This window comes from Pseudomonas sp. B21-019, assembly GCF_024749225.1.
Lineage (GTDB): Bacteria > Pseudomonadota > Gammaproteobacteria > Pseudomonadales > Pseudomonadaceae > Aquipseudomonas.
In genome coordinates this window covers 5884130-5996128 of the sequence record NZ_CP087193.1, presented here as the reverse complement: position 1 = coordinate 5996128, position 111999 = coordinate 5884130, and the positions used below count along the sequence as shown (strand labels likewise).

The 111999-nt window shown below is 60.3% G+C and carries 110 protein-coding genes, 1 pseudogene and 1 riboswitch (2 of these 112 only partly in view); of the genes and pseudogenes, 56 read left to right on the top strand and 55 right to left on the bottom strand.

All coding sequences use genetic code 11. The annotated features are described in order from the left end of the window. From LOY36_RS27015 to LOY36_RS27000, 4 genes are all read left to right on the top strand, one after another. A protein-coding gene (locus tag LOY36_RS27015) for a putative 2-aminoethylphosphonate ABC transporter permease subunit (protein ID WP_258671515.1) crosses the window boundary here: on the top strand, positions 1-1247 show its 3' portion. Its footprint begins 478 nt before the window's first position; only the last 1247 of its 1725 coding nucleotides appear in the window; its start codon lies beyond the left edge, outside the window; its stop codon occupies positions 1245-1247. A gap of 32 nt (positions 1248-1279) precedes the next feature. After that, positions 1280-2305, top strand: coding sequence for a putative 2-aminoethylphosphonate ABC transporter substrate-binding protein (locus LOY36_RS27010; RefSeq protein ID WP_258671513.1), 1026 nt, complete (start codon positions 1280-1282; stop codon positions 2303-2305). A 138-nt stretch (positions 2306-2443) separates the two neighbouring features. Next, positions 2444-3577 carry a TIGR03364 family FAD-dependent oxidoreductase gene (locus tag LOY36_RS27005; protein ID WP_258671511.1) on the top strand — a complete coding sequence of 378 codons (1134 nt, stop codon included), beginning with the start codon at positions 2444-2446 and terminating at the stop codon, positions 3575-3577. Then, the gene (locus tag LOY36_RS27000) at positions 3577-4134 is read left to right on the top strand and encodes a phosphonate degradation HD-domain oxygenase (RefSeq protein ID WP_258671509.1); all 558 of its coding nucleotides are present in this window, start codon (positions 3577-3579) and stop codon (positions 4132-4134) included. Before LOY36_RS27005 ends, LOY36_RS27000 begins: the two co-directional genes overlap by 1 nt. On the opposite strand, the gene LOY36_RS26995 is transcribed toward LOY36_RS27000, so the two are convergent. Together LOY36_RS26995 and LOY36_RS26990 are read right to left on the bottom strand one after the other, a co-directional pair. Continuing rightward, the gene (locus LOY36_RS26995; RefSeq protein WP_258671508.1) at positions 4131-5516 is read right to left on the bottom strand and encodes a GTPase/DUF3482 domain-containing protein; all 1386 of its coding nucleotides are present in this window, start codon (positions 5514-5516) and stop codon (positions 4131-4133) included. The genes LOY36_RS27000 and LOY36_RS26995 overlap by 4 nt on opposite strands. Then, the gene (locus LOY36_RS26990; RefSeq protein WP_258671507.1) at positions 5509-6888 is read right to left on the bottom strand and encodes a DUF2868 domain-containing protein; all 1380 of its coding nucleotides are present in this window, start codon (positions 6886-6888) and stop codon (positions 5509-5511) included. Before LOY36_RS26990 ends, LOY36_RS26995 begins: the two co-directional genes overlap by 8 nt. Before the next feature lie 85 nt (positions 6889-6973). On the opposite strand from LOY36_RS26990, the gene LOY36_RS26985 reads away from it, so the two are divergent. Beyond that, positions 6974-7486, top strand: coding sequence for a dihydrofolate reductase (locus tag LOY36_RS26985; protein WP_258671506.1), 513 nt, complete (start codon positions 6974-6976; stop codon positions 7484-7486). A 39-nt stretch (positions 7487-7525) separates the two neighbouring features. Here LOY36_RS26985 and LOY36_RS26980 read toward each other — a convergent pair whose 3' ends face one another. Beyond that, on the bottom strand, positions 7526-8917 hold the full coding sequence (locus LOY36_RS26980; RefSeq protein ID WP_258671505.1) for an L-cystine transporter: 1392 nt from the start codon (positions 8915-8917) through the stop codon (positions 7526-7528). Between the two features lie 238 nt (positions 8918-9155). Here LOY36_RS26980 and LOY36_RS26975 point away from each other — a divergent pair, with 238 nt between their 5' ends. Beyond that, positions 9156-10223, top strand: a complete 1068-nt coding sequence (locus tag LOY36_RS26975) for a haloacid dehalogenase-like hydrolase (protein ID WP_258671504.1) — start codon at positions 9156-9158, stop codon at positions 10221-10223. A gap of 91 nt (positions 10224-10314) precedes the next feature. On the opposite strand, the gene ilvD is transcribed toward LOY36_RS26975, so the two are convergent. From ilvD to LOY36_RS26950, 5 genes are all read right to left on the bottom strand, one after another. Continuing rightward, positions 10315-12156, bottom strand: coding sequence for a dihydroxy-acid dehydratase (gene ilvD / locus LOY36_RS26970; RefSeq protein ID WP_018928674.1), 1842 nt, complete (start codon positions 12154-12156; stop codon positions 10315-10317). A gap of 257 nt (positions 12157-12413) precedes the next feature. Next, positions 12414-13634 carry an MFS transporter gene (locus tag LOY36_RS26965; protein ID WP_258671503.1) on the bottom strand — a complete coding sequence of 407 codons (1221 nt, stop codon included), beginning with the start codon at positions 13632-13634 and terminating at the stop codon, positions 12414-12416. Continuing rightward, entirely contained in the window at positions 13627-14604 is a 978-nt protein-coding gene (locus tag LOY36_RS26960) for a diiron oxygenase (protein ID WP_258671502.1), read from the bottom strand. The genes LOY36_RS26965 and LOY36_RS26960 overlap by 8 nt, the downstream gene beginning before the upstream one ends. Further along, positions 14601-15680: a SagB/ThcOx family dehydrogenase gene (locus tag LOY36_RS26955; protein WP_258674225.1), complete on the bottom strand. Its 1080-nt coding sequence runs from the start codon at positions 15678-15680 to the stop codon at positions 14601-14603. The genes LOY36_RS26960 and LOY36_RS26955 overlap by 4 nt, the downstream gene beginning before the upstream one ends. A 439-nt stretch (positions 15681-16119) precedes the next feature. Beyond that, positions 16120-17316, bottom strand: coding sequence for a class I SAM-dependent rRNA methyltransferase (locus tag LOY36_RS26950; protein WP_017341306.1), 1197 nt, complete (start codon positions 17314-17316; stop codon positions 16120-16122). Between the two features lie 232 nt (positions 17317-17548). Between LOY36_RS26950 and LOY36_RS26945 the strand changes: the two genes are divergently transcribed. Genes LOY36_RS26945 through LOY36_RS26935 form a run of 3 tightly spaced genes read left to right on the top strand, consistent with a single transcriptional unit; the run spans position 17549 to position 19582 of the window. Then, entirely contained in the window at positions 17549-18361 is an 813-nt protein-coding gene (locus LOY36_RS26945) for an HDOD domain-containing protein (RefSeq protein ID WP_177324959.1), read from the top strand. A 30-nt stretch (positions 18362-18391) separates the two neighbouring features. Next, positions 18392-19204, top strand: a complete 813-nt coding sequence (mutM, locus tag LOY36_RS26940) for a bifunctional DNA-formamidopyrimidine glycosylase/DNA-(apurinic or apyrimidinic site) lyase (protein ID WP_018928680.1) — start codon at positions 18392-18394, stop codon at positions 19202-19204. A 54-nt stretch (positions 19205-19258) separates the two neighbouring features. Next, complete coding sequence (locus tag LOY36_RS26935; RefSeq protein ID WP_019650206.1) at positions 19259-19582, top strand: multidrug transporter; 324 nt, start codon at positions 19259-19261, stop codon at positions 19580-19582. Positions 19583-19631: 49 nt separating this feature from the next. Here LOY36_RS26935 and LOY36_RS26930 read toward each other — a convergent pair whose 3' ends face one another. The 5 genes from LOY36_RS26930 to LOY36_RS26910 all read right to left on the bottom strand — a co-directional run bounded on the left by LOY36_RS26930 (position 19632) and on the right by LOY36_RS26910 (position 24264). Continuing rightward, positions 19632-19883 carry a YfhL family 4Fe-4S dicluster ferredoxin gene (locus tag LOY36_RS26930; protein WP_003195146.1) on the bottom strand — a complete coding sequence of 84 codons (252 nt, stop codon included), beginning with the start codon at positions 19881-19883 and terminating at the stop codon, positions 19632-19634. 112 nt (positions 19884-19995) lie between these two features. Further along, entirely contained in the window at positions 19996-20475 is a 480-nt protein-coding gene (gene coaD, locus LOY36_RS26925) for a pantetheine-phosphate adenylyltransferase (RefSeq protein WP_007939322.1), read from the bottom strand. A 115-nt stretch (positions 20476-20590) separates the two neighbouring features. Continuing rightward, positions 20591-22186: a GMC family oxidoreductase gene (locus LOY36_RS26920; RefSeq protein ID WP_258671501.1), complete on the bottom strand. Its 1596-nt coding sequence runs from the start codon at positions 22184-22186 to the stop codon at positions 20591-20593. Between the two features lie 73 nt (positions 22187-22259). After that, on the bottom strand, positions 22260-22805 hold the full coding sequence (locus tag LOY36_RS26915; RefSeq protein ID WP_258671499.1) for a twin-arginine translocation pathway signal protein: 546 nt from the start codon (positions 22803-22805) through the stop codon (positions 22260-22262). Positions 22806-22833: 28 nt separating this feature from the next. Then, positions 22834-24264 carry a coniferyl aldehyde dehydrogenase gene (locus LOY36_RS26910; protein WP_258671497.1) on the bottom strand — a complete coding sequence of 477 codons (1431 nt, stop codon included), beginning with the start codon at positions 24262-24264 and terminating at the stop codon, positions 22834-22836. A 146-nt stretch (positions 24265-24410) separates the two neighbouring features. On the opposite strand from LOY36_RS26910, the gene LOY36_RS26905 reads away from it, so the two are divergent. Together LOY36_RS26905 and LOY36_RS26900 are read left to right on the top strand one after the other, a co-directional pair. Further along, a complete protein-coding gene (locus LOY36_RS26905; protein ID WP_018928685.1) occupies positions 24411-25082 on the top strand; it encodes a TetR/AcrR family transcriptional regulator in 672 nt (223 codons plus the stop codon). Positions 25083-25115: 33 nt separating this feature from the next. Beyond that, positions 25116-25970, top strand: coding sequence for a sulfurtransferase (locus LOY36_RS26900; RefSeq protein ID WP_258671495.1), 855 nt, complete (start codon positions 25116-25118; stop codon positions 25968-25970). 51 nt (positions 25971-26021) lie between these two features. Here LOY36_RS26900 and LOY36_RS26895 read toward each other — a convergent pair whose 3' ends face one another. The 5 genes from LOY36_RS26895 to LOY36_RS26875 all read right to left on the bottom strand — a co-directional run bounded on the left by LOY36_RS26895 (position 26022) and on the right by LOY36_RS26875 (position 31407). Further along, positions 26022-26864, bottom strand: a complete 843-nt coding sequence (locus LOY36_RS26895; RefSeq protein ID WP_258671494.1) for an AraC family transcriptional regulator — start codon at positions 26862-26864, stop codon at positions 26022-26024. 3 nt (positions 26865-26867) lie between these two features. Further along, complete coding sequence (locus LOY36_RS26890) at positions 26868-27878, bottom strand: hydrolase (protein WP_258671493.1); 1011 nt, start codon at positions 27876-27878, stop codon at positions 26868-26870. A 73-nt stretch (positions 27879-27951) separates the two neighbouring features. After that, positions 27952-28569 (bottom strand): 16S rRNA (guanine(966)-N(2))-methyltransferase RsmD, encoded by a 618-nt coding sequence (rsmD, locus tag LOY36_RS26885; RefSeq protein WP_258671492.1) that lies wholly within the window; start codon positions 28567-28569, stop codon positions 27952-27954. After that, a complete protein-coding gene (locus LOY36_RS26880) occupies positions 28569-30059 on the bottom strand; it encodes a pitrilysin family protein (protein ID WP_258671491.1) in 1491 nt (496 codons plus the stop codon). Before LOY36_RS26880 ends, rsmD begins: the two co-directional genes overlap by 1 nt. Continuing rightward, positions 30052-31407, bottom strand: coding sequence for a pitrilysin family protein (locus LOY36_RS26875; RefSeq protein ID WP_258671490.1), 1356 nt, complete (start codon positions 31405-31407; stop codon positions 30052-30054). Before LOY36_RS26875 ends, LOY36_RS26880 begins: the two co-directional genes overlap by 8 nt. 345 nt (positions 31408-31752) lie before the next feature. Here LOY36_RS26875 and ftsY point away from each other — a divergent pair, with 345 nt between their 5' ends. From ftsY to rpoH, 4 genes are all read left to right on the top strand, one after another. Beyond that, on the top strand, positions 31753-33276 hold the full coding sequence (gene ftsY, locus LOY36_RS26870) for a signal recognition particle-docking protein FtsY (RefSeq protein WP_258671488.1): 1524 nt from the start codon (positions 31753-31755) through the stop codon (positions 33274-33276). Next, on the top strand, positions 33273-33944 hold the full coding sequence (gene ftsE, locus LOY36_RS26865) for a cell division ATP-binding protein FtsE (RefSeq protein ID WP_018928694.1): 672 nt from the start codon (positions 33273-33275) through the stop codon (positions 33942-33944). Before ftsY ends, ftsE begins: the two co-directional genes overlap by 4 nt. Beyond that, positions 33941-34966 carry a permease-like cell division protein FtsX gene (gene ftsX / locus LOY36_RS26860; protein WP_258671487.1) on the top strand — a complete coding sequence of 342 codons (1026 nt, stop codon included), beginning with the start codon at positions 33941-33943 and terminating at the stop codon, positions 34964-34966. The genes ftsE and ftsX overlap by 4 nt, the downstream gene beginning before the upstream one ends. A gap of 113 nt (positions 34967-35079) precedes the next feature. Next, positions 35080-35934, top strand: coding sequence for an RNA polymerase sigma factor RpoH (gene rpoH, locus LOY36_RS26855; RefSeq protein ID WP_007897890.1), 855 nt, complete (start codon positions 35080-35082; stop codon positions 35932-35934). Positions 35935-36095: 161 nt separating this feature from the next. Here the strand turns inward: rpoH and mtgA are convergent, their stop codons facing one another. Next, positions 36096-36818, bottom strand: coding sequence for a monofunctional biosynthetic peptidoglycan transglycosylase (gene mtgA, locus LOY36_RS26850; RefSeq protein WP_258671485.1), 723 nt, complete (start codon positions 36816-36818; stop codon positions 36096-36098). A gap of 74 nt (positions 36819-36892) precedes the next feature. Here mtgA and LOY36_RS26845 point away from each other — a divergent pair, with 74 nt between their 5' ends. The 4 genes and pseudogenes from LOY36_RS26845 (at position 36893) to trmB (ending at position 39229) form a co-directional block, all read left to right on the top strand. Continuing rightward, on the top strand, positions 36893-37264 hold the full coding sequence (locus LOY36_RS26845; RefSeq protein ID WP_019650216.1) for a DUF423 domain-containing protein: 372 nt from the start codon (positions 36893-36895) through the stop codon (positions 37262-37264). 170 nt (positions 37265-37434) lie between these two features. Continuing rightward, positions 37435-37635, top strand: coding sequence for a sulfur carrier protein ThiS (gene thiS, locus LOY36_RS26840; RefSeq protein ID WP_177324956.1), 201 nt, complete (start codon positions 37435-37437; stop codon positions 37633-37635). Positions 37636-37698: 63 nt separating this feature from the next. Next, positions 37699-38494, top strand: a pseudogene (locus LOY36_RS26835) (thiazole synthase). Between the two features lie 9 nt (positions 38495-38503). Continuing rightward, positions 38504-39229 carry a tRNA (guanosine(46)-N7)-methyltransferase TrmB gene (trmB, locus tag LOY36_RS26830; protein ID WP_258671483.1) on the top strand — a complete coding sequence of 242 codons (726 nt, stop codon included), beginning with the start codon at positions 38504-38506 and terminating at the stop codon, positions 39227-39229. Positions 39230-39359: 130 nt separating this feature from the next. Here the strand turns inward: trmB and LOY36_RS26825 are convergent, their stop codons facing one another. The 10 genes from LOY36_RS26825 to LOY36_RS26780 all read right to left on the bottom strand — a co-directional run bounded on the left by LOY36_RS26825 (position 39360) and on the right by LOY36_RS26780 (position 46406). Continuing rightward, positions 39360-39683, bottom strand: coding sequence for a DUF3392 domain-containing protein (locus LOY36_RS26825; protein WP_019650219.1), 324 nt, complete (start codon positions 39681-39683; stop codon positions 39360-39362). A gap of 9 nt (positions 39684-39692) precedes the next feature. Further along, on the bottom strand, positions 39693-40895 hold the full coding sequence (gene hemW / locus LOY36_RS26820) for a radical SAM family heme chaperone HemW (protein ID WP_258671481.1): 1203 nt from the start codon (positions 40893-40895) through the stop codon (positions 39693-39695). Beyond that, entirely contained in the window at positions 40892-41488 is a 597-nt protein-coding gene (gene rdgB, locus LOY36_RS26815) for an RdgB/HAM1 family non-canonical purine NTP pyrophosphatase (RefSeq protein WP_007939349.1), read from the bottom strand. The genes hemW and rdgB overlap by 4 nt, the downstream gene beginning before the upstream one ends. Next, positions 41485-41919, bottom strand: coding sequence for a DUF4426 domain-containing protein (locus LOY36_RS26810; protein WP_019650221.1), 435 nt, complete (start codon positions 41917-41919; stop codon positions 41485-41487). The genes rdgB and LOY36_RS26810 overlap by 4 nt, the downstream gene beginning before the upstream one ends. A gap of 26 nt (positions 41920-41945) precedes the next feature. Beyond that, positions 41946-42566 carry a methionine biosynthesis protein MetW gene (gene metW, locus LOY36_RS26805; RefSeq protein ID WP_007939351.1) on the bottom strand — a complete coding sequence of 207 codons (621 nt, stop codon included), beginning with the start codon at positions 42564-42566 and terminating at the stop codon, positions 41946-41948. Between the two features lie 7 nt (positions 42567-42573). Beyond that, positions 42574-43713 carry a homoserine O-acetyltransferase gene (locus LOY36_RS26800; RefSeq protein WP_258671479.1) on the bottom strand — a complete coding sequence of 380 codons (1140 nt, stop codon included), beginning with the start codon at positions 43711-43713 and terminating at the stop codon, positions 42574-42576. A 254-nt stretch (positions 43714-43967) separates the two neighbouring features. Further along, entirely contained in the window at positions 43968-44261 is a 294-nt protein-coding gene (locus LOY36_RS26795; RefSeq protein WP_007987815.1) for a DUF167 domain-containing protein, read from the bottom strand. A gap of 4 nt (positions 44262-44265) precedes the next feature. After that, positions 44266-44856: a YggT family protein gene (locus LOY36_RS26790; RefSeq protein ID WP_019580613.1), complete on the bottom strand. Its 591-nt coding sequence runs from the start codon at positions 44854-44856 to the stop codon at positions 44266-44268. Positions 44857-44866: 10 nt separating this feature from the next. Continuing rightward, on the bottom strand, positions 44867-45685 hold the full coding sequence (proC, locus tag LOY36_RS26785; RefSeq protein WP_258671478.1) for a pyrroline-5-carboxylate reductase: 819 nt from the start codon (positions 45683-45685) through the stop codon (positions 44867-44869). Positions 45686-45719: 34 nt separating this feature from the next. Next, complete coding sequence (locus LOY36_RS26780; RefSeq protein WP_258671477.1) at positions 45720-46406, bottom strand: YggS family pyridoxal phosphate-dependent enzyme; 687 nt, start codon at positions 46404-46406, stop codon at positions 45720-45722. A gap of 57 nt (positions 46407-46463) precedes the next feature. On the opposite strand from LOY36_RS26780, the gene LOY36_RS26775 reads away from it, so the two are divergent. Further along, positions 46464-47498: a type IV pilus twitching motility protein PilT gene (locus tag LOY36_RS26775; protein ID WP_258671476.1), complete on the top strand. Its 1035-nt coding sequence runs from the start codon at positions 46464-46466 to the stop codon at positions 47496-47498. A gap of 105 nt (positions 47499-47603) precedes the next feature. Here LOY36_RS26775 and LOY36_RS26770 read toward each other — a convergent pair whose 3' ends face one another. Further along, the gene (locus tag LOY36_RS26770; RefSeq protein ID WP_018928708.1) at positions 47604-48224 is read right to left on the bottom strand and encodes a C40 family peptidase; all 621 of its coding nucleotides are present in this window, start codon (positions 48222-48224) and stop codon (positions 47604-47606) included. A 250-nt stretch (positions 48225-48474) separates the two neighbouring features. Between LOY36_RS26770 and LOY36_RS26765 the strand changes: the two genes are divergently transcribed. Beyond that, a complete protein-coding gene (locus LOY36_RS26765) occupies positions 48475-48906 on the top strand; it encodes a TM2 domain-containing protein (protein WP_019580618.1) in 432 nt (143 codons plus the stop codon). 37 nt (positions 48907-48943) lie between these two features. Here LOY36_RS26765 and LOY36_RS26760 read toward each other — a convergent pair whose 3' ends face one another. From LOY36_RS26760 to gshB, 7 genes are all read right to left on the bottom strand, one after another. Next, entirely contained in the window at positions 48944-50215 is a 1272-nt protein-coding gene (locus LOY36_RS26760) for a dihydroorotase (RefSeq protein ID WP_258671475.1), read from the bottom strand. Continuing rightward, positions 50212-51216, bottom strand: coding sequence for an aspartate carbamoyltransferase catalytic subunit (locus LOY36_RS26755; protein WP_007939362.1), 1005 nt, complete (start codon positions 51214-51216; stop codon positions 50212-50214). Before LOY36_RS26755 ends, LOY36_RS26760 begins: the two co-directional genes overlap by 4 nt. Before the next feature lie 27 nt (positions 51217-51243). Then, on the bottom strand, positions 51244-51747 hold the full coding sequence (gene pyrR / locus LOY36_RS26750; RefSeq protein ID WP_018928711.1) for a bifunctional pyr operon transcriptional regulator/uracil phosphoribosyltransferase PyrR: 504 nt from the start codon (positions 51745-51747) through the stop codon (positions 51244-51246). 99 nt (positions 51748-51846) lie between these two features. After that, positions 51847-52293, bottom strand: a complete 447-nt coding sequence (gene ruvX / locus LOY36_RS26745) for a Holliday junction resolvase RuvX (RefSeq protein ID WP_018928712.1) — start codon at positions 52291-52293, stop codon at positions 51847-51849. Next, complete coding sequence (locus LOY36_RS26740) at positions 52293-52865, bottom strand: YqgE/AlgH family protein (RefSeq protein WP_019650230.1); 573 nt, start codon at positions 52863-52865, stop codon at positions 52293-52295. The genes ruvX and LOY36_RS26740 overlap by 1 nt, the downstream gene beginning before the upstream one ends. A 127-nt stretch (positions 52866-52992) precedes the next feature. Continuing rightward, positions 52993-53892: an energy transducer TonB gene (locus LOY36_RS26735; RefSeq protein ID WP_258671473.1), complete on the bottom strand. Its 900-nt coding sequence runs from the start codon at positions 53890-53892 to the stop codon at positions 52993-52995. A 77-nt stretch (positions 53893-53969) separates the two neighbouring features. Continuing rightward, complete coding sequence (gshB, locus tag LOY36_RS26730) at positions 53970-54923, bottom strand: glutathione synthase (RefSeq protein WP_018928715.1); 954 nt, start codon at positions 54921-54923, stop codon at positions 53970-53972. Between the two features lie 222 nt (positions 54924-55145). Here gshB and pilG point away from each other — a divergent pair, with 222 nt between their 5' ends. The 6 genes from pilG to LOY36_RS26700 are packed head-to-tail and all read left to right on the top strand — an operon-like array spanning position 55146 to position 65024. Next, a complete protein-coding gene (gene pilG / locus LOY36_RS26725) occupies positions 55146-55550 on the top strand; it encodes a twitching motility response regulator PilG (RefSeq protein ID WP_007897954.1) in 405 nt (134 codons plus the stop codon). A gap of 57 nt (positions 55551-55607) precedes the next feature. Further along, positions 55608-55973, top strand: coding sequence for a twitching motility response regulator PilH (gene pilH / locus LOY36_RS26720; protein ID WP_007897961.1), 366 nt, complete (start codon positions 55608-55610; stop codon positions 55971-55973). Positions 55974-55983: 10 nt separating this feature from the next. After that, on the top strand, positions 55984-56538 hold the full coding sequence (locus LOY36_RS26715) for a chemotaxis protein CheW (protein WP_019650233.1): 555 nt from the start codon (positions 55984-55986) through the stop codon (positions 56536-56538). A gap of 40 nt (positions 56539-56578) precedes the next feature. Continuing rightward, on the top strand, positions 56579-58636 hold the full coding sequence (locus LOY36_RS26710; RefSeq protein ID WP_258671472.1) for a methyl-accepting chemotaxis protein: 2058 nt from the start codon (positions 56579-56581) through the stop codon (positions 58634-58636). Positions 58637-58672: 36 nt separating this feature from the next. Then, positions 58673-64576, top strand: coding sequence for an Hpt domain-containing protein (locus tag LOY36_RS26705; protein WP_258671470.1), 5904 nt, complete (start codon positions 58673-58675; stop codon positions 64574-64576). Next, the gene (locus LOY36_RS26700) at positions 64569-65024 is read left to right on the top strand and encodes a chemotaxis protein CheW (protein WP_028939074.1); all 456 of its coding nucleotides are present in this window, start codon (positions 64569-64571) and stop codon (positions 65022-65024) included. Before LOY36_RS26705 ends, LOY36_RS26700 begins: the two co-directional genes overlap by 8 nt. A 153-nt stretch (positions 65025-65177) precedes the next feature. On the opposite strand, the gene LOY36_RS26695 is transcribed toward LOY36_RS26700, so the two are convergent. After that, the gene (locus LOY36_RS26695; RefSeq protein WP_258671468.1) at positions 65178-65555 is read right to left on the bottom strand and encodes a DUF6124 family protein; all 378 of its coding nucleotides are present in this window, start codon (positions 65553-65555) and stop codon (positions 65178-65180) included. Positions 65556-66016: 461 nt separating this feature from the next. Between LOY36_RS26695 and LOY36_RS26690 the strand changes: the two genes are divergently transcribed. The 11 genes from LOY36_RS26690 (at position 66017) to madM (ending at position 74541) form a co-directional block, all read left to right on the top strand. Continuing rightward, positions 66017-66646, top strand: coding sequence for a nucleotidyltransferase domain-containing protein (locus tag LOY36_RS26690; protein WP_258671467.1), 630 nt, complete (start codon positions 66017-66019; stop codon positions 66644-66646). Then, positions 66609-67049, top strand: a complete 441-nt coding sequence (locus tag LOY36_RS26685) for a hypothetical protein (protein WP_258671466.1) — start codon at positions 66609-66611, stop codon at positions 67047-67049. Before LOY36_RS26690 ends, LOY36_RS26685 begins: the two co-directional genes overlap by 38 nt. Before the next feature lie 208 nt (positions 67050-67257). Beyond that, positions 67258-68928 carry a malonate decarboxylase subunit alpha gene (gene mdcA, locus LOY36_RS26680; RefSeq protein WP_258671465.1) on the top strand — a complete coding sequence of 557 codons (1671 nt, stop codon included), beginning with the start codon at positions 67258-67260 and terminating at the stop codon, positions 68926-68928. After that, a complete protein-coding gene (locus tag LOY36_RS26675; protein ID WP_258671464.1) occupies positions 68928-69815 on the top strand; it encodes a triphosphoribosyl-dephospho-CoA synthase in 888 nt (295 codons plus the stop codon). The genes mdcA and LOY36_RS26675 overlap by 1 nt, the downstream gene beginning before the upstream one ends. Then, positions 69815-70114, top strand: coding sequence for a malonate decarboxylase subunit delta (locus LOY36_RS26670; RefSeq protein WP_007941972.1), 300 nt, complete (start codon positions 69815-69817; stop codon positions 70112-70114). Before LOY36_RS26675 ends, LOY36_RS26670 begins: the two co-directional genes overlap by 1 nt. Further along, the gene (locus LOY36_RS26665; protein WP_258671462.1) at positions 70107-70970 is read left to right on the top strand and encodes a biotin-independent malonate decarboxylase subunit beta; all 864 of its coding nucleotides are present in this window, start codon (positions 70107-70109) and stop codon (positions 70968-70970) included. The genes LOY36_RS26670 and LOY36_RS26665 overlap by 8 nt, the downstream gene beginning before the upstream one ends. Beyond that, positions 70967-71770, top strand: coding sequence for a biotin-independent malonate decarboxylase subunit gamma (mdcE, locus tag LOY36_RS26660; protein WP_258671461.1), 804 nt, complete (start codon positions 70967-70969; stop codon positions 71768-71770). The genes LOY36_RS26665 and mdcE overlap by 4 nt, the downstream gene beginning before the upstream one ends. After that, positions 71764-72384, top strand: coding sequence for a malonate decarboxylase holo-ACP synthase (locus LOY36_RS26655; protein WP_258671459.1), 621 nt, complete (start codon positions 71764-71766; stop codon positions 72382-72384). The genes mdcE and LOY36_RS26655 overlap by 7 nt, the downstream gene beginning before the upstream one ends. Continuing rightward, positions 72381-73292: a malonate decarboxylase subunit epsilon gene (mdcH, locus tag LOY36_RS26650; protein WP_019650243.1), complete on the top strand. Its 912-nt coding sequence runs from the start codon at positions 72381-72383 to the stop codon at positions 73290-73292. Before LOY36_RS26655 ends, mdcH begins: the two co-directional genes overlap by 4 nt. A gap of 66 nt (positions 73293-73358) precedes the next feature. Then, positions 73359-73775, top strand: a complete 417-nt coding sequence (gene madL, locus LOY36_RS26645; protein WP_018928727.1) for a malonate transporter subunit MadL — start codon at positions 73359-73361, stop codon at positions 73773-73775. Between the two features lies 1 nt (position 73776). Next, positions 73777-74541 (top strand): malonate transporter subunit MadM, encoded by a 765-nt coding sequence (madM, locus tag LOY36_RS26640; RefSeq protein WP_258671458.1) that lies wholly within the window; start codon positions 73777-73779, stop codon positions 74539-74541. 46 nt (positions 74542-74587) lie between these two features. Here the strand turns inward: madM and LOY36_RS26635 are convergent, their stop codons facing one another. Beyond that, a complete protein-coding gene (locus LOY36_RS26635; protein WP_019580637.1) occupies positions 74588-75502 on the bottom strand; it encodes a LysR substrate-binding domain-containing protein in 915 nt (304 codons plus the stop codon). Between the two features lie 252 nt (positions 75503-75754). Here LOY36_RS26635 and LOY36_RS26630 point away from each other — a divergent pair, with 252 nt between their 5' ends. Further along, positions 75755-76372 (top strand): PAQR family membrane homeostasis protein TrhA, encoded by a 618-nt coding sequence (locus LOY36_RS26630; protein ID WP_018928730.1) that lies wholly within the window; start codon positions 75755-75757, stop codon positions 76370-76372. Between the two features lie 158 nt (positions 76373-76530). Here the strand turns inward: LOY36_RS26630 and LOY36_RS26625 are convergent, their stop codons facing one another. Both LOY36_RS26625 and LOY36_RS26620 read right to left on the bottom strand, forming a co-directional pair. Then, positions 76531-77250, bottom strand: a complete 720-nt coding sequence (locus LOY36_RS26625) for a 16S rRNA (uracil(1498)-N(3))-methyltransferase (protein WP_018928731.1) — start codon at positions 77248-77250, stop codon at positions 76531-76533. 210 nt (positions 77251-77460) lie between these two features. Then, positions 77461-78867 (bottom strand): adenosylmethionine--8-amino-7-oxononanoate transaminase, encoded by a 1407-nt coding sequence (locus LOY36_RS26620; RefSeq protein WP_258671456.1) that lies wholly within the window; start codon positions 78865-78867, stop codon positions 77461-77463. A 222-nt stretch (positions 78868-79089) separates the two neighbouring features. On the opposite strand from LOY36_RS26620, the gene LOY36_RS26615 reads away from it, so the two are divergent. Further along, complete coding sequence (locus tag LOY36_RS26615; RefSeq protein ID WP_258671454.1) at positions 79090-80859, top strand: flavin monoamine oxidase family protein; 1770 nt, start codon at positions 79090-79092, stop codon at positions 80857-80859. Between the two features lie 88 nt (positions 80860-80947). Here LOY36_RS26615 and LOY36_RS26610 read toward each other — a convergent pair whose 3' ends face one another. Then, positions 80948-81877: a YncE family protein gene (locus LOY36_RS26610; protein ID WP_258671452.1), complete on the bottom strand. Its 930-nt coding sequence runs from the start codon at positions 81875-81877 to the stop codon at positions 80948-80950. Between the two features lie 282 nt (positions 81878-82159). On the opposite strand from LOY36_RS26610, the gene LOY36_RS26605 reads away from it, so the two are divergent. Both LOY36_RS26605 and LOY36_RS26600 read left to right on the top strand, forming a co-directional pair. Beyond that, positions 82160-82711, top strand: coding sequence for a cytochrome b (locus LOY36_RS26605; RefSeq protein WP_018928735.1), 552 nt, complete (start codon positions 82160-82162; stop codon positions 82709-82711). 32 nt (positions 82712-82743) lie between these two features. Further along, on the top strand, positions 82744-83337 hold the full coding sequence (locus LOY36_RS26600) for a YceI family protein (RefSeq protein ID WP_018928736.1): 594 nt from the start codon (positions 82744-82746) through the stop codon (positions 83335-83337). A 169-nt stretch (positions 83338-83506) separates the two neighbouring features. Here LOY36_RS26600 and LOY36_RS26595 read toward each other — a convergent pair whose 3' ends face one another. The 4 genes from LOY36_RS26595 to ahcY form a co-directional block, all read right to left on the bottom strand. Continuing rightward, complete coding sequence (locus LOY36_RS26595) at positions 83507-85360, bottom strand: DEAD/DEAH box helicase (RefSeq protein ID WP_258671450.1); 1854 nt, start codon at positions 85358-85360, stop codon at positions 83507-83509. A gap of 222 nt (positions 85361-85582) precedes the next feature. Further along, a complete protein-coding gene (locus tag LOY36_RS26590; RefSeq protein ID WP_258671448.1) occupies positions 85583-86398 on the bottom strand; it encodes an ABC transporter substrate-binding protein in 816 nt (271 codons plus the stop codon). 169 nt (positions 86399-86567) lie between these two features. Beyond that, entirely contained in the window at positions 86568-87413 is an 846-nt protein-coding gene (gene metF, locus LOY36_RS26585) for a methylenetetrahydrofolate reductase [NAD(P)H] (RefSeq protein WP_258671446.1), read from the bottom strand. A 126-nt stretch (positions 87414-87539) separates the two neighbouring features. Continuing rightward, positions 87540-88949 carry an adenosylhomocysteinase gene (gene ahcY, locus LOY36_RS26580; RefSeq protein WP_258671444.1) on the bottom strand — a complete coding sequence of 470 codons (1410 nt, stop codon included), beginning with the start codon at positions 88947-88949 and terminating at the stop codon, positions 87540-87542. 23 nt (positions 88950-88972) lie between these two features. Continuing rightward, positions 88973-89071: riboswitch (S-adenosyl-L-homocysteine riboswitch) on the bottom strand. Positions 89072-89269: 198 nt separating this feature from the next. Here ahcY and LOY36_RS26575 point away from each other — a divergent pair. Further along, the gene (locus LOY36_RS26575; protein ID WP_309475222.1) at positions 89270-89674 is read left to right on the top strand and encodes a hotdog domain-containing protein; all 405 of its coding nucleotides are present in this window, start codon (positions 89270-89272) and stop codon (positions 89672-89674) included. Positions 89675-89917: 243 nt separating this feature from the next. Continuing rightward, positions 89918-90805, top strand: coding sequence for a formate/nitrite transporter family protein (locus tag LOY36_RS26570; protein WP_258671442.1), 888 nt, complete (start codon positions 89918-89920; stop codon positions 90803-90805). Between the two features lie 6 nt (positions 90806-90811). Here LOY36_RS26570 and LOY36_RS26565 read toward each other — a convergent pair whose 3' ends face one another. After that, positions 90812-91981, bottom strand: a complete 1170-nt coding sequence (locus LOY36_RS26565; RefSeq protein WP_258671441.1) for an MFS transporter — start codon at positions 91979-91981, stop codon at positions 90812-90814. A 211-nt stretch (positions 91982-92192) separates the two neighbouring features. On the opposite strand from LOY36_RS26565, the gene LOY36_RS26560 reads away from it, so the two are divergent. Then, on the top strand, positions 92193-93026 hold the full coding sequence (locus tag LOY36_RS26560) for an EamA family transporter (protein ID WP_018928744.1): 834 nt from the start codon (positions 92193-92195) through the stop codon (positions 93024-93026). A 50-nt stretch (positions 93027-93076) separates the two neighbouring features. Further along, on the top strand, positions 93077-93463 hold the full coding sequence (locus LOY36_RS26555) for an MAPEG family protein (protein ID WP_258671439.1): 387 nt from the start codon (positions 93077-93079) through the stop codon (positions 93461-93463). Between the two features lie 118 nt (positions 93464-93581). Here LOY36_RS26555 and LOY36_RS26550 read toward each other — a convergent pair whose 3' ends face one another. Further along, the gene (locus LOY36_RS26550; RefSeq protein ID WP_019650252.1) at positions 93582-94754 is read right to left on the bottom strand and encodes a murein transglycosylase A; all 1173 of its coding nucleotides are present in this window, start codon (positions 94752-94754) and stop codon (positions 93582-93584) included. A 128-nt stretch (positions 94755-94882) separates the two neighbouring features. Between LOY36_RS26550 and LOY36_RS26545 the strand changes: the two genes are divergently transcribed. Then, positions 94883-95332 (top strand): cytochrome c, encoded by a 450-nt coding sequence (locus LOY36_RS26545; protein ID WP_258671436.1) that lies wholly within the window; start codon positions 94883-94885, stop codon positions 95330-95332. Between the two features lie 20 nt (positions 95333-95352). On the opposite strand, the gene LOY36_RS26540 is transcribed toward LOY36_RS26545, so the two are convergent. The 5 genes from LOY36_RS26540 to LOY36_RS26520 all read right to left on the bottom strand — a co-directional run bounded on the left by LOY36_RS26540 (position 95353) and on the right by LOY36_RS26520 (position 100114). Beyond that, positions 95353-95748 (bottom strand): DUF1090 domain-containing protein, encoded by a 396-nt coding sequence (locus LOY36_RS26540; protein ID WP_258671434.1) that lies wholly within the window; start codon positions 95746-95748, stop codon positions 95353-95355. Between the two features lie 92 nt (positions 95749-95840). Then, a complete protein-coding gene (gene ligB / locus LOY36_RS26535; RefSeq protein ID WP_258671432.1) occupies positions 95841-97520 on the bottom strand; it encodes an NAD-dependent DNA ligase LigB in 1680 nt (559 codons plus the stop codon). A 146-nt stretch (positions 97521-97666) separates the two neighbouring features. Further along, positions 97667-98857, bottom strand: coding sequence for a methionine adenosyltransferase (gene metK, locus LOY36_RS26530; protein ID WP_007937912.1), 1191 nt, complete (start codon positions 98855-98857; stop codon positions 97667-97669). Between the two features lie 18 nt (positions 98858-98875). Beyond that, positions 98876-99871 (bottom strand): metalloregulator ArsR/SmtB family transcription factor, encoded by a 996-nt coding sequence (locus LOY36_RS26525; protein ID WP_019580651.1) that lies wholly within the window; start codon positions 99869-99871, stop codon positions 98876-98878. A gap of 12 nt (positions 99872-99883) precedes the next feature. After that, on the bottom strand, positions 99884-100114 hold the full coding sequence (locus tag LOY36_RS26520) for a hypothetical protein (protein ID WP_258671430.1): 231 nt from the start codon (positions 100112-100114) through the stop codon (positions 99884-99886). A 30-nt stretch (positions 100115-100144) separates the two neighbouring features. On the opposite strand from LOY36_RS26520, the gene tkt reads away from it, so the two are divergent. The 8 genes from tkt (at position 100145) to LOY36_RS26480 (ending at position 108269) form a co-directional block, all read left to right on the top strand. Then, entirely contained in the window at positions 100145-102142 is a 1998-nt protein-coding gene (tkt, locus tag LOY36_RS26515; RefSeq protein ID WP_018928751.1) for a transketolase, read from the top strand. 173 nt (positions 102143-102315) lie between these two features. Then, entirely contained in the window at positions 102316-103386 is a 1071-nt protein-coding gene (gene epd / locus LOY36_RS26510; RefSeq protein WP_258671429.1) for an erythrose-4-phosphate dehydrogenase, read from the top strand. 25 nt (positions 103387-103411) lie between these two features. After that, positions 103412-104575, top strand: coding sequence for a phosphoglycerate kinase (locus tag LOY36_RS26505; RefSeq protein ID WP_258671427.1), 1164 nt, complete (start codon positions 103412-103414; stop codon positions 104573-104575). A 34-nt stretch (positions 104576-104609) separates the two neighbouring features. After that, a complete protein-coding gene (locus LOY36_RS26500) occupies positions 104610-104831 on the top strand; it encodes a hypothetical protein (protein ID WP_258671425.1) in 222 nt (73 codons plus the stop codon). 56 nt (positions 104832-104887) lie between these two features. Further along, positions 104888-105220 carry an MliC family protein gene (locus tag LOY36_RS26495; RefSeq protein WP_258671423.1) on the top strand — a complete coding sequence of 111 codons (333 nt, stop codon included), beginning with the start codon at positions 104888-104890 and terminating at the stop codon, positions 105218-105220. Positions 105221-105525: 305 nt separating this feature from the next. After that, on the top strand, positions 105526-106590 hold the full coding sequence (gene fba, locus LOY36_RS26490) for a class II fructose-bisphosphate aldolase (protein ID WP_018928755.1): 1065 nt from the start codon (positions 105526-105528) through the stop codon (positions 106588-106590). Positions 106591-106753: 163 nt separating this feature from the next. Next, positions 106754-107005, top strand: a complete 252-nt coding sequence (locus LOY36_RS26485) for a helix-turn-helix transcriptional regulator (RefSeq protein WP_205888780.1) — start codon at positions 106754-106756, stop codon at positions 107003-107005. Beyond that, entirely contained in the window at positions 106998-108269 is a 1272-nt protein-coding gene (locus LOY36_RS26480; RefSeq protein WP_258671419.1) for a type II toxin-antitoxin system HipA family toxin, read from the top strand. Before LOY36_RS26485 ends, LOY36_RS26480 begins: the two co-directional genes overlap by 8 nt. 121 nt (positions 108270-108390) lie before the next feature. Here LOY36_RS26480 and LOY36_RS26475 read toward each other — a convergent pair whose 3' ends face one another. After that, positions 108391-108753: a DUF6124 family protein gene (locus tag LOY36_RS26475; RefSeq protein ID WP_258671417.1), complete on the bottom strand. Its 363-nt coding sequence runs from the start codon at positions 108751-108753 to the stop codon at positions 108391-108393. A 521-nt stretch (positions 108754-109274) separates the two neighbouring features. Further along, positions 109275-109943, bottom strand: a complete 669-nt coding sequence (locus tag LOY36_RS26470) for a polysaccharide lyase family 7 protein (RefSeq protein ID WP_258671416.1) — start codon at positions 109941-109943, stop codon at positions 109275-109277. 321 nt (positions 109944-110264) lie between these two features. On the opposite strand from LOY36_RS26470, the gene LOY36_RS26465 reads away from it, so the two are divergent. Next, on the top strand, positions 110265-111999 hold the 5' portion of the coding sequence (locus LOY36_RS26465) for a bifunctional diguanylate cyclase/phosphodiesterase (RefSeq protein ID WP_258671414.1). It continues 389 nt past the right edge of the window; only the first 1735 of its 2124 coding nucleotides appear in the window; its start codon is at positions 110265-110267; its stop codon lies off the right edge, out of view.

Below are 111999 nucleotides of genomic sequence, written 5' to 3'. Positions count from 1 at the left end.
TTGTGCTCGGCGAGGTCATCTATACCTTCCCACACGCCTTGATGATTTTGCTGTCGGCGTTGTCCCTGGCGGATGCGCGACTGTTCGATGCCGCCTCCAGCATGGGCGCCAGTCCGGCGAAAGCCTTTCGCAGCATCACTTGGCCGGCGACGCGTCAGGCGGTATTCGCGGCGTTCTGTTTGGTGTTCACCCTGACCATCACCGACTTCGGTGTGCCCGTGGTGGTCGGTGGCGACTATCAAGTGCTGGCGCTGGAAGCCTACAAAGCGGTGGTCGGCCAGCAACAATTCGGTCGCGGCGCACTGATCGGCATGGTCCTGCTGCTGCCGGCGCTGTTCAGCTTTGGTGTCGACGCCTGGCTGCGTCGGCGTCACGGCGACTCCATGAGCGGTCGGGCGCAAGTGTTTCAACCAGCGCCGTCGAAGCTGCGCGACGGTTGTTATCTGGCCATCGTGCTGCTGATCTGCGCGGTATTGCTGCTGGTGTTCGGCATGGCGGTGTACTCGTCGCTGGTGAAGTTCTGGCCGTACAACCTGTCGCTGTCGCTCAACCATTACCAGTTCAACGACACCGCGGGAGGCGGCTGGCTGGCCTACGGCAACAGCGTGAAGATGGCGCTGTGCACGGCGTTGATCGGCAGCGTGCTGATCTTCACCGGCGCGTACCTGATGGAAAAGACCCGTGGTCAGCGCGGCCTGAATCTGATGTTGCGCATGCTCAGTTTCGTACCGATGGCGGTGCCGGGCCTGGTGCTGGGGCTGGGTTACGTCTTCTTCTTCAACCTCAACGGCAATCCGTTGCATGTGTTCTACGGCAGCATGAGCCTGCTGGTGGTTTGCACCATTGCTCACTATTTGACCACCGCGCAAATGACCGCCACCACCGCGCTGCGCCAACTCGACGCCGAGTTCGAAGCCGCCGCGCTGTCGCTCAAGGCGCCGCTGTATCGGCACTACCTGCGGGTCACCGTGCCGATCTGCCTGCCGGCGCTGTTGGACATCGTGCGCTACCTGTTCGTCTCGGCCATGACCACCGTCTCGGCGGCGATCTTCCTCTACAGCCCCGACACCATTCTCGCGGCGGTGGCGGTGCTGAACATGGACGACGCCGGCAACGTCGGCGGCGCGGCGGCGATGTCGACCCTGATTCTGTTCACCTCGGCAGGCGTGTCCCTGCTGCTGGCCTGGGCCTCGCGCGGTTTATTGCGTCGCTCCCAGGCCTGGCGGCAGACCGCGCCCGGTCTTTGATTCACACCTTCAACTCACACAGGAATTGCACCATGTTCAAGCCCTTGGCCCTGGCCGCTGCTGTCCTCACCGCTTTCAGCCTGAACGCCTTCGCTGCGAAAACCGAGTTGACGGTGTACACCGCCCTCGAAGCCGAACAACTGAAGACCTACAAAGAAGCCTTCGAGAAGGCCAACCCGGACGTCGAGATCAAGTGGGTGCGCGACTCCACCGGCATCATCACCGCCAAGCTGCTGGCCGAAAAAGCCCGCCCGCAAGCCGATGCGGTGTGGGGCCTGGCGGCATCGAGCCTGGCGATCCTCGATCAGCAAGGCATGCTGCAAAGCTACGCGCCGAAGGACCTGGGCAAGATCGGCGGCAACTACCGTGATGCTGCCAACCCACCGGCCTGGGTCGGCATGGACGTGTGGGCGGCGACCATTTGCTTCAACACTGTCGAAGCCGAAAAGCAGGGTTTGAGCAAGCCCGTGAGCTGGCAGGACCTGACCAAGCCTGAGTACAAAGGCAAGATCGTCATGCCCAACCCGGCCTCGTCCGGCACCGGTTTCCTCGACGTCAGCGCCTGGCTGCAAACCTTCGGCGAGAAGCAGGGCTGGCAGTACATGGACGACCTGCACCAGAACATCGGCCAGTACGTTCACTCCGGTTCCAAGCCGTGCAAACTCGCCGCTGCCGGTGAATTCCCGATCGGCATTTCCTTCGAATACCCGGCTGTTCAGTTGAAGCGCCAAGGCGCGCCGCTCGACATCATCCTGCCGAAAGAAGGCCTGGGCTGGGAGATCGAAGCGACCGCCGTGATCAAAGGCACACCGAATGAAGACGCGGCGAAGAAACTGGCCGACTTCTCCGCAAGCCCGGCGGCGATGGAACTTTATAAAGAGAACTTCGCGGTGCTCGCGCAACCGGGTATCGCCAAGCCGCAGACCGAATTGCCGGCGGACTATGAGCAGCGCTTGATCAAGAACGACTTTGCCTGGGCCTCGAAGAATCGCGACGAGATCCTGACTGAATGGCGCAAGCGCTATGACGGCAAGTCCGAGAAAGTAGCTGCCAAGTAACTGACTCACACCTTGTGGCGAGGGAGCTTGCTCCCGCTGGACTGCGCAGCAGGCCCCTTCTTTTCAGATAGAGAGGGGGGGCCGCTACGCGCCCCAGCGGGAGCAAGCTCCCTCGCCACAAAAAGCGGGATTATCTTCATGACACACCACAGCGACATGCTGATCGTCGGCGCCGGCATTCTCGGCCTGTCCCACGCCTATGCCGCCGCCAGGCGCGGCCTCAAGGTCAAAGTCTTCGATCGCAGCGCCACGCCATTGGGCGCTTCGGTACGCAACTTCGGCCAGGCACTGGTCACCGGCCAACCACCGGGACCAATGCTGGAACTGGCCAGAGCCAGTCGAGAAATCTGGGGCCAATGGGCAGAACTCGCCGGCCTGCACCTCAAGCGCAACGGCTCGTACCTGTTCGCGCGTACCGAAGCGGAAGAACACCTGCTGGAAGCCTTCTGCGCCGGGCGTGCCGTGGAGCACGGTTACCGTGTCGAGCTGTTGCGCGGCAACCCATTGCGGGATTTATACAGCGGTCAGTTCAGCCATCACCGCGCCGCGTTGCACGGCATGGACGACCAACAGTTGTATTCCCGCGAGGCGATTCCGGCATTGATCGACTATCTGCGCCGTGAGTTGGGCGTCGAGTTTCACTTCTCTGCCCTGGTACGCGACATCGAGCCGGGCCGCGTGCACAGCACCGCCGGCACCTTCAACGCCGAGCAGATCATCGTTTGCTCCGGCCACGATTATCAAACTTTGCTGGCCGAGCCGATTGCCGAACTCAACCCGCAAGTCTGTCGGCTGCAAATGCTCCGCGCCCGGCCGCAGATCAACCTCAACCTGCGACACGCACTGCTCACCGGTCTGAGTTGTGTGCACTACGGCGCCTTCGCCGATCTGCCGGAAGCTGCGGCGGTACAGGCGCAGATTCTGCGCGAGGCGCCTCATCTGCATGAAAACGGCATTCACCTGCTGATCAGCCCGACACCATACGGTGAATTAATCATCGGCGACTCCCACCATTACGGCAGCGATCCGTCGCCGTTCAATGCCGAGCAGGTGGACGACTGGATGCTCGAACTGGCCGAACAAACCCTGGGTTGCAAGGTGCAAGTGATCGAGCGCTGGCAGGGTGTTTACGGTTCGCGCGGCCCCGGCCCGTTCTCCTTTCTGCGGCCGATGCCGGGTGTGAGCGTGGCGCTGATGCACACTGGTGTCGGCATGAGTGTCGGGCCGGCGTTGGCGGAACGTAACGTCGCCAGCTTATTGGGGGACGGTTGATGGACCGCCATCAGCAAGTGATCGTCGAGGTGTTCGGTCTGTACGAGCGGTTTGGCGACAACGACTACATCGGCGAACCGGTGTCGCAGATCGAGCACATGTCGCAAGCGGCCGAACTGGCGATGGCCGAGGGCTTCGATGATGAAGTAGTACTGGCGGCGTTCTTTCACGACATCGGGCATCTCTGTGCCGAGGGGGTCGAGAGCATGGGCGGCTTTGGTGTGGTCAGCCATGAGTGTTTGGGCGCTGATTATTTGCGTCGGGCCGGCTTCAGCGAACGCATGGCGCGGCTTGTGGAGTATCACGTGCAGGCGAAGCGTTATCTGACGCTCAAAGAGCCTGGGTACTACGAGCGTCTGAGTGAAGCCAGTCGGCGGACGCTGGAGTATCAGGGCGGGCTGATGAGCGCTGAAGAGGCTGAGGCCTTTGAGCAGGATCCGTTGTGTGCCGTCAGTTTGCGGATGCGCCAGTGGGATGAGTTGGCCAAGCAGATGTGGGTGCCGGTGATTGATCTGGATGTGTTGAAGGAAAAGGCGTTGCGTGTGCTGCGTACTTAACTATCAATCACCTTTTCAGCCAACACCTCAACCTGCTCCTGTCGCTCTGCCTGATTCAGCTTCGAATGAGGATTGAGCGACGACCACTGCGGATGCGCCCGGGCCTTGTTCAGCGCTTCCGGCAGTTTGCCTTCGCGCCAGGTTTTGTCCTGCGGTGTGGCGACCTGAATGCTGTCCATTGCCGCATGCCCACGCTGGTTCAGGGCTTGCAGCAATTGCCGCTGGCGCAAGGCCAACAGCCGCAGCACGCTGTCGTCGACGGTCAGTTCTCGCTGGCCCTTGATCTTGCCCAGCAGGCGGCTGCCGTAACTGCGGGCGGTTTGCAGGGCGCCGCCGGCGATCGCTCCGGCCAGTGCCGCCGCGCCGAGGGTCAGGCCGCCCACCAGCAAATCGACTCCGGCCCCGGCCGCTGCACCGGCCGCGATACCGCCGCCGACCCGTACACCGAGCTGTTTCAGGGTTTCCGGGTTGAACAAGTCATCGCCCCAGCGGCCATCGAGCAGCGGCAAGTCACTGGCCGCCGCGTCCTGTGGGCGGAAGGCGTAGAGCTTGAGCAAGGCTTCGACGCAGCGTTGTTCGCGCTGACGCACCGCTTTGCGCAATTCACTGATCGCTTGCTGTTCCTGCTCCGCTTCGCTGGCGACACTGCGGCGGCAGGCGGCGCAATCGATCAATAAATCGGCAATCAGCTGCGCTGCACTCTGCTGACGGGCCAAGCGTTGGGCCTGCTGATCGGCGATCAGGCGCTCCAGTTGTCCGCGAGAGTTTTCCAGCAGTAGCGCGAGGCTTTCATACAGTCGGCGTTCGCCATCTTCCGGCGGCGCGACGCTGTCGAACCGCACCAAGGCATGCAAGCCCAACCGCGCCAGGGCTTCACGCCAATCCGGTTCGCGCTGCTGGGCGCTGCTGACAAAGTTCAGCACCGGCAGCAGCGGTTTGCCGCAACTGGCCAGCACTTGCAGTTCGTCGCGGTACTTGGCCAGCACTGGCTCCCGAGCGTCGATCACATAGAGGCCGGCGTCGGAGGCGAGCAATTGTCGCAACACCTTGGCTTCCTGTTCGAAGCGCTGCCGGGCTTCGCTGCCCTCAAGGAAGCGCGCCAGCCGCGCCGGGCCGTCGAGGCGTTCACCGGGTCGCTCCAGGCGCTCGAGGTAGTCGAGCAGGGCGATGGCATCTTCCAGGCCCGGCGTGTCGAACAGATCGAGCAGAGGCTCGCCGTCCACCGACAATCGCGCGCCCTCGACGTGGCGCGTGGTGCTGGGGCGATGGGACACTTCGCCGAAGCCGACATCCCGCGTCAGCGTGCGCAGCAACGAGGTTTTGCCGACGTTGGTGTGGCCGACCACGGCGAGCTTCAAGGGCTGTTTCCAGGTATCAGTCATGACCCGTCTCCAGCCAGTTCAACGGCGCGCAATCGGCGAATGGCAGGTCCAGTTGTTGTAGCGCAACATGCCAGTCGCCCAGGCGTTCGGCATCCAGCGCTTCGCCGGGCGGCGCTTGCAGCAGCCACACGCGGGTAGCCGTAGCACTGCGAGCCAGTTCGGCAATCAGCGCGAGGCTGCCACGGTCCGGCGAACGCCGTGGATCGCAGGCGATGGCCAGGCGGGCCGGGGGAAAGCGACTCAGCTGTTCAAGCAGTTTGTGCCGGGATTCGCGGCTGTCGAGGATGCCGGCGTCGTTGACGCTTTTCGGCAGCTGCGGTGGCCAGGGGCGTTGATCGTCCAGCTCGATGGCCACCAACAGTGCGCCATCGCTTTGCAGATCGCTGGCCGCGTTTTCAACCCGGTGAAGTTGCTCAGGCGCGGCATCGCTAATACCCAGGCGTTCGCTGGTGGGCATCAGCCGTTCGCGCAGTTGGGCGTAACCGGGTAGGTTCAAGTCCAGATGCAAGGCTGCCTGGCCGGTTTTCCAGCGCCACCGGCAGAACAATGCGAGCAGCAGGCGCGGTAACACGCCGTACACCAGCAGCACGCCCACCAGCCACGCCGCCCAGGCCTGGCGGGCGCTTTCGATGTTCAGCGCGGTATCGCCGCTGGCGCGGATCATCTCCACGCTGGGCACACTGAAACCGAGCAAGGCCGGCAGGGCGCCGAGGGCCTGGGTCATGGCGACGAAGGTGTCGGCGCCGAGAATAGTGGTCTCCCAGACGAAGCCATAGCGCCGGGTCGCCATCAGCGTCAGCAGCATCACCAAGGCACTGAGCATCGCCAACAACCACAAGCCGTTGACCAGCACACCCAGCGCCCACCGATTGAGTTTCTGCCGTTGCAGTAACAGCAGCAGGGCTGGCGCCAGTTGCGCGGCGTTGGCATCGCGGGCGAGTTTTTCACTGAGCCACAACCACAAGCGTCCGAGGGCGGCGCTCTGTTCGCCGGCGAACACCAGGCCCAGGGCCCAGCTCAATAGCAGAATCAGGTTCAGCCCCAGCAGGCTGCCCAAGGCCCAGAACACATTGACCGGGGTCTGGCCGTCGCCCAGCGCGGCAAACGCCAGGCCGGCGCCACTGATCACGGCCAGCACGGCGAGCACGATCAACGCCAGTCGCGCGCCTTGCAGCCAGTGTTTGAGGGCGCGGGTCTGCCCGTCGCGCTCGGCCAGCCACCGGGCGCGGCATTGAATGCGCGTCGGCAGGTCGCCGCCGGCGCTACGGGCGACTCGGTTGGCTTCCAGATCATCCAGGGGGCCGGCGTGTTCTTCACGCAGGCGGATGGTTTCGCTCAGCCAGAGGTTTTGCAGGGGCGTCAGTTCAGTCACGCGGCATCCCGTCGCTTCATTGAGCGATGAGCATAACCGCTGTGACGCTTATCGGGGTAAGGGAGGCTCTGGTATCCTCGCCGGCATGACTAAATCACTCCCCCTCAGCCTGATCGCAGCCCTCGGTGAAAACCGTGTGATCGGCGTCGACAACAGCATGCCCTGGCACTTGCCGGGGGACTTCAAATACTTCAAGGCCACCACCCTCGGCAAGCCGATCATCATGGGGCGCAAGACCTGGGATTCCCTCGGTCGTCCGCTGCCGGGCCGGTTGAACATCGTGGTCAGTCGCCAGGCGGATTTGCAGCTGGAAGGCGCGGAGGTTTATCCGTCACTGGAGGCGGCCGTGGTTCGCGCCGAGGAATGGGCGCTGGAGCAGGGCGTCGATGAGTTGATGCTGATAGGTGGCGCGCAGTTGTATGCGCAAGGTCTGGAGCAGGCCGATCGGCTATACCTGACGCGCGTGGCGCTGAGCCCGGAAGGGGATGCGTGGTTTCCGGAGTTTGATTTGAACCAGTGGAAGCTGGTGTCGAATGTTCCAAATCCGGCGGAAGGCGACAAGCCGGCGTACAGCTTCGAGGTTTGGGAGCGCACATAGATCGTTCCCACGCGGGAGCGTGGGAACGATCAGTACGGGTTAAGCGTGAGCCAACTCCGAATGCTCATCTGCATCCAACAGCGCTTTATCCGTCTGCTGCATGAGTTGGCTGGTGATCGCCCCGGCGGTGATCGAGCCACTGACGTTCAACGCCGTACGACCCATGTCGATCAGCGGTTCAACCGAAATCAGCAACGCCACCAGTGACACCGGCAAGCCCATGGCCGGCAACACGATCAGCGCGGCGAAGGTCGCGCCCCCACCAACCCCGGCCACCCCGGCCGAACTCAGCGTCACAATCGCCACCAACGTCGCGATCCACAGCGGGTCCAGCGGGTTGATGCCCACGGTTGGTGCAACCATCACCGCCAGCATCGCCGGGTACAGACCGGCACAGCCGTTCTGGCCAATGGTCGCGCCAAACGAGGCGGCGAAACTGGCGATGGACTGTGGAATACCCAAACGGCTGGTCTGGGCTTCGATGCTCAATGGAATGGTGGCGGCGCTGGAGCGGCTGGTGAAGGCGAACGTCAGCACCGGCCAGATCTTGCGGAAGAAGCGCAACGGGTTGATCCCGGCGGCCGATACCAGCACGCCATGGACCACAAACATCAGGCCCAGGCCGATGTAGGACACCACCACGAAACTGCCGAGCTTGATGATGTCTTGCAGATTGGAGCCGGCGACCACTTTGGTCATCAGCGCCAACACGCCGTACGGGGTCAGCTTCATCACCAGGCGCACCAGGCGCATCACCCAGGCTTGCAGGGTGTCGATGGCGTTGATCACTTTCTGACCTTTCTCGACATCATCCTTGAGCAGTTGCAGCGCCGCGACCCCAAGGAATGCGGCGAAGATCACCACACTGATGATCGACGTCGGTTTGGCGCGAGCGAGGTCGGCGAACGGGTTCTGCGGGATGAACGACAACAACAGTTGCGGCACATTCAGGTCGGCGACCTTGCCCGCGTAGTCGGTCTGGATGGTTTGCAGGCGAGCCATTTCCTGGGTGCCGGCGACCAGTCCTTCGGCGGTGAGGCCGAACAGGTTGGTCAGGCCGATACCGATCAACGCCGCGATGGCGGTGGTGAACAGCAGCGTGCCGATGGTCAGGAAACTGATCTTGCCCAGAGACGAAGCGTTGTGCAGACGGGCCACGGCACTGAGGATCGAGGCGAACACCAGCGGGATCACGATCATCTGCAGCAACTGCACGTAACCGTTGCCCACCAGATCGAACCAGCCGATCGAGGCTTTCAGCACCGGGTTGCCCGCACCATAAATCGTGTGCAGGGCGATACCGAATACCACGCCCAGCACCAGCGCCAGCAACACCTTTTTCGCCAGGCTCCAGGTGGTGTGACGGGGTTGCGCCAGGCCAAAGAGCAAGGCGAGGAACACCAGCAGATTGAGGATCAGTGGCAGATTCATAGAGGCTCCATAGACTTGTGCCAGCCACCTTCGTGTGTGACTGCGAACCGGTGAGCCTAACAGCTTGATATGTAATGATTTAATATCAAAAACAGCGGTCAACTGTCGTTTTTGGAATAAGCCAATGCCGCTATAAGGAATGCCGCTGACGGAATCAGGATGCAAGCGGTCGCGGGCAGGCGAGGACTGTCACACTTATTTGTTAGCGTCGATTTCTTTGAACCGGGGAGAAACGCCGATGAAGCTTGCACCGAAATTTCTTGCTGCTGCACTTGGATTGGGTTTGAGTCTTGGCCTTGCCGGCCAGGCGTTCGCTACCGACCTGAAGCACTGGCCAGCGGATCAGGCCAAGGCGCTGGACGCGATGATCGCGGCCAATGCCAACAAGGGTAACTTCGCGGTGTTCGACATGGACAACACCAGTTACCGCTACGACCTCGAAGAGTCATTGTTGCCGTTCATGGAAAACAAGGGCCTGATCACCCGCGAGAGCCTCGACCCCTCGCTGAAACTGATCCCGTTCAAAGACACCGCCGACCACAAGGAGAGCCTGTTCAGCTACTACTATCGTCTCTGCGAAATCGACGACATGGTCTGCTATCCATGGGTCGCCCAAGTGTTTTCCGGCTTCACGCTTCAAGAGCTCAAGGGCTACGTCGATGAGCTGATGGCGTCTGGCAAACCGGTGCCGAGCACTTATTACGACGGCGATGTGGTCAAGACCATCGACGTCCAGCCGCCGAAAGTCTTCACCGGCCAGGCCGAGCTCTACAACAAGCTGATGGAAAATGGCATTGAGGTCTACGTGATGACCGCTGCCTCCGAAGAGCTGGTGCGCATGGTCGCTGCCGATCCGAAGTACGGCTACAACGTCAAACCGCAGAACGTGATCGGCGTGACCACGCTGCTCAAGGACCGCAAGACTGGCGAGCTGACCACGGCGCGTAAGCAGATTACTGCGGGCAAGTATGACGAGAAGGCCAACCTTGGCCTCGAGTTGACCCCGTACCTGTGGACTCCGGCAACCTGGATGGCCGGCAAGCAAGCGGCGATCCTGACCTACATCGATGAATGGAAAAAACCGGTCCTGGTGGGCGGCGATACCCCGACCAGCGATGGTTACATGCTGTTCCACAGTGTCGACGTGTCCAAGGGCGGCATCCATTTGTGGGTTAACCGCAAAGACAAGTACATGACCCAGATTAACGGCATGATGGCCAAAAACGCTGCAGCTCAGGCCAAAGAAGGGTTGGCGGTGACGGCGGACAAGAACTGGGTGATCGTCAAGCCTGAAGAGATTCAATAAGCGCTGTGATCTCGTTCCCACGCTCTGCGTGGGAACGATCAAAAAAATGCCCCGCACTTGGCGGGGCATTTTTTTGTTCGACGGTTAAGTATTACAGCCCGTCGAGCATCGCTTTGTTACGCACGGCACCCTTGTCGGCGCTGGTCGCCAACAGGGCATAGGCTTTCAGAGCGGTGGTCACTTTACGTGGACGCTTCTCCACCGGCTTCCAGCCTTTCTTGTCCTGTTCGACCCGGCGCGCGGCCAGTTCTTCGTCGCTGACCAACAGGTTGATCGAGCGGTTCGGAATGTCGATCAGGACCTTGTCGCCGTCCTGCACCAGACCGATCGCGCCACCGGCAGCAGCTTCTGGTGAAGCGTGGCCGATGGACAGGCCCGAAGTGCCGCCGGAGAAACGGCCGTCGGTCAGCAGGGCGCAGGCTTTGCCCAGGCCTTTGGATTTCAGGTAAGAGGTCGGGTAGAGCATTTCCTGCATGCCCGGGCCGCCTTTCGGGCCTTCATAACGAATGATCACGATGTCGCCAGCCTTCACTTCGTCGGCGAGGATGCCGCGTACGGCGCTGTCCTGGCTTTCGAAGATCTTCGCGTTGCCTTCGAAGACGTGGATCGACTCGTCGACACCGGCGGTTTTCACCACGCAACCGTCCAGCGCGATGTTGCCGTACAGAACGGCCAGGCCGCCTTCTTTCGAGTAAGCGTGTTCGACACTGCGGATGCAGCCGTTTTCACGGTCGTCGTCCAGGGTTTCCCAGCGGGTCGACTGGCTGAACGCGGTTTGCGTCGGGATGCCCGCAGGGCCAGCCTTGAAGAAGTGATGCACCGCTTCGTCGTTGGTCTGGGTGATGTCCCACTTGGCGATACCTTCGGCCATGGTCTTGCTGTGTACGGTCGGCAGGTCGGTGTGCAACAGGCCGCCACGGGCCAGGGAGCCGAGGATGCTGAAGATCCCGCCGGCGCGGTGCACGTCTTCCATGTGGTACTTCTGGATGTTCGGCGCGACCTTGCACAGTTGCGGTACATGGCGGGAGAGGCGGTCGATGTCGCGCAGGTCGAAATCGATCTCGGCTTCCTGGGCCGCGGCCAGCAAGTGCAGGATGGTGTTGGTGGAACCGCCCATGGCGATGTCCAGGGTCATGGCGTTTTCGAACGCCTTGAAGTTGGCGATGTTGCGCGGCAACACCGACTCGTCGTTCTCGCCGTAGTAACGCTTGCACAGCTCGACGATGGTGCGGCCGGCTTGCAGGAACAGCTGTTCGCGGTCGCTGTGGGTGGCCAGGGTCGAACCGTTGCCCGGCAATGCGAGACCAAGGGCTTCGGTCAGGCAGTTCATCGAGTTGGCGGTGAACATGCCGGAGCAGGAACCGCAAGTAGGGCAGGCGCTACGCTCGTACTCGGCGACCTTCTCGTCAGAGGCGCTGGAGTCGGCGGCGATCACCATGGCGTCGACCAGGTCGAGACCGTGGCTGGCCAGTTTGGTCTTGCCGGCTTCCATCGGGCCGCCGGACACGAAGATTACCGGGATGTTCAGGCGCAAGGCGGCCATCAGCATGCCAGGGGTGATCTTGTCGCAGTTGGAAATGCAGACAATGGCGTCGGCGCAGTGGGCGTTGACCATGTATTCGACGGAGTCGGCGATGATCTCGCGGCTCGGCAGCGAATAGAGCATGCCGTCGTGGCCCATGGCGATGCCGTCATCCACGGCGATGGTGTTGAATTCTTTGGCTACGCCGCCGGCCCGTTCGATTTCACGTGCGACCAGTTGACCCAGATCCTTCAGGTGCACATGGCCCGGTACGAACTGGGTAAAGGAGTTGGCAATGGCGATGATCGGCTTCTTGAAGTCGTCATCTTTCATCCCCGTGGCGCGCCACAGTGCGCGAGCACCGGCCATGTTGCGGCCGTGGGTGGATGTTTTCGAGCGGTAATCAGGCATGGAGCACTCCGGGCGGCAAATCAGGTATCAAAAGGGAAGTGAGCTTCTATTGACGTCTGGAACACTCAGAAATGGCCGTGTGTCCGGAAGTTGCCGATAACTTTGCGGGATCGCCGCGCGCTTCAGCTTGAGCTCATAAACCCGCCGGGGGATGACTGGCGATGAATCTCGCGATTCTACACCGCTGGCGTCAGGAGGGAATGCCGGAAAGTGCTGATCCAGTGCTGACGGCGCGTGTGGGATGACGACCGGCAGGATTATTCGACGCTTGGGCTGGCTCCCGGGCTTTTGGCTCGGCTATGGATACGACTGTTGAGCACCAGCGCCACGCTGCTCAAGATGACGAAGCTGTATCCCAGCGTGGATTGCAGGTTGGCCGGGCTCAAGCTGATGAGCGCACTGATCAACCCTCCGCAGATGAAAATCACCGTGCTGCCGGCCGACGCCGAGGTTCCCGCATTTTCGGGGAACAGGCTCATGGCTTTGGACGTAGCGGCGGGCCGGGCGATGGTGGTGCCGGCAGTACAGATGAGCATCGGTACCAGGACAGTGATCGGGGACAGCGTAAAGTGGCTTGAGAGATAAAGCATGATCAGGCCGGACAGCAGGATCAGGCTCAGCCCGCTGATGACTTGATGACCGGGACTGATACGTTTACCCAACAACGTCGCAACCGTGCCGCCGACAATGTAGGCGCCGCCATATACCAGCAGGATCAGCGAGAAGTCATAGGCTGACAGCTGGAGTTGATCCATGAAAATCAGCGGCGAAATCACGATGAAGGAAAAATGGCAGGCGAAAGCAAAGGCGGAAATCAGCCAGTAGGACAGGAAGTCGACATTGCACAAGACCCGGCGGTAGGGCTGGAAGATATTCGATAGCGCTCCGGTTGCCGCTGGCCGAGTGTTTTCGAGAGAAAAACAGGCCTTGAGCAGCACTATTCCAGCCAGTGCGGTAAACACCCCAAAGCTGCCCTGCCAGCCCAGCGTGGCTTGCAGGAACGTGCCGGCCAACGGTGAGACCGAGATGAAAACGCCGGTGGCAGTCACCATCAGGATCCGCAACCGGTCACGCTCCTCACCCTCGAACAGGTCCTGAATCAGTGCCTGCGACAGCACGAAACACCCGCAGCCGAGCGCCTGAACGACACGGAACAGCAGGAAGTGGACATAGTCCGTGGTCAGTGTGCAGCCCACCGCACCCAGCATCGAGATGGTTATTCCGGCGAGCAACAGCCCTTTGCGCCCGATCACATCCGACAGCGGCCCGATCAGCAGTTGAGAGGCCGCTATGCCGACGGCAAACAGACTGATCGACAGCGCAATATCGGCGGGCGTGCTGCGAAAGTGTTCGGCGAGCGCCGGGAAAGAGGGCAACAGGACATCCAGCGGGAACACGCCAAGCAGCACCATGGCCAACAACAGGCTGACCGCTCCCCGACGTTGTTTGACGGTTGCCGTGGATTGTCCTTCAGCCATCGATAAGCCCTGCCTTCATAAACAGTTGCTGGTTGGAGGGCAGGTCGAAGAAACCAGCCTTTTTTAACGCCTGAAGCGTTGCGCCAGCACCGGATCGCGCCCGTTGATGGGTGGCTTGGGGGTTGGTCAGTCCGCAGAGAATTTCCGTGACGGTTGTGTCGCCAAGAGCCGCGCTGTGCAGGCTTTCGCGCATCCATCGCTCATCGGCCTCGAAGAACATCCGGATGATGTCCAGCAGCGCTTTGGCGACAAACGTGCGTTGAGGGCTGTTCAGCGTCAGCCACAGGTAATGGAATACTTCAGAGAAATAGCGACTATGGCGCGCCTCGTCCGCCAGATGATCCCTGAGCATTGCCTGGACGCTGGAAACCAGGTCGTTACGGCAGACATCGAGCAGTTCCTTGGCAATGATCGTCTCCGACACGAACCCGACGAGAAACCAGGCCAGCGCCCTGTATCTTTCAGGGGCGCCGTCAAGCAGGGCGTTCAATCGCATGATGCGGTGGGGCATGACCGGACGCCGGCTGATCCCATAGAACCTGGCAACCTGTTCGGCAAGGCTGTTGGAAAACAGGGCGTGATAACCCTCGTCGGTATAAAGCTGAAGCGCGGCGGTCTTCATCCGTGCGGGAATGTGGACGTTCAGTTCATCATGGATGATGGTTTCCACGGAGCGGTTGACGATGCGGTGCTCAAGCAAGGTGGTGTAGTCGAGGAAGTACACTAGATGATTGGCCGACAGCCGATGGATGACGGTTTGACCTGCCGCCTGGATAGCCGGGTGAGTCAGGTAAGCCAGGAAGCCTGGAGGAAACCAGTGGCGCGTTTCCAGTTGCTGCTCCAGATCTGGCGGTAATAGATAGTCGTGTTCGCTGGTGCGCACTGACGCGCGGGTATTCCAGTCGCCCAGGGTGTAACGATGAGCCCAGGACACCGGGTGGTCCAGCGGGGCAACGATGGGAGTGGTCATTGTTGCGGCTCCCGACTGCTCAGAAGATCTTTCAATTCCTGGCACATCAACTGTCCGTCGCTGTAGCCACAGCCGACAAAAAACAACGGTTGTTCCGCGCTGTCCTCGATCCCCAGCAAGACCTCGACCTGATCATCGGCCAACGCCCCCGTCAGCCAGGTGTTCAACCCCAGTGCAGTGGCCACCAGTTGGAATGTTTGAGAAATATGCCCCGCTTCCACAAAGGCCATTCGGTAGGCTCGCGAGTGTTCATATTTCCACCACAGCTTGTCGAACCGACTGGTGATGAACAGGCCCACGGGCAGGTTGTTGATGAAGTGCTGCCCACACAGCAACTGCCCCAGTGGTGAGTCAGGTGTCGGGTTGACGAAACTCAAGGCGTGGTCGGTGGGGTGATAGGCGTAGAGCCCGGGTTTCAGGCCGCTGACGTTGTGTACGTGAAGAAAGCCTTCGCAGGCATTCAGCCCGCCACCGGATGGGCTGCTGCGCCGGGCATCGAGACCTTCGACGAGGGTTTCGTCGACATCGTTTTCGCGCTCATGCAAGTAGCCAAGGGACAGGTAAAGCAGCGTGCCAATAGCTTCCAGTGAAACCGCTGCATCCGTGAAGGTGCGGCAGGTTTTTCGGCCGATCAGGACGTTGGCCAGAGACCCTTCCGGCAGGCAGGAAGGCTTTGGCAGGTCAATCAGCTCCCGCGCCTGGCGTTCTGTGGGCCGGTTGCTCGGCGCAGGAGTGGCCAGCACTTCGGTGCAATGGTCCAGGTAGTGTCTGGACCATTCATGAATATCCTGAGGGACATGTTCGCAGGGGATGTTTTTGGTACCGATATGGAATATCTTCGACAGTTCATCCCAACCCCATTCAACAGTACCTTGTATTGATGTTGTCAGTATTCCTGCGTTCAGGAGTTGAGTATCAACTATGTTGCTGTCGTTATACAGTTCAGGGTTGTTGATAAGTTGCGTAAGTCTGCTTGAGTATTCAAGGCTTAGTTCAAATTGTTTGTGATTTTTGTAATCCCAGACTATTTGGCCGGGCGTGCGAGGAAGTATGAATAGATATGGGTTTATCTGCATGGTGGGTGGTTCGCTCTGGACGAGTGCCATAGAAAACGCTGGGTAGCCGGCACTCCCCAGCGTCTCATTTACTTAGCGGGCTTTTGGAGCAACCAGAAAAGCCAGGTTGGCGATTTTGTTAGCTTCCAGAGTAATTGCTTTCATGTTGTTGACTCCTTGTCATTTGGTAGTGAGTGTCACTTCGAGGTGACAACTCAATCATAGGCTTTAATGGGCTCTTATCAAGGGGAGATCAAGTAGGAATATTCCAGTAATTTTGTCGGAGCGGTCTTGGGGTTGGAGAAAGTTTGTAAGTTATATTCTTTCAAATCAAATGTGCAGGGAAATGTCCTGCAAGTCTGTAGGACTGCAAGAGTAAGACGATGGGGCGGGAGAGGATATGTCGCGGCGTCAGAATGGCTGACGGAGAGCCTGTCGGCTCCCCGTCAAACCGGCGTACTCAGCTGTTTGGCAGCAGACGGCAGGTAATGCTCTTGATGTAGCGGGTTTCGGCAATGGCTGGGTGAACCGGGTGATCCGGGCCTTGTCCGCCGCGCTCCAGCATCTGGATGTTACGGTCCAGGTGACGGGCGCTGGTCAGCAGGATGTTCTGCAGATCGTCTTCCGGCAGGTGCATCGAGCACGACGCGCTGACCAGGATGCCGTCCTTGCTGAGCAGGCGCATGGCTTGTTCGTTCAGGCGACGGTAGGCGCCTTCACCATTTTTCATGTCTTTCTTGCGTTTGATGAATGCAGGAGGGTCGGCCACGATGACGTCGAAACGCTCTTCGCTGGCTTTCAGCTCTTTGAGGGCTTCGAACACGTCGCCTTCAATGCAGGTCATTTTTTCGGCGAAGCCGTTCAGTGCGGCGTTGCGCTCCACGCCATCGAGGGCGAAGGCCGACGCATCGACGCAGAACACTTCACTGGCGCCGAAGGCGGCCGCTTGCACGCCCCAGCCGCCGATGTAGCTGTACAAGTCCAGTACGCGTTTGCCTTTGGCATAAGGTGCCAGACGCGCGCGGTTCATGCGGTGGTCATAGAACCAGCCGGTTTTCTGGCCCTGGATGACCGGCGCTTCGAACTTCACGCCGTTCTCTTCCAGCGCTACCCACTCCGGCACCAGGCCGAACACGGTTTCTACGTAACGGTTGAGGCCTTCGGCGTCACGGGCGGCGGAGTCGTTCTTGAACAGGATGCCGCTTGGCTTGAGCACTTGGGTCAGCGCCGCGATCACGTCATCTTTGTGAGCTTCCATGGTCGCCGAAGCGATCTGGACCACCAGGATGTCGCCGAAACGGTCGACCACCAGGCCTGGCAGCAGGTCGGAGTCGCCGTAGACCAGGCGATAGAACGGCTTGTCGAACAGGCGATCGCGCAGCGACAGGGCGACGTTCAGGCGATGCACCAGCAGCGACTTGTCCAGCGGCAACTTGATGTCGCGCGACAGCAGGCGGGCGCAGATCAGATTGTTCGGGCTCATGGCAACGATGCCCAGCGGCTTGCCGCCGGCGGCTTCGAGGATCGCCTGATCGCCAGCCTTGAAGCCGTGCAATGGGGTGGCGGCTACATCGATTTCGTTGCTGTAGACCCACAAGTGACCGTTGCGCAGGCGTCGGTCGGCGTTGGCTTTGAGGCGCAGGCTAGGCAGGGACATGACGTCGCTCCGGAAAAAAGAGCGGGAGTATAGCGTGTTGAGGGAGTGGCGGGTTTGACTGACGATGAAACGCGCATGACGCCATCGCGGGCCCGCACACGTATGGATTGAGTTTGACTGGCTGTCGGATCGATCTTTTTAAGGGGTAGAATCCCCGCCTGACCCGGAGTGCGTACTTATGTCCCAAGAGCTGTCTTCTGAACAGATTCAACAGTCCCTGCAAGGCATCAGTGTGCCGGCCCAGCCGCAGATCATGGTGGATCTGCAGATGGAGCAATATATGCCCGACCCGGACCTGGAGGTGATCGCCAAGCTGATCTCCCAGGACCCTGGCCTTTCCGGCGCCTTGCTGAAAATCGTCAATTCGCCGTACTACGGCTTGAGTAACAAGATCACCGCGATCCAGCGTGCAGTAAACCTGTTGGGCAGCCGTTCGATCATCAACCTGATCAACGCGCAGTCGATCAAGGGCGAGCTGAACGACGATGCAATCGTCACCCTCAACCGTTTCTGGGACACGGCGCAGGACGTGGCGATGACCTGCCTGAGCCTGGCCAAGCGCGTCGGTGTCCAGGCCGGCGATGAAGCTTATGCGCTGGGCCTGTTCCACGATTGCGGCATCCCGCTGATGCTCAAGAAATTCCCCGACTACATGAAAGTGCTGGAGCAGGCCTATGCCAACGCCAGCGCCGAATGCCGCGTGGTGGATACCGAGAACAAGCAATACAACACCAACCACGCCGTGGTCGGGTATTACACCGCCAAGTCCTGGCGTCTGCCGGAACATGTCACCCAGGCCATTGCCAACCACCACAATGCCCTGGCCATTTTCAGCGATGAGTCGTGCCGCAATACACCGCTGAAAAACCTGCTGGCAATCCTGAAGATGGCCGAGCACATTTGCGCCTCCTATAGAGTGTTGGGCAACCAGGCCGAAGACCACGAATGGAACAATGTCGGGCATCTGGTGCTCGATTACATCGGTCTATCGGAATACGATTTCGAAACCCAGAAACAAGAAATTCGCGACCTCGCCACGCGTTGAGTGTCGAACCTCGCCTGATTCGAGAGCCCCATGCCAGAACTGCCGGAAGTCGAAACCACCCGCCGCGGAATTGCACCGCACCTGGAAGGCCAGCGCGTCAGCCGGGTGATCGTGCGTGAGCGCCGTCTGCGCTGGCCGATCCCCGAAGACCTGGATGTGCGGCTGTCGGGCCAGCGCATCGTGCTGGTGGAACGGCGGGCCAAGTATTTACTGATCAATGCCGAAGTCGGCACGTTGATCAGCCATTTGGGCATGTCGGGGAATCTGCGGCTGGTGGAAGCTGGCTTGCCGGCGGCCAAGCATGAGCATGTGGACATCGAGCTGGAATCGGGCCTGGCCCTGCGTTACACCGACCCGCGTCGGTTCGGGGCGATGCTCTGGAGTCTCGACCCGCTGAATCACGAACTGCTGGTTCGCCTGGGGCCGGAGCCGTTGACCGATCTGTTCGATGGCGAGCGTCTGTTCCAGCTGTCCCGCGGGCGATCCATGGCGGTCAAGCCGTTCATCATGGATAACGCGGTGGTGGTTGGCGTCGGCAATATCTACGCGACCGAAGCGCTGTTTGCTGCCGGCATCGACCCGCGCCGCGAGGCCAAGAGCATTTCCCGGGGGCGTTATTTGAAGCTGGCGATCGAGATCAAGCGCATCCTGGCGCTCGCCATCGAACGGGGCGGTACCACGTTGCGGGACTTTATCGGCGGCGACGGCCAACCGGGGTACTTCCAGCAGGAGCTGTTCGTGTACGGCCGTGGTGGTGAACACTGCAAGGTCTGTGGCACGGGGCTGCGGGAAGTCAAACTCGGGCAGCGCGCCAGCGTCTTTTGTCCGCGCTGTCAGAGCTGATATCGGCTACGGTCTATAGTCAGTGTTCTCACTGCCTAGCCGAAGGACCGTGCCATGAATCTGTTTCGAACCTTTGTCGTCACGCTGCTGCTGAGCATCGCTGCGCCCACGCTGGCTACTGAGAACGGCAGCGGCGACCCGCGTTACACCATCCAGAATCCACCGGCCTACGCCATGCTTGGCGATCTGCTGATTGCCCGACCGTTGCTGGTGGTGGCGACAGTGATCGGTGCCGGGGCGTTTGTGGTGTCGCTGCCATTTACCGCGCTGGGCGGCGGCATTGGCGATGCAGGGCAGGCGCTGGTGGTCGACCCGGCGAAAGCGGCGTTTGTGCGGTGTCTGGGGTGCATCGGGGAAGGGTTTGAGCAGCGGGAGTGAGGCATAAAAAAGATCGTCCGGACGCGGTTCGGACGATCTTTCCAGGCTTTCAAGCCTTACCGGTAATCTTCCGGTATTTCTCCATCAACTGTTCTTCAGTTTCCGGATGGGCTTCGTCCAGCGGAATGCAATCCACCGGGCAGACCTGCTGGCACTGCGGTTCGTCATAGTGGCCGACACATTGCGTGCACAGGTTCGGGTCGATCACGTAGATCTCTTCGCCCTGGGAAATGGCGGCGTTTGGGCACTCGGGTTCGCAGACGTCGCAGTTGATGCAATCGTCGGTGATGATCAGGGACATGCTAACTCCAGCCGGGGCGGCAGGCCCTGGCGCAATAAACCAATGCGCACAATTGTGCCGCATTGGCGCCCGCAGTGCACGCGGGCGCGATCAAGTGCAGCTTCGGCAGCGCCTACTTTTTGAAGCGTTCAGTGAGGGCGTCGGCCACCACCGGGTGGACGAACTTGGTGATATCGCCGCCCAGGGCCGCGATTTCACGGACCAGTGTCGAGGAAATGAACGAATAACGCTCGGACGGGGTAAGAAACAGGCTTTCCACATCCGGTGCCAGTTGGCGGTTCATGTTGGCCAGCTGGAATTCATATTCGAAGTCCGACACCGCGCGCAAACCACGCAGGAACACATTGGCGTTCTGCTCTTTGGCGAAGTGCGCGAGCAGCGTCGAGAAGCCGACGACTTCAACGTTCGGCAAATGTTTGGTGACCTCGCGGGCCAGCTCCACACGTTGTTCCAAGGGAAACAGCGGGTTTTTCTTCGGGCTGGCGGCGACGGCGATGATCACGTGATCGAACAGGCGCGAGGCGCGTTCGACCAGATCGCCATGGCCCTTGGTAATAGGGTCGAAGGTACCTGGGTACAACACTCGGTTCATCGCGTCGTCCTGGCGGGAGTCCGTTGGGGAGTCGGATGGTATCGCAGCCTTCCCGGTCGGCCAAGTCGCCTGTTGGGTAAGAAAGCACTATAGACGATAGGAATATTCCGCGTTTTCATGGGTTTTTCAAACGTTCGGCCAGTGAATTCGCCAGTTGTGCCGTCAGTCCGTAGACCGACAATTGTGGGTTTGCACCAATGCTGGTGGGGAATAGCGAGCCGTCGTGAATCGATAGATTGTGCAGTTGGTGATGTCGGCCGAGGCTGTCGGTCACGGCGTTTTTCGGGTCTTCACCCATGGCACAACCGCCCATCACATGAGCACTGCCCAGGCGCGTGCGATACAACTCAAGGCTCAACCCGTCGATTAATGCACGCGCTTCGGCGAGGGTTTTCACGTAACGGGCGTCGGCATGCATCGGCATCACAGCGTTGGCGCCACCGGCGAACTGGATCTCGGCCATGCTATGGAACGCCCGGCGCAACCCGTCCCAGGCATACGGTGAAACCTGATAGTCGAGTACCGGCGTGCCGTCACTGCGCAATTCGACATTGCCGCCGGGGCTGTCCGGGTGAAAACCGTCTCGCAGCAATGCCAGCATGGCGTGGGTATGCGGAAGGTTTTCCATGTGCCGGGCGTTTTCCGTGCCGAAGCCACCGAGCAGGGTGGTGGCCAGCGCCGGGTGCAGCGGTGGGACCTCCAATTTGTAGGACATCTTGCCGGTGATGCCGTCCTGCCACTGGAAATGGTCGGAATAAATCGACTGCGGCGCGCCGTAGAACGGGTTGATCACCTCGTCGAACAGCCCGGCGGACATGTTGACTAAATGCAGGAACGTCCGTTTTCCCAGTCGCTCATGCGGATCCGGCGCCTCTGAACGCAATAGCAGCGCCGGGCTGTTGATCCCGCCGCCGGCCAGCACGTAATGCCGCGCCTTGACTGTGATTGTGCGTCCGGTAGGGGCAACGCAACGCTCATCCATCGCCACACAGTGCAGGCCAGTGACTCTGCCGTCCTTGATCGACAGCTTTTCAGCGCGGGCCAGATAGAGCAGCTCGCCACCTTTTTCCAGGGTCGCCGGGATGGTCGTGACCAGCATCGATTGTTTGGCGTTAGTCGGGCAACCCATGCCGCAGTAGCCGATGTTCCAGCAGCCGCGCACGTTGCGCGGGATCACATGCCAGGCGTAGCCGAGTTTTTCGCAGCCTTTGCGGATGACGTCGTTGTTGGCGTTGGGCGGCACTAGCCACGGGGCGACGCCCAGGCGTTGTTCCATGTTCTCGAACCAGGGCGCCATCTCGGCCGGTGTGTGGCCTACGACGTCATGTTCTTTGGCCCAGTGTTCGAGCGTCTGATCCGGGGTGCGAAAGCTCGAAGTCCAGTTGATCAGCGTGGTACCGCCCACCGCCCGGCCCTGGAGGATGGTGATCGCACCGTCCTTGCTCATGCGCCCGATGCCTTCCTGATAGAGGCTGGTGTAGGCCTGATCTTCGAGCATCTTGAAGTCGCTGCTGGTCTTGAGTGGGCCTTCTTCGATGAGCAAGACCTTGTAGCCTGCGGCGCTGAGGATTTCGGCGGTGGTTCCGCCGCCGGCACCGCTGCCGATGATCGCCACATCCGCTTCGAGGGTCAGGTCCTGGGGCAATTGCGAACCGTTATAGGTTTTCCAGCCACGGGCCAGGCCTTCGCGAAACGGATCGGGTACGGGCATGTTCGGGTTCTCTTGTTGTTATGTTTTGGGTGCGATGGTGAGGCGGCTTGCCCGCGAAAGGGACGCCACGGTTTCAGACCGTAGGCGGCCCCGGATACCCACAATGCACCCAAGACTCCGCCCGGCTGTACCACGCCATCATCACCATTTGCAGCAACGAGCTATGGCCCATGCGCAGCAAGCTCAGCGAGCTGTTTTCCCAGCGATCGAGAAAGTGCCGGATGTCTTCGCTGCTGGCATTTTCCCAACTGCCCCAGATCCCGGTCAGTGGGCCGCGGGTGATGCTCATCCCCAGCACATCGAACAATTGCCGGGTCAGCTTGAGCATTTCCGGCGACAGGTGATCGAGGCTGTAATCCAGGCTTTTGAGGGTGCCTTCGACGGCGGCCGGCATCTTCTCGACGATCACGGCACCGTCGAGCATTACCGGGATCAGTGCCCGCAGAAACAACAGGTCACCGCTGCGCAAAGTCGCGAAACCGCTGGCCGCCGTGCTCGACGAGCAGCCGCTGAGGCTCGCGCCTAATCCGGCCGTGGCCAGAAAGGCGCTGGCGCCCAGGCTGAATTTAAGCAGGCCGCGCCGTGACAGCGCGGGTGTGTCGGACAGGCTTGGGCTCATTATTGTTATTACCCGGCGGTGTTGATCGTTAGCGGATAAACAGCTTCTGGATCAGTTTCTGAATGGATTTGCCGTACGGCGGATAGATCAGCTTCGCCGCGTTGAAACGCTGTTTGATCAGCACGCCCTTGGCCTTGCTGAAGGTCAGGAAACCCTCATGGCCGTGGTAGTGGCCCATGCCCGAGGCGCCGATGCCGCCGAACGGCATGTCGTCCTGGGCAACGTGCAGCAAGGTGTCATTGAGGCATACGCCGCCGGAATGGGTTTCGTGGAGAACACGGTTTTGCTCGCGCTTGTCGTAGCCGAAGTAATACAGCGCCAGCGGACGAGGCCGTTGGTTGATGTAGGCAAACGCTTCATCGAGATCCTTGTAGGGGACGATCGGCAACAACGGGCCGAAGATTTCGTCCTGCATCACCGTCATGTCGTCGCTGACGTTGAGCAGCAGGCTATGCCCCATGCGTCGGCCCTGGCCCTGATCGAACAGCGGAATCAGCAGCGCGCCCTTGCTGGTGGCGTCGCTGAGGTAGCCGTTGAGCCGCGCCAGTTGTCGCTCATTGATGATGGCGGTGTAGTCCGGATTGTCGGCCAGGGTCGGATAAAACCCGCGAACTGCCTGGCGATAGGCTTCGACGAAAGAGCCGACGCGGTCTTCCGGCACCAGCACGTAGTCCGGGGCGACACAGGTTTGCCCGGCGTTGAGGGTCTTGCCGAAAGCGATGCGTTCGGCGGCATCCTTTAGCGGTACATCGCGGGAAACGATGGCCGGGGACTTGCCGCCCAGTTCGAGGGTCACTGGGGTCAGGTTTTCGGCGGCGGCGCGCATCACGTGTTTGCCGATGCTGGTGGCGCCGGTGAACAGCAGGTGATCGAAGCGCAGCCGGGAGAACGCCACGCCGATGTCGGCCTCACCGAGCACCACGCAAACCAGGTCTTGAGGGAATATCCGCCCCAGCAATTCCTTGAGCAGCAAACCGGTGGCGGGGGTCGATTCGCTGAGTTTGAGCATCACCCGGTTGCCCGCCGACAACGCCCCCACCAGTGGCCCGATGGCCAGATACAACGGGTAGTTCCAGGGCACGATCACCCCGACTACGCCCAGCGGTTGATAAACGACTTTGGCCGACGCCGGTTGAAAAGCGATGCCGACTTTACGCCGTGAGGTTTTCATCCAGCCTTTGAGGTGTTGGCTGGCGTAGTGAATACCATGCAGGCTGGGCATCAATTCGGCGAGCAGGGTTTCGTCGGCGCTGCGGTGGCTGAAATCCTGGCTGATGGCGTCGACCAAGGCCTGGCGCTCATTGCTCAACAGGTCCCGCAACGCCTTTAGCCATTGTTGGCGCTGAGCCGCGGGTGGCATCGGGTTGCCTGCATACGCCGCGCGTTGAGCATCGAACAGGGATTGGAGCTCGTCCAGAGGCTGCTGCAGGTTCTTCAGGTAGGCGATGTCAGCAGGCATGGTCGGCTCCGGATTTATTGTAATGAGAGGATTTTTAGAGTCTATGCTCTAGAAAGTCAAATGACATCCTGACGCAGCTTTGTTTTATCCACTCCCGGATAGGTCGTAAGATGCCCGTCACCGCACTCTGAATTAAAGCTCAAGCCATGGCCCCTCGGATCAAAACCAGCGAGCGCATCGTGCAGAACAGCCTGGAGCTGTTCAATCAGCAGGGCGAGCGCAGCATCAGCACCAACCACATTGCTGCCCACATGGAGATTTCTCCGGGCAACCTGTACTACCACTTCCCCAACAAGCAGGCGATCATCGCTGTGCTGTTCAGTGAGTACGAAAGCCTGGTGGACAGCTTCCTGCGCCCGCCTCAGGGCCGCGCCGCGACGGTCGAAGACAAGCGCTTCTACCTCAAGGAATTGCTCGCTGCCATGTGGCGCTATCGGTTTTTGCATCGCGACCTCGAGCACTTGCTCGACAGCGATCCCGAGCTGGCCGCCCGTTACCGGCGCTTTTCCCAGCGCTGCCTGATCCAGGGCACCGCCATTTACGAAGGGTTCGTAGCCGCTGGCATCCTGAACATGGATAAGGTTCAGATCGAGTCCCTGACGCTGAACGCCTGGATCATCCTCACGTCGTGGGTGCGGTTTCTGTGCACCACGCGGGAAAACTCCAACCACTTGAGCGAGCAGGCCATTAAGCGCGGCGTGTATCAGGTGTTGGTGCTTGAGGCAGGGTTCGTTACCGATCAATCGCGCGACGCGGTAAATGCGCTGTTCGACGAATTTTACGTACCGCTGGCCCAGGCGCTGGAAGAAGTGCATTAGGATTCAAGACTGACAACATCACAGGAGCCCGTTATGCCCATTGCGCAACTGATCAGCCCGCAAGCGTTGGACCTGAAAAAGGAGACTCCGGGGCTGGTGATTCTGGATTGTCGTTTTGCCCTCGAAGACCCGGATTACGGTCAGCGCAGCTATGCCGAAGGGCATATTGCCGGGTCGAGCTTTGCCGATCTCGAGCGTGATCTGAGCGGGGCGGTGGTCAAGGGGGTTACCGGGCGTCATCCGTTGCCTGAACCCGAAAAGCTGATCGAGCGCCTGCAAGCCTGGGGCATCAATGCCGACAGCGAAGTGGTTTTGTACGATGACGGTCCTGGCGCCTACGCGGCGCGGGCCTGGTGGTTGCTGGCCTGGCTGGGCAAGCGCGACGGTGTGTTCATTCTCGATGGCGGGCTGAAGGCCTGGCATGCCGCCGGATTGCCCCTGAGTCTTGATCCGCCGTCGATCACTCGCGGCACCTTCACCGGGACGCCGGATGCTTCGCTGGTGCTCAGCGCCAAACAGCTCCAGAAACGTCTCGGTCAGCCCGCATTGACCTTACTCGACGCCCGCGCCATGCCGCGCTTCAAGGGCGAAGTGGAGCCAATCGATCCGATTGCCGGGCACATCCCCGGCGCACAATGCGCCGCGTTCACCGAAAACCTGGGCAGCGACGGGCGTTTTCTGCCCGCCGATCAGCTCAAGCAGCGGTTTGCCACGAAGCTCGGTGATCGTTCGCCGACGGAGCTGGTCGCGTATTGCGGTTCCGGCGTGACGGCCTGCCACAACCTGTTCGCCCTGTGCCTGGCGGGTTATCCGTTGGGGTCGTTGTATGCCGGTTCGTGGAGCGAGTGGATTAACGATCCCGCGCGAGGCGTCGCCACCGGCGAGTAAGCGCAGAGCCGATGTGGGAGCGGGCCTGCTCCCACATTTGGATCTTCGTTGTCATCTATGGTCGGGCAATTGCCGCGCGCTGCGATATGCTCCCGGTCCAACGCCATAAACCTGCTTGAATTGCCGGCTCAGATGACTCTGGTCGGCAAAACCCAGTTGCGTCGCGACTTCCAGCGGCAGGCAACCGCCCTGTAACAACGCCCGTGCCCGAGCGATGCGCTGCTGCATCAACCAGGCGTGCGGCGGCATGCCGGTGGCGCGGCGGAACACCCGGGCGAAGTGGAAGGGGGACAGGTTCACCGTCGCCGCCAGTTCTTCCAGCGAGGGCGGCGCCGCCAATTGCGATTGCAGCCGTTCCTTGGCCAAGGTCACTGCGCGGTGTTCCTTGCCGGGTTTGCCGGCGATCGGGACGGCTGCGTGGCGTTGCAACAACGACAGCATCATTTCCCGCCAGACCGTTTGCTGCTGCAGGGCCGAGGATGGACTTTCCAGCAGCCGATGCAATTGGCAGAACCCCCTCACCAGATCCGGGTCGCGGTACAGCGTGGCGCCAAACACCGGCAAGGTGTCGCTCGGCAGTTCAAGCTCTTCCAGCAGCGAGAGAATTTGCCCGCTGTCGGGATAAAACGCCCGGTACAACCAACCGTCTTCCGTACCTTTGTGGCCGGTGTGCAGTTCGTCCGGGTTGATCAGCACCAGCGTGCCGCTGCCCGCCAGATGCTCGGCACCGCGATAGCGATAACGCTGGGCGCCGGCCATGATCATGCCGTTCACATAGCCGTCATGCACATGAGGGGCGAAACGGTGCTCGATGTAGCGCGCAGACAACAACTCGACCCCGGCCAGCGGTGCCGTTTGCCAGAAGTGGATCGACTCGCCCTGATCGACTTCCACTGTTTACTTGCGCCCTGTGGCGGCCAGCCATTGGGGAATGCGCCGTTCCAGGTAGTAACCCGGTTGTCTGAACGAACCCTCGACGAAACCGACATGCCCGCCCTTGGCCTGCAGCTCGAATTGAGTGCTGGCGGACAATTCATCGGCTTGCGGCAGGCTATGCGGAAACACAAACGGGTCGTCAGCCGCCTGGATAATCAGGGTTGGCGTGCGAATCTCTCCAAGGAAATAACGACTCGAAGCGCGACGATAGTAATCTGCAGCATCGGCGAAACCATTGAGCGGTGCGGTGACCCGGCCGTCGAAGTCCCAGAAGGTACGCAAGTTCTCCAAAGAGCCCAGCGCCTCCAATGCCGCCAGGCCAACCTCATGGCCCTCATGCTGGAATCTGCGCTGTTTGTTCTTGATGTAGGCGACCATCTCTCGCATGAAATGCGCTTGGTAGAACTGGGAAAAACCCTGGCTGATACGATCGGCACAGTGATCGAGGCGAAACGGCACCGACACTGCCACCGCACCAAGTACACCGCTGTTGCTGCCGGTTTCACCCAGATGCTTGAGCAACACGTTACCGCCCATGGAATAACCGACCGCATACAGCGGCGCGAGGGGGCGTTGGGTGCGCAGGTGCCTGATGGTTTCGGCCAAGTCTTCACTGGCCCCGGAATGGTAGCTGCGCGGCAACAGATTGGGCTCGCCGGAGCAACCTCGCCAGTTCAACGCGACGCTGGCCCAACCCTGGGTGCTCAGCGCCTTCTGCATCCCGGCCACATAAGGCGAATTCGACGAGCCGGTCAGGCCGTGCAATACCAGCACCAACGGTGCATTCGCGCTGTGTGGGCCGTGCCAGTCCAGGTCAAGGAAATCGCCATCTTCAAGCCACAATCGCTCGCGCTCACGCTCGATATGTGTGGTTTTGCGCCATAGCGGTCCCCACAAGGTTTGTAAGTGCGGATTACCCAGGCCGTAGGCGGGCGTGAAGGCAGGGGTGAAACGTTCTGGCAGATGGGACACGATTGCTCTCGATGCTGCGGCGCGTACCCGCAGCGTTAGCTGACTGAGCTTCGCACCGTTTTCTCAGGCCGGACTAGCCGGCGATCCCTGCCATACGTTGCCACAACGCGTAGTACACACGTCCCGATTTTTGCTCCCGATGCAGGCGCCAATTTTCTGGCAAACCCAATATCGACGGTGCGCTTTCGCTTTCAGTGTAGACCCACGCATCGTCAGCCAGCCAATGACGTTCTTCGAGCAGAGTGCAAACCACAGGCAACAGATTCTGATTGAACGGCGGGTCGAGGAATACCAGGTCGAACGCCGTGGCCGGTTGGGTTTCCAGATAGCGCAAGGCGTCGGCAGTCTGTACCTGGCCGTTGGTGCAGCGCAGGGTGCCCAGATGTTCTTTCAGGCTGGACACCGCAACGTTGCTGGCGTCCAGCGCCTGACCCATGGCCGCGCCACGGGACAAGGCTTCCAGGAACAGCGCGCCGCTGCCGGCAAACGGATCGAGTACCTTGGCCCCGGCGACGTAAGGCGCGAGCCAGTTGAACAGGGTTTCACGCACCCGGTCCGGCGTTGGGCGCAGGCCTGGGGCGTCAGGGAAACTGAGCTTTCGGCTACGCCATTCGCCACCGATGATACGCAGTTGGTTTACACCGTTATGCACGTTGTGAACGGGTTTCTTTGGACGGGATGAACTGGCCATTAATGCTCCGGAACCCCGAGCGGCTGCTCGGCAGGTTTGTCAGTAGGGGCCGGCAACGGCTTTTGTGGCACGGTCGGGCCAGCGCTGACGATGACCAGTTTATCCGTGCTCAGGTGTTTGCTCAGTGCGGCTTTGACTTGCTCGACGGTCAGGCTCTGGGACTGTTGCATGAAGTCTTCCAGGTAGCTCAGCGGCAAGTTGTAAAAGCCCATGGCGCCGAGCTGACCGACGATATCGGCGTTGCTGGCGGTGGACAGCGGGAAGCTGCCGGCCAGTTCACGCTTGGCGTCGTCGAGTTCTTTCTCGGTGGGGCCGGTCTTAAGGTAGTCGGCGAGCACATCCTGCACCAGTTTCAGGGTGCCTTCGCTCATTTCGGCGCGGGTTTGCAGGTTGATCATGAACGGGCCACGAGCCTGCATCGGGCTGAAACCCGAATACACGCCATACGACAAGCCACGCTTCTCGCGCACTTCGCTCATCAGCCGGGTGCCGAAACCGCCGCCGCCAAGAATCTGGTTGCCCATGGACAGCGCTGCATAATCCGGATCGTCACGGTCGATACCCAGTTGCGCGATCATCAGGTTGGTCTGTTTGGACGGAAACTCAATGTGGCCGATGCTGGGCTTGGGGTCGGTCGGTTGTTCGACTTTCGCCAGGGCCGGGCCTTTGGGCAGGTCGGCGGACACTTGGGCGGCGACCGCCTCGGCTTCGGTTCGCGACAGGTCCCCTACCAGCGCAATCACCACGTTGCCGGCGGCGTAGGCTTTCTGATGGAAGGCTCGCAACTGCGCCAGGGTGATCGGTGGAATGCTCTTCGCCGTGCCGTCGCTGGAGTGCGCATACGGGTGATCGCCATACAAGCGGTTCATCAGCTCCAGGCTGGCGAGTTTGCCGGGGTTCTGTTTCTGGAATTCGAAGCCGGCGAGCATCTGGTTCTTGATGCGCGCAAACGAGTCGGCGGGGAAGGTCGGTTTGCCGACGACTTCAGCGAACAGCTTCAAGGCAGGCTCGCGTTTGTCCACGGCACTGAGGCTGCGCAAGGAGGCAAGCGCCATGTCCTTGTACGCGCCGTTGCTGAAGTCGGCGCCCAATCCTTCGAAGCCCTGAGCGATGGCGCCGACGTCTTTGCCGGCTACACCTTCGTTGAGCATGGCGTTGGTCAGCAGTGCCAGGCCGGGTGCATCGCCGTCCTGGCTGCTGCCGGCGGCGAAGATCAGGCGCATGTCGAACATCGGCAACTCACGGGCTTCGACGAACAGCACCTTGGCGCCTTCGGCGGTGTTCCAGGTCTGCACGTTCAGCGAGCGATGGCTTGGGGCCTTGCCGTCGAGTTCGGCCAGCGATTGCAGCTTTTGGCTGGACTTGGCCTTGTCGAGGGCTTCGCTGGCGTTGGACTCGTCGGGTTTTGACAGATAGAAGGCGGCAGACCCGATCAGTGCAACAGCGATCAGGCCGATCAGGGCCAGACGCGACTTTTTACGCTCACTCATGAGTCGTCTCCTGTGGCAGTACATGGGCGACGCTGAGACGTTCGCGGGTGAAATACAGCTTGGCGGCCTTCTGGATGTCTTGCGGGGTCACGCTTTCCAGGTCGGCGAGTTCGGTGTCCATCAGTTTCCACGACAGGCCGACGGTTTCCAGTTGGCCGATGGCGGTGGCCTGGCTGGTGATCGAGTCACGCTCAAAAACCAGGCCGGCAATGACCTGCGCTCGTACCCGCTCCAGTTCTTCAGCGGATGGCGCGGTGGTTTTCAGTTGTTCGAGCAGTTTCCACAGGCCGGCTTCGGCCTGGGCCATGGTTTTATTTTTCTGGGTGTTCGGCGAAGCCGACAAGGTGAACAGGCTGTCGCCACGGGTATAGGCGTCGTAGCTCGACGACCCGCCGGACACCAGCTCTTCGCCGCGTTCCAGTTGCGTCGGGATGCGGCCGCTGTAGCCACCGTCGAGCAGGGCGGAAATCAGGCGCAGGGCGTTCACCGATTGTTTGTCTGCGGCTGTGGCGATGCTCGGCACGTTGAAGGCCAGCATCAGGCTCGGCAATTGGGTCTGCACATGCAGGGTGATCTTGCGTTCGCCGGGCTCAGCCAGCTCCAGCGGGATTTTCGCCGGTGGCACGTCGCGCTTGGCGATCGGGCCGAAGTAACGCTGGGCCAGGGTTTTGACTTCGTCCGGGGTCACATCGCCAACCACCACCAGGGTGGCGTTGTTCGGCACATACCAGGACTGGTACCAATGGCGCAGCTCTTCGACTTTCATGCGATCGAGGTCCGCCATCCAGCCGATGGTCGGCGTGTGGTAACCGCTGGCGGGGTAGGCGATGGCCATGAAACGTTCGTAGGCCTTGGACATCGGCTTGTCGTCGGTGCGCAGGCGACGCTCTTCTTTGATCACCTCGATTTCGCGGGTGAACTCGTCGGCCGGCAGGCGCAGGTTGGCCATGCGGTCGGCTTCCAGTTCGAAGGCTACGCCCAGACGGTCGCGGGCCAGCACCTGGTAATACGCGGTGAAGTCGTCGCTGGTGAAAGCGTTCTCCTCGGCACCGAGATCGCGCAGGATCAGCGAGGCTTCGCCGGGGCCGACTTTCTCGCTGCCCTTGAACATCATGTGTTCCAGTGCGTGGGACAACCCGGTCTGGCCCGGGGTCTCGTAGCTGGAGCCGACCTTGTACCAGATCTGGGAAACGACGACCGGCGCACGATGGTCTTCGCGCACGACAACCTTCAGGCCGTTGTCGAGGGTGAATTCGTGGGTCGGTTGTGGATCGGCAGCCAGGGCCGAGAGGGGCAGACAAACTGTGCTGAGCAGCAGGCCTGCAGCGCGGCGGGCTAGAGCATTCATTCGTTTTTAAACCTGTTGGGCTGCCCGCTTGGTCTTAGCGTCGGCGGGCGAGAGGGTGCTAGGATACTGATCCGTTTTACTGGCGGCCACGCCTATCAAGCCTTTGATCGGCTTGCAGGTTGTATGGGTTACCGGCAGAAGCTTTGAGTTTGTCAGCTAAACTCTGCGTTTTCGCCGACGATGCCGTTCCAGTCCTTCGTATTAGTCGACCTTTGAGGCGCCGTTGGCTCCTCGACAAAATGTTGCGCGTGAACAAGCTGGATGAATCGCAGTCTGTTCAGCATCGAATTATTTATTTGCCGAGGCGCCTTTTGGCGCGTCGCTACCGTGAGATAGCCGTCCTCCATGTTTGGTTCCAACGACGACAAGAAGACCCCAGCTGCGGCTGGTGAGAAGAAAAGCCTGTTCGGATGGCTGCGCAAAAAGCCGCAGGAACCCGTTATCGAACAGCCACAGCCACTTTCTGAGCCAACCCCGGCACCGGTTATAGAGCAAAAGCCTGCGCCGATTGCCGAGCCGGTGCTGCAACCTGCGGCCGCGCTCGTACCTGAAACCGAAGTCGCGGCCCCATTGCCGCTGACGCCAGTTGCCACGCCGTGGCTGACTTTGCCGGTAGCGGAAGAGCCGGTGGCGCTGGTTGAAGATGAGCAAGCGCCGCACATCACTCCACCGATTCCGGCCCCGACTGCGTTTGCTCCGGAGCCGGTTCGGGCGCCAGTGGTTGAACCGGCAGCTGTTGCTCCCGTGTTCGTGGCCGAACCTGCACCGGTGGCTCCAGTGCCAGCATTTGTTGCTCCGGTTGCTCAAGCGCCAGAACCTGCACCTGCACCTGCACCTGCACCTGCACCTGCACCTGCACCGGTCATCGCTCCTGTTGCCGCCACACCGGTTGCGCCCCTCGAAACTCCAGTCGAGCCTGTGCGTACCGAAGAGACCAAAGCCGGTTTCTTCGCCCGTCTCAAGCAAGGCCTGTCCAAGACCAGCGCCAGCATTGGCGAGGGCATGGCCAGCCTGTTTCTCGGCAAGAAGATCATCGATGACGAACTGCTCGAAGACATCGAAACCCGTTTGCTGACCGCCGATGTCGGCGTCGAAGCGACGTCGGTGATCATTCAGCGTCTGACTCAGAAAGTCGCCCGCAAGGAGCTGGCCGATGCCGACGCGCTGTACAAATCCCTGCAAGCCGAATTGGCAGCGATGCTCAAACCGGTCGAGCAGCCGCTGAAAATCACCTCGCAGAACAAGCCGTTCGTGATTCTGGTGGTCGGCGTCAACGGTGCCGGCAAAACCACCACCATCGGCAAGCTGGCGAAAAAGCTGCAACTGGAAGGCAAGAAAGTCATGCTCGCCGCCGGTGACACCTTCCGCGCCGCAGCGGTCGAGCAACTGCAGGTCTGGGGCGAGCGCAACAAGATCCCGGTGATCGCCCAGCACACCGGCGCCGACTCGGCTTCGGTAATTTTCGACGCTGTGCAGGCCGCCAAGGCCCGTGGCATTGATGTGTTGATCGCCGACACCGCCGGTCGCTTGCACACCAAAGACAATTTGATGGAAGAGTTGAAGAAGGTTCGCCGGGTGATCGGCAAGCTCGACGCCGACGCGCCTCATGAGGTGCTGTTGGTGCTCGATGCCGGTACCGGCCAGAACGCCATCAACCAGGCCAAGCAATTCAATCAGACCGTCGAACTGACCGGCCTGGCGCTGACCAAACTCGACGGCACCGCCAAGGGTGGGGTGATTTTCGCCCTGGCCAAGCAGTTTGGCTTGCCGATCCGTTACATCGGCGTTGGTGAAGGCATCGACGATTTGCGTACTTTTGAAGCAGAACCCTTTGTCCAGGCATTGTTTGCCGAGCGGGAGCGTTCATGATTCGTTTCGAACAGGTCGGTAAACGCTACCCGAACGGTCACGTCGGCTTGCATGAGCTGAGCTTTCGAGTCCGTCGGGGCGAATTCTTGTTTGTTACCGGCCATTCCGGCGCCGGTAAAAGCACCTTGTTGCGGCTGTTGCTGGCCATGGAACGTCCGACCACCGGCAAATTGCTGCTGGCCGGGCAAGACCTGAGCACCATCAGCAACGCACAGATTCCGTTCCTGCGCCGACAGATCGGCGTGGTGTTCCAGAACCACCAGTTGCTGTTCGATCGCACGGTGTTCAATAACGTCGCGTTGCCGTTGCAGATCCTTGGCCTGTCCAAGGCCGAGGTCGTCAAGCGCGTGGACTCGGCCCTGGAGCGCGTGGCGCTCTCGGACAAAACCGATCTCTACCCCGGCGACCTGTCTACCGGCCAGCAACAGCGCGTCGGCATCGCTCGCGCCATCGTTCACCGCCCGGCCTTGCTGCTGGCGGATGAACCGACCGGTAACCTAGACCCGCGTCTGGCGGCAGAAATCATGGGCGTGTTCGAAGACATCAACCGTCTGGGCACCAGCGTGCTGATCGCCAGTCACGACCTGGCGCTGATTGCCCGCATGCGTCATCGCATGCTGACCCTGCAGCGTGGTCGATTGATCGGCGACGGGGAGGCCGGCGTATGAGTGCGACACGTAGCCCCAAGGTTTCCGAGCGCGTGGCCCCGAAGGCCGCCGATCCGCAACCACAGCAGAAGAAAAAACGCGACGATGACGATGGCCCGGATTTCGCCACGCTGTTCCGCGCCTGGATCGAAAGCCATCGCGCCAGTCTGCTGGACAGCTTGCGTCGCTTGGGCAAGCACCCGATCGGCAGCTTTTTCACCTGTATGGTGATGGCTGTGGCCCTGAGCTTACCGATGGGCCTGTCACTTTTGCTGAATAACGTCGAGCGTCTCGGTGGCTCCTGGCAGCGTGCGGCGCAGATTTCCCTGTACCTGCAACTTGAGGCCAGCCCTGAGCAGGGCGAGTCGTTGCGCGAGCAGATCAAGGGCATGCCGGGCGTAGCGGATGCCGAATACGTGGGCCGCGATCAGGCACTGGAAGAGTTCCAGCAGCAGTCCGGACTGGGCGAAGCCCTTAAGGAACTGCCGGAAAACCCCCTGCCGGGCGTGGTTCTGGTGACACCGAAAGAGGTCGACAAGCCCGGGCTTGAAGCATTACGACAAAAACTTTCCGAGTTGCCGAAGGTACAACAGGCCCAACTTGATCTAGTCTGGGTCGAGCGTCTGGCGGCCATCCTCAAGCTGGGCGACCGTTTTGTCTTCGGTCTGACCGTGCTTTTGGTTTCTGCATTACTTTTGGTGATAGGCAATACCATTCGTCTTCATATTGAAAACCGCCGCACAGAGATAGAAGTGATTAAACTCGTCGGCGGCACGGACAGTTATGTGCGCAGGCCCTTTCTGTACATGGGCGCGCTTTATGGCTTCGGTGCGGGGATTCTTTCCTGGGGCGTATTGGCGTTCGGCCTGAACTGGCTGAACGACGCGGTGGTTGGACTGGCCGGTTTGTACGGCAGTGATTTTGCGCTGGCCGGAGTGCCAGTTGCCGACGGTCTGTCGCTCTTGCTTGGCGCGGTGCTGTTGGGGTATATCGGTGCATGGATTGCAGTCGCACGCCACCTGCGGGAGCTTGCGCCAAAGTAATATCATTTTGCTCGTATTGACCTTTCAGCGTTTATGGGAACTTGTTTTTTGGTTTCCGGTCAATTTTCGCAGTGCTGAACTGCACGAGTTATGTAAGTCGGAGGTTTTTTCGTATGACCAATTCTTTGCAGCCTGCATATGCTCTGGTCCCGGGTGCGAACCTGGAGGCCTATGTGCACACGGTGAACAGCATTCCATTGCTGACGCCGGAGCAGGAGCGTGAACTGGCCGAGAGTCTCTATTATGAGCAGGATTTGGGGGCGGCTCGGCAGATGGTGCTCGCCCACCTGCGTTTTGTCGTACACATTGCCCGTAGCTATTCCGGCTACGGCCTGGCCCAGGCTGACCTGATCCAGGAAGGCAACGTCGGCCTGATGAAAGCGGTCAAGCGTTTCAACCCGGAAATGGGTGTGCGCCTGGTGTCCTTTGCGGTGCACTGGATCAAGGCGGAAATCCACGAGTTCATCCTGCGCAACTGGCGGATCGTCAAAGTCGCGACCACCAAGGCTCAGCGCAAGCTGTTCTTCAACCTGCGCAGCCAGAAGAAACGTCTGGCCTGGCTGAACAACGAGGAAGTCCACCGTGTGGCGGAAAGCCTCGGCGTAGAGCCGCGGGAAGTACGCGAGATGGAAAGTCGCCTGACCGGCCATGACATGGCCTTCGACCCGGCCGCGGAAGCGGACGACGACAGTGCCTTCCAATCGCCGGCCAACTACCTGGAAGACCACCGGTACGATCCGGCTCGTCAACTGGAAGACGCCGACTGGAGCGACAACTCCAATCACAACCTGCACGAAGCACTTGAAGTGCTGGACGACCGCAGCCGCGACATCCTCTACCAGCGCTGGCTGGCAGAAGAAAAAGCCACGCTGCACGACCTGGCGCAGAAGTACAACGTGTCGGCCGAGCGTATTCGTCAGCTCGAGAAGAGCGCGATGAACAAGCTCAAGTTGTCGATCGCCGCGTAACCCACGCGAAGGCAATAAAAAACGCCCCGATCATTGATCGGGGCGTTTTTGTTTGAAGATCAAAAGATCGCAGCCTTCGGCAGCTCCTACAGGGTTTCGCATTCCTATGTAGGAGCTGCCGAAGGCTGCGATCTTTTTCTACCTGCCGATTCGAATCCAAATCATTGCGCCCACGGTGCCCGGCGCGAATCGTTGAGGCCGACCAGATAGCTGTCACCGCCCAACTGATTCATCTGCTGGCGAATCCACCCCGCCCGCCTTGCAACGTAAGAAGTCGGATGGCTGGCACTCCACACTCGCGGGTTCGGCAGTACCGCCGCCAGCAAACTTGCCTGCTGCCGGGACAGCGAACCAGCGCCCACGCCAAAGTGATGCCGGGCCGCTGCTTCGGCGCCGAACACGCCTTCATCCCACTCGGCACTATTGAGGTACACCTCAAGAATCCGCTGCTTGGGCCAGAACACTTCGATCAACCCGGTAAACCAGGCTTCCAGGCCTTTACGCAGCCAGCTGCGGCCAGACCACAGAAAAAGGTTTTTCGACACTTGCTGGCTCAGGGTGCTGGCGCCGCGAATCGAGCCGCCGCGCTCGTTATGTGCAAACGCCGCCTGAATCGCGCTGAAATCAAAGCCCCAATGCTCGGGAAACTTCTGGTCTTCACCGGCAATTACCGCGACTTTCAGGTCGTCGGAGATTTCATCCCAAGGTTTCCAGGTGCGTTGCAGGTCGATGGGCTCGCCGTCGAACCAGGATTCGATCTTGCGCTCGACCATTAATGCCGTTCCCGGTGGCGGCACCACCCGAAACAGCAGAACCAGCAAAACGCTGCCGACCGCGAACCAGAGCAGGGCCTTTATGAAACGACGGAAAATTAACTGCAGCATAGAGATGGCTTGGCCGAACCCGTTGAGCCGGCCATTATACAGACCCTGTTGATCGAGTCTGACTGGAGTTCTTCATGCTGCGTGGCTTTCTGATGCTGGCCGCTTTCTTCGGCTTCACCGGCGTTGCCTTGGGCGCATTCGCCGCCCACGGCCTGAAAAACCGCCTGACGCCTGAGTATTTGGCGATTTTCCACACGGGCGTCACTTATCAACTGGTGCATACCCTGGCGTTGCTGGGTGTTGCATTGCTGGCCACGCAGATTCCCGGTCGTCTGATTACCTGGGCCGGCGCCTCGTTTGCCATTGGCATTGTGTTGTTTTCCGGCAGCCTGTACCTGCTGACGATGACCGGCGTCAGCAAGCTCGGGATCGTTACACCGTTCGGTGGCCTCGCGTTTCTGGTCGGCTGGGTTTGCCTGGGGCTTGCCGCCTGGCGGCTGAGCTGACCTTGTAGGAGCTGCCGCAGGCTGCGATCTTTTGATTTTGTTCTTTTGTAAGTCGAAAGATCGCAGCCTGCGGCAGCTCCTACAGGATCGTGTTTCAAGACGAATGGCTTGGGTCGACCTGACTGATCGGGCTAGAATGCCAGCCCCTAAAAATGATGGCGGCATTCGGCATGCGCATTCAGTTGAACGGCGAATCCCTTGAACTGCCCGACGGTGAAACCGTTGCGGCCCTGCTGACCCGTCTGGAACTGACCGGGCGCCGGGTGGCGGTCGAGCTCAATCTGGATATCGTCCCGCGCAGCCAGCACGCTGAAACCGCGCTGAACGACGGCGACTCGGTCGAAGTGGTACACGCCATCGGCGGCGGCTAGCCGTCTGGCCCGAGCGGCCACAGAATCATTGTGCAAGAACCTCACCCCAACAGAGGATTTCCCATGAGCATCGTTCGTAGCGACAAGCCCTTCGTCCTGGCCGGTCGTACTTACCAGTCGCGTTTGCTGGTAGGCACCGGCAAGTACCGTGACATGGAAGAAACCCGCCTGGCCATCGAGGCTTCGGGTGCCGAGATCGTCACCTTCGCCGTGCGCCGGACCAACCTCGGCCAGAACCCGGGCGAACCGAACCTGCTCGAAGTCCTGTCGCCGGATCGCTACACCTTCCTGCCGAACACTGCCGGTTGCTACGACGCCATTGAAGCCGTGCGCACCTGCCGCCTGGCCCGTGAGCTGCTCGACGGCCACAACCTGGTGAAGCTGGAAGTGCTGGCGGATCAGAAGACCCTGTTCCCCAACGTGATCGAAACCCTCAAGGCCGCCGAAGTGCTGGTCAAGGAAGGCTTCGACGTGATGGTGTACACCAGCGATGATCCGATCATTGCCCGTCAACTGGCGGAAATCGGCTGTATCGCGGTCATGCCGCTGGCTGGTCTGATCGGCTCGGGCCTGGGGATCTGCAACCCGTACAACCTGCAGATCATCCTCGAAGAAGCGAAAATTCCGGTGCTGGTGGATGCCGGTGTCGGTACTGCCTCCGACGCCACCATCGCCATGGAGCTGGGCTGTGAAGCGGTGCTGATGAACTCGGCCATCGCCCATGCCCAGCAGCCGATCATGATGGCCGAAGCCATGAAACACGCCATCGTGGCAGGTCGTCTGGCCTACCTCGCCGGGCGCATGCCGAAAAAAACTCTATGCCAGCGCCTCCTCGCCGCTGGATGGTCTGATCAAGTAAGAGCCATTGATGACTGAATCAAACGACACGCCTATCCAGCAGGAAGAAGGCGAAGAGCGCCAACACCGCCGCATCAAGAGTTTCGTGATGCGCGCCGGGCGCATGACCGAAGGCCAGCAACGCGGTCTGGAGCAGGGTGCTCCATTGTTCGTACTGCCTTTGGCCGATGCGCCGGTGGATTTCGATCAGGTGTTCGGCCGTTCGGCGCCGCGCTCGCTGGAAATCGGTTTCGGCATGGGCCATTCGCTGCTGGAAATGGCCGCGGCTTCGCCGGAGCAGGATTTCATTGGCGTTGAAGTTCACCGTCCGGGTGTCGGCGCGCTGCTCAATGGCGTGCTGACTCAGGGCCTGACCAACCTGCGTGTCTACGATTGCGATGCGATCGAAGTGCTCAACCGTTGCATCGCCGACAACAGCCTCGACCGCCTGATGCTGTTTTTCCCGGATCCGTGGCACAAGAGCCGTCACCACAAGCGTCGTATCGTTCAGGCATCGTTCGCTGAGCTGGTGCGTAGCAAGTTGAAGGTCGGCGGTGTGTTGCACATGGCCACCGACTGGGAACCGTACGCCGAGTACATGCTGGAAGTGATGAGCGTCGCCCCGGGCTATCGCAACCTCGCCGAAGACGGCAAATGCGTGCCGCGCCCGGCCGAACGTCCGATCACCAAGTTCGAACGTCGCGGCGAACGTCTTGGACATGGCGTGTGGGATCTGAAGTTCGAAAAACTGGCTTAAGTACGGCGCTGTAAAAACTGTGGGAGCGGGCTTGCCCGCGATAGCGGTCTAACAATCAACGCAGAGGTTGAATGTTATGGCCTCATCGCGGGCAAGCCCGCTCCCACATTGTTTTGTGTGTTATTCGACGTCAGCGACGGTCTGCCACAACCCCGATCAGCACCAGCACCACCAACAACACCGGCGCCAGGCTGTAGTTGTTGAACTGGCTCAGGCCTTTGATGATCCATGGCGTGGCATAGATCAGCGCTACGCCGCTGCCGACCATGCACAGCAGGGCCATCAGCGGGATGCGCAAGGCGCCGGCGATGCTGCCCAGGCGTTGCTCGACCCAGCCCTTGAGGTCGGCGCCAAACAGCACCAGCAGGCAGCCCACCAGCGCCAGAGAGATTTCCGACAGGTTGCTACGGCTCCAGCGGGACACGGTGGCGAGCAGGTCGAGTACCAGATCCATTCGATTTCCTTATGTCAGAAAAGTCTGCAGCAAGTCATTAAGAAAGAGTTGTCCGCGCATCGTGGCTGCCAGACGTGACGGTTCGACCTGCAACAAGCCACTTTGTTCGGCCTCGCGGCGCCCTTCTGCAAGGCTTTCCAGAGGCAGCCCGGTGCGCTCCGGATACAACCGCGCTTCGACACCCTCGGTCAGGCGCAAGGCGTTCATCAGGAACTCGAACGGCAGTTCTTCGTTGGTCAGCGCTTTCTCGCCAGCCTTGAAGCTTTTGGCCGGATTGATGTAATCCTTCGGCAGGCGAGTCTTCCAGGTGCGCACGATACGCCCGTCCGGATGGCTGAGCTTGCCGTGGGCACCGGCGCCGATACCGATGAAGTCGCCGAAACTCCAGTAATTGAGGTTATGCCGCGCCGGACGGCCGGGCTGGGCATAGGCCGAGACTTCGTATTGCGCGTAACCGTGCTCGGCCAACAGCGCCTGGCCGGCCTCTTGAATGTCCCACAGGGCGTCATCTTCCGGTAGCGTCGGCGGCTGGTTCCAGAACACCGTGTTCGGCTCCAGGGTCAGCTGGTACCAGGACAGGTGCGTCGGCTTCAGGGCGATGGCCTGGCGCAGGTCGCTCAGGGCATCGTCCAGAGATTGATCGGGCAAGCCGTGCATCAGGTCCAGATTGAAGTTATCAAAGCCGGCCTCACGGGCCATGCCGGCGGCACGCACGGCTTCGTCGCCGTTGTGAATCCGCCCCAGGGCCTTGAGTTTCTCTTCCTGAAAACTCTGGATGCCGATCGACAGGCGATTGATACCCAACGCCCGGTAAGCGCGGAATTTCTCCTGCTCGAACGTTCCGGGGTTGGCTTCCAGGGTGATTTCAATGTCGCTGGCAAACGGAATACGTTGCTCGACACCCTTGAGCAAACGGCCCAACGCCTCGGCGCTGAACAGGCTCGGCGTACCGCCACCAAAGAAGATCGAGCTCAGTTCGCGGCCATAGACCGCATGCAGGTCCTGATCGAGGTCGGCGAGCAAGGCGTCCACATACTCTTGTTCCGGCAGCACCGGGCTGGCGGTGTGGGAGTTGAAGTCGCAATAAGGGCATTTGCGTACACACCACGGGATGTGGATGTACAGCGCCAGGGGCGGCAGCACAGGCAAAGCGGCCCGAGGCGATTGCGCGCCGCCGAAGATCAGCGGCGACGCGGATGATTCAATGGTCATTTCAAGCCCAGACGCTGGCGCAGCAGATCCATTGCACGGGCGCGGTGACTGATCTGGTTCTTGTCGCTGGGCTTAAGCTCGGCGCTGGAGCACTCGCGTTCAGGCACCCAGAACAGCGGATCGTAGCCAAAACCGTGCTCACCGCTGGCCTGGGTCAGGATGCGCCCATGCCACAGGCCTTCGCAGAGGATCGGCAACGGATCGTCGGCATGACGCACCAGCGCCAATACACAGACGAACTGCGCGCCGCGCTCGGCTTGCGGCACGTCTTTCATGACGTCGAGCAGTTTGGCGTTGTTCGCCGCATCGCCCTTGCCGTCAGCGTAACGGGCCGAATAGATACCCGGCGCACCGCCGAGGAAATCCACCGCCAACCCCGAATCGTCGGCCAATGCCGGCAGGCCGGAAATGCGCGAGGCGTTGCGGGCCTTGAGAATGGCGTTTTCGACGAACGACAGGCCGGTTTCTTCAGGCTCGACGCTGCTGAACTCGCCGATCGAGCGCAAGTGCACCGATTCGCCGAGCATGGCCTGGAGTTCCTTGAGTTTGCCGGCGTTATGGCTGGCCAATACGAGTTGCGTGAAATTGATCATTCGCCGGGGAAGAGCTCTTGGTTGAAATTGATGGTGTTGATTTTGTCACCGGTTTGCACCTTGATTTCAAAGGTGCGGACTTCCTGCTGATCCACCGGATACTGGGCGATGTAGTAGACCGCGCCTGTTTCGGTAATCTGTTTGAATTTCAATGGAACGCTTTGGCTGGTCAGGTCTTTGACCGTCCCGCTGACTTGCGCCGTTTGCGGTTTGCCGTCCTTGAGTACCGAGATATTGATCACGCCCTGGTTTTTGCTGCGGATCAGCTCGGCCGCTTTGGCAATGTCCGGTGTCAGGAAGGTCGAATTGAAGGTGTTGTAATGCACCGTCACGTCGCCAAAGGTTTCCTTGCGCTCGCCTTTGATGACGTCGGCGGCCATGGCGGTGACGCTCAGGCAGGCAGTGAGTAAAAACAGCGCTAGACGACCCATGATCGTTCTCCTCGAAGTGTCGTGATTCAGACCGCGACCTTGTGGTCCGGCAGACCGGGGCTGCTGACGCGATAGATACCGATCTCACCTAACAGATTAGGCCATAGCTTACTGGCCCACCCGTGTCGATGCTGTTGATCCACGGCAAGTCGATCAATGACCTTGGCTTCACGTTCGCGACACAGCGCTTCAAAGTCTTCGAAGGTGCAGAAGTGAATGTTTGGCGTGTTGTACCAGGTGTACGGCAGAAACTCCGAAACAGGCATCCGGCCCTTGCTCGCCAGGTACCAGCGGCAGCGCCAGTGACCGAAGTTGGGGAAGGTGATGATGCACTGGCGACCGACCCGCAGCATTTCGTCGAGGATCTTGTCCGGGTAATGCACGGCTTGCAGGGCCTGGGTCATGACCACGATGTCGAAGCTGTTGCTGGCAAAGTTGCCCAGGCCCTTGTCCAGGTCCTGCTCGATGACGTTGATGCCCTTGGCCACGCACTCGGCAATGTTGTCCGGGTCGTTTTCCAGGCCATAGCCGGTGACCTGCTTGTGGTCGCGCAGCCAGGTCAGCAACTCGCCGTCACCGCAGCCGAGGTCGAGCACGCGGCTGCCGGCGGGGATCCATTCCTGGATGATTTCCAGATCGGCTCTCATGTCTTCCTCAAAGCGATATGCGGTTCATGTAATTGCTGAAGGCCTGCAAGTAACGCGGGATCGGAATCAGAAAGGCATCGTGGCCTTGCGGAGCATCGATCTCCAGGTAGCAGACGTCTTTCCTGGCCGCCATCAGCGCGTCCACCAGCTCCCGCGAGCGGGCAGGGGAGAAGCGCCAGTCGGTGGTGAAGGACATCACGCAGAACTTGGCCTGGGCATTGGCGAAGGTTTTCGCCAGGTCATCGTCGAAATTCGCCGCCGGGTCGAAGTAGTCCAGCGCCTTGGTCATCAACAGGTAGGTGTTGGCGTCGAAACGTCCGGAAAACTCCTCGCCTTGATAGCGCAGGTAGCTTTCGACCTGGAACTCGACACTGTGGAAGTCGTAGTTGAGCTTTTCGCTCTTCAGGCCGCGACCGAATTTTTCGCCCATGGAGTCATCGGACAGATACGTGATGTGCCCGACCATTCGCGCCAGCATCAGTCCGCGCTTGGGTATCACGCCCGCTTCCTGGAACGAACCGCCGTGGAACTCCGGGTCGGTGAGGATCGCCTGGCGTGCGACTTCGTTGAACGCGATGTTCTGTGCCGACAGTTTCGGCGCCGAGGCGATGGCCAGGCAGTGCCGCACGCGGTCAGGATAAGTGATGGTCCACTGCAAGGCCTGCATGCCGCCCAGACTGCCGCCGATCACCGCTGCCCATTGGCCGATGCCGAGCAGGTCGGCGAGGCGTGCCTGGCTGTGCACCCAGTCTTCCACGGTCAATACCGGGAAATCGGCGCCGAACGGCTTGCCGGTTTCTGGATTGATGCTGCTGGGGCCGGTGGAACCGTTGCAACCGCCGAGGTTGTTCAGGCTGACCACGAAGAATTTGCGAGTGTCGATCGGTTTGCCGGGGCCGATGCAGCTGTCCCACCAACCGGGTTTGCGGTCGTCGGGGCTGTGGAAGCCGGCGGCGTGATGGTGACCGGACAAGGCGTGGCAGATCAGCACGGCATTGCTCGCCGTGGCGTTCAGCGTGCCATAGGTTTCATAGATCAGGTCATAAGCTGGCAGCGAACGGCCGCAGGCCAGGGCCAGCGGTTCACTGAAGTGCGCCACTTGCGGCGTCACCAGACCAACAGAATCGGGGGGGAAGGCAGCTGGCATCGACCCTGCTCTCATTGAAATGAGGCGTAAGTCTAAAGACCGCTGTGGCTAGCGGCAAGCAAAGGCCGGGCCTGATTTTTCCCTGGCGTACCTGTGGCGAGGGAGCTTGCTCCCGTTGGGGCGCGAAGCGGCCCCCGTAGGAGCTGTCGAGTGCAACGAGGCTGCGATCTTTTCCCTGCCAATTGAATCCAAAGCAAAGATCAGATCAAAAGATCGCAGCCTTCGGCAGCTCCTACAGGGTGCAGCCCCGCAGGTCAGGCCGGGCGCACCAGATCCGGCAAATCCGGCAGCTTCTTCGGCGAACAAATCCGCACCCGCTTCTGCCGGTTCAACTCGCCGCTGATCAGGCTGACCTGGCTTTTGGAAACCCCGAATGCCTTGGCCAGAAACGCCATCAGGTAAGCATTGGCCTTGCCCTCGACCGGCGGTGCCGTCAGGCGGATCTTCAGGCGATCACCGTGCAGCCCGGCGAAATCATCGCTGCGGGCCGCAGGTTGCAGGTGACATTCCAGAATCAGGTCATCACCGTCCCAGCGAAAGTAGCTCACCGGATCAGATCAGCAGGCGCAGGATTTGCGGCATCATGGTCAAGGCCGCGAGGTTGTTGATCACCAGCATGTCGATCAGCTTGAGCACCATGAACGCCAGGATCGGCGAGATATCCAGGCCGCCGAGGTTTGGCAGAATCTTGCGGAACGGCGCCAGGGCCGGCTCGCAGATCTGGTTCACCAGCTCGGCGCCGGGGTTATGGCTGCCCGGTGCGACCCAGGACAGGATCACGCTGATGATCAGGGCATAGAAGAAGATATTCAGGAACAGCGCCGTTACGCCGATCAGCGACCAGATCAGCAATTGCAGAGGGTTGCCGGTGGTGCCGAAGGTTAGCAGCAGGGTCAGCGCCATCAACGCCAGTTGCACGAGGATCGCCAGCACCAGCGAGGACATGTCCAGGCCGAACAGGCTCGGGATGATCCGGCGCAGCGGCTTGAGCAGTGGCTGGGTGGCTTTTACGGCGAACTGGCACAGCGGGTTATAGAAGTTTGCACGCACCAGTTGCAGCACGAAACGCAGCAGCACGATCAGCAGGTACAGACTGCCGAGGGTTTGCAGCACGTAAATCGCTGCAGTGTTCAATCCAATCATGTAAGGCTCCTTATTTGCCCAGTTGTTCGGCCATCTCGGCCGAGCGGTGCGCGGCGGCGCCGAGTGCTTTTTCCACCAGGGCTTCGAAACCGCCGGCCTGGAACGACTTGATCGCCGCTTCCGTGGTGCCCGCAGGCGAGGTCACGCGGCGACGTAGTTCAGCCGCGTCGACATCACTGGCGACCGCCATGTGTGCGGCGCCCAGCGCGGTTTGCAGGGTCAGTTGTGCAGCGGTTTCGGGTGGCAGACCGAGCTTCACGCCAGCAGCAGTCATGGCTTCGATCAGCAGGAAGAAATACGCAGGGCCCGAGCCGGAAACGGCAGTGACCGCGTCCAATTGCTGTTCTTCGTCCAGCCACAAAGCGATGCCGACTGCCGACAGCAGCTCTTGCGCCTGCTGGCGTTGCTCGGTGCTCACTTGGGCCGTGGCATACAAGCCACTCACGCCCTGACGCACCAGAGCCGGGGTGTTGGGCATGCAGCGCACGATCGGCTGGGCGCCAAGCCAGTTGTTCATGCTGGCGCAGGTAATGCCGGCCGCAATCGACACCACCAGCTGATTCGGCTTGAGGCTTGGGCGAATGGCTTCGCAAACGGCTTTCATCGCCTGTGGCTTGACCGCCAGCACGACCACGTCCACGCCCTGAATGGCTTGGGCGTTGTCGGCAAACACTTCGATGCCGTGTTCGGCGTGCACGCGGGCACGGGTTTCTTCGCCCGGATCGCTGGCGCGGATCTGCGCGGCGTCCAGACCTTTGGCGCGCAGGCCGCCGATCAGGCTGGCGGCCATGTTGCCGGCTCCGATAAAGGCAATACGAGTCTTGCTCATGTCAGGTCCTTATAGAGAGGTGAGTCAGCCATGTTCATGGTCGACTGTAATCGCGGGCGCCAAACAGGGCCGTACCGATGCGGACCCAAGTGGCGCCCTGGGCGATGGCCGACTCGAGGTCGTGGCTCATGCCCATGGAAAGTGTGTCGAGTGGCAGGTTCAGGCTGGCTTGCAGGCTTTGCACGGCAGCAAAGGCGGCATCCTGGGCGGCGCGATCTTCAGTCGGCTCGGGAATCGCCATCAGCCCGCGCAATTTCAAACGCGGCAGCGCACTGATGGCATCGGCCAGGGCGGGCAGATCGGCCGGGGTGCAGCCGGATTTGCTGGCTTCACCACTGACGTTGACCTGGATGCAGATGTTCAAGGGCGGCAAATCGGCAGGGCGCTGTTCAGACAGGCGTTGTGCGATTTTCAAACGATCCACGGAGTGCACCCAGTCGAAGTGCTCGGCGATAGCACGAGTCTTGTTCGATTGAATGGGGCCGATGAAGTGCCAGATCAAGGGCAGGTCGGCCAATTCGAGCTGTTTGCCCAAGGCTTCCTGCAGGTAATTTTCGCCAAAGTCGCGGATCCCGGCGGCATAGGCCTCACGCAGGGCCTCGGCGGGCTTGGTTTTGCTCACGGCCAGTAGCTGGATGCTGTGTTCGTCACGCTTTGCGGCTAGGGCCGCAGCGTGGATGCGTGAACTAACCTGAGCAATGTTGTCTGCTATCGTGGACATTCAAGAGGCGCCAGCGGGTCTGAGGTTCGCGGCATTCTACTGGAATTGAGGAGCGCTATGGATATCACTGAGCTGCTGGCTTTCAGCGCCAAACAGGGCGCGTCCGACCTGCACCTGTCCGCCGGCCTGCCACCGATGATCCGTGTCGATGGCGATGTGCGACGCATCAACTTGCCGGCCCTGGACCACAAGGAGGTGCATGAGCTGATCTACGACATCATGAACGACCTCCAGCGGGTGGACTTCGAGAAGCATCTGGAAACCGACTTTTCCTTCGAAGTGCCCGGCGTGGCACGTTTTCGGGTCAATGCCTTCAACCAGAACCGTGGCGCGGGCGCGGTATTCCGGACCATTCCGTCGAAGGTCCTGAGCATGGACGACCTGGGCATGGGGGAAGTGTTTCGCAAGATTACCGAATCCCCCCGAGGCCTGGTGCTGGTGACCGGCCCGACCGGTTCCGGCAAGTCCACCACGCTGGCGGCGATGATCGATTACCTGAACAACCATCGCCATCACCACATCCTCACCATCGAAGACCCAATCGAGTTCGTCCACGAATCGCGCAAATGCCTGATCAATCAGCGTGAAGTCCATCGCGACACCCGCAGCTTTGCCACGGCCCTGCGTTCGGCCCTGCGTGAAGACCCGGACGTGATTCTGGTCGGGGAAATGCGTGACCTGGAGACCATTCGGCTGGCACTGACCGCCGCCGAGACCGGCCACCTGGTGTTCGGCACGCTGCACACCACATCGGCGGCAAAAACCATCGACAGGGTGGTGGACGTGTTTCCGGGCGACGAGAAATCGATGGTGCGTTCGATGCTCTCCGAGTCGTTGCTGGCGGTGGTGTCTCAGACTTTGATCAAGAAAATCGGCGGCGGGCGGATTGCCGCCCACGAAATCATGCTCGGCACCTCGGCGATCCGTAACCTGATCCGTGAAGACAAGGTGGCGCAGATGTACTCGTCGATTCAGACCGGAGGGTCGCTGGGGATGCAGACGCTGGATATGTGCCTGAAGGAGCTGGTGACCAAAGGCGTGATCAGTCGCGAGCATGCGCGGGAGAAGGCGCGCTCGCCGGATAATTTTTGAGTGCCTTAAAAGCAAAAGATCGCAGCCTTCGGCAGCTCCTACAGGAAAACGCGTATTCCTGCGTAGGAGCTGCCGAAGGCTGCGATCTTTTGATCTTGCTTGAAATCAGCGCTGTACGACGCGCAGTTGATTCGGTTCTTTCGGCAGAACCCGCTTGGCAACCACGTAGTGGTTATCCCAATACGGCTTCTTCAGGGTGTCGATGCTTACCGACTTGCCACGGCGTGGTGCGTGGATGAAGCGGTCGTTGCCCAGGTAGATGGCCACATGGTTGACCCGGCGACTCTTGATGTTGAAGAAGATCAGGTCGCCTGGCTTCAGTTCGTTGCGATCGACTTTCTCACCGTGACCGCTGGCCATGGCATTGGAGGTGCGTGGCAGGTCGAAGGTGGCGTCGTTGAACGCGTATTTTACCAGGCCGCTGCAATCGAACCCTTTACTTGGGCTGCTGCCACCCCAACGATAAGGTGTGCCGAGCACGTTTACCGCGCGGCTCAACACGTTGCTGCTTTCCTTGGTCGCCATCGGCGGAACCAGCTTGCCGTTGGCGCGGCTCAGTTGGGTGGAACGTTTTACTGTCTGTTGGTTTTTGCTCGAAGGAGCAGAAACATGGGATTTTGGGGTGTAACCATTAACGTTCGGAAGACGTTGCTCACGATTGGTGGCGTGGGCGGCCAGGGGCAATAATAGGCAAATGGTTAGCCATGTCTTGAAAAATGGACGCATTAGGCAAGGCTCGTATGGGTTAGCGCGCAACTTTATAACAGCTTTTTTGTCCCTTCCGAGGCCGTTGGTCGATTCAACCTTGGGGTCAACGGAACCAAATAAGCGGCAATTTGGCGCAATTGTCGGACACAAGTCAGGTGTTACAAGGCTTTGACGGGACCCAAGGTAGCATTCGCCGTATGTCGGCTGCCTGTAAAAAAGTCACAAAGAATTCAAGAATATTTCTCTATCGCGTGAATCGAGGCCATCCATGAACACCTATCGACAACCCGTTTCACAACAAGACACGCACAGCAAAGTGATTGGTTACCTGCTGTGGATTTTCGGTTTTACCGGGGCTCACCGCTTCTATTACGGCAGGCCAGTGACCGGGACGATCTGGTTTTTGACCTTGGGCTTGCTGGGTATTGGCTGGTTGATCGACGTGTTCCTGATTCCGGCCATGGATCGTGAAGCAGACCTGCGCTTTACCGCCGGCCCCATCGAATACAACGTCGCGTGGATTCTGCTGACGTTCCTTGGGGTATTCGGCGTACACCGGATGTATCAGGGGAAGTGGATCAGCGGGTTGCTGTACCTGGTCACGGGCGGGTTGTTCTTTCTGGGGGTGTTGTATGACTTCTGGACGCTGAACGATCAGATTTCGATTCGTAACGCGCAGAACAGAGGCGCTTTCCAGTAAGTTGTGATGAGGGAGCGAGCTCCCTCATCACAGGGTTCTACGCCTGGTGGCTGATCCGCCCATCCACCAGGGTGTAACGCACTACGCCTGGCAGGCTGTGGCCAATGAACGGGCAGTTTTCGCCCTTGGACAGCCAGGTTTCACCGGCCACGGTCGAGGCCGTCGGGTCAAACAGCACGATGTCTGCCGCGCCACCTACTGCCAATTTCCCTGCCGGCAGGCGCAACGCCTCGGCAGGGCCGGCACTCAGGCGTGCCAACAGCGTCGGCAGGTCGAGCAAACCGTCTTCCAACAAGGTCATCGCCAGCGGCAGCAGCAGTTCAACGCTGCTGATGCCCGGTTCGGTCGCGCCGAACGGTGCCAGCTTGGCGTCGCGCTCATGGGGCTGGTGGTGGCTGGAGATGGCGGATACCACACCGGACTTCACCGCTGCCCGCAGGCCATCGCGGTCGGCGCGGGTGCGCAGTGGCGGCTGGACGTGATAGAGGCTGCTGAAGTCGATCAGCGCTTCGTCGGTGAGGATCAGTTGATACAACGCCACATCCGCCGTGACCTTCAGCCCGCGAGCCTGGGCCTGAGCGATCAGCGCTACGCCGCGCGCGCTGGTGAGCTGGCTGAAGTGCGCACGTACGCCGCTTTGCTCGACCAGCAGCAGATCCCGGGCCAGGGCCACGGTTTCGGCGGTTTCCGGAATGCCCGGCAGACCGAGGAAGCTTGCGGTCGGGCCTTCATGGGCCAGGCCACCTTCGGCCAAGTCGTGATCCTGCGAGTTGAAAATCACCGTCAGGTCGAACGTCGCCGCGTATTCCAGTGCCCGGCACAGGGTGCGGGTGTTGCGGAAGCTCTCCAGGCCATTGCCGAAAGCCACGCAGCCGGCATCGCGCAAGGCGACCAGTTCGGCCAGCTGCTCGCCGTCCAGGCCTTTGCTCAGGGCGCCGATTGGGAAAACTTTGGTGTTGCCGGCCTCACGAGCACGGTCGAGGATCAGTTCGGCCACGGCCGAGGTGTCCAGCACCGGTTTGGTTTTCGGCGGGCAGCACAGGCTGGTCACGCCGCCGGCGGCGGCTGCGCGGGTTTCGCTGGCGATCGAGCCTTTGCGGCTGTAGCCCGGCTCGCGCAGGGCAACGTTCAGGTCAACCAGACCCGGGGCGGCCACCAGGCCCTTGGCGTCGATGGTGTCGACGGCAACAAAACCGGCCGGAGCGGCGCCAAGGGCGACGATCTTGCAGGCTTCAACATGGATGTCAGTCACTTGATCCAGGCCGCTGGCCGGATCGATAACGCGTGCGCCGAGAATGCTGAGCTTCACTGGGCGTTCTCCTGCTCGAATTGGCGCTGGGCTGTTTGCCCGCTCATGGCCATGGACAGCACGGCCATACGAATCGCGATGCCGTAGGTCACCTGGTTGAGGATCACCGAGTGCGGACCGTCGGCCACCGCCGACTCAATTTCCACCCCACGGTTGATCGGCCCAGGGTGCATCACGATGGCATCGGGTTTGGCGCCGGCCAGGCGCGCGGTGGTCAGGCCGAACAGGCGGTAGAACTCGCCTTCGCTCGGCAGCAGGCCGCCGGTCATGCGCTCACGCTGCAAGCGCAGCATGATCACCACGTCGACGTCTTTCAGGCCTTCGGTCATGTCGGTGTAGACCTTCACACCGTATTGCTCGATGCCGATCGGCAGCAGGGTTTTCGGCGCGATCACGCGAATGTCCGGGCAGCCGAGGGTTTTCAGGGCCAGCATGTTCGAGCGTGCTACCCGCGAGTGCAGGATGTCGCCGACGATGGCCACCGAGAGGTTTTCGAAGCCACCCTTGTGCCGACGAATGGTGAGCATGTCGAGCATGCCCTGGGTCGGGTGCGCGTGACGGCCGTCGCCACCGTTGATGATCGCCACTTGCGGGCAGACATGTTCGGCAATGAAGTGCGCCGCGCCAGAATCACCGTGACGCACGACGAACATGTCGGCGGCCATGGCTTCGAGGTTGCGCAGGGTGTCGAGCAGGGTTTCGCCCTTGCTCGCCGATGACGTGGACACGTTCAGGGTGATCACGTCGGCGGACAGCCGCTGGGCCGCCAGTTCGAAGGTGGTGCGGGTGCGGGTGGAGTTCTCGAAGAACACATTGCACACGGTCTTGCCGCGCAACAACGGGACTTTCTTCACCGCCCGGGCGCCGACTTCGAGGAACGAGTCGGCGGTGTCGAGTATTTCCGTCAGCAGCTCGCGGCGCAAACCGTCGAGCGAGAGGAAGTGGCGTAGCTGGCCCTGATCATTGAGCTGCAGCGGGCGCTTGGTTTCTAGAGGCGTCATCGCGAGGGGGACTCTCAATAGGGCGAATTAAAGGGCGAGGTCTTGCAGTTCGAGCTTGAGTTCCGGACCGGACAACTTCACCCGTTCGTGGGCCGCCAGTGACAGGGTCGCTCCGACTATATTCGGGCGGATCGGCAGCTCAGCGGCGTCCAGGTCCAGCAGGCACACCAGCGTCACGCTGGCCGGGCGGCCGTAGTCGAACAGTTCGTTCATCGCGGCGCGGATGGTGCGACCGCTCATCAGTACGTCGTCGATCAGCACCAGATGCTGGCCTTCGATCTCGAAGGGCAGCGCCGAAGGGCGTACTTGCGGGTGCAGGCCGCTCTGGCTGAAGTCGTCGCGGTAGAAGGACACATCAAGGGTGCCCAGCGGCGCGTCGCTGCCCAACTCCTTGAGCAACGCCTGAGCGACCCAGATGCCACCGGTCCGAATACCGATATAACGCGGTTCGCTGATGCCACGGTTTTCCAGGTAAGCCTTGAGACGGATCGCCATCTGGCTGATCAGTTCGGCGGGATTAGGCAGGCTCATGGTTTGCTCCTTCTTGGTCCCGAGCCCTGCTTTTGGGGTATAGCGCCTGGGTGGGGGCTCGGGTTGTAGCTAAAAGAGACGCGCAGCGACTCGTCAGGATCAGGTGCTTGAGGATTCGAACAGTGCGGTGTTTTCGTCGAGCCAGCCTTGCAGTAGCAGGGCGGCGGCGATGGCATCGACCGGGTTGTCGCGGTAACTGCCCTTCTGGCCGCCACGGACCAGGCGTTCGCCTTTGGCCTCGAAGGTGGTCAGGCGTTCGTCGTGAGTATAGAAGGGCAGGTTGTAGCGGCCGTTCAGGCGCCGGGCGAATTTTTCGGCCCGCAGGCACATGTCGCTGGGCGTGCCGTCCATGTTCAACGGCAGGCCGACCACCACGGCGTCGGGTTTCCACTCCTTGATCAGGGCTTCGACCTGATTCCAGTCGGGAATGCCGTTTTGTGCCTTCAAGGTGCACAGCTCGCGGGCCTGGCCGGTAATCACCTGGCCGACCGCAACGCCGATCTGCTTGGTGCCGTAGTCGAAACCCAGAATCAGCCGCAGGGCCATCAGGCGTGCCCCGCCTGGCTGGTGAGCAGGCTGAGGTTGATACCCAGGTGCTTGGCCGCCGCTTCGAGACGTAACTCGCTGCTGGTGTTGAACAGGATGTCGGCATGGAACGGGCAAGTCAGCCAGGCGTTGTCGGCCAGTTCGGCTTCCAGTTGCCCGGCTTCCCAACCGGCATAGCCGAGGGTGATCACACTTTTCGCAGGGCCGACGCCGTCGGCGATGGCGAACAGCACGTCCTGGGAGGTCGACAGCGACAATTCGCCATCCAGATCAACGGTAGCCTGATAGGTTTTTCCCGACGGGTGCAGGACAAAGCCGCGATCGGTTTGCACCGGGCCGCCGATAAAGATCGGCACGTGCTGGCAGAGCACTGGCGGTTCGATATCGGGGCGCAATTGCTCGAGGATATCGGCCAGGTTCAGGTCCTGCGGACGGTTGACCACCAGCCCCATGGCACCATTGGCCGTGTGCTCGACGATGTAGGTCAAGGTGTGCGCAAAGTTCGGGTCGGCCATGTGAGGCATGGCGATCAGGAAGTGATGCTTGAGGTAGCTGGGGCTGACGTTCTTCATGAGCGCTAGTGTGGCGTTGGAGGGGCGAACTGACAAGCTGAGGATGCACAGGAAATGCCTGTGCAGGTGTCTTTTTGATCCGGGCTTGCCCGCGAAGGCATTGGCTCGATCACTGCAAATCTTCCGGCTAATTACTGGACAACCGGTCCCCACGCGCAAACTTCCAGGTGCGGATGATTTCCAGACGGTCGATGTCCGACAGATCCCCGGTAAACGGTGCGAACGGCGCGGCCAGCCGCACGATGCGCTGCGCCGCCTGATCCAGCAGCGGTTGGCCGGACGATTCCAGCACCAACACTTCATACAGCGAGCCGTCGCGGTTGATCGAGACCATCAGGCGCAAATTGCCATAAATCTGTTTGCGTCGGGCCTCGTCGGGGTAGTTGAGGTTGCCGATGCGCTCGACCTTCTTGCGCCATTCATCCTTGTACCAGGCACCTTTGTCGCGCATGGTCGACGCGGCGCTCAAGCGGTGGATGCGCGGGCGTTTGGCGTACAGCTGTTGTTCATTGGCCAGTTCTGCTTCCAGGCTGGCGATGTCGCTGGACAGCTGTGAGCTGTCGAAGGTCGGTGCTTCGACCTTGGGCTTGGTCTCGGTCTTGACGTCTTCCTGCTTGGTCGCGGCTTTTTTCGGCTTCGGCGCGACAGTCGTCACGGCGGCCTTGGGCGCGGCTTCCTGCACTTGGGGTTTGGCGGTTGGCGGCGGAGTGACCGTCTGCACCTTGTTGTCCTGGAAGGGCGCGACCTCGGTGGTCTTGGGAATGGCCTTTTTATCCAGGGTGCCGCTGCCTTGCTGATTCTCTTGAGCGAGGAAATCGGCTTTTTTCGGCTTGGTTTCGCTTTTGAAGGTGGCGAGGGTGATTTCCAGGGTTTTGCTGATTTGCTTGGGTTCGACCATGGTGAACCCGACGCCCAACAGCAAGGCCAGGTGAATCAGCGCCGCGAGAAACAGGGTAAAACCGAGGCGATCGGCCGGGCGCACGCCACGATGGGCGAGTTCAGGGGGCAGATCGGACGGGAGTGTCATGACAAGAAAACCAACATCGCGTTTTTTACAGGCCGGCGATGATAACGCAATGTTGGTTGTCTCTTGGCTGTTCTCGATCAACGAGCCTTGAGCTTCTGATCGATGGCATCCATCAACTGGCCGCCGATGTCGGTGCCGAACGCGTTATCGATCTCGCGAATGCAGGTCGGGCTGGTGACGTTGATTTCGGTCAGGTGCTCACCGATCACGTCGAGACCGACGAACAGCAAGCCCTTCTCGCGCAGGGTCGGGCCGACTTGCGCGGCGATCCAGCGATCTTTCTCGGTCAGCGGTCGGGCTTCGCCACGGCCGCCAGCGGCGAGGTTGCCGCGGGTTTCGCCTGCTGCCGGAATCCGCGCCAGGCAATAATCCACAGGCTCGCCGTCGATCATCAGGATGCGCTTGTCGCCATCAACGATCGCCGGCAGGTAGCCCTGGATCATGATCTGCTGCTTGCCATGCAGGGTCAGGGTTTCGAGGATCACCGACAGGTTCGGGTGGCCCGCGGTATGACGGAAGATCGACGAACCGCCCATGCCGTCCAGCGGCTTGAGGATCACGTCACCGTGATGGTCGGCGAATTCACGCAACACGTCCGGGCGACGGCTGACGATGGTCGGCGGCGTGCACTGCGGGAACAGCGTGGCGAACAGCTTCTCGTTGCAGTCACGCAGGCTTTGCGGCTTGTTGACCACCAGCACGCCAGCGTTCTCGGCTTGCTCCAGCAGGTAAGTGGAGTAGACGAACTCCATGTCGAACGGCGGATCCTTGCGCATCAGGATCACGTCCAGGTCACTCAGCAGTGCGTCGGATTCGGCGCCCAGCTCGAACCACTTGTGCGGGTCGGCGAAGACTTTCAGCGGACGCATCCGCGCGCGCGCCTGGCCCTCGGCCTGATACAAATCGCGCTGTTCCATATAGAACAGTTCCCAGCCACGCTTTTGCGCGGCCAGCAGCATGGCCAGCGAGCTATCCTTTTTATAGGAGATGCTGGCGATAGGATCCATGACAATCCCGACGCGAACGCTCATGGGGTTTTCCTCGAAATTGGGGTGGAAAGTGTGATGAAAAAGTGGCGTCAGAGTGGCGCTGAGTGGGTTCCCGGTCAAGGAAAAACCACCGCAAAGGTCACCCGATAGATTGGACGGGGAGACTGTGCTAAAAAGGCTGCCAAGTGGTGCTGGCCCTTGAGTATCAAGGGTTTCGGGCCGCAAACGGACAAATTGATTCACAAAGGCGACGGTAGAGCCCCTATGGAACAGCATTCCAGCGCCTTGAAGGTCATGGTGATCGATGATTCGAAAACGATTCGTCGCACCGCCGAAACGCTGTTGAAAAACGTGGGCTGTGAAGTCATCACCGCAATCGATGGTTTCGATGCCCTGGCCAAGATTGCCGACAATCACCCGGGCATCATCTTTGTCGACATCATGATGCCGCGTCTGGATGGTTATCAGACCTGCGCGTTGATCAAGAACAACAGTGCGTTCAAGTCCACGCCAGTGATTATGCTGTCGTCCAGGGACGGGTTGTTCGACAAGGCCAAGGGGCGGATCGTCGGCTCCGACCAGTTTTTGACCAAGCCTTTCAGCAAGGAAGAACTGCTGAACGCGATCCAGGCCCACGTACCGGGCTTTGCCGTCGTTTCGCCGCAGTAGGACACGCACAGTGACGCTCGGCCAGTGGGCCTTGCGTCGACAAGAATGGGGAAGACCATGGCACGTATTCTGATCGTCGATGATTCGCCGACTGAAATGTACAAACTGACCGGCATGCTCGAAAAGCACGGTCATGAAGTGTTGAAAGCCGAAAACGGCGCCGACGGCGTGGCCCTGGCCCGTCAGGAAAAACCCGACGCGGTGCTGATGGATATCGTCATGCCCGGCCTCAATGGTTTCCAGGCGACCCGTCAGCTGACCAAAGACCCGGAAACCGGGCACATCCCGGTGATCATCATCACCACCAAGGATCAGGAAACCGACAAGGTCTGGGGCACGCGCCAGGGCGCCAAGGACTACCTGACCAAACCGGTCGATGAAGACACCCTGATCAAGACGCTGAACAACGTGCTGGCCGGTTGATCGTCCGGCCATGACCGAGTCGCTGACGGCCTTCGAACTGCTGCTGCAGATTGATCAACGTTGTCGTCTGCTGGCGGCGGACCTGCCGTCCCAGCCGACTCGACAGGACAGCTGGAGCGGCATCGGTTTTCGCTTGGGCGAGCACGGGTACGTCGCGCCCATGGGCGAAGTCAGCGAAGTCCTGCACGAACCGCGCGTTACCCAAATGCCGGGGGTCAAGCCCTGGGTCAAGGGCGTAGCGAACCTGCGTGGGCGGCTGCTGCCGATCATGGATGTGTACGGCTTCTTTTATGGTTATGAGGCCGGCCATGAACTGTCGGCCTCGCGCAAGCAGCGGCGGATACTGGTGGTGGAGCACAACGACGTGTTCGCCGGGTTGCTGGTCGATGAGGTCTTCGGCTTGCAGCACTTTGCCCAGGACAGCCTGGAACCGGTGCCCATGGATGAGCTGCAGGGGCCGATCGCGCCGTTCGTCAAAGGCCGCTTTCAGCGTGAGCAGAATTGGCAGGTGTTCAGCCCGTTTGCGTTGGCGCAGTCGCAAGGTTTCATGAATGTAGCGCTGTAGCCGGGGAGTAGGTTGAATTGGGCAGGACAGGCGAGGACCGATGATTAAAGCAAACGCAGGTACGCCGGAAGGGTCGCGCAGCCGGTCGCAGATCATCGTGCTGTTCATCGCGCTGATCATCTTCATCATGCTGCTGTTCGCCAACTTCGCGTACCTCAACACCCAGGCGAATTACGACAAGCAGTACATCGGCCACGCCGGTGAGCTGCGCGTGCTGTCGCAACGCATCGCCAAGAATGCCACCGAAGCCGCCGCCGGCAAGGCTGCGGCGTTCAAGTTGCTCAGTGATGCGCGCAACGACTTCGCCCTGCGTTGGGGCTATCTGAAAAAAGGCGATCCCTCCACCGGCCTGCCGCCGGCACCGTCCACCGTGCGCGCGGAAATGCGCGCGGTGCAGCTGGATTGGGAGCGGTTGCTGAAAAACACTGACGCTATTCTCTCCAGCGAACAGACCGTATTGTCCTTGCATCAAGTCGCCGCGACGCTGGCCGAAACCGTGCCGCAATTGCAGGTCGAGTATGAAAAAGTCGTCGAAACCCTCCTGCAACGTGGCGCCCCGGCCGCTCAGGTGGCGATGGCCCAGCGTCAGTCGCTGCTGGCCGAGCGGATTCTCGGTGCGGTGAACACCGTGCTGTCCGGCGACGAAAACTCGCAGCAAGCCGCCGACGCGTTCGGTCGCGACGCAGCGCGTTTCGGCCAGGTACTCAACGGCATGCTTCAAGGCAATGCGGCCCTGAAAATCAGCCAGGTCGAAGACCGTGATGCCCGCGCCCGCTTGACCGAGATTTCCGAGCTGTTTGAATTCGTCTCGGGCTCGGTGGACGAAATCCTTGAAACTTCGCCGGAGCTGTTCAAGGTCCGCGAATCGGCCAGCAACATTTTTACCCTGTCACAAACCCTGCTCGATGAAGCCTCGCACCTGGCCAGCCGTTTCGAAAACCTCGCCGGCGGGCGCAACACCGATACCATCGGCGGCTACGTGCTGGGTTTGCTCGCTCTGATGTCGATCATCCTCATCGGTCTGGTGATGGTGCGCGAAACCAACCGTCAGCTGCGTGAAACCGCCGAAAAGAACGAGCGCAACCAGAACGCGATCATGCGCCTGCTGGACGAGATCGAAGACCTGGCCGACGGTGACCTGACCGTGACTGCCTCGGTGACCGAAGACTTCACCGGGACCATCGCCGACTCGATCAACTATTCCGTCGACCAACTGCGCGATCTGGTGGCGACCATCAACCTCACCGCCGGCCAGGTCGCCGCCGCCGTGCAGGAAACCCAGGCCACCGCCATGCACCTGGCCCAGGCCTCGGAACATCAGGCGCAGCAGATTTCCGAAGCCTCCATGGCGATCAACGACATGGCCGAGTCCATCGATCAGGTCTCGGCCAACGCCGCCGAGTCCTCAGCAGTGGCCGAACGTTCGGTGGAAATTGCCAACAAGGGCAACGAAGTGGTGCACAACACCATCCACGGCATGGACAATATTCGCGAACAGATTCAGGACACCGCCAAGCGCATCAAACGCCTCGGTGAGTCTTCTCAGGAAATCGGCGACATTGTCAGCTTGATCGATGACATTGCCGATCAGACCAACATCCTCGCCCTCAACGCAGCCATTCAGGCGTCCATGGCCGGTGACGCCGGGCGCGGTTTTGCGGTGGTGGCCGACGAAGTACAGCGGCTCGCCGAGCGCTCATCCGCGGCGACCCGGCAGATCGAAACGCTGGTGCGGGCGATTCAGACCGACACCAACGAAGCGGTGATTTCCATGGAGCAGACCACCACCGAAGTGGTGCGCGGCGCGCGTCTGGCGCAGGATGCCGGAGTGGCCCTGGAAGAAATCGAAGGCGTATCGAAGACCCTCGCGGCACTGATCCAGAGTATTTCCAACGCCGCACAGCAACAGACGTCTTCGGCCGGCCAGATTTCCCTGACGATGAACGTGATCCAGCAGATCACCACGCAGACCTCGTCTGGCTCCACCGCCACCGCCGAGAGCATTGGCAACCTGGCGAAAATGGCCAGCCAGCTGCGGCGCTCGGTGTCCGGTTTCACCTTGCCGGCCAAGCCTGCGCAAGCTGCGGACAACGCTTGAACCGCCTCAGGGCGTATGCATTTGATTGGAGTAGTTATGGGTGATCGGCACGACTATGTGGCCCTCGAATGGGTCAAAGGCGAGATTGCCGAAACGCTGAAGCAGGCTCATCAGGCGATCGAAACCCTGATCGACGACCCGCAGGCGACGCACGCGCTGAGTGAGTGCCTGGCCTGTGTCCATCAGGTGCACGGCAGTTTGCAGATGGTCGAGTTCTACGGCGCGGCGCTGCTCGCCGAAGAGATCGAGCAACTGACCAGCGCCTTGCAGCAGAACCGTGTCAACCATCGTGACGAAGCCATCCGTCTGCTGCTGCATGCCCTGGGGCAATTGCCGACTTACCTCGACCGGGTGCAAGGCGCACGGCGTGACTTGCCGCTGGTGGTGTTGCCGCTGATCAACGACCTGCGCAGTGCCCGTGGCGAAAGCCTGTTGTCGGAAACCAGCCTGTTCAGCCCACAACTTCCTGAACTGCCGCCCCTGAGCGAAGAAGCCGTGGCGCTGCTGGAGCCGTCCGACTTGCCGAATGTGCTGCGCAAGTTGCGGCAAATGCTGCAGATGGCGCTGGTCGGCTTGCTGCGTGAGCAGGATGACGAAACCCACTTGGCTTATCTGGCCAGGGTTTTTACACGCCTTGAAGGGCTGTGCGGCAATGCGCCCCTGAGCCCGTTATGGCACGTTGCTTCGGCGCTGGTCGAAGGCATGCGCAATGGCTCGATCGCCAACAGCCCCGCGCTGCGCAGCCTGTTCAGGGACGCCGACAAAGAACTCAAGCGCTTGCTCGAACAAGGCATGCCCGCGATCAATCAACCGGCACCGCCAGAGCTGCTCAAGAGTTTGTTGTTCTATATTGCCAAGGCCGAACACCCCACCGGGCAGATGCTGACCATGAAAGATCGCTACTCACTGGACGACGCGCTACCCGACAGTGCGATGGTCGATGAAGAACGGGCAAGGCTGGCCGGCCCTGATCGCGACGCCATGCGCTCGGTATTGGCGGCGTTGTGCGAAGAGCTGGTGCGGGTCAAGGAGCGCCTGGACCTGTTCGTGCGCAGCGACCGCCAGCACACCTCGGACCTCGAAAGCCTGCTGGCGCCCCTGCGACAAATCGCCGACACCCTGGCGGTGCTCGGTTTCGGCCAGCCGCGCAAGGTCATCATCGATCAACTGGCGGTGGTGCTGAGCCTCGCCCAGGGCCAGCGCGAACCCAACGACGCGACCCTCATGGACGTCGCCGGGGCCTTGCTTTATGTCGAAGCGACCCTGGCCGGCATGGTCGGTACCGTGGAGCCGGAAAGCCAGGAAGACAGCCGTCTGCCAACCACTGACCTGACGCAGATCCACCAGATCGTGATCAAGGAAGCGCGCATCTGTCTGCAACAGGCCAAGGACATGATCGTCGACTACATCGAAGCCGACTGGGACCGTCAGTATTTGCAACCGTTGCCGGCGTTGCTGACCCAAGTGCGCGGTGCGCTGGCGATGATTCCGTTGGCCCGCGCGGCGAGCCTGGTCGAGGCCTGTAACGGTTTCATCCGCGAGCATCTATTGGTGGACCCGGGCCAGCCCGGCTGGCAGCAACTGGACAGCCTGGCCGACGTCATCACCAGCATCGAGTATTACCTGGAGCGCCTCAGCGACGACCCCGAAGCGCCCGGTGAACAACTGCTCGACGTCGCGGAAAAAGGCCTGGCCGCACTCGGCTTCTTCCCCAGCGAACAGCATGTGCCGATGCTTGAGGATGTGCTCAGCCCCAATGAAGCCCTGGTCATGCAGGACATGCAGGAGCTGGATGATCCCGAGATCGTTCAGTCTCTGGCCGATGTGTTGGCTAGCCCGGTGTCGTCGGTCAATCCACCCGCACTGACTATGCCGGGCAGTCTATTGCCGCCGCCCGCCGGTGAAGAACCGGTGGACGATGAGCTGCGGGAAGTCTTCCTCGAAGAAACCGATGAGGTTCTGGAAATCCTCCAGGAGTATCTGCCGCGCTGGTCGGCCAATCCCGACAGCCCATCGGCTTTGAGTGAGTTACGCCGCGCCTTCCACACCCTCAAAGGCAGTGGCCGAATGGTCCGTGCGCTGGTGCTGGGCGAGCTGGCCTGGGCGGTGGAAAACCTGCTCAACCGCGTGCTTGAACACAACGTTGCACCTGGGCCTGCAGTGCAGCAACTGGTGGGCGATACGCTGAAATTGCTGCCGGAACTGGTGGCCGAGTTCGCCGCCCATGCCCAGCGCCAGCGCAACGATGTCGACCAACTGGCTGCCCGTGCCCATGCCCTCGCCAAGGGCGATGAGCCGCTGTCCGATGAGGACGCGCAGGATGTCGCGGCGCTCGATCCACTGTTGTTGGAGATCTTCCGCAACGAAGCCGAAACCCATTTGAACAGCCTCAATCGCTTCCTCGATCAGGCCGCCGAGCACGTACCGCTGCAGGCCAGTGACGAGTTGCAGCGAGCCTTGCACACCCTCAAGGGCAGTGCCTCGATGGCCGGCGTGTTGCCGATTGCCGAGCTGGCGGCGTCGCTGGATCAATTGGCCCGGGAATACAAGGCTCACCGGATTGCCCTCGACCTGGACGAAGTCGAATTGCTGCTGGAAGCCGAAGGTTTGTTCCGCCTGGGGCTGCGACAGCTCAAGAGCGATCCGCTGGCTGAAATCCCCGGCGCCCGTTCGTTGATTGAACGCACGCGGACATTGCTGGCCGAACGTCTGCAAAGCCTGTCGAGCGCGCCCAATACGGGGTTGCGGATCAAGCGCGATCCGCAACTGATCAACAACTTCCTCGCCCAGGGCATGGACATCCTGCTGGATGCCGAAAGCCTGTTGCAGCGCTGGCAGCAGCATCCCGGCGAGCGCCAGGAACTCAGCGCGCTGCTGGATGAATTGACCACCCTCGGCGAAGGTGCGCACCTGGCCGACCTGCATCCGGTGGACGAACTTTGTGAAGCCTTGCTCGATCTCTATGGCGCTGTGGAAGAAAGCAGCCTGGCGGTCAGCGACAGGTTTTTCCACGAGGCGCAAAGTGCCCACGAAGCGCTGATCAACATGCTCGACGAGTTGGCCGCCGGCCAGGAAGTCACCGCGCAACCGCAGCGGGTCAGGGCCTTGCGCGACTTGCTGGATGAGAGTCTCGACCCATCCTCCATGGGCCTGATTCGAAGTGACGGCAGCCGCACCCTGAGCATTCGGGAACTGGGCAGCGCCACGGCCGAAATGGAGCAGGCCGCGACGCAGGTAGATCTGGACGACGAAATCGTTTCGATCTTTCTTGAGGAGGCGGTGGATATCCTCGACAGCGCCGGCCAGGCCTTGCAGCGCTGGTTGGGTGACCCGGATAACGCCGCACCGCTATTGTCCTTGCAGCGCGACTTGCACACCCTCAAGGGCGGAGCGCGGATGGCCGAGGTCGAGCCGGTCGGCGATCTGGCCCATGAGCTGGAAAGCCTTTACGAGGGCCTGGTGGACCGCCGTTACAGCCACAGCGAAGCGCTGGCGCAGTTGCTGCAACAGAGCCATGACCGACTGGCCGAGTTCCTCGAGCAGTTGCAGCACAACCGTCCGTTGGGTGACCCGGGCGAATTGATCGAGGCCATTCGTGAGTTTCGCGTGGGCAATGCCGGCAGTGCGGACGTGATTGAACCTGCGGCCAGCAACGATTCAGCGAGCCATGATTCAGAGCTTCTGGAGATCTTCCTCGAAGAAGGTTTCGACATCATTGAAAACTCCGGCGCGGCGCTGTTGCGCTGGCAGGCCGAGCCTTCGAATCGTCAGGAAGTGGAAACTCTGCTGCGCGACCTGCACACCCTCAAGGGGGGCGCGCGAATGGTCGAAATCGCGCCGATCGGCGACCTGGCCCATGAGCTGGAATTCCTCTACGAAGGCTTGTCCGCTGGCGTGCTGCAACCGACTGCGGCGCTGTTCACGTTGTTGCAGAGCAGCCATGACCGACTGGCGCAGATGCTCGACGCCACCCGCGCCGGTCAGCCACTGCCACCGGCCGATCGGCTGATCGAGGCAATCAAGAATTTCAGCCATCCGGCGGTGCCCGAAACACCGACACCGGTGGCGATGCCCGCAGCACCCAAAGCCGAGCCAGCCACGCTGCAACCCGAAGGCGCCGACACGGTCAAGGTCTCGGCGGAGTTGCTCGACGACCTGGTCAACCTCGCCGGGGAGACTTCGATCTTTCGTGGCCGTATCGAACAACAGGTCAACGATGCACGAGTAGCCCTGAGCGAGATGGAAACAACCATCGAGCGTATGCGCGACCAGTTGCGCCGCCTCGATACCGAAACCCAGGGGCGGATTCTCAGTCGTCAGCAAGTCGAGGCCGAGCGCTTGGGCTACGAAGAGTTCGACCCGCTGGAGATGGACCGTCACTCGCAGTTGCAACAGCTGTCGCGGGCGTTGTTCGAATCGGCCTCCGACCTGCTCGACCTCAAGGAAACCCTCGACCGGCGCAATCAGGATGCGGAAAACCTGCTGCAACAGCAGGGCCGCATCAACACCGAATTGCAGGAAGGCCTGATGCGCACGCGCATGGTGCCGTTCGAGCGAATGCTGCCGCGTTTGAAGCGCATCGTCCGTCAGGTTTCCAGCGAACTGGGCAAGGACGTGGACTTCGTTGTCGGCAACGCCGAAGGCGAGATGGACCGCAATGTCCTCGAACGTATGGCCGCGCCGCTGGAACACATGCTGCGCAACGCCGTCGACCATGGGCTGGAATCGGCCGAGGTGCGGATCGCGGCCGGTAAACCGGCTCAAGGCAAGATCACCCTCGATTTGTCGCGAGAGGGCGGTGACATCATTTTCGACATCTGCGACGACGGTGCCGGCGTGCCGCTGGACGCCGTGCGGCGCAAGGCGATCAAGCGCGGGCTGCTCGCCCCGGACAGCGACATCAGCGACCGCGACGTGCTGCAATTCATCCTGCAACCGGGGTTCTCCACCGCCGAGAAAATCACCCAGATTTCCGGGCGTGGCGTCGGCATGGACGTGGTTCACGAAGAAGTCCGGCAGCTCGGCGGGACCATGAGCATCGACTCGACTTTGGGGCAGGGCGTGCATTTCCGGATTCGCCTGCCGTTCACGGTGTCGGTCAACCGCGCGCTGATGGTGCAATGCGGGGAGGATCAATACGCGATCCCGCTGAACACCATCGACGGCATCGTTCGCGTGCTGCCCAACGAACTCGAAGGGCACTACCGGCTCGATCCACCGAGCTACGAATACGCCGGGCAACGCTATGAGCTGTGCTACCTCGGCGATCTGCTGAAAACCAGCACCCGCCCGAAACTGCTGGGCCAGAGCCTGCCGTTGCCGGTATTGCTGGTGCAGTGCAACGAGCGGCACGTTGCGGTGCAGGTGGACGCCATGGCCGGCACCCGGGAAATCGTGGTCAAAAGCCTCGGCCCGCAATTTGCCGCAGTGCAGGGTTTGTCCGGTGCGACGATTCTCGGCGATGGTCGGGTGGTGCTGATTCTCGACTTGCTGGCACCGATCCGCGCGATGCAAGCGCAGGTGCCGCAACGACCGGTGACGCAGGACGTAGAGCCCGAGGCGCAACGGCCGTTGCTGGTGCTGGTGGTCGACGATTCGGTCACCGTGCGCAAGGTCACCAGCCGTCTGCTGGAGCGCCACGGCATGAACGTACTGACCGCCAAGGACGGTGTCGACGCCATGCTGCTGCTCGAAGAGCACATGCCCGACCTGATGCTGCTGGACATCGAAATGCCACGCATGGACGGCTTCGAAGTGGCGACCCAGGTGCGCGCCGATGAACGCTTGCAACATCTGCCGATCATCATGATCACCTCCCGCACCGGTCAAAAACACCGCGACCGCGCCATGGCCATCGGCGTCAACGACTACCTCGGCAAGCCGTATCAGGAATCGGTGCTGCTCGACAGCATCGCCCGCTGGAGCAAAATCCATGCATGAACACCGCTCCAGCAACCTTACCGGCTTGCTGCTGCCCCTGGCCGACCGCAACCTGATCCTGCCCAACGTCGCCGTCGCTGAACTCATCGACTATCAGCCGGGGGCTTTCGATCTCGATACACCGCCGTGGTACCTGGGGCGGGTGACCTGGCGCGAACGGCAGATTCCACTGCTCAGTTTCGAGTCGGCGTGTGGCAGCAAAGTGGTGATCGGGGAACGGGCGCGGATCGTCATCCTCAATGCCCTTGGCGGGCGGCCTGAGTTGAAGTTCATTGCGCTGCTGGTGCAGGGAATTCCACGTTCTTACAAACTCGACAGTCAGTTGAGCTATGTGGATGTGCCGTTGTGTTCGCTGGAAAAGGCGGCGGTGCAGGTGGGGGAGCAAGTGGCCAAGGTGCCTGACTTGCTCGCGCTGGAGGAGTTGCTTGTAAGTGCGGGTCTGGTCTGACCGGACCCTGTGGCGAGGGAGCTTGCTCCCGCTGGGTCGCGAAGCGGCCCCAAAACCTGTCATCGATGTGTGTCAGGTACACCAAGAACAATGGTTTTACGACTGCTTCGCAGCCGAACGGGAGCAAGCTCCCTCGCCACAGGGGGGTGTGCGCTAAACCCCGGCCCGAGCCTTCATCTGCAACGACTCATGATGATCCAGCACCCGCTCCACCAACAACTGCACGCCATCTGCCAAACGGCTGAGCGCCAAGGCTACAGAGCGACGTGAGCCTTCCACATCGTCCGCGAGGTCAGCAGCAATGGCGCTGATAGACAGCAGGTCTTCGGAGGCATTGGCCAGAAGGGCTTCGGTGTCGATGTCGGGGGAGACGCTGAAGAGGCGGGATTTACGGCGTTTGGCCGGTTTTTCGTGGGGTGGCGGGAAGTAATGGGAGAAGGCGCGGTCGGCGGCTTCCTTGAGTTTCTCGGCTTCGAGGGAAGCTTGGGAATCGACGCCGGTTTCCGGGGGGTTGGGAGTAGCTTTGAACATAGTGAAGCTCCATTTAATGAGTTTCAGCTGCTCCATCGGGTTCCAATCGAAGGGGTGGCAGCTGTACGCGGGCTGGAACCCGGGCAAACGGACAAAACCCGACAGACCCGAAGGTCTCCCGCGCACAGCCGCCATAACGGAGTGCACACATTAAAGGTGCGCAAGCATACGTTATGAAAGGCGCTTTTGCCTCGTTAACACCACGGGGTTCCAATCCCGGTCGCTGAGTTTGCAGCGACCCCCAAACGATAAAGATCAACGCAAAACCGCACCAGTCAGCGGGTTCCGGCATTGCTGTAGGTCACGACGCAAGGTTGTGTAGCCTCGCACCGTTACTGCGGACAAACTTTTAAACACAAAACCCCAAGCGGTCGGACCTCGCCACAAAGGTTTCTGCATTGGGTTGAAGATTCCCAAAAAGGGACCTATCGTTCCTTTTTTGGGACTTATCGGTCGTTGCCGTGAAAAACCTGTCATTGAGCGAAGCCTTGTTCACCACCACCCAGCAAAAAGTGCTCGGCCTGCTGTTTGGTAAACCCGACCGAAGTTTTTACGCCAACGAGATCGCCCGCTGGGCTCAAGTGGGTAAAGGCAGTCTCATGCGCGAGCTGGATCGGTTGCAGCGGGCAGGCGTGCTGACCATGACCCGTCAGGGCAACCAGACCCACTATCAAGCCAATCCCGACTGCCCGATCTATGCCGAACTGCTGGGCATCGCCCGCAAAACCTTTGGTATTGCCGAGCCTCTGCGTCAGGCGCTCCAACCCTTTGTCGCACAGATCACTTGGGCATTTGTGTACGGCTCTATCGCCAAGGATCAGGCAAACGCATCCAGTGACATTGATCTCATGCTGATCGGCGAGGGCCTGCACTACAGTGAAGTGATGGAGCGGCTCATGCCTATGGAAGAACAACTGGGCCGCACTCTCAACCCGACGCTCTACACCCCTGAAGACTGGGCCGCAAAACTGGCGGCTGAAAACAGCTTTGTCGTGCGGGTAGCGCAGCAGGACAAGATCAATCTGATGGGGGGAAACCCTTTGGAGTCCAAGGATGGGCAGCAACGAGAACCTGGAAAACCTGTTACGTAGTGGTGGACTGAAAGCTGAGCCGCCGGATCGCAAGGAATGCGAAGGGCTGATGCGTTCGGCTGTGGATCGATTGAAAGACGCCCAAACGTCTTCGCTTTCCTTCGCGAGTCGTTTCGACCTGGCTTACAACGCTGCCCATGCCCTTGCACTGACGGCTCTTCGCTTGTGCGGCTACCGTTCGGACAAACGCTATCTGGTGTTTCAGTGCCTGGTTCATACCGCTGATATTGGCAAAGTACAGGTTCGGCTATTCGCCCTGTGTCATGAGCGACGAAACCTGGCGGAATACGAAGGCTATATGGATGAAGATCCGGCGTTATTGGCGCAGCTATTGGAAAGCACCGGGCAGCTTCTGATTCGAGTGCAGGAACAGATGGCATCCTTCAGTTCATCGCGGACCTGATCGTTCCCACGCGCAGCAAAGGAATGCAGCCCGGGGCGCTCTGCGTCCCAAGAGCCGAACGCGGAGCGTCCGTTGAGGCATTCCCACGCAGAGCGTGGGAACGATCAACCATTACCCTGACCGTAACGATCCAACACTCCGCTTGATTGATGCCCCGCCCCCAACACTCCTAAGGTGACTCCCACGACAGCGAACCCGTGGAGTGGTCATGACAACAACAATATCCCCCGACTCGCGATGGACGCGGCGGCGCAGCGAAAAGCAGCGGCGTCTCGAATTGGTGAAGGGGCTTGCCGACGGTGTGGTGTTGCCCACCGACAAGATCGTGGCAGCGCTGGAGGCGTTGATCCTGCCTGGCGACCGTGTGGTGCTGGAGGGCAATAACCAGAAGCAGGCGGATTTCCTGTCCCGCTCCCTGGCCAAGGCCGATCCGGGCAAGCTGCATGATTTGCACATGATCATGCCCAGCGTCGGGCGCTCCGAACACCTGGATCTGTTTGAACGCGGTATCGCGCGCAAGCTCGATTTCTCGTTCGCCGGTACCCAAAGCCTGCGCATCAGCCAGTTGCTCGAAGACGGTTTGCTGGAAATCGGCGCGATCCACACCTACATCGAGCTCTATGCGCGGCTGGTGGTGGACCTGACTCCCAACGTCGTGCTCTCGGCCGGTTTCATGGCCGACCGCGCCGGCAACATCTACACCGGCCCAAGTACCGAAGACACCCCGGCGTTGATCGAACCGGCGGCCTTCAGCGACGGCATTGTCATCGTCCAGGTCAATCAACTGGTGGACGATGTCAGCGACCTGCCTCGCGTGGATATCCCCGCGTCCTGGGTCGATTTCGTGGTGGTGGCGGACAAGCCGTTTTACATTGAGCCGCTGTTCACCCGCGACCCACGCCACATCAAGCCTGTGCACGTATTGATGGCGATGATGGCGATCCGCGGGATCTACGAAAAACACAACGTCCAGTCGCTGAACCACGGCATCGGCTTCAACACCGCCGCCATCGAACTGATCCTACCGACTTACGGCGAGTCCCTCGGCCTCAAGGGCAAGATCTGCCGCAACTGGACGCTCAATCCGCATCCAACCCTGATTCCGGCCATCGAAAGTGGCTGGGTCGAAAGCGTGCATTGCTTCGGCACCGAACTGGGCATGGAAAACTACATCGCCGCCCGGCCTGATGTGTTCTTCACCGGCCGCGATGGCTCCCTGCGCTCCAACCGGATGTTCAGTCAGCTCGCCGGGCAATACGCGGTGGACCTGTTCATCGGCGCGACCTTGCAAGTCGATGGCGACGGTCATTCTTCGACAGTAACTCGCGGTCGCCTGGCCGGTTTCGGTGGCGCGCCGAACATGGGGCACGACCCGCGCGGGCGTCGTCACGGCACGCCAGCCTGGCTCGACATGCGCCACACCGACGTGGCCGAGCCGATGCTCGAACGCGGCAAGAAGCTCGTGGTGCAGATGGTCGAGACCTTCCAGGAGGGCGGTAAACCGACCTTCGTCGAAACCCTAGACGCGGTGGAGGTGGCGAAGAAAAGCGGCATGCCGCTGGCGCCGATCATGATCTATGGCGACGACGTCACCCATCTGCTCACCGAAGAAGGCATCGCCTACTTGTACAAGGCCCGCTCCCTCGAAGAGCGCCAGGCGATGATCGCTGCTGTCGCCGGGGTGACCGCCATCGGCTTGCGCCACAACCCCAAAGACACCGCGCGCATGCGCCGCGAAGGCCTGATCGCCTTGCCCGAAGACCTCGGCATCCGCCGTACCGACGCCACTCGCGAACTGCTCGCTGCGAAAAGCGTGGCCGATCTGGTGGAGTGGTCCGGTGGCCTCTACAACCCGCCCGCCAAGTTCAGGAGCTGGTAATGCACGCATTCAACCTGCAACCGAGAACGTTAACCCAGCCCTTGTCGATGCCCGAACGGCTGGCGGACCTGGCGGTGGACGCGCTGATCGACGAAGCGGACCTGTCGCCGAAACCGGCGCTAGTGGACCGTCGCGGCAATGGTGCGCACACCGATTTGCACCTTGGGCTGATGCACGCTTCGGCGTTGTCCCTGTGGCCGGCGTTCAAGGCAATGGCGGACGCGGCCATCGAGTTCGGCGAAGTCGGCCTGCCCCTGCGTGAAGCTGTCGGGTGCATTGGTCGTGAAGGCGAGCAAGTGATGCTCGCTACTACAGGCGGTGTGAACACCCATCGTGGGGCGATCTGGGCCTTGGGGCTTCTGGTCACAGTCGTCGCGCTGGAACCTGAATCCTGTGCCGCAAGCTCAATCGCTTTGCGCGCTGCACGCCTGGCCTTGCTCGACGACCGTTACTCGCCACGTCCTTTCAGCCACGGTGCCCAGGTCGCCCAACGCTACGGCGCACGCGGTGCCCGTGAAGAGGCACAGCTCGGTTTCCCGGCGGTGATTCAACGCGCACTGCCGCAACTCAAACGCAGCCGCGCTACCGGCCATGGCGAACAGAACGCCCGGCTCGATGCCTTGCTGGCGATCATGACGACACTGGCCGACACCTGCGTCCTTTACCGCGCAGGCGAAACCGGCCTGCACACCATGCAATTCGGCGCGCAAGCCGTGCTCGACGCCGGCGGCAGCGCCAGCCTCGCCGGTCGCCGTCGTTTGCATGAGCTGGACCAACAATTAATCGCGTTGAATGCCTCGCCCGGCGGCGCTGCGGACTTGCTCGCAGCCTGTCTGTTCATCGACCGCATTGAGTCGTGCGACGGCATCTTCCAGGGAGCGTTTTGATGGAAACCTTATCCTTTGAATTCCCCGCTGGGCAGCCGCCACGGGGCAGGGCGCTGGTGGGCTGTGTGGGCTCGGGCGATCTGGAAGTGCTGATCGAGCCGGGGCTGGCGGGCAAATTGACGATCCAGGTGCAGACCTCGGTCAATGGCAGTGAACAACGCTGGCAGCATCTGTTCGCACGGATGTTCGATGGCCAGACACCGCCCGCGATGGCGATCGATATCCACGATTTCGGCGCCACCCCTGGCGTGGTGCGCTTGCGTCTGGAACAGGGCTTTGAGGAGATTGGCCATGACTGACAGCGCAGCACTTCTCAACCCATTCCTTGAAAGGCAGAGCTTCGTCGAACTCGGTGCCCGGCAACGGGCAAAAGCGCTGCTCGATGCCGGCACTTTTCGTGAACTGCTCGACCCGTTTCAGCGCGTCATGTCGCCATGGCTGTCGCGCCAGGGCGTGGTGCCGCAAGCCGATGACGGGGTGGTGATCGCCAAGGGCAGCATTGGCGGTTTGCCGGTGGTGATCGCGGCCATCGAAGGCGCGTTTCAGGGCGGCAGCCTGGGTGAAGTCGGCGGGGCGAAGATTGCCGGTGCGCTGGAACTGGCCGCCGAGGACAACCGCAAAGGCATTGCCACTTGCGCCGTGTTGCTGCTGGAAACCGGCGGCGTGCGTTTGCAGGAAGCCAATCTCGGGCTGGCGGCGATTGCCGATATTCATGCGGCGATCGTCGATTTGCGCCAGTACCAACCGGTAATCGGCGTGGTCGCCGGCAGCGTCGGCTGTTTTGGTGGGATGTCGATTGCTGCCGGGTTGTGCAGCTACTTACTGGTCACCCAGGAAGCACGCCTTGGACTCAACGGCCCGCAGGTGATCGAGCAGGAAGCCGGGCTTGAGGAATACGACTCCCGTGATCGCCCGTTTATCTGGAGCCTGACCGGCGGTGAGCAACGGTTCGCCAGTGGCTTGGTGGATCGCTATGTCGAGGACGACGTGGCGCAGATTCAGCAGCAGGTCGGCGAATTGCTCAAGCAAGGTTTGCCGGAGCAACAACGTAGTCGCCAAGCCGAATGGTTCCTGCAACGGCTGGCCCGTCTGGACGCCGAACCGCAAATCGAGCCGGCGACGGTTCGCGATCTGTATCAAGGAGAGCGCTCATGAGTTCGTATTCCCTGAGAGGCCTGAACTGGTTCAACGCCTTGAGCGCTGGCGCGAAATCGGTCGAGGGTTTGCCGGCTTCGTTGAAAGTTGCCGACGGTGTACTGGGCGATCAGCCCGTGCGATTGATTGCGGTGGTGGCCGACCCCGACAACCGCTTCGCCCGCGCCCGCAATGGCGAGGTGGGTCTGCTGGAAGGTTGGGGGCTGGCTAAATCGGTGGATGAGGTGATCGAAGCCGATCGGGATAAACCGCACAAACGGGCGTTGATCGCCATCGTCGATGTGCCGAGCCAGGCTTACGGTCGGCGCGAAGAAGCGCTCGGCATTCATCAGGCGTTGGCCGGTGCGGCGGACAGTTATGCCCGCGCCCGACTGGCCGGCCATGCGGTGATCGGTTTGCTGGTGGGCAAGGCGATGTCCGGGGCGTTTCTCGCTCATGGTTATCAGGCCAACCGGCTGATCGCGTTGCGCGATCCGGGTGTGATGGTGCATGCGATGGGCAAGGCTTCGGCGGCGCGGGTGACGTTGCGCAGTGTCGAAGAGCTTGAAGCCCTGGCCGCCAGCGTGCCGCCGATGGCCTATGACATCGACAGCTTCGCCAGCCTGGGTTTGCTCTGGGAAACCTTGTCGGTGGAGCAGATCGAGCAGCCGACGACGGCGGATCTGGCTCGCGTGACGGAGTGTCTGCACCAGGCGATTGGCGATGTCGCTACCAGCGGTCGCGATCTGAGCAGCCGCTTGGGCGCGAGTAACCGCGCCGCGTCGAGCAAGGTTCGCCAACTGCTGAGAGCGCAGTGGTGAACACGTTTCTGGCCCACGACCTGCTCTGGGGGATGACCCCGGAGCAGTTGCCGGCGGATGCGCCTGGGTGGGTGGTCGAGTCGATCAGCGCGGGTCAGCCGGTGGTGGTTCGGCGTGCGATAACCGCTTCGAATCAGGTCGCAGTCGGGGTGCGTGGACGCTTGCGCGAACAGCGTTATGCAACGTCGATGGCCGTTGCTGCGATTTCGCATCAGGTACGGCCGGAAGACCTCTGTCATGTCGAGAGCACTCGCAAGCTGCCGAGCCTGCGAGCGCTGGCGCAACTGCGTCCGATGCTCGACGCCTGCGGTTGGGTGTGGGGTGTCAGCGGCAGCGCCGGGTTCGAATTGGCCAGCGGTTTTACGGCGCTCCATGAGCGCAGCGATCTCGACTTGATCCTGCGTACACCGCAGCCGTTGAGCCGTACTCAAGCGCGGGCATTGATGACGCTTCTCGGCAGCGCCGAGTGTCTGGTGGACGTGCAGTTGCAGACGCCAAGTGGCGCTGTTGCCCTGCGCGAATGGGCTGGCCCGTCGCAACGGGTTCTACTCAAGAACGCCCATGAAGCGTGTCTGGTGTCCGATCCGTGGAACCCGCAGGAGCAAGCAGCGTGAGCAGCTTGCTGGTGTTCCCCGGTCAGGGCGCGCAGCAGCCGGGCATGCTTCATCGTTTACCTCGGGAAACGCTGATCGAGGCGAGCGAGGTGCTTGGCGAAGACGTCTTGCTGCTCGATTCTGCCGAGGCGTTGCAGTCGACAAGGGCGGTTCAGCTGTGCCTGCTGATTGCCGGCGTCGCCGCTTCGCGTCAGTTATCAATGGCACCGGATTACGTGGCGGGACTGTCCATCGGTGCCTATCCGGCGGCGGTGGTTGCGGGCGCCTTGAGTTTCAGTGATGCGCTGCATCTGGTCAGCCTGCGCGGTGAGCTGATGCAGCAGGCTTATCCTCAGGGCTATGGCATGACCGCGATCATCGGGCTGGAACTGGCGACGGTGGAAGGGTTGCTGGCGCAGGTTCACAGCGTCGACACGCCGGTTTACCTGGCCAACATCAATGCCGATAACCAGGTGGTGATCGCCGGCAGCGATGCTGCGATGAAAGCGGTTGCCGAATTGGCGAAAGGTCGTGGCGCCGGTCTGGCCAAGCGCTTGGCGGTCAGCGTGCCGTCCCATTGTCCGCTGCTGGAAGTTCCCGCAAAGACCTTGGCCGAAGCGTTCGCCAGGGTGCAATTGAAAACGCCGACCCTGGGTTACCTGAGCGGCAGCCGCGCACGCCCCGTCATCAATACTGATGCCTTGCGCGATGATTTGGCGTTCAACATGTGCCGCGTCGTCGATTGGCGCGGTACGGTGCAAAGCGCTTACGAGCGCGGCGTGCGTCTACAAATCGAACTGCCGCCCGGTGCGGTGTTGACCGGGCTGGCGCGCCGGGTGTTCGAGCAGGGCACCGTGATTGCCTTCGACGGTGCACGGCTCGATACCTTGCAGGCGCTGTTGCGTGAGGAGGGAAGCCGCCAACCCTAGATCACCGACTCAGGTTGCGAACTACAAAAACAACAATTCCGACGATGCACTTTGAGGACTACAACAATGATTATTTACGGTGTGGCGCTGTTGGCGATCTGTACGCTGGCAGGGGTGATCATGGGTGACATGCTCGGCGTGTTGCTGGGTGTGAAATCCAACGTCGGCGGGGTCGGGATCGCGATGATCCTGCTGATTTGCGCGCGGTTGTGGATGCAAAAACGCGGCGGCATGACCAAGGATTGCGAGATGGGCGTCGGCTTCTGGGGCGCCATGTACATTCCGGTGGTGGTTGCCATGGCGGCGCAACAGAACGTCGTCACCGCCCTGCACGGCGGCCCGGTGGCGGTGCTGGCGGCGATCGGTTCGGTGGTGCTCTGCGGCTGCACCATTGCGTTGATCAGCCGGACCCACAAAGGCGAACCCTTGCCCGATGAACCGGTGGACATAACACCGGTCGGCACGCCAGTAGGAGGTCGCTGATATGTGGGAACTCATTGAGAAAGGCCTGGTAAATAACAGTCTGGTCACGGCATTCGCGTTTGTTGGCGTAATCATGTGGGTGTCGGTGATTCTGTCCAAGCGCCTGACTTTCGGGCGGATTCACGGCTCGGCGATTGCCATCGTCATCGGCCTGGTGCTGGCCTGGGTTGGCGGCACCATGACCGGCGGGCAAAAAGGCCTGGCGGATCTGTCACTGTTTTCCGGCATCGGCTTGATGGGCGGCGCCATGCTGCGTGACTTCGCCATCGTTGCCACGGCGTTCGAGGTGCAGGCCACCGAAGCGAAAAAGGCCGGGATGATTGGCGTCATCGCGCTGCTGCTGGGCACGATTCTGCCGTTCATTGTCGGGGCGAGCATTGCCTGGGTGTTCGGTTATCGCGATGCGATCAGCATGACCACCATTGGCGCAGGCGCGGTGACGTACATCGTCGGGCCGGTGACGGGTGCTGCGATTGGTGCCTCATCCGATGTGATGGCGCTGTCGATTGCCACCGGGTTGATCAAGGCGATTCTGGTGATGGTCGGCACGCCGGTGGCGGCGCGCTGGATGGGCCTGGATAACCCGCGCTCGGCGATGGTGTTTGGTGGGTTGGCCGGGACTGTCAGCGGTGTGACCGCCGGGTTGGCGGCGACGGATCGGCGGCTGGTGCCGTATGGCGCGCTGACGGCGACGTTCCACACCGGGCTGGGGTGCTTGCTTGGGCCTTCGTTGCTGTACTTCATTGTTCGCGGGATTGTTGGTTAACGAATGACTGCTTCTTGTGGTGAGGGAGCAAGCTCCCTCACCACATTCAAGCCTGGCGATTGGCATACATCCGGCATTCCGCCAACAGTGCCAGCAGATTCGGGTCACGCTCTTTGGCCTTGAGAAATACCACGCCAATGTGCTGCTGCAACCGGTACTTTTCCTGCAATGGAATCAGCTTCACCCGGTTCTCATACACCGCCGCAATCCGCCCCGGCAGCAGCGCATAACCCACCCCCGAGCTGACCATGCTCAGCAGGGTGAAGATGTCGTTGACCTGCATCGCCACCTTCGGCTCGAACCCCGCCTGCTTGAACACCCGAATACCGTCCTGGTGCGTGGCGAAGCCTTGGGTCAGGGTGATGAACGTTTCGTCGCGCACCTCGGCCAGATCGACTTCGCTCCGCTGGGCAAACGGCGAGTCAGCCGGGGTGGCGAGGAAGATGTCATCGGAAAACAGCGGGATCTGCTCACAGTCCGGGTCGTTGACGCTGTCGTCCAGCGACACCAGGATCGCGTCGACTTCCATGTTTTTGAGCTTGTACAACAGGTCGATGTTCGAGCCCAGGATCAGGTCGATATTGAGTTCGCTACGGCGGATTTTCAGGCCCATGATCAGCTGCGGCACAGTCTTCACCGTCAGCGAATACAGCGAGCCGAGTTTGAAACGCTCGGCGGAGAACCCGGCGGCTTCGCGGGTCAGGCGCACGGTTTCGAGCACATCCTGAATCAGCTTCTGCGCCCGCTCTTCCAGCACATAAGCGCTTTCCAACGGGGTCAGGTTGCGGCCTTCGTGCTTGAATAGCGGGCAACGCAAGGCGCTTTCCAGGGAATGGATGGCGCGGTGCACGCTGACGTTGCTGGTCTGCAACTCGACGGCGGCGCGGGCCAGGTTGCCGGTGCGCATGAAGGCCAGGAACACTTCGAGTTTTTTCAGGGTCAACTCTTCATCGATCAGCATGGGCCAAACTCTTTTTGGAATGACCTGATTGTGCCCAATTGGCTAACGTTTGGCTTGATGGCTTTCGTAGGGGCTGCCGAAGGCTGCGATCTTTTGATCTTGATTTTCGGTGTCCTTGAAGATGCCTAAGATCAAAAGATCGCAGCCTCGTTTCACTCGACAGCTCCTACACAGCTCCTACACAGCTCCTACACAGCTCCTACACAGTTCTTGCAGGGGCTTTGTGTTAATGAATTTTGAGGTGAGCAACACATGTATCACGGGGAAAGATTGAACGCCTGGACGCATTTGGTTGGGGCGGTGGCGGCATTGGTCGGGGGCGTGTGGCTGCTGGTGATCGCCAGTATGGATGGCAGTCCGTGGAAGATCGTCAGTGTGGCGATTTACGCGTTTACCTTGCTGGTGCTCTACAGCGCCTCGACCGTGTACCACAGCGTGCGTGGGCGCAAGAAAGCGATCATGCAGAAGGTCGATCACTTTTCGATCTACTTGCTGATCGCCGGCAGTTACACGCCGTTCTGCCTGGTGACCCTGCGCGGGCCGTGGGGCTGGACGCTGTTCGGGATTGTCTGGGGGCTGGCGCTGATTGGCATCCTGCAAGAGATCAAACCGCGCTCGGAAGCACGGATTCTGTCGGTCGTGATTTACGCGGTGATGGGCTGGATCGTGCTGGTGGCGGTCAAGCCGTTACTGGCGGCACTGGGCCCTGTCGGCTTTACCTTGCTGGCGTCGGGCGGGGTGTTGTACACCGTGGGGATTATCTTTTTTGCCCTCGACCATCGTCTGCGCCACGCCCATGGGATCTGGCATCTGTTCGTGATCGCCGGGAGTTTGCTGCACTTTGTGGCGATTTGGTTCTACGTCTTGTGACTGCTTTTGTGGCGAGGGGGCTTGCCCCCGTTGGGCTGCGAAGCGGCCCCAGTCTTGCAACGCGTCTTCTCAGATACAACGCATAAACCGGATTTACGACTGCTTCGCAGCCGAACGGGGCGGTGCGGCGTTCCGACAAGCCCCCTCGCCACAAGGCTCTAGAAGTCACCCCAGAGTTGTTGGGCAACCGCCAATGCCACCACCGGCGCGGTTTCGGTGCGCAGTACGCGCGGGCCGAGGCGGGCGGCGTGGAAACCGCCAGCCTTGGCCTGTTCGACTTCGACGTCGGACAAGCCGCCCTCCGGGCCGATCAGGAACGCCAGGCTTGCAGGTTTGGCGTGGCTCACCAGCGGCTCGGCCACCGGATGCAGCACCAGTTTCAATTCGGCCGCGGTCTGCTTCAACCAGTCAGCCAACAGCAATGGCGGATGAATCACCGGCACCCGTGAACGCCCACACTGCTCGCAGGCGCTGATCGCCACCTGACGCCAGTGCATCAGGCGTTTGTCGGCGCGTTCGTCCTTGAGGCGGACTTCGCAGCGGTCGGTGAAAATCGGGGTGATTTCGGTGACGCCCAGTTCGGTGGCTTTTTGAATCGCCCAGTCCATCCGCTCGCCACGGGACAAACCCTGGCCGAGATGGACCGCCAGCGACGACTCGACCTGACCGGTAAAGCTTTCATCGATTTGCACCACCACGCGCTTCTTGCCGACTTCCACCAGCGTGCCGCGAAACTCGTGGCCCGAGCCGTCGAACAGTTGCACCGCATCACCCTCGGCCATGCGCAGCACACGGCTGATGTAATGCGCCTGGGCTTCGGGCAACTCGTGTTCGCCGGTGCTCAAAGGGGCGTCGATAAAGAAGCGGGACAGTCTCATCTTGGGTCTCTACTGAATCAGAAATTTGGATCGAGTCGCTTTTGTGGCGAGGGGGCTTGCCCCCGTTGGGCCGCGAAGCGACCCCAAAACCTGCAACTGCGCTATTCCAGTGAAAACGTATCAACCGGATTTACGACTGCTTCGCAGCCGAACGGGGGCAAGCCCCCTCGCCACAGTTAAGCTCTTTCACACAGGGATCTGGGCAAGGCTTCAACCCGGATCGCGATAGCCCGGATGAAAGTCCTTCGGCACCGCCACGCTGACGCTGTCACGGGTGGCGATGTCGATGCCTTCGCTGGCCACTTCGGCCAGAAAATCGATCTGCTCCGGGGTAATCACGTAAGGCGGCAGGAAATACACCACGCTGCCCAACGGCCTCAGTAAAGCACCTCGTTGCAGTGCATGCTGGAACACGGTCAAACCGCGACGTTCCTGCCACGGGTAAGCGGTCTTGCTGGCCTTGTCCTTGACCATCTCGATCGCCAGCACCATGCCGGTCTGGCGCACTTCAGAGACGTTCGGGTGATCGGCCAGGTGCGCGGTGGAGGAGGCCATGCGCTGGGCCAGGGCCTTGTTGTTCTCGATGACGTTGTCTTCTTCGAAGATATCCAGCGTCGCCAATGCCGCCGCGCAGGCCAGCGGATTGCCGGTATAGCTGTGGGAATGCAGGAAGGCGCGCAGGGTCGGGTAGTCGTCGTAGAACGCGCTGTAGACCTCATCGGTGGTCAGGCAGGCCGCCAACGGCAGGTAACCGCCAGTCAGGGCCTTGGACAGGCAGAGGAAGTCCGGGCGGATACCGGCCTGTTCGCAGGCGAACATTGTGCCGGTACGACCGAAGCCGACGGCGATTTCATCGTGGATCAGGTGCACGCCATAACGATCACAGGCGTCGCGCAGCAGCTTGAGGTACACCGGGTGATACATGCGCATGCCGCCGGCGCCCTGAATCAGCGGCTCCAGAATCACCGCGGCCACGGTATCGTGGTTGTCGGCCAGGGTCTGCTCCATGGCGGCGAACATGTTGCGCGAGTGTTCTTCCCAGCTCATGCCCTCGGGGCGCAGGTAGCAATCGGGGCTCGGCACCTTGATGGTGTCCATCAGCAGGGCTTTGTAGGTTTCGGTAAACAGCGGCACGTCGCCCACTGCCATCGCCGCCATGGTCTCGCCGTGGTAGCCGTTGGTGAGGGTGACGAAGCGCTTCTTGTTCGGCTGGCCGCGGTTGAGCCAGTAGTGAAAGCTCATTTTCAGCGCGACTTCGATGCACGATGAACCGTTATCGGCATAAAAACACCGGGTCAGGCCTTCGGGCGTCATCTTCACCAGACGCTCGGACAGCTCGATCACCGGCTGATGACTGAAACCGGCGAGGATCACGTGTTCCAGCTGATCGACCTGATTCTTGATGCGCTGGTTGATCCGCGGGTTGGCGTGGCCGAACACGTTGACCCACCAGGAGCTGACGGCGTCGAGGTAGCGTTTGCCTTCGAAGTCTTCCAGCCACACGCCTTCACCGCGCTTGATCGGGATCAGCGGCAGCTGTTCGTGGTCTTTCATCTGGGTGCAGGGATGCCATAACACGGCGAGATCGCGTTCCATCCACTGTTTATTCAGGCCCATTTTCTGTCTCCTCGAGGCTACCCGTGACGTAGGCGGGTAAACAATCGCGCAAGCCTATGCAATGCGCGTCACGGGGACAACCCATTGTGTCGATTGAGCTACTTTGTATAGGACGATAGACGTCGCTGGCGGCGTTTTGATGGCTGACGTATTCTTCGCGGCTCTTTGAGTCGTCTGACTCGTAAAACCGCTATTTCCTCGTGTATTTCCGGAGTTCTCTGAATGTCTGCTGGTTGGCTGCGCGCCTGTGCGCTGGTGATGTTAGGGCTGTTCAGCGTTTCGGCGCTGGCCAAGGATAAAACAGCGATCGTGGTCGGCGGCGGGCTTTCGGGCCTCACCGCGGCGTACGAACTGCAGAGCAAAGGCTGGCAGGTCACCCTGCTGGAAGCCAAACCGACCCTGGGCGGTCGTTCCGGCATGGCCACCAGCGAGTGGATCGGCAACGACAAGACCCAACCGGTTTTGAACAAGTACATCTCGACGTTCAAGCTGAGCACCACGCCAGCCCCCGAGTTCGTGCGGACCCCGGGTTACCTGATCGACGGTGAATACTTTAGCGCCGCCGATCTGGCGACTAAGCAACCGGCCACCAGCGACGCGCTGAAACGCTACGAAAAGACCCTGGATGACCTGGCGCGTTCGATCGAAGACCCGCAAAACCCGGCCGCCAACAGCACGCTGTTCGCCCTGGACCAGATCAACGTGGCCAACTGGCTCGATCGCCTGAATCTGCCAGCCACTGCGCGTCAGTTGGTGAATCAGGAGATTCGTACCCGTTACGACGAACCTTCGCGCCTGTCGCTGCTGTATTTTGCCCAACAAAGCCGCGTCTACCGTGGCATTGCTGACCGTGACCTGCGCGCCTCGCGCCTGCCCGGCGGCAGCCCGGTGTTGGCCCAGGCCTTCGTCAAGCAACTGAAAACCATCAAGACCAGTTCCCCGGTTTCGTCCATTACCCAGGATAAGGACGGTGTGAGCGTCAAGGTCGGCAGCGTTGGCTATCAGGCGGACTACGTCGTACTGGCCGTGCCATTGCGCGCACTGAACAAAATCCAGATGACTCCGGCGCTGGACGCCCAGCACATGGGCGCCATCAAGGGTACCAACTACGGCTGGCGTGACCAGATCATGCTGAAGTTCAAGACGCCAGTGTGGGAAAGCAAGGCGCGCATGTCTGGCGAGATCTACAGCAACGCCGGTCTGGGCATGTTGTGGATCGAGCCGGCCTTGAAGGGCGGCGCCAACGTGGTGATCAACATTTCCGGCGACAACGCGCGGGTGATGCAGGCCTTTGGCGACAAGCAAATGGCCGATCAGGTGCTGATTCGTCTGCACGCCTTTTATCCACAGGCACGCGGTTCGTTCACCGGTTATGAAATCCGCCGCTACAGCACCGACCCATCAATGGGCGGCGCTTACCTGGCCTTCGGCCCGGGGCAGATCAGCAAATACTGGCGCCTGTGGGAACGTCCGTTGCAACGTGTAGCGTTTGCCGGCGAACACACTGACACCTTGTACCCAGGCACCCTGGAAGGCGCCTTGCGCACCGGTCAGCGTGCAGCCAGTCAGCTGGAAGACCTGGCAGCGGGCAAATCGTTTGAACCGGTGAAAGTTGTGCCGGCAGCGACCGCTGCGGCGGCAGGCGCGGTAGTGGCGAAGAAAGGCAATTTCTTCAGCAACCTGTTCGGTGGTTCGTCCGATAAAGCGGCCGACAAGGCAGAACCCGTGGCCCCCGTTGCTCCGGTACCCGCACCAGTCGCTGCGCCGGCTCCGGCACCTGCACCGGTTGAGGCACCGAAGCCAGTGGTGCCGGCGCAAGCCGAGCCGGTGAAGAAAGCACCGGCCAAAGCGCCAGTGAAAAAGCCTGCTGCCAAAACCGAGGCCAAAAAGGCTCCGGCCAAGGCAACGGCGAAAAAGACTGAGCCAGTGAAGAAACCAGTGGCGAGTACCGCTGCGAAGGCCCCGGTGGCGACTGAAACCAAGACACAGTAAGTTTTGGGATCAAAAAAAAAGCGCGGCAGTGATGCCGCGCTTTTTTTATGTCTTTGTCCTCCCGTGGAGGCAGCTGATTTTTTTGGTACTAAGGTAGATTGACGATATGGACTTGGTCGCTTTGGTAGTCGCTGATATAGGCGCGGTTGTGTCGATCAACAACCATGTAACGCGGATCGAAAGCGCCAGGGATGGGAACCCTGCGAACAATTTTATGGGTGGAGGTATTCACTTCCACGACCTCTTTTTCAGTTTGATCAACGGCATAAGCGTTCTTTTCGCCGAACACTATTTTCCCTTCGCAAGTCACAAAGTCGAGATGCTGGATGGTCGATGAGTCAGTGTCCAGCACGGTCAACTTTCGAGCATCCTGACACACGATATACACCTTTTTACCATCGGGGCTGACAGTAACCGCTGACGGGTATTGTTCGGTTTTGATGATATTGATGACTTCGAAAGTCTTGCTGCTGAGGACCGTGAGAGCGTCCTGATAAGGGCCGCCAGGGTAGTTGGTGCTGGAAATATAAAGACGCGAATCGTACTGGCTGATACCCACACTGATGGACGGTGAGGGTAAACCTTGGACTCTGCTTACCGCATAAGTACGGGTATCCATAATTGCCAGCCACTCTTTATCCTGTCGAACGGTGACGAAAACCTGCTTTCCATCCCGGCTCAAGACGATTTCCCAAGGGTGTCTCCCCACCGTGACGTTCCCAACCGCGCATGTATTGGTATCGATAACCGAAACCGAGCGTGAACCATAGTTGGTCACATAAGCCCTTTTCCCTTTATGGCCGAGAATGATGCTTTGGGGATACTGCTCCACGGCGATGGTGCGGATTACCTTTTTGATCCGGGTGTCGATGACGGACACGTTGCCCGACATGCGATTGCAAACAAATAAGTGCGATCCATCGTTGCTGATGGCCATCCCTCGCGGTCCTTCCCCTACGGGTATCGAATTGGATTGATTGCGTGTTATCACGGGGGATGAACTCGAATTGTGACTCATGGTAGAACTCCTGTTCAGACGCTTGGACTCACGTCCAAGTTCAAGTTCATCAATGACCTGCAATGAAAGCCACTGTTAAATGTGACAGATCTGACGAGTGGTATCGGCCCTCAAAGGAATATAAGGAGGGTACGTGAAGGTTTTTTCCTCCGGTTAACACTCTCTTAACCTCTCGGCCCCAAGGTCTTGATCGTATTTCTCGATATTTCAGAGCGAAATTTTCCGCTTTAAATCGATAGATAACTCGATAGTCTTGGGCGCAGTTCTTACAGGATTTGGGCAATGCAGCTACGTAACTCTTCTTCCCGCTACGGTTGGGTCAGCATCTTTATGCACTGGGGTGTGGCGTTGGCCGTCTTCGGCCTGTTTGCGTTGGGGTTGTGGATGGTCGGTCTCGATTACTACAGCACCTGGCGTAAAGACGCGCCGGATCTGCACAAGAGCATTGGTCTGGTGTTATTTGCCGTGATGTTGCTGCGGGTAGTGTGGCGCTTCATCAGCCCACCGCCGCCGCTCCTGCCAAGCTATAGCCGCATGACCCGCCTTGGCGCCAAGTTCGGCCATTCGTTCCTTTATCTCAGTCTGTTCGCTGTGATGATTGCCGGTTATCTGATTTCCACCGCAGACGGTGTCGGAATTCCGGTGTTTGGCCTGTTTGAAATTCCTGCACTGGTTTCCGGACTACCGGACCAGGCAGACACCGCGGGTGTGATTCATTTGTACCTGGCCTGGCTGCTGGTAATTTTTTCCGGTTTCCATGCGTTGGCTGCATTGAAGCACCACTTTATCGATCGTGATGCGACCCTGACGCGAATGCTGGGGCGCAAAGCCTGATGTTCTACCTCGACTCCAAAGGAATAGAAAGCATGTTGAAAAAGACGCTCGCCGCTCTGGCAATCGGTTCTGCTCTGCTGTCGGCTAACGTGATGGCGGCCGACTATGTGGTCGACAAAGAAGGCCAGCACGCCTTTGTTGACTTCAAGATCAGCCACCTGGGTTACAGCTACATCATCGGTACCTTCAAGGATATCGACGGCAAGTTCAGCTTCGACGCTGCCAAGCCTGAAGACAGCAAGATCGAGTTCAATGTGCGCACCGCCAGCGTGTTCACCAACCACGCCGAACGCGACAAGCACATCGCCAGCGGTGACTTCCTGAACGTGGGCAAATTCGCCGACGCCAAGTTCGTCTCCACCAGCGTCAAACCTACCGGTAAAAACGCCGCAGGCAAAGACACTGCCGACGTGACCGGCAACCTGACCCTGCTGGGCGTGACCAAGCCAATCGTGGTCAAAGCCACGTTCCTGGGTGAAGGCAAGGATCCATGGGGCGGCTACCGTGCCGGCTTCGAAGGCACCACCAGCATCAAGCGTTCCGATTTCGGCAAGCAGAAAGACCTGGGCCCAGCGTCCGACGCGGTCGATCTGTACGTGACGTTTGAAGGTGTCAAAGCGAAGTAACCTGCGCGCCTGACATAAAAAACGCCCCTGATCTCATGATCCGGGGCGTTTTTTATGGTCTGCCAGAATCCATACGGACGGCACCGAGCCCGCTCCCGCAGGTTTCTTCGCGAGCATAAAAAATGCCCCGGTCTTTCGATCCGGGGCATTTCTCATGGTTTTGAAAAACTCAGCGGTTGCGGGTCAGCAACGCTGGTTTTTCGCCGCGCGGACGGCCTGGCAGTTGATCCAGTTGCTCAGGGGTCGGGAAGCGATCGCTTTTCGACTCCTTGTGAATGATCTTCGGTGCCGGGCTCCTCGGGTTTTGCACGGCCGGTTCCGAACGAGACTGGTCGTCACGGGCCGGACGGCGGTTGCGGGACTCTTCGCGACGGGCCTGGCCGTCACGTGGAGCGCCGTTGCGTGGGCCACTGCGCTTGGCCGGTGGGGTGCCGGTGGTTGCGCCGCTGCTGTTGCGCGGACCGTTCTGGCGACCTTGTGGCTGACCGGCGCGCGGAGCGCCAGCGCCTTGTGCCGGTGCGCCCGGACGGCGGCCACGGCCCTGAGCCGGTTTGGCTTGGGGCACGTAGTCGACGCGGTTACCGAAGTTATCGATATCGTCGTCCAGGAACTCGTCCGGAGCACGGTCGGCGGCGCGAGGAGCCGGGCGCTGTTGTTCGCGGGCCGGAGTGCCTTCGCGTGGCTTGTGTTCACGGGCCGGGCGCTCGCCACGGCCAGCGGCAGGCTTTTCCTTGCCGCCCTTGTCCTTGCCTTTGTCTTTCCGACCGCCACCACCACCGCTGCCGTTCGGGCCGTCGCCGCGCGGGCCACGTGGAGCGCGTGGGTTACGTACATCCGGACGCTCGCGAACTTCCGGTTTCTCGGCTTCCACAGCGCTGGAGTCGAAGCCCATCAGGTCGCCGTCGGCGATTTTCTGCTTGGTCATGCGCTCGATGCTTTTCAGCAGTTTTTCTTCGTCCGGAGCGACCAACGAGATCGCCTCGCCCGAACGACCGGCACGGCCGGTACGACCGATACGGTGCACGTAATCTTCGTCGACGTTTGGCAGTTCGAAGTTGACCACATGAGGCAACTGGTCGATGTCGAGGCCACGAGCAGCAATGTCGGTGGCGACCAGGATGCGCACTTCACCGGCCTTGAAGTCGGCCAGGGCTTTGGTGCGGGCGTTCTGGCTCTTGTTGCCGTGGATCGCGACGGCGGTGAGGCCGTGTTTGTCCAGGTACTCGGCCAGGCGGTTGGCGCCGTGCTTGGTGCGGGTGAATACCAGCACCTGTTCCCAGGCGCCGGCAGTAATCAGGTGCGCGAGCAACGAACGCTTGTGGCTGGCGGCCAGACGGAATACGCGTTGTTCGATCCGCTCGACCGTGGTGTTCGGTGGCGTGACTTCGATGCGTTCCGGGTTGTGCAGCAGCTTGCCGGCGAGGTCGGTGATGTCTTTGGAGAACGTCGCCGAGAACAACAGGTTCTGCCGTTTGGCCGGGAGGCGGGCGAGGACCTTTTTCACGTCATGGACAAAGCCCATGTCGAGCATGCGGTCGGCTTCGTCCAGCACGAGGATTTCCACGTGGGACAAATCGACACTGCCTTGGCCGGCGAGGTCGAGTAGGCGACCCGGGCAGGCCACCAGCACGTCGACACCACGGGACATGGCTTGAACCTGCGGGTTCATGCCGACGCCACCGAAGATGCAGGCGCTGACGAACTTCAGGTCACGGGCATAGACCTTGAAGCTCTCGTGCACCTGAGCTGCGAGTTCGCGGGTTGGGGTCAGGACCAGTACGCGTGGTTGGCGCGGGCCGTGACGCTGGGATTTGTCCGGGTGACCGTTGGGAAACAACCGCTCCAGAATCGGAAGGGCGAAGCCACCGGTTTTACCAGTACCTGTCTGAGCCGCAACCATCAGGTCGCGACCTTGCAACACGGCGGGAATGGCCCGCTGTTGCACCGGAGTAGGCTCGGTATAGCCCGCTGCCTCGATGGCGCGGACTAAAGCCTCGGAGAGACCGAGGGAAGCAAAGGACATGAGTAATCCTGTTTTAGTTAGGGCTTGGCCCAATGGGAGTCTTGCCTGGCGCGAATGGCGTTTAAGAGGACGCAATCCCGTCCGGTCCTGCTGGGCCTCGAAGGCTCGTCTGGAGCGCTCGCGCGGGCTGAAAAGCTGCGCTGTAGCGGGATCGAGATGCCTTGAACAAGTCCGAGCGTCCGGGCGTGAGCCTGGCGGGAAGGCCGGAGTATAACAGAGCAATCACTGCGCGCCGCTTTCCTGCTGCTCAACGGTTTTTCCGCCGGTTGCGGTGGCGCTGGCGGCCCGGGCTTCGGTAGCCGGACCGGCACCATAGCGGGAGCTCAGTTCGGCATAGGCCGGTTCGCGCTTGAAGCGCTTGAGCTCGGCACCGAAACGCTGCACCAACAAATCCATCCCGGCATTGCGGCGCACCGCCAGATACTGGCTTTGCTGGCTGATGACAGTCGGGTTCTCGGTGATCTTGTCGCGGATGTCCAGTTGATCGAGCAAGTGCTGGCCGACCCGGTGATCGGTGATCAACAGGTCGATCCGCCCGCGCACCAGTTTGCCGAAGTTGGCTTCATGGGTAGGCGCCGGTTCCCGGGTAAACAACGTCGATTCGCTGAAGTCCTTGCTGTACAGGTAGCCCGGCGAGGTGCCGATGGTCAGGCCTTTCAGGTCGTCCAGGGTGCGAAACGGGAACGGCCGTTCATTGGCGTAGAACATCACGAATTCGACTTGCGAGAGCGGTTCGCTGGGGTAGAGCAGAGTCGCTTCGCGTTCATCGCTGTGGAAAATATCCAGCACACCGTCCGCCTGGCCTTGCTCAAGCATCGACAGGCAGCGCTTCCACGGCAAGAACTGCCATTCCACGTCAATCCCGAGACGTTTGAAGACAATGGCCGTGGTTTCGTAGTCGAGCCCGAGGTTCTTGCCGCCTTCTTCATAGACGTAGGGCGCCCAGGGTTCGGTGACAATACGCAGCTTCTCGCCCCGAGCGGTGGAGCTCAGGCAAGTGAATAGAAGCACGGTCAGTAACTGGGCGATCAGGGGCATGGCTTGAGATTACGACGAGAAATCATAAAGAGCCAGAAACCGGATCCAGAAGCTCTGGATCGGGCATTAAAAGCAAAAGATCGCAGCCTTCGGCGGCGCCTGCAGAGGTACATATTCCCCTGGAGGCGCTGCCGAAGACTGCGATCTCTTGATCTTGCGTTAACGGCTATTAGCGCGGCAACTTCAGGTTGTTCCACACCGCCAGGCTCGGTTCAGCCTGGTTCAGGGTGTAGAAGTGCAGCCCCGGTGCGCCACCTTGCAACAGGCGTTCGCACATCTCGGTGATGACTTGCTCACCAAAGCTTTGAATGCTCTGGGTGTCGTCGCCGTAGGCTTCCAGTTGCTTGCGGATCCAGCGCGGGATTTCCGCACCGCAAGCGTCGGAGAAGCGCGCCAGCTTGCTGTAGTTGGTGATCGGCATGATCCCCGGCACGATCGGGATGTTCACACCCTTCGCCTGTACACGCTCGACGAAGTAGAAATAACTGTCGGCGTTGAAGAAGTACTGGGTGATCGCACTGTTGGCACCGGCGTTGGCCTTGCGCACGAAGTTGTTGAGATCATCTTCGAAATTGCGCGCTTGCGGATGCATTTCCGGGTAAGCGGCGACTTCGATGTGGAAATGATCGCCAGTCTCTTCACGAATGAATTCAACCAGGTCATTGGCGTGGCGCAACTCGCCGCTGGCCATGCCCATGCCCGAGGGCAGGTCACCGCGAAGCGCAACGATTCGCTGGATGCCGGCTGCCTTGTACTGGGTCAGCAGACCGCGCAGGTCGTTCTTGCTGTCACCCACGCAAGACAGATGCGGAGCGGCAGGGACTTTGACTTCACTTTCCAGCTGCAACACGGTGTTGAGGGTGCGATCACGAGTCGAACCGCCAGCGCCGTAGGTGCAGGAGAAGAAGTCGGGATTGTAGGTCGCCAGCTGACGGGCAGTGGCGATCAGTTTTTCATGCCCAGCATCGGTCTTCGTCGGGAAGAATTCGAAGCTGTAGCGACGTTCTTGGGACATGGTCATATCCTTGGAAACACGTAAGCCGGACGCTGGCCCCGGTAGGAGCTGCCTTAGGCTGCGATCTTTTAAGATCAAAAGATCGCAGGCTTCGCCAGCTCCTGCGCAGAGCGGTCAATCAGCGTATCAGTAGCGGTAAGCGTGCGGCTTGAACGGGCCTTCGACGGTGACGCCGATGTAGTCAGCCTGTTGCTTGGTCAGTTGAGTGACCACGCCGCCGAAACCGCGGACCATTTCCAGGGCCACTTCTTCGTCGAGTTTTTTCGGCAGTACTTCAACGGTCAGGCGCTCGGCTTTCTGGGCTGGCGACAGGTCGGCGTACTTCTGGCCGAACAGGAAGATCTGCGCCAGAACCTGGTTGGCGAACGAACCGTCCATGATGCGGCTTGGGTGACCAGTGGCGTTACCCAGGTTAACCAGACGGCCTTCAGCCAGCAGGATCAGGTAGTCGTCGTTCTGGGCGTCGAAAGCGCCTGGACCGGTGCGGTGAACCTTGTGAACCTGCGGCTTCACTTCTTCCCATGCCCAGTTCTTGCGCATGAAAGCGGTGTCGATTTCGTTGTCGAAGTGACCGATGTTGCAGACAACAGCGCGTTTCTTCAGGGCTTTGAGCATGTTCGCGTCGCAAACATTGACGTTACCGGTGGTGGTTACGATCAGGTCGATCTTGCCCAGCAGCGCTTTGTCGATGCTCGCTTCGGTACCGTTGTTGATGCCGTCGATGAACGGCGAAACCAGTTCGAAACCGTCCATGCAGGCTTGCATGGCGCAGATCGGGTCGACTTCGGAGACCTTAACGATCATGCCTTCCTGACGCAGGGACTGGGCCGAGCCCTTGCCCACGTCACCGTAACCGATGACCAGCGCTTGCTTGCCGGACAGCAGGTGGTCGGTGCCGCGCTTGATCGCGTCGTTCAGGCTGTGACGGCAGCCGTACTTGTTGTCGTTCTTGCTCTTGGTCACCGAGTCGTTGACGTTGATGGCCGGGATTTTCAGCTCGCCCTTGGCCAGCATGTCCAGCAGACGGTGAACGCCGGTGGTGGTTTCTTCGGTGACGCCGTGAACGCGATCCAGTACTTGTGGGTACTTCTTGTGCAGTAGCTCGGTCAGGTCGCCGCCATCGTCGAGGATCATGTTGGCATCCCAAGGCGCGCCATCTTTCAGGATGGTTTGCTCCAGGCACCACTCGTACTCTTCTTCAGTCTCGCCTTTCCAGGCGAACACCGGGATGCCGGCAGCGGCGATGGAAGCGGCGGCCTGATCCTGAGTCGAGAAAATGTTGCAGGACGACCAGCGTACTTCGGCACCCAGGGCAACCAGGGTTTCGATCAGCACGGCAGTCTGAATAGTCATGTGGATGCAGCCGAGAATCTTCGCGCCCTTGAGCGGTTGCTCGACGGAGTACTTGCGGCGCAGACCCATCAGGGCCGGCATTTCGGATTCGGCGATGATGGTTTCGCGACGGCCCCAGGCAGCCAGGGACATGTCGGCGACTTTGTAATCGTTAAAATCTGCAGGCGTGATAACAGCGCTCATGAAGAGCCTCCATTCGTAATGTATGCGAATGGGCGCCGTTGTGCGTTTAGTGTCTGGCCGTGGCCAGTCAACGCCCCATCCGAGCCTGACAGGTTGAACCTGCTGCAGCGCCCCTCGGACAGGTGGCGGGAAAACGGTATCAATGGAACGTTACCGTTTTGAAACGGGGGCGATTATAGCGGGCTATGCTGATCTTCCAAAGCGTTTCTGTTGGTCAATGTCCGAACGGTAATCGAGACCATAGTCGATGCTGAATAGAGCTCTAGTCCGGGCTCTGCCATGATGGCCGGCATCAATCGGCAAGACGGTCAGGAGTGAGTATGAATTTCCACACCCGCAAATGGGTAAAACCCGAAGACCTCAACCCCAACGGCACGCTGTTCGGCGGCAGCTTGCTGCGCTGGATCGACGAAGAAGCGGCGATCTACGCCATCGTCCAGCTGGGTAATCAGCGCGTGGTCACCAAGTACATTTCCGAAATCAACTTCGTCAGCGCCTCGCGTCAGGGCGACATCATCGAGCTGGGCATCACCGCCACCGAGTTCGGTCGCACCTCGATCACCCTGACCTGTGAAGTGCGCAACAAGATCACTCGCAAGAGCATCTTGACCGTAGAGAAGATGGTGTTCGTGAACCTGGGCGAAGACGGCTTGCCCGCGGCGCATGGCCGGACCGAGATCAGGTACGTCAAAGACCAGTTCAAGGATGACGTGATCGGCGGGTGATTGTTGTTTCTGTGGCTAGGGAGCTTGCTCCCGTTGGGCCGGGCTGGCGCTCCAGCGCGAAGCGGCCCTGAAATCTGTCATTGGGTTCTTTCAGGCAGGCTTCACGTCAGCTTACGACTGCTTCGCACCCCAGCGGGAGCAAGCTCCCTCGCCACAGGGTTTGCTGCGTTCCCCTGGTAGTGAACAGCTCCGAACCCCGCGTGTCGTACGTAAACGACACGCCACCGGTTCAGGAGCAGCCTTATGGACACGCCCAAAGACGGCAAGACCCCGGAGCTCTCGGCACAGGAACAGCGCGAGGTCGACAAGAACCAGCCCCCGCGGGCGGCGGTGCTGCACGAAATCATTCGCACCCAAGGCGACCAGGAACTCGAGCGCAGTGTTGCGGCGCTGTGGTGGTCGGCCCTGGCGGCTGGCCTGACCATGGGCCTGTCGCTGATGGGCATGGGGCTGCTCAATTCGCGCCTGCCGGACGGCGAAGGCTTCAAGGTGATCGCCAGCTTCGGGTACTGCGCCGGTTTTCTCGCGGTGATTCTCGCTCGTCAGCAACTCTTCACCGAAAACACCCTGACCGCCGTGCTGCCGATCATGAGCAAGCCGACGCTGGGTAATGTCGGTCGGTTGCTGCGGCTTTGGACGGTGGTGCTGGTGGGCAATCTCTGCGGTACCTTGCTGGTGGCGTATGTGATGCTGCATCTGCCGATTTTCGACAGCAAGACCGATCTGGCCTTCCTTGAGATCGGGCGCAAGGTCATGGAGAACGATGCCGGCAAGATGCTCGCCAAAGGCATCATCTCCGGCTGGATGATCGCCACCATGGTCTGGATGATCCCGTCCATGGAAAGCGCCAAGATGTGGATCATCATCCTCATCACCTATTTCATGGCGCTGGGCGATTTCACCCACATCGTGGTCGGATCGGTCGAGGTTTCTTACCTGGTGTTTGCCGGCGAGTTGCCGTGGAAGGATTTTTGGTGGGTGTTCGCAGGTCCCACGCTGGTGGGAAACATTATTGGCGGCAGTTTTATCTTTGCGCTGATCAGTCACGCGCAGATTCGCAGTGAAGGCGGGCCGCCGAAGACCTCTGCGGAGCGGGCTCAGGAATCCGAACCGCAGAAGGTCAAAAAATGATCAATGTCAGCCAGAGACATTGATCGCGGCAGCACTGCGACGTTGCAGGTAGATGAAGAGCAGCGCCGTCAGCAGCGTGAATACGCTGACCAGTGCGCCGGTCCACGGCAAGTCCGCCAGGTCCGCGCCACTGGCCACCACCAGCCCGCCAATCCACGCCCCGGCGGCGTTGCCGAGATTGAATGCGCTTTGATTCAAGGTCGACCCGAGGTTCGGCGCTTCATGGGCCTGATCGATGATCAGCAATTGCAGGATCGGGCACAGCGCAAACGCGAAGATGCCCCACAACACCAGCGTGATCGCCGCCGGTATCACTGAATGGCTGGTTTGGCTGAAGGCGGCCAGCACGATGGCCACGGCCAATGTCATCCCCACCAGCGAAGGCAGCAAGCGACTGTCCGCCAATCGGCCGCCGAGCATGCTGCCCCCGGTCAAGCCGACCCCGAACAACAGCAACATGATGGTTACGCCATGCGGACTGACGCCAGTGATGTCCTGCAGGATCGGCGCAATGTAAGTGAACACGCTGAACAGGCTGGTGGACGCCAGCACGCTCATGCCCAGCGCCAGCAGCACATTGACCTTGCCCAGCACTTTGAATTCGCTGGCCAGGTTGGCTTTGTCCATGGGGATTTCCTTGGGCAGCCAGACCCACTGCGCAATGGCCGCAATCACGCCAATCACCGACACCGCCCAGAAGGTCGAGCGCCAGCCGGCATATTGCCCAAGTGCTGTGCCTAAGGGCACGCCCAGCACATTGGCCAAGGTCAGGCCAGTGAATATCATGGCAATCGCCTGGGCTCGTTTGTTCGGTGCTACCAGACTGGCAGCGACCACTGAGCCGATGCCGAAAAACGCGCCATGGCACAGCGCGGTGATCACTCGTGCAGCCATCAAGGTGGCGTAGTTCGGCGCCAGGGCGCAGAGGATGTTGCCGAGAATGAACATCAGCGTCATGCCCAGCAGTGTGGCTTTGCGCGGCATGTTGGCGGTGCCGACCGCGAGAATCGGCGCGCCGAACACCACGCCCAGGGCGTAACCGGTGATGAGCAGGCCGGCGTGAGGAATGCTCACGGCGAGGTCGCGGGCGACATCGGGCAGCAAGCCCATGATGACGAACTCAGTGGTGCCGATGCCGAAAGCGGCAACGGCCAGTGCAAGCAAGGCTAGTGGCATGCGCAAGGTCTCTGTCGGTAGTCTTGACGCTTTGATCAGGCATACGCAGGCCGACGACCGTTCTCGATGAGAGCGGGCAGAGGCAGGAATTATTGGAATTAGTCTGTGCGCAACTGAGTGCGGCGTGGTCGCTTGCAGTATAAACAGCTGCGGACATATGGCGAATCAAATCTCTGTCCCGCGATGTAGGGGGCAATACAAGGAGTGTGCCGTGCTTGCGACGATTCTGGTGTTGGTGGCGGCGCTGTTGCATGCGGCGTGGAATACCCTGATCAAGTTCAGCGCGGAGCGGCTGTTGGTGGTGGCCTGCATGGACAGCGTGGCGTTGCTGTTTGTCGCGCTGATGCTGCCCTTCGTGGCGCTGCCGCCACTGGATATGTGGCCGTGGATTCTTGCGTCGGCGGCATTCGAGTTGCTCTATCGCTACCTGCTGATCCAGGCCTATCGGGTCGGCGATCTCGGTCTGGTCTATCCGTTGATGCGTGGCCTGTCGCCGCTGGTGGTGCTGGCACTGACGCTGATCTTCGCTGGAGAAGTGCTGACGGCTCAGCAGATCTTCGGGATTTTGCTCATCCCGTTCGGCATGGTGTGCCTGCTCTGGCAGGGCGGTGGCGGGGTGCGCCTGCCGTGGTCGATGCTGCCGGTGGTGGCGCTGATCGGGTTGTGCATCGGTTGCTACACCTTCATCGATGGCCAGGCCTTGCGGCGCTGGTCCCATCCGCTGGACTACCTGGTTTGGGTCACAGTGCTCAGTGCCTGGCCATTCCCATTGCTGGCGCTGGTGCGCAAACGCCCGGCGTTCATGCTGTTCTGGCGTGAGCAGTGGCGGTTGGGGTTGGCGGTCGGGTTCTGCGTATTGTTCAGCTACGCTCTGGTGCTGTGGGCCATGCAGCTCGGATCGATTGCCGAGGCAGCGGCGCTGCGCGAGATCAGCGTGATTCTGGTGGTGCTGTTCGGTATGCGCTACCTCAAAGAACCTTTTGGCAGGCCACGGCTCTTAGCCTGTGGATTGGTATTGATCGGCATGTTGGTGATGAAGTTTTAGTCGCCGCTGATGGAATTCGATTCTCTATAACTTGAAGAAGGGACTGCGTTATGACGGTTGCTCTGTGGTGCATTTTGATTGCGATCTGCTTACCGTATCTGTGCGCAGGCGTCGCCAGGTTCAGCGGTGGCAAGTTCGGGCTGAAACAGAATCACGACCCGAGGGCGTTTCTGGATTCGCTCGAAGGCGTGGCCAGGCGTGCGCATTCGGCGCAGTTGAACAGCTTTGAAGTGACCCCGGCGTTTGCGGCGGCGGTGATCGTGGCGCATTTGGCTGGCAATGCCGAACTGGTGACGATCAATGTGCTGTCGGTGCTGTTCATCACCAGTCGGCTGCTGTACATCATTTGCTGTCTGGCGGACTGGGCGATTCTGCGGTCGCTGGTGTGGTTTGTGGGGATGGGGTTGATCGTCAGTTTCTTTGTGGTGTCTGTTTGAGAAAGCAAGATCAAAAGATCGCAGCCTGCGGCAGCTCCTACGGGATCGGTGTTCATCTGCGATATTGCGACGAACGCGCTCAATGTAGAAGCTGGCGGAGCCTGCGATCTTTTTGCGTTTAAAGTTTGTCAGCCACCTGCGGTACTTGAGGCAACGCCGCCCCTTTAGGCCAGAGCATCCAGATCTGCCCCTGCTGTTTCATGTCGCCAGCCAACTGCCCGGCCGCATCGCCCGTACCCCAGAACAGATCCGCGCGGACCTCGCCGGCAATCGCGCCGCCGGTATCTTGGGCGGCTACCGGACGCACCAGTGCGCTGCCGTCCGGTCGCGTCGTCGATAACCACAACAAGCTGCCGAGCGGAATCACCTTGCGATCCACTGCCGCGCTATAACCTGCGGTCAATGGCACATTCAGCGAACCGCGCGGCCCTTCGTTGCTGTCCGGGTTGCGATTGAAGAACACGTAGCTGGGGTTGCTGCCGAGCAGTTCGGGAATGCGCGTCGGATTGGCCTTGGCCCAGTTATCGATGGCGCTCATGGTCACCTCTTCTTTCTTCAGCTCGCCCTGATCCACCAGCCAGCGGCCGATAGGTCGATAGGGGTGGCCGTTCTGGTCGGCATAACCAATGCGCAATTGACGGCCATCATCGAGCTGGATGCGCCCCGAACCCTGGATTTGCAGGAATTGCAGGTTCATCGGGTCGGTCAGCCAGGCAATCACCGGCGCCTTCACGCCTTTGGTTTCAATGGTTGCCGCATCGTCGTAAGGCTTGAGCACGCGACCTTCGAGTCGTCCGCGCAGGCGTTTGCCTTTGAGCTCCGGGTAGATACTGTCCAGCGAGACGATGATCATGTCCTCGGGCACGCCGTACACCGGGATGTTCGCTTGCTTGGTCTGGGTCAGGCTGCCGGGATACACCGGTTCGTAGTAACCGGTGATCAGGCCGTTGGGGTTGTCATTGGCGGCGCGCAGGCCGTAGACGTCGAGGTTCTGTTTGAGAAAACCACGGATGTCGCTGGCGGTTGGCTGCACGTTGGCGGAAGCGGCACAGGTGCCACCCCAGACCGGGTCGGCCTTGAGTCGGGTGCAGGCGCTGCGCCAGGAGCCAAAACCGGCGACGAGGTCGTTGTCGGACACCGCTGGAAGGGCTTCCCAGGTAGCGCTGGAGTAGGTCGCCAGTGCGTGGGTTTTCGGTGTGCTGCTGTCGCCACCGGTGCAGCCCGCAAGCACGGCCACCATCGGAAGGGTCCAGGCCAGGTTGTGACGCCACGCCTTGAAACGGCTGTTCATGGAGTAATTCCTTTGCCGGTTGCCTGAGTGCTCCATGCGCTCAAACAACCCGTATTGATAATAGGGCTATTGGTCTTTGCCGGTGACGCGAGGATACTGGCCGCCGTTTCCAGTGATCTGAAGCCACCATGACTCTTAAAAGACTCTCTGTTGTATTGCTGGTCTGCCTGACCTTGTCCGCCTGCGGCGGTGTCGACCCGAACTCGCCTCTGGGCCAGCGCAAGGCGATCTTCAAGCAAATGCTCAAGACCGGCGAAGACCTGGGTGGCATGTTGCGTGGGCGTATTCCGTTCGATGGCCCGAAATTCGCCGACGGTGCCGTGAAGCTCGACGCGTTGTCCCATGAGCCGTGGAAGCATTTCCCGCAGGTGCGCGAAGAAGATCACACCAGCGCCAAGGACGATGTCTGGCAGAAGCAGGCACGCTTCCAGGAAATGGCCCGCACCCTTGAAGGCGCCACCGGTGAACTGGTGATCGCCAGCCAGGTTCAACCTTACAAGGCCAGCAACCTGGGGCCGGCGGTGCAGAAAGTCGAAGACGCCTGTAGTGCCTGCCATAAAGAGTTTCGGGATCATTGAGGCGGCGTGTTCAAACCGGATTACTTATCCAGCTCGTCGAGCGCGTCCTGTAAATCCTTGCGCGATTGAGCCAGTTTGTCTTTGCGTTTGTTGATCTTCTCGGCGTCGCCTTTTTTCATCGCCTTGTCGAGGTCGGCCTGACGCCGGCTGACTTCGTGCTTGGCGTCGAGCACCTTGTTTTCCCGTTCCTTCTTCAAGGAAGCGTCGGTGCAATGGGCGGTTACTTCGCTCAGGGCGGTTTCCAGGCCAGCCTGTTGATCGGCGTTGCCGTGAGACTTGGCCAGTTCGATCTGGTTGATGATGCCTTGTTTTTTGGCGGCGCAGCCGGTCAGGCCCGGGGCGTCTTCGTCGGCCATTAATGGAGCGGCCATCACGCTGCACAGGGTTAACACGGCGAGCGGTGAAAGAAGTTTCATAAAGGCTCCAGGTGAAAAAATCGATGTAGCGATGGGCTGTTTGAGCGCATCGGTACCTATGGGTTCCCAGGCTGACGGGCGTCGCCGGGCCGCTAAAAACCGTCAATCCCGGCAACACGTAATGTCTCGCTCAAGGCCAGCACCTGCGGGTCGCGGAAAAATGCGCTCAATTGCGCCGCGCGTCCCGGGCCGATGCCGGTTTCGGCCTGCCATTGTTCGGTGTTTCGTTGCGCCAGCACCTGCCATGAATCTGCGAGCTGTGCCTGGCCGGTCGGCGGCAAGCCCAGGGCTTTGAGCCAGCGAGCGAACGGTCGTTGTCGGGCGCTGTTGAAACTGTCCAAAAGACGAGCACTACTGCGTTCGCCGAAGCCGTCAATGTTAGCAAGCTCTTGCTCGTCGAGGGTCAACCAATCGAGCAAGTTGTCGAGACGTTCGGCCTTGAGCAGTTTCTCCCAGGTGCCCGGCCCGACATGCGGCAAGGCCAGCCCCTGTTTGCCGCTGAGCCAGGCCAGGCGTGCGAGAAACTGGCTTTCGCATCCGGGTGTCGGCTGCCAGCAACTCAACGGATGAAAATCTGCTGCCAGCGGTGCGTTCAATTCAGTCCGTTCGGTGCTGCGCAATACCACACCGTCGAGCCTGGGGATGGTCAGCCCGGCCAGGCTGATGGCGACCTGATCGCCGGGACGAATGTCCAGCGCTTCCCAGCGCTGCAGGGAACTGACGCTGACACGCTTGATCTGCCGGTCATCGAGCATCACCGGTGCCAGATCCAGCACCGGTGTGATCCGGCCGGTTCGTCCAATCTTGAAGTGGACCTTGCGCACTTCGGCCAATGCCTGGGCGAAGGGGTATTTCCAGGCAGCGCTCCAGTAAGGCGTTTTCGCCTGCCAGCGCTCGGCCGCCGGGCGCTGGCTCTGACGCAAAACGACGCCATCACTGGCGAAGGGTAGAGGCGAGCGATACCAGTGATCGCGCCAGCGTTTGGCATCGGCAAATGCCTCGATCGGCAGGCTGTAGGGCACGGTACTCGGGAACCCCAGCTCATCCAGAGCCGCCACGCGGGTGGGCAGGCTTTTCGGGCCTTGCGGCCAGTCCCAGACAAACAGGCCGATACCGGCGGCATGCTCAGGGTTCAGCGCTTTGCGTGCCATTAATCCGGCCACTGTGGCGCGGGCATTGAGGCTGCCGGCCTCGGCTTGCACGTGTTCGGTCAGGCGCCAATAGAGTTCGCCTTGCAGCAGCAGGTCCAGCGGTTGCGCAAGTTTTTGAGGGATGGCGGCGATCTGGCGCGCCGAGGCAGTCCAGTCGTGGCCGGTTACTCCGTCACCACGACTGATCGCCTTGTGCAGCCAGCCGTTGCGATAGATCAACGTTACCGCCACGCCGTCGACCTTGGGTTGAATCCAGACCTCATCCCGACTTTTCAGCCAGGCTTCGACGGCGTGCTCGTCGCGCAGTTTTTCCAGGCCGGTGTGGGCGATGGGGTGAGCAATCGTGCCACCGGCAGTACGCAACGGTTCGGCTGAAGGGCCTGAGTCAAAACACTCGCGCCATTCACTTAGTCGTATGCGGGATTGATCATAGAGTTCATCGGCGACCAAAGAGCGTCCTTCGCGATGATAGCTGTCGTCCCAGAGGTCGATTCGCTTTTGCAGTGCGTTGATTTCGTCCAGAGCGCGGGCCGGCGGCCAATCAGGGCAGTCGGCGGCATTGGCGGTCAGGCAGGTGAGAGTCAGCAGGAAACCGAAAAACAGGCGCAGGTTGAGCAGCATCGAGAGCGTCCTTGCTCGTTGGGATGCTTTCAAGGCTAGACAGGTTTCGGGTGTGGAGTGCAGAGGTGTAATTCTGCGTGTTTCGGGGTCATGAAAAAGCCCCGCACGGCGAACCGTGCGGGGCTTTTTGTACAACTGGAGAAGTCTTACAGGCCGGCAGCAGAACGCAGAGCGTCGGCGCGGTCGGTTTTTTCCCAGGTGAACGTGGTGAACGTATCGTCGCCCACGGTTTTGGTTTCCGGGGTGCGACCGAAGTGGCCGTACGCCGCGGTGTCCTGGTACATCGGGTGCAGCAGGTCGAGCATGGTGGTAATCGCGTATGGACGCAGGTCGAACACTTCGCGGACCAGTTTGACGATCTTGTCGTCGCTGATCTTGCCGGTGCCGAAGGTGTTCAACGAAATCGAAGTCGGTTGAGCGACGCCGATTGCGTAGGAAACCTGAATCTCGCAACGCTCGGCCAGGCCGGCAGCTACGATGTTCTTGGCCACATAACGACCGGCGTAGGCAGCCGAACGGTCAACCTTCGATGGATCTTTACCGGAGAACGCGCCGCCGCCGTGACGGGCCATGCCGCCGTAGCTGTCAACGATGATCTTGCGACCGGTCAGGCCGCAGTCGCCCACCGGGCCACCGATGATGAACTGGCCAGTCGGGTTGATGTGGAACTGGGTGTCCTTGGACAGCAGCTCGGCAGGCAGTACGTGCTTGACGATCAGTTCCATCACGCCTTCGCGCAGGTCTTTGTAGGACACTTCCGGGTTGTGCTGGGTCGACAGTACAACGGCGTCGATACCGACAACCTTGCCGTTTTCGTAGCGGCAAGTCACTTGCGACTTGGCGTCTGGACGCAGCCAAGGCAGCAGGCCGGACTTGCGGGCTTCGGCCTGGCGCTGAACCAGTTGGTGCGAGAAGGTGATCGGTGCTGGCATCAGCACGTCGGTTTCGTTGCTGGCATAGCCGAACATCAGGCCCTGGTCGCCGGCGCCCTGGTCTTCAGGCTTGGCACGGTCAACACCCTGGTTGATGTCGGGGGACTGCTTGCCGATGATGTTCATCACGCCGCAGGTCGCGCCGTCGAAGCCGACATTGGAGCTGTTGTAGCCGATGTCGAGAATCACGTTACGGACGATGTCTTCCAGATCGACCCAGGCCGACGTGGTGACTTCACCTGCGATGATTGCCACGCCGGTTTTCACCAGAGTCTCGCACGCCACGCGGGCGAACTTGTCTTCAGCAATGATGGCGTCCAGCACCGCATCGGAAATCTGGTCGGCGATTTTGTCCGGATGTCCTTCAGACACGGACTCGGAGGTGAAGAGGGAGTATTCGCTCATCTCGATTTTTTCCTGAATTTACCGATGGTGAGTGTCGCCAGCCGGTCGCTGAAAATGGCGGACCTGAATCTGGAAACCATTACGTAAGCCTACATAGAGGCTTTCCCCGGGAACGAGTCCCGCAGCGGTGGCCCAACGGGCCAGATCGTCCTGTTCAAACCCCAACCAGAGATCACCGCAGGCCTCCCTGGCCCAACTCTGGTTGTGGCTACATAACTCTGTCACTAACAGGCTACCGCCTGGTTGCAGCAAGCCGGCCATGTGCTTGAGCGCTTCGGCCGGCGCGGCAAAATGGTGCAGCACCATGTTCAGTACAACGCAGTCGGCCTGCAGGCTTACGCCGTTCAATGCATCGGCCAATTGCAGGCTGACGTTAGCCAGCGTTTCACGTTCGCAGACCTGACGGGCCAGTTCGAGCATCGCCGGGCTGTTGTCCAGCGCCGTGACCTGAGTGAAACGACGCGCCAGCTCCGGCAGAAATGCGCCATCGCCGGGGCCTACTTCGATGGCCGTGGCGCCGGGGCCGAAACTCAGCTTGTCGAGCAGTGCCACCACGCTTTCGCGGTATTGCGGCAGGCCGGCGATCAAGTCTTGCTGGGCGCGAAACTTCTCCGCGACCCGCGAGAAAAAGTCCTGGCTGGCCGCCTCACGTTGCCCGTGGACCTGACCGATCCGCGCCTGGACGTCAGTCGGCAGGGTCAGGTTATCCACTTCTTCGAGCAGCGCGGCATGCAGCTTGCCGCCCAGCAGGTCGGTGTGGGGCAGGGCACGACGGTAGAAAATCGCATTGCCTTCACGGCGGGTCGCCACCAGGTCGGCCTGGGCCAATACCTTGAGGTGATGACTCATGCCGGACTGACCGATGCCGAAGATCTGCGCCAGTTCCAGTACGCCGAACGAATCGTTGGCCAGCGCGCGCAATACATTCAGCCGCAGAGGATCGCCGCCGGCCTTGCACAGGGCCGCCAGCTCATCGCAATCGTCATGTTGAATGGAAGGCACGCGCAGATTCATAAGGCCAGCAGTCTAGTGACGCTCAGAAAACACCGCAAGAGCAATATCAAAAAGTTTTGATATTGGTCGATAGATGGCACTTCTTAACGTTAGTTTCAGTCCACAAACCAACAGCGGAAAGGTTTCATCAGCCGAATACGTCGTTATCCATTGGAAAAACGCCTTTGGATGACTATCTGTCATTGCCCCGAGGCGGGTCGGTGAGGGAAAATGCTCGCCTTTTTTCCGTTTCGTTTTATTCACTCTCGATTCAATATCCGCAGGAGATCAGCGATGCCCAGCCGTCGTGAGCGTGCCAACGCCATTCGTGCCCTCAGCATGGATGCCGTGCAAAAAGCCAACAGCGGCCATCCCGGTGCCCCTATGGGTATGGCGGATATCGCCGAAGTACTTTGGCGTGACTACCTGAAGCACAACCCGAGCAATCCATCGTTCGCCGACCGTGACCGCTTCGTGCTGTCCAACGGTCACGGCTCGATGTTGATCTACTCGCTGCTGCACCTGACCGGCTACGACCTGTCGATCGATGACCTGAAAAACTTCCGCCAGCTGCACAGCCGTACCCCGGGTCACCCGGAATATGGCTACACCCCGGGCGTTGAAACCACCACCGGTCCACTGGGCCAAGGCCTGGCCAACGCAGTTGGTTTCGCCCTGGCGGAAAAAGTCCTGGCGGCGCAATTCAACCGTCCTGGCCATAACGTCGTCGATCACCACACCTACGTATTCCTGGGTGATGGCTGCATGATGGAAGGCATTTCCCACGAAGTCAGTTCCCTGGCCGGTACGCTGGGCCTGGGCAAACTGATCGCCTTCTACGATGACAACGGCATCTCCATCGACGGCGAAGTCGAAGGCTGGTTCACCGACGACACGCCGAAGCGTTTCGAATCCTACAACTGGCAAGTGATCCGCAATGTCGACGGTCACGATCCGGAAGAAATCAAGATCGCGATCGAAACCGCGCGCAAAAGCGCACAACCGACGCTGATCTGCTGCAAGACCACCATCGGCTTCGGTTCGCCGAACAAGCAAGGCAAGGAAGATTGCCACGGCGCCCCGTTGGGTGACGCGGAAATCGCCCTGACCCGTGAAGCGCTGAAGTGGAACTACGGCCCGTTCGAAATCCCGGCTGATATCTATGCCGAGTGGGACGCCAAGGAAGCCGGTCGCGCTGCCGAAGCCGAGTGGGATCAGCGTTTCGCTGCGTACTCCGCCGCCTTCCCTGAGCTGGCCAATGAACTGGTTCGTCGCCTGAGCGGCGACCTGCCGACCGATTTCGCCGAGAAGGCCCAGGCCTACATCGCTGAAGTCGCGGCCAAGGGCGAATCCATCGCCAGCCGTAAAGCCAGCCAGAACGCCCTGAACGCGTTCGGCCCGCTGCTGCCGGAACTGCTTGGCGGTTCGGCTGACCTGGCCGGTTCCAACCTGACCCTGTGGAAAGGTTGCAAAGGCGTCACCGCCGAAGACGCCAGCGGCAACTACATGTACTACGGCGTTCGCGAGTTCGGCATGAGCGCGATCATGAACGGCGTGGCCCTGCACGGCGGCCTGGTGCCTTACGGCGCGACCTTCCTGATGTTCATGGAATACGCCCGCAACGCGGTACGCATGTCGGCGCTGATGAAGAAGCGCATCGTCTATGTGTTCACCCACGACTCCATCGGTCTGGGCGAAGACGGCCCGACTCACCAGCCGATCGAGCAACTGGCCAGCCTGCGCTGCACGCCGAACCTCGACACCTGGCGTCCGGCCGATGCCGTTGAATCGGCGGTGGCCTGGAAGTTCGCCCTGGAGCGTGACGACGGTCCTTCGGCGCTGATCTTCTCCCGTCAGAACCTGCAGCACCAAACCCGCAATGCGATCCAGATCGAAGAGATCGCCCGTGGCGGTTACGTGTTGAAGGACTGCGCAGGCGAGCCTGAGCTGATCCTGATCGCCACCGGTTCGGAAGTCGGCCTGGCCGTTCAAGCCTTCGACAAACTGACCGAGCAAGGCCGCAAGGTTCGTGTGGTGTCGATGCCATGCACCAGCGTCTTCGAAGCCCAGGACGCCGGCTACAAGCAATCGGTTCTGCCATTGCAGGTCAGCGCGCGTATCGCCATCGAAGCCGCCCACGCGGACTACTGGTACAAGTACGTGGGCCTGGAAGGTCGCGTGATCGGCATGACCACCTACGGCGAGTCGGCGCCTGCGCCGGCCTTGTTCGAAGAGTTCGGCTTCACCCTGGAAAACATCCTGGGTCAGGCTGAAGAGCTGCTGGAAGACTAAGGCACGCCGCGGTGGTTTTATGGCCACCGCGTTCCCTGTGTAGGAGCTGCCGCAGGCTGCGATCTTTTGATCTTAAAAGATCGCAGCCTTGTTTCACTCGACAGCTCCTACCAGCTCCTACAGGGATTTGTGTTGTTAGCAAGAATTCGTCTGCCGCGACTATCGAGAACCCCATGCCTCAACCGCGTCCTTACAAAGTTGCACTCAACGGCTACGGCCGGATTGGTCGTTGTGTCTTGCGTGCGTTGTTTGAGCGAGGCGATAAGGCCGGGTTTGAAATTGTCGCGATCAACGATCTGGCCGATATGGCCAGCATCGAATACCTGACACGCTTCGACTCCACTCACGGGCGGTTTCCCGGTGAAGTGAGGGTTGAGGGCGATTGTCTGCATATTAAGGGCGACTGCGTGAAGGTCCTGCGCAGTGCCACCCCCGAAGGCATCGATTGGGCGTCGTTGGGCGTCGATCTGGTGCTGGAGTGCTCCGGCGCTTATCACACCCGTCAGGATGGCCAGCGTTTTCTCGACGCCGGTGCGCCACGGGTGCTGTTTTCCCAGCCGATGGCCAGCGAGGCGGATGTCGACGCCACCATCGTCTACGGCGTGAACCAGGATTGCCTGACCGGCGACGAGCTGCTGGTGTCCAACGCGTCCTGCACCACCAACTGCGGCGTACCGCTGTTGCGCCTGCTGGATCAGGCCATTGGTCTGGAATACGTGTCGATCACCACCATCCACTCGGCGATGAACGATCAGCCGGTGATCGACGCCTATCACCACGAAGACCTGCGCCGCACCCGTTCGGCGTTCCAGTCGGTGATTCCGGTGTCCACTGGTCTGGCGCGAGGCATTGAACGCCTGCTGCCGGAACTTGCCGGGCGAATTCAGGCCAAAGCCGTGCGGGTGCCGACGGTTAACGTGTCCTGCCTCGATATTACGATGCAGACCGTAAGCGATACCGACGCCACCGAGGTCAACCGGATTCTGCGCGAGGCCGCCACCCATGGCCCGCTCAAAGGCCTTCTGGCCTACACCGAGTTGCCTCACGCCAGTTGTGATTTCAATCATGACCCACATTCGGCCATCGTCGATGCCAGTCAGACCCGCGTTTCCGGCCCACGGCTGGTGAACATCCTGGCCTGGTTCGACAACGAATGGGGTTTTGCCAATCGAATGCTGGACGTTGCTACACACTATCTGCAAACAGCTACTTCGCTCTCTGTTTCTCAAAAACCTGCTCTCTAAAACAGCTATCCAGGAAATGCGACCCATGACCGTGTTGAAGATGACCGACCTCGATCTGCAAGGTAAGCGCGTACTGATCCGCGAAGACCTCAACGTCCCAGTCAAGGACGGTGTTGTCACCAGCGATGCGCGAATCCTGGCTTCGCTGCCGACCATCAAGCTGGCCCTGGAAAAAGGCGCGGCAGTGATGGTCTGCTCGCACCTTGGCCGTCCGACCGAAGGCGAGTTCTCGGCCGAGAACAGCCTCAAGCCAGTGGCTGACTACCTGAGCAAGGCTCTGGGCCGTGAAGTGCCGCTGGTGTCCGATTACCTGGGCGGCGTCGACGTGAAAGCCGGCGACATCGTGTTGTTCGAAAACGTGCGCTTCAACAAAGGCGAGAAAAAGAACGCCGATGAACTGGCCCAGCAATACGCCGCCCTGTGCGACGTGTTCGTGATGGACGCCTTCGGCACCGCTCACCGCGCCGAGGGCTCGACCCATGGCGTGGCCAAATTCGCCAAAGTCGCCGCTGCTGGCCCGTTGCTCGCCGCCGAACTGGACGCACTGGGCAAGGCCCTGGGCTCCCCGGCTCAGCCAATGGCCGCCATTGTTGCGGGCTCCAAAGTGTCGACCAAACTCGACGTGCTCAACAGCCTGAGCCAGATCTGCAACCAGCTGATCGTTGGTGGTGGCATCGCCAACACCTTCCTGGCCGCTGCCGGTCACCCGGTTGGCAAATCGCTGTACGAGCCGGACCTGCTGGACACCGCCCGTGAAATCGCGGCGAAAGTCAGCGTGCCATTGCCAGTGGACGTGGTGGTCGCCAAGGAATTCGCTGAAAGCGCGACCGCGACTGTCAAACTGATCGCCGACGTGGCTGCAGACGACATGATCCTGGACATCGGCCCACAGACCGCGGCGAATTTCGCCGAGCTGCTGAAGTCGTCCAAGACCATCCTGTGGAACGGCCCGGTGGGCGTGTTCGAATTCGACCAGTTCGGTAACGGCACCAAAGTGCTGGCCCAGGCCATCGCGGAAAGCTCGGCGTTCTCCATTGCCGGCGGTGGCGACACTCTGGCGGCCATCGATAAATATGGCGTTGCCGAGCAAATCTCCTACATTTCTACCGGCGGCGGCGCGTTCCTCGAATTCGTCGAAGGCAAAGTGCTGCCGGCCGTTGAAGTCCTGGAAAGCCGGGCCAAGGCCTGAGGCCGCTCATTTGACCAGGCAAAGGAGTGTTCAGATGGTCAGGACATTAATGCTGTTGATCGCCGCGGGCATGCTGGCGGCTTGCGGGAGTAACCCGAAAGCCACGTCGGAACCCGCGCCATCCGAGTCGGATAAAGGCTGCTACCAGGCTGACTGGCAAGCGGAAACCAACCCGGTGATCAACAAGCGTTCCGGGCCCGATGGCCTGGACAAATACGAGACACAGACCCCGGCCAAGGAACATGGCTGCCCTTGACGGGTCTGACTCTTTACTCAGGGCTGGCGGCATGCGCCGTCAGTCGAGGAACATGGATGAAAGGTTTTATCGCCGTTACGGCGCTGGCATTGCTGGCAGGTTGTTCGAATTTCGACCTGTTCAAGCCTGCCGAATCAACGGACAACTGGACCACCTGGACCTGCGACAGCCAGGCCAAAGTGCTCTGGCGCTACACTGACGTGAGCCGCAAGGCAGTCGATGTTCGCCTGGGCGGCGCCGATCAGGTCTACCGCCTGAAGCTTGAACCGGGCGCCGAAGGTTCGCTGTACAGCAACGACATGCTGGCGTTTCACGTAAAAGGTGAGGAAGGCCTGGTGTACTGGGTCGCCACCAATGATTTGATTGGCCGCGGTTGTAAAGCGCAGTAATTGACATGCCACGGACCTAATGTGGGAGCGAGCTTTTGTGGCGAGGGGGCTTGCCCCCGTTGGAGTGCGAAGCGCTCCCGAAGCCAGCGGACGCGGGGCTAAGTTAGACCGCGTTGTCCGATTTACGACTGCTGCGCAGCCGAACGGGGGCAAGCCCCCTCGCCACAGGGTTTCAGCGACACAGGATTTTTGTTGTACCGAATTCGCAGCCCGGGCCAACCCCCGATCTGCAATAACTTGAATAGCCGCCGCCGCTACGGCAGGCTGGCACGATTAACGACCCTCAACCGGGAGAGACACACACAATGGCACTTATCAGCATGCGCCAGATGCTGGACCACGCAGCCGAGTTCGGCTACGGCGTTCCAGCCTTCAACGTCAACAACCTTGAGCAGATGCGCGCCATCATGGAAGCCGCTGACAAGACTGACTCCCCGGTGATCGTCCAGGCTTCGGCCGGTGCTCGCAAATACGCAGGTGCCCCGTTCCTGCGTCACCTGATCCTGGCGGCCATCGAAGAATTCCCGCACATCCCGGTGTGCATGCACCAGGACCACGGCACCAGCCCTGACGTCTGCCAGCGCTCCATCCAACTGGGCTTCAGCTCGGTCATGATGGACGGCTCCCTGGGCGAAGACGGCAAGACCCCGACCGACTACGAGTACAACGTTCGCGTTACCCAACAAACCGTGGCCATGGCTCACGCCTGCGGCGTTTCGGTAGAAGGCGAGCTAGGCTGCCTGGGTTCGCTGGAAACCGGCATGGCCGGTGAAGAAGACGGCATCGGCGCCGAAGGCGTTCTGGATCACAGCCAAATGCTGACCGACCCGGAAGAAGCCGCGGACTTCGTCAAGAAGACCCAGGTCGACGCCCTGGCCATCGCCATCGGCACCAGCCACGGCGCCTACAAGTTCACCAAGCCACCTACCGGCGACGTGCTGGCCATCGACCGCATCAAGGAAATCCACAAACGCATCCCGAACACCCACTTGGTAATGCACGGTTCGTCTTCGGTTCCGCAAGAGTGGCTGGCGATCATCAACCAGTACGGCGGCGACATCAAAGAAACCTACGGCGTACCGGTTGAAGAGATCGTCGAAGGCATCAAGCACGGCGTGCGCAAGGTCAACATCGACACCGACCTGCGTTTGGCGTCCACCGGTGCGATGCGTCGCCTGATGGCCACCAACCCGAGCGAGTTCGACCCGCGTAAATTCTTCGGCGCGACTGTTACTGCGATGCGTGACGTGTGTATTGCGCGTTATGAGCAGTTTGGTACTGCCGGTAATGCTTCGAAGATCAAGCCGATTTCGTTGGAAGCGATGTTCCAGCGTTACCTGAAAGGTGAGTTGAACGCTAAGGTTAACTAAGACCTTCAGCGTTTGAGTCGCATAAAAAAACCGCCGAGAGAGGCGGTTTTTTTTGGCCCGCGAATTAATACCAACGCGTGGCCTGACATAAGGCGCTTGAAATGTCACCTATAGTGGACATAATTAAACTATTAGATAGAAAAGTTCGATATAGGTGACATTCATGCTCCTGCAAAACCCCTCTGTGTTCGGTGACAGGGTCCGCCAGTTACGACGCGCCAAAGGCTATAGCCAGGCCATACTGGCGCACAGAGCAAAATGCAGCCGCAAAACCATCATTGATCTTGAGGCCGGTGAAAATGTCGCGCTTTACACCGCGTTCAGGGTGTTATCAGCGCTGGGCATGGCGCTTGAAATTGTTGATAACCGGATTGACCTCAAATCCCTGGCTGATCTGGTAGAGCCCGATGAGTAAGGTCAAACGGCTCAACGTCATGACACCGCAGGGCTTTTCGGGCGAGCTGTCCAAGGGCTCACAGTTTTCGTTTGCCTACGAATCTGCCGATGCATCCAGGGAGGTCTCGCTGGTCATGCCCTATGACCCGACGCCTTCGGTAAGCAATGTGCTGCATCCAATTTTCGATATGAACGTGCCGGAAGGGTTTCTGGCCGATCAGATCAAACGCCGGATGGCCAAGCACATGCAGGTGGATGAAATGCGCCTGTTATCGGTCATCGGAGGGAATCAAATCGGGCGCATCACCTACCAGAATCCGATAGAGGCACCCGTGTCCGTCCGTGCCCAGGTCGGGCTGCAAGAAATCCTGTCTGCGGATGCCTCGCAAGGTGTATTCGATTTTCTCGTCGATACCTACTTCGAATCGGGCATTTCAGGTGTGCAGCCCAAGGTACTGGTGCCTGATCTGGACAAACTCACCGGTAACCGAAAAACCATGCTCAGCTCCGATCTGATTGTTAAGTCAGGCGCCGATGAGTATGCACACCTGGCTCAAAATGAATTTCTCTGTCTGGAAGCGGCTCGCCTTGCCGGGCTGGAAACGCCGCCGTTCTGGCTGTCGGAGAATGGTGATTTGTTTGTGATGGAGCGATTCGATCTGACCGCTTCCGGTCGGCTCGGGTTTGAAGATATGGCCGTCCTTTTGGGGCTCAACAAAGATCCCCATGACAACTACAAGTATTCCCAAAGCTATGAAACCCTTGCCGCCGTGATTGGCCAAGTCTGCCGGCATGGTGATCCGTTACGTGAACTGGAGCGCTTTTTCTCTTCGGTCTGCCTTTCGGTCATGGTGCGTAACGGCGATGCACACCTGAAGAATTTCGGAGTGATTTACACCCATCCAGACGCGCTTGAAACGGTGCAGTTGGCACCGGTCTTCGATGTTACGAGCACCACTGTCTACGAAAACTACAACCCCAAATCCGGCCGCTCATTGGTTGACCGTACGTTGGCAATCAAGATGAACAAGGTGAAAAGCTACCCGGATCGTCAGCAATTGATTGAGTTTGGTCGAAAACACTGCGCGGTGGAGCGGCCGGCCTTGGTTATTGAGCGTATTGCCGAGGCGATGACTCAAGCGTTAGAGGCCAATCGGAGTCGTGTGGATGGTGAATTGCTTGCGGGCATGCAGAGTGAATGGGATGCGGGGCGGGTGGCTGCGCTGAACGATACTGTTGCGTCGGGGCTACGGCGCAAACCTGTGGGTAAGACGGACCGTTGATTTTCGTGATGGCTGGCGATCATCAACCCGTACGGGCTCCGCGCAGATAAGAAACCCGCCGAAAAGAGGCGGGTTTCTTATTGGAAGCAAGTTAGCTCGCCTAGCACCAACCGAGCCGCGATTACTCCTTCGGTTCGACGTGATCCAGCGCCTGGTTCACCGCCAGTTCACCGAGCATGACCACCTGGGCGATGCCCAGCAGGGTCTTGCGATGTGAGGTCTCTAGCGACGCCGCGAAATTGTTGAGCATTTCGGTGGCCGAGCCGAGTGTTTCGCTGGCATTGGCCAGCAGGGATTCGGTGTTGTACTTCGGATTGGCGAGGTACATGGGCTCGGGTTCGTGGGTGGTGGCCATGATTTTGGCGGCCGGGTTGAGGTAATGGTCGAGGGCGCGCTCGGCGGCTTCGTGGAATTTCTTTGAATCGGGGGATTCGTAGGGGGATGCCGGGTCTGTGACCGGCGGATTCGGAGTAGCTTTGAACATTTGGTGTATTCCCAATTGGGCCGCAACCAATCCGCTACTACACGAAAGGGTGGCGGCTGTACGCAAGTTAGTAGACCGGGCGAATCCACCAAAATCCCGGCGCACCCGAGGGCGCCATGCGCACAGCCACCATCAAGTACAGGTAAATGCCTGACTAAATGACGCTTGTACGTTGGTGGACACGCCGGGCTACTAAACCCGATCACTGCGAATCAGTGACACGAATCAAGTTACCGATGGCCTCCCAGACGCACAAGCCGGCGGATTCTGGCGTACCTGTAGGCGGTGACGCAAGCCGTTGTAGGCCTCATGAAGTAACGCTGAATGTCTTTAAACGTGGACGTTTAAGTGGGGGCTGATGCCGGTCAGTGAAGAGATGGAGTTGGACATAAAGAACCTGTGGCGAGGGAGCTTGCTCCCGCTGGGCCGCGAAGCGGCCCCCAAAAAGAGGGTCTGCTGCGCAGCCCAACGGGAGCAAGCTCCCTCGCCACAAAGGGTGGATTCCTGCGGTCTTTCAGGGATTACGTATCGTGATCGATATCCAGCTTGCTGAACGTCACTTCCCCGCCTTCAGTGGTGTACCCGGTGTTGTCTTGCACATAGGCCCCGGCCTTGAAGTACAGCGGCTTATCACGCCACATCGCGCTGATGTCGGTGTCCCACTGGTAGCCCGCCGCGCTGATGCCTAATGCACCGCCGGGGCTGAGGTGGATGAAGTAGGAGAATTCCTGATCGAGTTTCACGCCGGTGGCGATGGTGATGACCCGGGGGGTGTCGTCGTCGGGGTGCATGCGGACTTTGGCGACGATGTTGCCGGTCGCGCTGGAGGTTTTGTATTGATACTCGACCTTCACCATCGGCTTCTGGCTGTTGTAGGCATGGATCTGGCCAATAACGATCTTGCCCGAGCTGGGCACCTTATTGATCGCGAGGGTCGCACGCAGGGAATTGTCCGCGTCGGGGTAATACCAGTTTTTCAGCGTGCCGTTGCTGTAGGTTTCGCGCAGTTCGGTGCGAGGGTAGACCGCGTTTTCAGTGCGGGTGCCGGTGACCGGGGTCCAGAAAAACAAGGTGCCGGTGTCGGAGTGGAAGTATTGATCCTTGAAGCCGTCCACCAGCTTGGTGGTTTCGACGGTGTACGGCGGGCTGCCGACGGGAACGCTGAGGTTCCAGGTTGCGAGATCGATCATAATTCAAGCTTCCACATTTTTTACTGCACGCGCGTACCAGAAGCTCTAGCCCGCGCCTTCGGGGGGGGGTCTTTATAAGCGTAGAAAAGATCTTTGTTAATGCCCGTTCGGCAAATGGTTGACGCCAACATCCTGTCGAAATGCCATCTTTCCCGGTTTCCGGGGGCTGTAGGACTTACCGTTAGTCGGCTTCTAAAGCTTTGTCTAAATGCTGGCCCACTGACAGCTTCTGCTTTAAGGGATCCGGGTCTAGAGTGAAGTCGCAATAGGTGACCGGTTTTAACAAAAGGCCGGCCTGACGCCCCGAACAAGAGATGCAGCATGGAATGCGCACAATCTAAGCCAGCTGAAGGCAACTCAATCCTGTTAATTGTTGATGATTACCCTGAAAACCTGATCAGCATGCGCGCGTTATTACAGCGCCAGGATTGGCAGGTCATGACCGCGGCTTCCGGTTTTGAAGCCCTTGGCCTGTTACTCGAACACGATGTCGACCTGGTGCTGCTGGATGTGCAGATGCCGGGCATGGACGGTTTTGAAGTGGCGCGCTTGATGCGCGGCAGCCAGCGAACCCGTCTTACGCCAATCATTTTTCTTACCGCCAACGAACAGTCCCAGGACGCCGTGATCAAGGGTTACGCCAGTGGCGCGGTGGATTACCTGTTCAAGCCGTTCGACCCGCAAATACTCAAACCCAAAGTCCAGGCGTTGCTCGAGCACCAGCGTAATCGCCGTGCCTTGCAGCGGTTGAGCCATGATCTGGAAGTCGCCCGGGCTTTCAATGCTTCGGTGCTGGATAACGCCGCCGAAGGCATTCTGGTGGTGGGCGAGGACGGGTTGATTCGCTTTGCCAACCCGGCGATGTCGCGCCTGCTCAATGCCACGGTGAACGACCTGCAAGGCAAGGAGTTTCTGGATTTCCTGCAAAAACCGCACATCCCGATCTGGGCCGATTCCGAGTTGTTTGCCGGTTACAAACGCGGTGAAACCCTGCGCTTGCACGATGCGCTGCTGCGTACCGCGCCCGGCCAGCAAGTGCCGGTGGCGTTGTCTTGCGCGCCTTTGCCCGCCGAACAACATGCGATGGTGGTGACAGTGCTGGACATGTCGGTGGTGCGCCATCTGCATCAGCAGTTGGAGTTCCAGGCGGTGACCGACCCGCTGACCGGGCTGCTCAATCGCCGGGGTTTCTACCAGACCGTTGAAAACCTGCTGCTGCGCGGCGAACGTTCCGACAGCACTTGGGTGCTGTTGTACCTGGACCTCGACGGCTTCAAGCGGGTCAATGATTCCCTCGGCCACGATGCCGGCGACCGGGTGCTGCGTTGGGTGTCCGAGCAGTTGAAGGCGTGCCTGCGGCCCTTCGATATTCTGGCGCGGATGGGGGGCGATGAGTTCACTGCGTTGCTGGATCTTGAGCTCCCCGAGCAGGCGGCAAAGATTGCCGAGAAGCTCATCGAGCGGGTGTCGATCTGTCAGCAGATCGAAGGCATGGACATCGCCTTGGGTGCCAGCATCGGCATCGCCACTTATCCCGATTGCGGGTCTAATCTGGACGGGCTGATGCGCGCCTCCGACATTGCCATGTACGAAGCCAAGCGCGCCGGGCGTCAGCAATATCGCTTCTACGATCACGAAATGAACGGCCGGGCACGCTCGCGGCTGATGCTTGAAGAGAGCGTGCGCACGGCCATCGAGAACCGCGATTTCAACCTGGTGTATCAGCCCCAGGTGGCGATTGCCGATGGGCAGATCCGCGGGTTCGAAGCGTTGTTGCGCTGGCAGCATCCGAGTGTCGGCGATGTACCGCCGGGGCTGTTTTTGCCGTTGTTGGAAGAGGCGCGGTTGATCAGTCGCCTGGGTAGCTGGATTTATCATCGCGGGGCCAAACAGCGCAAAGCCTGGGAAACCTTGTTTGCCGAAGATCTGGTGCTGGGCGTCAGCTTGAGCAGCACCCAATTCGGGTTGCCCAACCTGGTCACCGAGCTGCGTCAGGTGCTGGAGCGCCATGGCCTGAGGCCGCAGCAGCTGGAAGTCGAGGTCACGGAAGAGGCCT

Excerpts from the sequence above, each read along its gene's own strand:
- LOY36_RS26980 (WP_258671505.1), bottom strand. The coding sequence starts at position 8,917 with ATGAATCTGCCACTGATCCTCAATCTGCTGGTGTTCCTCGCCTTGCTC.
- ligB (WP_258671432.1), bottom strand. The coding sequence starts at position 97,520 with ATGCTGCTCAACCTGCGCCTGTTTTTCGGTTTCCTGCTGACTCTCACC.
- madM (WP_258671458.1), top strand. The coding sequence starts at position 73,777 with ATGTGGGAACTCATTGAGAAAGGCCTGGTAAATAACAGTCTGGTCACG.
- LOY36_RS26930 (WP_003195146.1), bottom strand. The coding sequence starts at position 19,883 with ATGTCCCTGATCATCACCGACGATTGCATCAACTGCGACGTCTGCGAA.
- coaD (WP_007939322.1), bottom strand. The coding sequence starts at position 20,475 with ATGAACCGAGTGTTGTACCCAGGTACCTTCGACCCTATTACCAAGGGC.
- LOY36_RS26900 (WP_258671495.1), top strand. The coding sequence starts at position 25,116 with ATGCCCATTGCGCAACTGATCAGCCCGCAAGCGTTGGACCTGAAAAAG.
- proC (WP_258671478.1), bottom strand. The coding sequence starts at position 45,685 with ATGAGCAAGACTCGTATTGCCTTTATCGGAGCCGGCAACATGGCCGCC.
- mutM (WP_018928680.1), top strand. The coding sequence starts at position 18,392 with ATGCCAGAACTGCCGGAAGTCGAAACCACCCGCCGCGGAATTGCACCG.
- epd (WP_258671429.1), top strand. The coding sequence starts at position 102,316 with ATGCCTCAACCGCGTCCTTACAAAGTTGCACTCAACGGCTACGGCCGG.
- LOY36_RS26800 (WP_258671479.1), bottom strand. The coding sequence starts at position 43,713 with ATGCCAGCTGCCTTCCCCCCCGATTCTGTTGGTCTGGTGACGCCGCAA.
- ftsY (WP_258671488.1), top strand. The coding sequence starts at position 31,753 with ATGTTTGGTTCCAACGACGACAAGAAGACCCCAGCTGCGGCTGGTGAG.
- gshB (WP_018928715.1), bottom strand. The coding sequence starts at position 54,923 with ATGAGCGTTCGCGTCGGGATTGTCATGGATCCTATCGCCAGCATCTCC.
- LOY36_RS26905 (WP_018928685.1), top strand. The coding sequence starts at position 24,411 with ATGGCCCCTCGGATCAAAACCAGCGAGCGCATCGTGCAGAACAGCCTG.
- ftsX (WP_258671487.1), top strand. The coding sequence starts at position 33,941 with ATGAGTGCGACACGTAGCCCCAAGGTTTCCGAGCGCGTGGCCCCGAAG.
- LOY36_RS26610 (WP_258671452.1), bottom strand. The coding sequence starts at position 81,877 with ATGAGTCACAATTCGAGTTCATCCCCCGTGATAACACGCAATCAATCC.
- LOY36_RS26705 (WP_258671470.1), top strand. The coding sequence starts at position 58,673 with ATGGGTGATCGGCACGACTATGTGGCCCTCGAATGGGTCAAAGGCGAG.
- LOY36_RS26975 (WP_258671504.1), top strand. The coding sequence starts at position 9,156 with ATGAAGCTTGCACCGAAATTTCTTGCTGCTGCACTTGGATTGGGTTTG.
- LOY36_RS26675 (WP_258671464.1), top strand. The coding sequence starts at position 68,928 with ATGCACGCATTCAACCTGCAACCGAGAACGTTAACCCAGCCCTTGTCG.
- LOY36_RS26500 (WP_258671425.1), top strand. The coding sequence starts at position 104,610 with ATGGTCAGGACATTAATGCTGTTGATCGCCGCGGGCATGCTGGCGGCT.
- LOY36_RS26505 (WP_258671427.1), top strand. The coding sequence starts at position 103,412 with ATGACCGTGTTGAAGATGACCGACCTCGATCTGCAAGGTAAGCGCGTA.
- thiS (WP_177324956.1), top strand. The coding sequence starts at position 37,435 with ATGCGCATTCAGTTGAACGGCGAATCCCTTGAACTGCCCGACGGTGAA.
- LOY36_RS26630 (WP_018928730.1), top strand. The coding sequence starts at position 75,755 with ATGTATCACGGGGAAAGATTGAACGCCTGGACGCATTTGGTTGGGGCG.
- mdcA (WP_258671465.1), top strand. The coding sequence starts at position 67,258 with ATGACAACAACAATATCCCCCGACTCGCGATGGACGCGGCGGCGCAGC.
- LOY36_RS26545 (WP_258671436.1), top strand. The coding sequence starts at position 94,883 with ATGACTCTTAAAAGACTCTCTGTTGTATTGCTGGTCTGCCTGACCTTG.
- LOY36_RS26935 (WP_019650206.1), top strand. The coding sequence starts at position 19,259 with ATGAATCTGTTTCGAACCTTTGTCGTCACGCTGCTGCTGAGCATCGCT.
- LOY36_RS26960 (WP_258671502.1), bottom strand. The coding sequence starts at position 14,604 with ATGACCACTCCCATCGTTGCCCCGCTGGACCACCCGGTGTCCTGGGCT.
- LOY36_RS26955 (WP_258674225.1), bottom strand. The coding sequence starts at position 15,680 with ATGCAGATAAACCCATATCTATTCATACTTCCTCGCACGCCCGGCCAA.
- LOY36_RS26540 (WP_258671434.1), bottom strand. The coding sequence starts at position 95,748 with ATGAAACTTCTTTCACCGCTCGCCGTGTTAACCCTGTGCAGCGTGATG.
- LOY36_RS26550 (WP_019650252.1), bottom strand. The coding sequence starts at position 94,754 with ATGAACAGCCGTTTCAAGGCGTGGCGTCACAACCTGGCCTGGACCCTT.
- LOY36_RS26880 (WP_258671491.1), bottom strand. The coding sequence starts at position 30,059 with ATGAGTGAGCGTAAAAAGTCGCGTCTGGCCCTGATCGGCCTGATCGCT.
- LOY36_RS27005 (WP_258671511.1), top strand. The coding sequence starts at position 2,444 with ATGACACACCACAGCGACATGCTGATCGTCGGCGCCGGCATTCTCGGC.
- LOY36_RS26770 (WP_018928708.1), bottom strand. The coding sequence starts at position 48,224 with ATGCGTCCATTTTTCAAGACATGGCTAACCATTTGCCTATTATTGCCC.
- LOY36_RS26735 (WP_258671473.1), bottom strand. The coding sequence starts at position 53,892 with ATGACACTCCCGTCCGATCTGCCCCCTGAACTCGCCCATCGTGGCGTG.
- pilH (WP_007897961.1), top strand. The coding sequence starts at position 55,608 with ATGGCACGTATTCTGATCGTCGATGATTCGCCGACTGAAATGTACAAA.
- LOY36_RS26845 (WP_019650216.1), top strand. The coding sequence starts at position 36,893 with ATGCTGCGTGGCTTTCTGATGCTGGCCGCTTTCTTCGGCTTCACCGGC.
- rpoH (WP_007897890.1), top strand. The coding sequence starts at position 35,080 with ATGACCAATTCTTTGCAGCCTGCATATGCTCTGGTCCCGGGTGCGAAC.
- LOY36_RS26615 (WP_258671454.1), top strand. The coding sequence starts at position 79,090 with ATGTCTGCTGGTTGGCTGCGCGCCTGTGCGCTGGTGATGTTAGGGCTG.
- LOY36_RS26780 (WP_258671477.1), bottom strand. The coding sequence starts at position 46,406 with ATGTCCACGATAGCAGACAACATTGCTCAGGTTAGTTCACGCATCCAC.
- ahcY (WP_258671444.1), bottom strand. The coding sequence starts at position 88,949 with ATGAGCGCTGTTATCACGCCTGCAGATTTTAACGATTACAAAGTCGCC.
- mdcE (WP_258671461.1), top strand. The coding sequence starts at position 70,967 with ATGAGTTCGTATTCCCTGAGAGGCCTGAACTGGTTCAACGCCTTGAGC.
- LOY36_RS26475 (WP_258671417.1), bottom strand. The coding sequence starts at position 108,753 with ATGTTCAAAGCTACTCCGAATCCGCCGGTCACAGACCCGGCATCCCCC.
- LOY36_RS26740 (WP_019650230.1), bottom strand. The coding sequence starts at position 52,865 with ATGAAGAACGTCAGCCCCAGCTACCTCAAGCATCACTTCCTGATCGCC.
- LOY36_RS26495 (WP_258671423.1), top strand. The coding sequence starts at position 104,888 with ATGAAAGGTTTTATCGCCGTTACGGCGCTGGCATTGCTGGCAGGTTGT.
- LOY36_RS26810 (WP_019650221.1), bottom strand. The coding sequence starts at position 41,919 with ATGGGTCGTCTAGCGCTGTTTTTACTCACTGCCTGCCTGAGCGTCACC.
- pyrR (WP_018928711.1), bottom strand. The coding sequence starts at position 51,747 with ATGAGCCTGCCTAATCCCGCCGAACTGATCAGCCAGATGGCGATCCGT.
- LOY36_RS26555 (WP_258671439.1), top strand. The coding sequence starts at position 93,077 with ATGACGGTTGCTCTGTGGTGCATTTTGATTGCGATCTGCTTACCGTAT.
- metW (WP_007939351.1), bottom strand. The coding sequence starts at position 42,566 with ATGAGAGCCGATCTGGAAATCATCCAGGAATGGATCCCCGCCGGCAGC.
- LOY36_RS26695 (WP_258671468.1), bottom strand. The coding sequence starts at position 65,555 with ATGTTCAAAGCTACTCCCAACCCCCCGGAAACCGGCGTCGATTCCCAA.
- LOY36_RS26575 (WP_309475222.1), top strand. The coding sequence starts at position 89,270 with ATGAATTTCCACACCCGCAAATGGGTAAAACCCGAAGACCTCAACCCC.
- LOY36_RS26825 (WP_019650219.1), bottom strand. The coding sequence starts at position 39,683 with ATGGATCTGGTACTCGACCTGCTCGCCACCGTGTCCCGCTGGAGCCGT.
- ruvX (WP_018928712.1), bottom strand. The coding sequence starts at position 52,293 with ATGGCCCTGCGGCTGATTCTGGGTTTCGACTACGGCACCAAGCAGATC.
- LOY36_RS26755 (WP_007939362.1), bottom strand. The coding sequence starts at position 51,216 with ATGACGCCTCTAGAAACCAAGCGCCCGCTGCAGCTCAATGATCAGGGC.
- metF (WP_258671446.1), bottom strand. The coding sequence starts at position 87,413 with ATGTCCCAAGAACGTCGCTACAGCTTCGAATTCTTCCCGACGAAGACC.
- LOY36_RS26590 (WP_258671448.1), bottom strand. The coding sequence starts at position 86,398 with ATGCCCCTGATCGCCCAGTTACTGACCGTGCTTCTATTCACTTGCCTG.
- LOY36_RS27010 (WP_258671513.1), top strand. The coding sequence starts at position 1,280 with ATGTTCAAGCCCTTGGCCCTGGCCGCTGCTGTCCTCACCGCTTTCAGC.
- LOY36_RS26525 (WP_019580651.1), bottom strand. The coding sequence starts at position 99,871 with ATGAATCTGCGCGTGCCTTCCATTCAACATGACGATTGCGATGAGCTG.
- ilvD (WP_018928674.1), bottom strand. The coding sequence starts at position 12,156 with ATGCCTGATTACCGCTCGAAAACATCCACCCACGGCCGCAACATGGCC.
- hemW (WP_258671481.1), bottom strand. The coding sequence starts at position 40,895 with ATGACCATTGAATCATCCGCGTCGCCGCTGATCTTCGGCGGCGCGCAA.
- LOY36_RS26685 (WP_258671466.1), top strand. The coding sequence starts at position 66,609 with ATGGGCAGCAACGAGAACCTGGAAAACCTGTTACGTAGTGGTGGACTG.
- LOY36_RS26670 (WP_007941972.1), top strand. The coding sequence starts at position 69,815 with ATGGAAACCTTATCCTTTGAATTCCCCGCTGGGCAGCCGCCACGGGGC.
- tkt (WP_018928751.1), top strand. The coding sequence starts at position 100,145 with ATGCCCAGCCGTCGTGAGCGTGCCAACGCCATTCGTGCCCTCAGCATG.
- LOY36_RS26710 (WP_258671472.1), top strand. The coding sequence starts at position 56,579 with ATGATTAAAGCAAACGCAGGTACGCCGGAAGGGTCGCGCAGCCGGTCG.
- LOY36_RS26565 (WP_258671441.1), bottom strand. The coding sequence starts at position 91,981 with ATGCCACTAGCCTTGCTTGCACTGGCCGTTGCCGCTTTCGGCATCGGC.
- LOY36_RS26700 (WP_028939074.1), top strand. The coding sequence starts at position 64,569 with ATGCATGAACACCGCTCCAGCAACCTTACCGGCTTGCTGCTGCCCCTG.
- ftsE (WP_018928694.1), top strand. The coding sequence starts at position 33,273 with ATGATTCGTTTCGAACAGGTCGGTAAACGCTACCCGAACGGTCACGTC.
- LOY36_RS26790 (WP_019580613.1), bottom strand. The coding sequence starts at position 44,856 with ATGATTGGATTGAACACTGCAGCGATTTACGTGCTGCAAACCCTCGGC.
- LOY36_RS26915 (WP_258671499.1), bottom strand. The coding sequence starts at position 22,805 with ATGAGCCCAAGCCTGTCCGACACACCCGCGCTGTCACGGCGCGGCCTG.
- LOY36_RS26715 (WP_019650233.1), top strand. The coding sequence starts at position 55,984 with ATGACCGAGTCGCTGACGGCCTTCGAACTGCTGCTGCAGATTGATCAA.
- pilG (WP_007897954.1), top strand. The coding sequence starts at position 55,146 with ATGGAACAGCATTCCAGCGCCTTGAAGGTCATGGTGATCGATGATTCG.
- LOY36_RS26985 (WP_258671506.1), top strand. The coding sequence starts at position 6,974 with ATGACTAAATCACTCCCCCTCAGCCTGATCGCAGCCCTCGGTGAAAAC.
- LOY36_RS26635 (WP_019580637.1), bottom strand. The coding sequence starts at position 75,502 with ATGCTGATCGATGAAGAGTTGACCCTGAAAAAACTCGAAGTGTTCCTG.
- LOY36_RS26600 (WP_018928736.1), top strand. The coding sequence starts at position 82,744 with ATGTTGAAAAAGACGCTCGCCGCTCTGGCAATCGGTTCTGCTCTGCTG.
- LOY36_RS26625 (WP_018928731.1), bottom strand. The coding sequence starts at position 77,250 with ATGAGACTGTCCCGCTTCTTTATCGACGCCCCTTTGAGCACCGGCGAA.
- LOY36_RS26480 (WP_258671419.1), top strand. The coding sequence starts at position 106,998 with ATGAGTAAGGTCAAACGGCTCAACGTCATGACACCGCAGGGCTTTTCG.
- metK (WP_007937912.1), bottom strand. The coding sequence starts at position 98,857 with ATGAGCGAATACTCCCTCTTCACCTCCGAGTCCGTGTCTGAAGGACAT.
- LOY36_RS26605 (WP_018928735.1), top strand. The coding sequence starts at position 82,160 with ATGCAGCTACGTAACTCTTCTTCCCGCTACGGTTGGGTCAGCATCTTT.
- LOY36_RS27000 (WP_258671509.1), top strand. The coding sequence starts at position 3,577 with ATGGACCGCCATCAGCAAGTGATCGTCGAGGTGTTCGGTCTGTACGAG.
- LOY36_RS26995 (WP_258671508.1), bottom strand. The coding sequence starts at position 5,516 with ATGACTGATACCTGGAAACAGCCCTTGAAGCTCGCCGTGGTCGGCCAC.
- LOY36_RS26620 (WP_258671456.1), bottom strand. The coding sequence starts at position 78,867 with ATGGGCCTGAATAAACAGTGGATGGAACGCGATCTCGCCGTGTTATGG.
- LOY36_RS26485 (WP_205888780.1), top strand. The coding sequence starts at position 106,754 with ATGCTCCTGCAAAACCCCTCTGTGTTCGGTGACAGGGTCCGCCAGTTA.
- LOY36_RS26570 (WP_258671442.1), top strand. The coding sequence starts at position 89,918 with ATGGACACGCCCAAAGACGGCAAGACCCCGGAGCTCTCGGCACAGGAA.
- mtgA (WP_258671485.1), bottom strand. The coding sequence starts at position 36,818 with ATGCTGCAGTTAATTTTCCGTCGTTTCATAAAGGCCCTGCTCTGGTTC.
- LOY36_RS26910 (WP_258671497.1), bottom strand. The coding sequence starts at position 24,264 with ATGCCTGCTGACATCGCCTACCTGAAGAACCTGCAGCAGCCTCTGGAC.
- trmB (WP_258671483.1), top strand. The coding sequence starts at position 38,504 with ATGACTGAATCAAACGACACGCCTATCCAGCAGGAAGAAGGCGAAGAG.
- rdgB (WP_007939349.1), bottom strand. The coding sequence starts at position 41,488 with ATGATCAATTTCACGCAACTCGTATTGGCCAGCCATAACGCCGGCAAA.
- LOY36_RS26875 (WP_258671490.1), bottom strand. The coding sequence starts at position 31,407 with ATGAATGCTCTAGCCCGCCGCGCTGCAGGCCTGCTGCTCAGCACAGTT.
- LOY36_RS26595 (WP_258671450.1), bottom strand. The coding sequence starts at position 85,360 with ATGTCCTTTGCTTCCCTCGGTCTCTCCGAGGCTTTAGTCCGCGCCATC.
- LOY36_RS26920 (WP_258671501.1), bottom strand. The coding sequence starts at position 22,186 with ATGCCCGTACCCGATCCGTTTCGCGAAGGCCTGGCCCGTGGCTGGAAA.
- LOY36_RS26965 (WP_258671503.1), bottom strand. The coding sequence starts at position 13,634 with ATGGCTGAAGGACAATCCACGGCAACCGTCAAACAACGTCGGGGAGCG.
- LOY36_RS26775 (WP_258671476.1), top strand. The coding sequence starts at position 46,464 with ATGGATATCACTGAGCTGCTGGCTTTCAGCGCCAAACAGGGCGCGTCC.
- LOY36_RS26765 (WP_019580618.1), top strand. The coding sequence starts at position 48,475 with ATGAACACCTATCGACAACCCGTTTCACAACAAGACACGCACAGCAAA.
- rsmD (WP_258671492.1), bottom strand. The coding sequence starts at position 28,569 with ATGGCCAGTTCATCCCGTCCAAAGAAACCCGTTCACAACGTGCATAAC.
- LOY36_RS26950 (WP_017341306.1), bottom strand. The coding sequence starts at position 17,316 with ATGTCCCTGCCTAGCCTGCGCCTCAAAGCCAACGCCGACCGACGCCTG.
- LOY36_RS26470 (WP_258671416.1), bottom strand. The coding sequence starts at position 109,943 with ATGATCGATCTCGCAACCTGGAACCTCAGCGTTCCCGTCGGCAGCCCG.
- fba (WP_018928755.1), top strand. The coding sequence starts at position 105,526 with ATGGCACTTATCAGCATGCGCCAGATGCTGGACCACGCAGCCGAGTTC.
- madL (WP_018928727.1), top strand. The coding sequence starts at position 73,359 with ATGATTATTTACGGTGTGGCGCTGTTGGCGATCTGTACGCTGGCAGGG.
- LOY36_RS26665 (WP_258671462.1), top strand. The coding sequence starts at position 70,107 with ATGACTGACAGCGCAGCACTTCTCAACCCATTCCTTGAAAGGCAGAGC.